Source organism: Pseudoalteromonas sp. H71 (assembly GCF_001468485.1).
Taxonomy (GTDB): Bacteria; Pseudomonadota; Gammaproteobacteria; order Enterobacterales; family Alteromonadaceae; genus Pseudoalteromonas.
This window is the reverse complement of sequence record NZ_LODI01000047.1, coordinates 10960-123582: the sequence shown is the minus strand read 5'-3', so window position 1 is coordinate 123582 and position 112623 is coordinate 10960. Positions and strand designations below refer to the sequence as shown.

The 112623-nt window shown below is 40.7% G+C and carries 107 protein-coding genes, 3 pseudogenes and 1 riboswitch; of the genes and pseudogenes, 45 read left to right on the top strand and 65 right to left on the bottom strand.

Going from position 1 to position 112623, the window contains the following annotated elements:
* The 7 genes and pseudogenes from cysG to cysQ all read left to right on the top strand — a co-directional run.
* Window positions 1-1057, top strand: a 1057-nt coding sequence (gene cysG, locus ATS71_RS17715; protein WP_235591525.1) for a siroheme synthase CysG, incomplete at its 5' end; no start/stop codon positions are given.
* Window positions 1058-1108: 51 nt separating this feature from the next.
* A complete protein-coding gene (gene cysD / locus ATS71_RS17710) occupies window positions 1109-2008 on the top strand; it encodes a sulfate adenylyltransferase subunit CysD (protein WP_006791269.1) in 900 nt (299 codons plus the stop codon).
* Window positions 2008-3432, top strand: coding sequence for a sulfate adenylyltransferase subunit CysN (gene cysN, locus ATS71_RS17705; protein WP_058405987.1), 1425 nt, complete (start codon window positions 2008-2010; stop codon window positions 3430-3432). The genes cysD and cysN overlap by 1 nt, the downstream gene beginning before the upstream one ends.
* Before the next feature lie 31 nt (window positions 3433-3463).
* A pseudogene (locus ATS71_RS19250) lies at window positions 3464-3666 on the top strand (SLC13 family permease); the annotation flags it as partial.
* A 1-nt stretch (window position 3667) separates the two neighbouring features.
* Window positions 3668-5183: pseudogene (locus ATS71_RS17700) on the top strand (SLC13 family permease); the annotation flags it as partial.
* Between the two features lie 33 nt (window positions 5184-5216).
* Entirely contained in the window at window positions 5217-5813 is a 597-nt protein-coding gene (gene cysC, locus ATS71_RS17695) for an adenylyl-sulfate kinase (RefSeq protein WP_058405986.1), read from the top strand.
* 5 nt (window positions 5814-5818) lie between these two features.
* Window positions 5819-6589: a 3'(2'),5'-bisphosphate nucleotidase CysQ gene (gene cysQ, locus ATS71_RS17690; protein WP_058405985.1), complete on the top strand. Its 771-nt coding sequence runs from the start codon at window positions 5819-5821 to the stop codon at window positions 6587-6589.
* 113 nt (window positions 6590-6702) lie between these two features.
* Here cysQ and ATS71_RS17685 read toward each other — a convergent pair whose 3' ends face one another.
* The 9 genes and pseudogenes from ATS71_RS17685 to ATS71_RS17645 form a co-directional block, all read right to left on the bottom strand.
* Window positions 6703-6999 carry a hypothetical protein gene (locus ATS71_RS17685; RefSeq protein ID WP_058405984.1) on the bottom strand — a complete coding sequence of 99 codons (297 nt, stop codon included), beginning with the start codon at window positions 6997-6999 and terminating at the stop codon, window positions 6703-6705.
* Between the two features lie 36 nt (window positions 7000-7035).
* On the bottom strand, window positions 7036-7449 hold the full coding sequence (locus ATS71_RS17680; RefSeq protein WP_058405983.1) for a hypothetical protein: 414 nt from the start codon (window positions 7447-7449) through the stop codon (window positions 7036-7038).
* A gap of 71 nt (window positions 7450-7520) precedes the next feature.
* The gene (locus tag ATS71_RS17675) at window positions 7521-7775 is read right to left on the bottom strand and encodes a hypothetical protein (protein ID WP_058405982.1); all 255 of its coding nucleotides are present in this window, start codon (window positions 7773-7775) and stop codon (window positions 7521-7523) included.
* A 47-nt stretch (window positions 7776-7822) separates the two neighbouring features.
* The gene (locus tag ATS71_RS17670; protein WP_058405981.1) at window positions 7823-8104 is read right to left on the bottom strand and encodes a hypothetical protein; all 282 of its coding nucleotides are present in this window, start codon (window positions 8102-8104) and stop codon (window positions 7823-7825) included.
* 118 nt (window positions 8105-8222) lie between these two features.
* Window positions 8223-8585, bottom strand: coding sequence for a hypothetical protein (locus ATS71_RS17665; RefSeq protein ID WP_058405980.1), 363 nt, complete (start codon window positions 8583-8585; stop codon window positions 8223-8225).
* Window positions 8586-8876: 291 nt separating this feature from the next.
* Window positions 8877-9674: an alpha/beta fold hydrolase gene (locus ATS71_RS17660; protein ID WP_058405979.1), complete on the bottom strand. Its 798-nt coding sequence runs from the start codon at window positions 9672-9674 to the stop codon at window positions 8877-8879.
* Window positions 9675-9837: 163 nt separating this feature from the next.
* Window positions 9838-10206 carry a DUF7674 family protein gene (locus ATS71_RS17655; protein ID WP_058405978.1) on the bottom strand — a complete coding sequence of 123 codons (369 nt, stop codon included), beginning with the start codon at window positions 10204-10206 and terminating at the stop codon, window positions 9838-9840.
* A 105-nt stretch (window positions 10207-10311) separates the two neighbouring features.
* Window positions 10312-10710, bottom strand: a complete 399-nt coding sequence (locus ATS71_RS17650; RefSeq protein WP_058405977.1) for a hypothetical protein — start codon at window positions 10708-10710, stop codon at window positions 10312-10314.
* A gap of 88 nt (window positions 10711-10798) precedes the next feature.
* A pseudogene (locus tag ATS71_RS17645) lies at window positions 10799-11587 on the bottom strand (trypsin-like serine protease).
* 371 nt (window positions 11588-11958) lie between these two features.
* Here ATS71_RS17645 and ATS71_RS17640 point away from each other — a divergent pair.
* Both ATS71_RS17640 and ATS71_RS17635 read left to right on the top strand, forming a co-directional pair.
* Window positions 11959-13242 carry an aromatic amino acid transport family protein gene (locus ATS71_RS17640; RefSeq protein WP_058405976.1) on the top strand — a complete coding sequence of 428 codons (1284 nt, stop codon included), beginning with the start codon at window positions 11959-11961 and terminating at the stop codon, window positions 13240-13242.
* Window positions 13243-13368: 126 nt separating this feature from the next.
* A complete protein-coding gene (locus ATS71_RS17635; RefSeq protein ID WP_058405975.1) occupies window positions 13369-14712 on the top strand; it encodes a M24 family metallopeptidase in 1344 nt (447 codons plus the stop codon).
* Window positions 14713-14807: 95 nt separating this feature from the next.
* On the opposite strand, the gene speD is transcribed toward ATS71_RS17635, so the two are convergent.
* The 8 genes from speD to ATS71_RS17595 all read right to left on the bottom strand — a co-directional run bounded on the left by speD (window position 14808) and on the right by ATS71_RS17595 (window position 22648).
* A complete protein-coding gene (gene speD / locus ATS71_RS17630; RefSeq protein WP_006791283.1) occupies window positions 14808-15620 on the bottom strand; it encodes an adenosylmethionine decarboxylase in 813 nt (270 codons plus the stop codon).
* Between the two features lie 88 nt (window positions 15621-15708).
* Window positions 15709-16122: an OsmC family protein gene (locus ATS71_RS17625; protein ID WP_058405974.1), complete on the bottom strand. Its 414-nt coding sequence runs from the start codon at window positions 16120-16122 to the stop codon at window positions 15709-15711.
* Between the two features lie 90 nt (window positions 16123-16212).
* The gene (locus tag ATS71_RS17620) at window positions 16213-16560 is read right to left on the bottom strand and encodes a DUF3802 family protein (protein WP_006791285.1); all 348 of its coding nucleotides are present in this window, start codon (window positions 16558-16560) and stop codon (window positions 16213-16215) included.
* 125 nt (window positions 16561-16685) lie between these two features.
* On the bottom strand, window positions 16686-18155 hold the full coding sequence (astD, locus tag ATS71_RS17615) for a succinylglutamate-semialdehyde dehydrogenase (protein ID WP_058405973.1): 1470 nt from the start codon (window positions 18153-18155) through the stop codon (window positions 16686-16688).
* Window positions 18156-18170: 15 nt separating this feature from the next.
* Complete coding sequence (gene astA / locus ATS71_RS17610) at window positions 18171-19187, bottom strand: arginine N-succinyltransferase (protein WP_058405972.1); 1017 nt, start codon at window positions 19185-19187, stop codon at window positions 18171-18173.
* An 85-nt stretch (window positions 19188-19272) separates the two neighbouring features.
* The gene (locus tag ATS71_RS17605; RefSeq protein ID WP_058405971.1) at window positions 19273-20478 is read right to left on the bottom strand and encodes an aspartate aminotransferase family protein; all 1206 of its coding nucleotides are present in this window, start codon (window positions 20476-20478) and stop codon (window positions 19273-19275) included.
* Window positions 20479-20856: 378 nt separating this feature from the next.
* The gene (locus ATS71_RS17600) at window positions 20857-22020 is read right to left on the bottom strand and encodes an HDOD domain-containing protein (protein ID WP_058405970.1); all 1164 of its coding nucleotides are present in this window, start codon (window positions 22018-22020) and stop codon (window positions 20857-20859) included.
* A gap of 46 nt (window positions 22021-22066) precedes the next feature.
* Window positions 22067-22648, bottom strand: a complete 582-nt coding sequence (locus ATS71_RS17595) for an anthranilate synthase component II (RefSeq protein WP_058405969.1) — start codon at window positions 22646-22648, stop codon at window positions 22067-22069.
* Window positions 22649-22896: 248 nt separating this feature from the next.
* Between ATS71_RS17595 and ATS71_RS17590 the strand changes: the two genes are divergently transcribed.
* Window positions 22897-23136 (top strand): YdcH family protein, encoded by a 240-nt coding sequence (locus ATS71_RS17590; RefSeq protein WP_058405968.1) that lies wholly within the window; start codon window positions 22897-22899, stop codon window positions 23134-23136.
* Between the two features lie 132 nt (window positions 23137-23268).
* On the opposite strand, the gene ATS71_RS17585 is transcribed toward ATS71_RS17590, so the two are convergent.
* A complete protein-coding gene (locus tag ATS71_RS17585; protein WP_058405967.1) occupies window positions 23269-24078 on the bottom strand; it encodes an SDR family NAD(P)-dependent oxidoreductase in 810 nt (269 codons plus the stop codon).
* A gap of 250 nt (window positions 24079-24328) precedes the next feature.
* Between ATS71_RS17585 and galE the strand changes: the two genes are divergently transcribed.
* The 7 genes from galE to glpD all read left to right on the top strand — a co-directional run bounded on the left by galE (window position 24329) and on the right by glpD (window position 33317).
* Window positions 24329-25342: a UDP-glucose 4-epimerase GalE gene (gene galE, locus ATS71_RS17580; protein WP_058405966.1), complete on the top strand. Its 1014-nt coding sequence runs from the start codon at window positions 24329-24331 to the stop codon at window positions 25340-25342.
* A gap of 1 nt (window position 25343) precedes the next feature.
* Entirely contained in the window at window positions 25344-26405 is a 1062-nt protein-coding gene (locus ATS71_RS17575) for a UDP-glucose--hexose-1-phosphate uridylyltransferase (RefSeq protein ID WP_058405965.1), read from the top strand.
* Window positions 26395-27543 carry a galactokinase gene (galK, locus tag ATS71_RS17570; protein WP_058405964.1) on the top strand — a complete coding sequence of 383 codons (1149 nt, stop codon included), beginning with the start codon at window positions 26395-26397 and terminating at the stop codon, window positions 27541-27543. The genes ATS71_RS17575 and galK overlap by 11 nt, the downstream gene beginning before the upstream one ends.
* A gap of 14 nt (window positions 27544-27557) precedes the next feature.
* The gene (locus ATS71_RS17565; RefSeq protein WP_058405963.1) at window positions 27558-28562 is read left to right on the top strand and encodes a Gfo/Idh/MocA family protein; all 1005 of its coding nucleotides are present in this window, start codon (window positions 27558-27560) and stop codon (window positions 28560-28562) included.
* Between the two features lie 24 nt (window positions 28563-28586).
* On the top strand, window positions 28587-29915 hold the full coding sequence (locus ATS71_RS17560) for an alpha/beta hydrolase family protein (protein ID WP_058405962.1): 1329 nt from the start codon (window positions 28587-28589) through the stop codon (window positions 29913-29915).
* Window positions 29916-30119: 204 nt separating this feature from the next.
* Complete coding sequence (gene glpK, locus ATS71_RS17555) at window positions 30120-31619, top strand: glycerol kinase GlpK (RefSeq protein ID WP_058405961.1); 1500 nt, start codon at window positions 30120-30122, stop codon at window positions 31617-31619.
* Between the two features lie 207 nt (window positions 31620-31826).
* Window positions 31827-33317, top strand: a complete 1491-nt coding sequence (glpD, locus tag ATS71_RS17550; RefSeq protein WP_058405960.1) for a glycerol-3-phosphate dehydrogenase — start codon at window positions 31827-31829, stop codon at window positions 33315-33317.
* Window positions 33318-33392: 75 nt separating this feature from the next.
* On the opposite strand, the gene ATS71_RS17545 is transcribed toward glpD, so the two are convergent.
* Together ATS71_RS17545 and ATS71_RS17540 are read right to left on the bottom strand one after the other, a co-directional pair.
* Complete coding sequence (locus ATS71_RS17545; RefSeq protein ID WP_058405959.1) at window positions 33393-34337, bottom strand: 2-dehydro-3-deoxygalactonokinase; 945 nt, start codon at window positions 34335-34337, stop codon at window positions 33393-33395.
* A 3-nt stretch (window positions 34338-34340) separates the two neighbouring features.
* Window positions 34341-35099 carry an SDR family NAD(P)-dependent oxidoreductase gene (locus tag ATS71_RS17540; RefSeq protein WP_058405958.1) on the bottom strand — a complete coding sequence of 253 codons (759 nt, stop codon included), beginning with the start codon at window positions 35097-35099 and terminating at the stop codon, window positions 34341-34343.
* A gap of 197 nt (window positions 35100-35296) precedes the next feature.
* Between ATS71_RS17540 and ATS71_RS17535 the strand changes: the two genes are divergently transcribed.
* A complete protein-coding gene (locus ATS71_RS17535) occupies window positions 35297-35998 on the top strand; it encodes a FadR/GntR family transcriptional regulator (protein ID WP_058405957.1) in 702 nt (233 codons plus the stop codon).
* 210 nt (window positions 35999-36208) lie between these two features.
* Here ATS71_RS17535 and ATS71_RS17530 read toward each other — a convergent pair whose 3' ends face one another.
* From ATS71_RS17530 to ATS71_RS17500, 7 genes are all read right to left on the bottom strand, one after another.
* Entirely contained in the window at window positions 36209-38350 is a 2142-nt protein-coding gene (locus tag ATS71_RS17530) for an alpha-galactosidase (protein WP_058405956.1), read from the bottom strand.
* Between the two features lie 353 nt (window positions 38351-38703).
* Window positions 38704-40167 (bottom strand): SLC5 family protein, encoded by a 1464-nt coding sequence (locus ATS71_RS17525; RefSeq protein ID WP_058405955.1) that lies wholly within the window; start codon window positions 40165-40167, stop codon window positions 38704-38706.
* 2 nt (window positions 40168-40169) lie between these two features.
* The gene (locus tag ATS71_RS17520; RefSeq protein ID WP_058405954.1) at window positions 40170-40919 is read right to left on the bottom strand and encodes a SapC family protein; all 750 of its coding nucleotides are present in this window, start codon (window positions 40917-40919) and stop codon (window positions 40170-40172) included.
* Window positions 40920-40941: 22 nt separating this feature from the next.
* A complete protein-coding gene (locus ATS71_RS17515; protein ID WP_058405953.1) occupies window positions 40942-42483 on the bottom strand; it encodes a tryptophan halogenase family protein in 1542 nt (513 codons plus the stop codon).
* Between the two features lie 79 nt (window positions 42484-42562).
* Window positions 42563-45343, bottom strand: coding sequence for a TonB-dependent receptor (locus ATS71_RS17510; protein WP_152995693.1), 2781 nt, complete (start codon window positions 45341-45343; stop codon window positions 42563-42565).
* 213 nt (window positions 45344-45556) lie between these two features.
* Window positions 45557-46522 carry an aldose epimerase family protein gene (locus tag ATS71_RS17505; RefSeq protein ID WP_058405952.1) on the bottom strand — a complete coding sequence of 322 codons (966 nt, stop codon included), beginning with the start codon at window positions 46520-46522 and terminating at the stop codon, window positions 45557-45559.
* Between the two features lie 245 nt (window positions 46523-46767).
* The gene (locus ATS71_RS17500; protein ID WP_058405951.1) at window positions 46768-47157 is read right to left on the bottom strand and encodes an acyl-CoA thioesterase; all 390 of its coding nucleotides are present in this window, start codon (window positions 47155-47157) and stop codon (window positions 46768-46770) included.
* Between the two features lie 33 nt (window positions 47158-47190).
* Between ATS71_RS17500 and ATS71_RS17495 the strand changes: the two genes are divergently transcribed.
* Complete coding sequence (locus ATS71_RS17495; RefSeq protein WP_058405950.1) at window positions 47191-47895, top strand: 2OG-Fe(II) oxygenase; 705 nt, start codon at window positions 47191-47193, stop codon at window positions 47893-47895.
* Between the two features lie 60 nt (window positions 47896-47955).
* On the opposite strand, the gene ATS71_RS17490 is transcribed toward ATS71_RS17495, so the two are convergent.
* The 6 genes from ATS71_RS17490 to ATS71_RS17465 all read right to left on the bottom strand — a co-directional run bounded on the left by ATS71_RS17490 (window position 47956) and on the right by ATS71_RS17465 (window position 56472).
* Entirely contained in the window at window positions 47956-49191 is a 1236-nt protein-coding gene (locus ATS71_RS17490) for a cysteine desulfurase-like protein (RefSeq protein ID WP_058405949.1), read from the bottom strand.
* A 9-nt stretch (window positions 49192-49200) separates the two neighbouring features.
* Window positions 49201-49833, bottom strand: a complete 633-nt coding sequence (locus tag ATS71_RS17485; RefSeq protein WP_058405948.1) for a 2OG-Fe dioxygenase family protein — start codon at window positions 49831-49833, stop codon at window positions 49201-49203.
* Window positions 49834-50033: 200 nt separating this feature from the next.
* On the bottom strand, window positions 50034-52631 hold the full coding sequence (acnB, locus tag ATS71_RS17480) for a bifunctional aconitate hydratase 2/2-methylisocitrate dehydratase (RefSeq protein ID WP_058405994.1): 2598 nt from the start codon (window positions 52629-52631) through the stop codon (window positions 50034-50036).
* A 277-nt stretch (window positions 52632-52908) separates the two neighbouring features.
* Window positions 52909-53964, bottom strand: coding sequence for an OmpA family protein (locus ATS71_RS17475; RefSeq protein ID WP_058405947.1), 1056 nt, complete (start codon window positions 53962-53964; stop codon window positions 52909-52911).
* Window positions 53965-54355: 391 nt separating this feature from the next.
* A complete protein-coding gene (locus ATS71_RS17470) occupies window positions 54356-55765 on the bottom strand; it encodes a protein adenylyltransferase SelO (protein WP_058405946.1) in 1410 nt (469 codons plus the stop codon).
* 2 nt (window positions 55766-55767) lie between these two features.
* On the bottom strand, window positions 55768-56472 hold the full coding sequence (locus ATS71_RS17465; protein WP_058405945.1) for a DNA-3-methyladenine glycosylase I: 705 nt from the start codon (window positions 56470-56472) through the stop codon (window positions 55768-55770).
* Window positions 56473-56663: 191 nt separating this feature from the next.
* Window positions 56664-56860: riboswitch (Lysine riboswitch) on the top strand.
* Window positions 56861-56988: 128 nt separating this feature from the next.
* Between ATS71_RS17465 and dapA the strand changes: the two genes are divergently transcribed.
* From dapA to ATS71_RS17440, 5 genes are all read left to right on the top strand, one after another.
* Window positions 56989-57873, top strand: coding sequence for a 4-hydroxy-tetrahydrodipicolinate synthase (gene dapA / locus ATS71_RS17460; protein WP_058405944.1), 885 nt, complete (start codon window positions 56989-56991; stop codon window positions 57871-57873).
* A 15-nt stretch (window positions 57874-57888) separates the two neighbouring features.
* Window positions 57889-58629, top strand: a complete 741-nt coding sequence (locus ATS71_RS17455; RefSeq protein WP_058405943.1) for a 2,3,4,5-tetrahydropyridine-2,6-dicarboxylate N-succinyltransferase — start codon at window positions 57889-57891, stop codon at window positions 58627-58629.
* Window positions 58629-59834, top strand: a complete 1206-nt coding sequence (locus ATS71_RS17450; RefSeq protein ID WP_058405942.1) for a PLP-dependent decarboxylase — start codon at window positions 58629-58631, stop codon at window positions 59832-59834. The genes ATS71_RS17455 and ATS71_RS17450 overlap by 1 nt, the downstream gene beginning before the upstream one ends.
* A gap of 5 nt (window positions 59835-59839) precedes the next feature.
* Window positions 59840-60961: a succinylglutamate desuccinylase/aspartoacylase family protein gene (locus ATS71_RS17445; protein WP_058405941.1), complete on the top strand. Its 1122-nt coding sequence runs from the start codon at window positions 59840-59842 to the stop codon at window positions 60959-60961.
* 218 nt (window positions 60962-61179) lie between these two features.
* Complete coding sequence (locus tag ATS71_RS17440; RefSeq protein ID WP_058405940.1) at window positions 61180-62214, top strand: phospholipase A; 1035 nt, start codon at window positions 61180-61182, stop codon at window positions 62212-62214.
* 67 nt (window positions 62215-62281) lie between these two features.
* Here ATS71_RS17440 and ATS71_RS17435 read toward each other — a convergent pair whose 3' ends face one another.
* Window positions 62282-63175 (bottom strand): bifunctional GNAT family N-acetyltransferase/hotdog fold thioesterase, encoded by an 894-nt coding sequence (locus ATS71_RS17435; RefSeq protein WP_058405939.1) that lies wholly within the window; start codon window positions 63173-63175, stop codon window positions 62282-62284.
* A gap of 172 nt (window positions 63176-63347) precedes the next feature.
* Between ATS71_RS17435 and ATS71_RS17430 the strand changes: the two genes are divergently transcribed.
* Window positions 63348-64061, top strand: coding sequence for a spermidine synthase (locus tag ATS71_RS17430; RefSeq protein WP_058405938.1), 714 nt, complete (start codon window positions 63348-63350; stop codon window positions 64059-64061).
* On the opposite strand, the gene dtd is transcribed toward ATS71_RS17430, so the two are convergent.
* Together dtd and ATS71_RS17420 are read right to left on the bottom strand one after the other, a co-directional pair.
* Window positions 64058-64495 (bottom strand): D-aminoacyl-tRNA deacylase, encoded by a 438-nt coding sequence (gene dtd / locus ATS71_RS17425; RefSeq protein ID WP_058405937.1) that lies wholly within the window; start codon window positions 64493-64495, stop codon window positions 64058-64060. The genes ATS71_RS17430 and dtd overlap by 4 nt on opposite strands.
* On the bottom strand, window positions 64496-65398 hold the full coding sequence (locus tag ATS71_RS17420; RefSeq protein WP_058405936.1) for a virulence factor BrkB family protein: 903 nt from the start codon (window positions 65396-65398) through the stop codon (window positions 64496-64498).
* An 85-nt stretch (window positions 65399-65483) separates the two neighbouring features.
* On the opposite strand from ATS71_RS17420, the gene ATS71_RS17415 reads away from it, so the two are divergent.
* The 4 genes from ATS71_RS17415 (at window position 65484) to ATS71_RS17400 (ending at window position 68673) form a co-directional block, all read left to right on the top strand.
* Window positions 65484-66137, top strand: coding sequence for a DUF2959 domain-containing protein (locus ATS71_RS17415; protein ID WP_006791329.1), 654 nt, complete (start codon window positions 65484-65486; stop codon window positions 66135-66137).
* Between the two features lie 142 nt (window positions 66138-66279).
* Window positions 66280-67371 (top strand): MBL fold metallo-hydrolase, encoded by a 1092-nt coding sequence (locus tag ATS71_RS17410; protein WP_058405993.1) that lies wholly within the window; start codon window positions 66280-66282, stop codon window positions 67369-67371.
* Between the two features lie 72 nt (window positions 67372-67443).
* Window positions 67444-67869 (top strand): BLUF domain-containing protein, encoded by a 426-nt coding sequence (locus ATS71_RS17405; protein ID WP_058405935.1) that lies wholly within the window; start codon window positions 67444-67446, stop codon window positions 67867-67869.
* A gap of 72 nt (window positions 67870-67941) precedes the next feature.
* Entirely contained in the window at window positions 67942-68673 is a 732-nt protein-coding gene (locus tag ATS71_RS17400) for a CBM9 family sugar-binding protein (protein WP_058405934.1), read from the top strand.
* A 159-nt stretch (window positions 68674-68832) separates the two neighbouring features.
* On the opposite strand, the gene ATS71_RS17395 is transcribed toward ATS71_RS17400, so the two are convergent.
* Both ATS71_RS17395 and typA read right to left on the bottom strand, forming a co-directional pair.
* Window positions 68833-69150 carry a hypothetical protein gene (locus ATS71_RS17395; protein ID WP_058405933.1) on the bottom strand — a complete coding sequence of 106 codons (318 nt, stop codon included), beginning with the start codon at window positions 69148-69150 and terminating at the stop codon, window positions 68833-68835.
* A 212-nt stretch (window positions 69151-69362) separates the two neighbouring features.
* Window positions 69363-71186 (bottom strand): translational GTPase TypA, encoded by a 1824-nt coding sequence (typA, locus tag ATS71_RS17390; RefSeq protein WP_058405932.1) that lies wholly within the window; start codon window positions 71184-71186, stop codon window positions 69363-69365.
* 506 nt (window positions 71187-71692) lie between these two features.
* Between typA and glnA the strand changes: the two genes are divergently transcribed.
* The 5 genes from glnA (at window position 71693) to ATS71_RS17365 (ending at window position 76774) form a co-directional block, all read left to right on the top strand.
* Window positions 71693-73099, top strand: coding sequence for a glutamate--ammonia ligase (glnA, locus tag ATS71_RS17385; RefSeq protein ID WP_058405931.1), 1407 nt, complete (start codon window positions 71693-71695; stop codon window positions 73097-73099).
* Between the two features lie 114 nt (window positions 73100-73213).
* Complete coding sequence (locus tag ATS71_RS17380; protein ID WP_283235009.1) at window positions 73214-73735, top strand: DUF4124 domain-containing protein; 522 nt, start codon at window positions 73214-73216, stop codon at window positions 73733-73735.
* Between the two features lie 83 nt (window positions 73736-73818).
* Complete coding sequence (gene glnL, locus ATS71_RS17375) at window positions 73819-74889, top strand: nitrogen regulation protein NR(II) (protein WP_058405929.1); 1071 nt, start codon at window positions 73819-73821, stop codon at window positions 74887-74889.
* 14 nt (window positions 74890-74903) lie between these two features.
* Window positions 74904-76289 (top strand): nitrogen regulation protein NR(I), encoded by a 1386-nt coding sequence (ntrC, locus tag ATS71_RS17370; RefSeq protein WP_058405928.1) that lies wholly within the window; start codon window positions 74904-74906, stop codon window positions 76287-76289.
* Window positions 76290-76315: 26 nt separating this feature from the next.
* The gene (locus tag ATS71_RS17365; RefSeq protein WP_058405927.1) at window positions 76316-76774 is read left to right on the top strand and encodes a cyclic nucleotide-binding domain-containing protein; all 459 of its coding nucleotides are present in this window, start codon (window positions 76316-76318) and stop codon (window positions 76772-76774) included.
* 1 nt (window position 76775) lies between these two features.
* Here the strand turns inward: ATS71_RS17365 and ATS71_RS17360 are convergent, their stop codons facing one another.
* Together ATS71_RS17360 and ATS71_RS17355 are read right to left on the bottom strand one after the other, a co-directional pair.
* A complete protein-coding gene (locus ATS71_RS17360; protein WP_058405926.1) occupies window positions 76776-77441 on the bottom strand; it encodes a hypothetical protein in 666 nt (221 codons plus the stop codon).
* A gap of 55 nt (window positions 77442-77496) precedes the next feature.
* Entirely contained in the window at window positions 77497-77784 is a 288-nt protein-coding gene (locus ATS71_RS17355; protein WP_058405925.1) for a hypothetical protein, read from the bottom strand.
* 227 nt (window positions 77785-78011) lie between these two features.
* On the opposite strand from ATS71_RS17355, the gene ATS71_RS17350 reads away from it, so the two are divergent.
* The 4 genes from ATS71_RS17350 (at window position 78012) to ATS71_RS17335 (ending at window position 82244) form a co-directional block, all read left to right on the top strand.
* On the top strand, window positions 78012-78395 hold the full coding sequence (locus tag ATS71_RS17350; protein WP_058405924.1) for an RNA-binding S4 domain-containing protein: 384 nt from the start codon (window positions 78012-78014) through the stop codon (window positions 78393-78395).
* 95 nt (window positions 78396-78490) lie between these two features.
* The gene (locus ATS71_RS17345; RefSeq protein ID WP_058405923.1) at window positions 78491-78919 is read left to right on the top strand and encodes a hypothetical protein; all 429 of its coding nucleotides are present in this window, start codon (window positions 78491-78493) and stop codon (window positions 78917-78919) included.
* 199 nt (window positions 78920-79118) lie between these two features.
* Window positions 79119-81863 carry an aconitate hydratase AcnA gene (gene acnA, locus ATS71_RS17340; protein ID WP_058405922.1) on the top strand — a complete coding sequence of 915 codons (2745 nt, stop codon included), beginning with the start codon at window positions 79119-79121 and terminating at the stop codon, window positions 81861-81863.
* A 135-nt stretch (window positions 81864-81998) separates the two neighbouring features.
* Window positions 81999-82244, top strand: a complete 246-nt coding sequence (locus tag ATS71_RS17335) for a hypothetical protein (protein WP_058405921.1) — start codon at window positions 81999-82001, stop codon at window positions 82242-82244.
* A 3-nt stretch (window positions 82245-82247) separates the two neighbouring features.
* On the opposite strand, the gene ATS71_RS17330 is transcribed toward ATS71_RS17335, so the two are convergent.
* The 4 genes from ATS71_RS17330 to ATS71_RS17315 all read right to left on the bottom strand — a co-directional run bounded on the left by ATS71_RS17330 (window position 82248) and on the right by ATS71_RS17315 (window position 87284).
* Window positions 82248-82790: a DUF4124 domain-containing protein gene (locus tag ATS71_RS17330; RefSeq protein ID WP_058405920.1), complete on the bottom strand. Its 543-nt coding sequence runs from the start codon at window positions 82788-82790 to the stop codon at window positions 82248-82250.
* Window positions 82791-82928: 138 nt separating this feature from the next.
* Window positions 82929-83669 carry a phosphoadenylyl-sulfate reductase gene (locus tag ATS71_RS17325; RefSeq protein ID WP_058405919.1) on the bottom strand — a complete coding sequence of 247 codons (741 nt, stop codon included), beginning with the start codon at window positions 83667-83669 and terminating at the stop codon, window positions 82929-82931.
* Between the two features lie 42 nt (window positions 83670-83711).
* Window positions 83712-85409 (bottom strand): assimilatory sulfite reductase (NADPH) hemoprotein subunit, encoded by a 1698-nt coding sequence (gene cysI, locus ATS71_RS17320; protein ID WP_058405918.1) that lies wholly within the window; start codon window positions 85407-85409, stop codon window positions 83712-83714.
* A gap of 60 nt (window positions 85410-85469) precedes the next feature.
* Window positions 85470-87284: an assimilatory sulfite reductase (NADPH) flavoprotein subunit gene (locus ATS71_RS17315; protein ID WP_058405917.1), complete on the bottom strand. Its 1815-nt coding sequence runs from the start codon at window positions 87282-87284 to the stop codon at window positions 85470-85472.
* A 304-nt stretch (window positions 87285-87588) separates the two neighbouring features.
* On the opposite strand from ATS71_RS17315, the gene ATS71_RS17310 reads away from it, so the two are divergent.
* Window positions 87589-89205 (top strand): endonuclease, encoded by a 1617-nt coding sequence (locus ATS71_RS17310; RefSeq protein ID WP_058405916.1) that lies wholly within the window; start codon window positions 87589-87591, stop codon window positions 89203-89205.
* A gap of 27 nt (window positions 89206-89232) precedes the next feature.
* Here the strand turns inward: ATS71_RS17310 and ATS71_RS17305 are convergent, their stop codons facing one another.
* Entirely contained in the window at window positions 89233-89697 is a 465-nt protein-coding gene (locus tag ATS71_RS17305; RefSeq protein WP_058405915.1) for a hypothetical protein, read from the bottom strand.
* A 183-nt stretch (window positions 89698-89880) separates the two neighbouring features.
* On the opposite strand from ATS71_RS17305, the gene ATS71_RS17300 reads away from it, so the two are divergent.
* Window positions 89881-90426, top strand: coding sequence for a helix-turn-helix domain-containing protein (locus ATS71_RS17300; RefSeq protein ID WP_058405914.1), 546 nt, complete (start codon window positions 89881-89883; stop codon window positions 90424-90426).
* A gap of 5 nt (window positions 90427-90431) precedes the next feature.
* Here ATS71_RS17300 and ATS71_RS17295 read toward each other — a convergent pair whose 3' ends face one another.
* The 12 genes from ATS71_RS17295 to rpsJ all read right to left on the bottom strand — a co-directional run bounded on the left by ATS71_RS17295 (window position 90432) and on the right by rpsJ (window position 96329).
* A complete protein-coding gene (locus ATS71_RS17295) occupies window positions 90432-91193 on the bottom strand; it encodes a hypothetical protein (RefSeq protein ID WP_235591523.1) in 762 nt (253 codons plus the stop codon).
* A gap of 172 nt (window positions 91194-91365) precedes the next feature.
* Entirely contained in the window at window positions 91366-91623 is a 258-nt protein-coding gene (rpsQ, locus tag ATS71_RS17290; RefSeq protein WP_006791355.1) for a 30S ribosomal protein S17, read from the bottom strand.
* Window positions 91623-91814 (bottom strand): 50S ribosomal protein L29, encoded by a 192-nt coding sequence (gene rpmC, locus ATS71_RS17285; protein ID WP_004588692.1) that lies wholly within the window; start codon window positions 91812-91814, stop codon window positions 91623-91625. The genes rpsQ and rpmC overlap by 1 nt, the downstream gene beginning before the upstream one ends.
* Entirely contained in the window at window positions 91814-92227 is a 414-nt protein-coding gene (rplP, locus tag ATS71_RS17280; protein WP_002957890.1) for a 50S ribosomal protein L16, read from the bottom strand. Before rplP ends, rpmC begins: the two co-directional genes overlap by 1 nt.
* A gap of 12 nt (window positions 92228-92239) precedes the next feature.
* Entirely contained in the window at window positions 92240-92941 is a 702-nt protein-coding gene (gene rpsC / locus ATS71_RS17275; RefSeq protein WP_006791356.1) for a 30S ribosomal protein S3, read from the bottom strand.
* An 11-nt stretch (window positions 92942-92952) separates the two neighbouring features.
* A complete protein-coding gene (rplV, locus tag ATS71_RS17270) occupies window positions 92953-93285 on the bottom strand; it encodes a 50S ribosomal protein L22 (RefSeq protein WP_006791357.1) in 333 nt (110 codons plus the stop codon).
* A gap of 13 nt (window positions 93286-93298) precedes the next feature.
* The gene (gene rpsS / locus ATS71_RS17265; RefSeq protein ID WP_004588689.1) at window positions 93299-93577 is read right to left on the bottom strand and encodes a 30S ribosomal protein S19; all 279 of its coding nucleotides are present in this window, start codon (window positions 93575-93577) and stop codon (window positions 93299-93301) included.
* A 15-nt stretch (window positions 93578-93592) separates the two neighbouring features.
* Window positions 93593-94417, bottom strand: a complete 825-nt coding sequence (gene rplB / locus ATS71_RS17260) for a 50S ribosomal protein L2 (protein ID WP_006791358.1) — start codon at window positions 94415-94417, stop codon at window positions 93593-93595.
* A 15-nt stretch (window positions 94418-94432) separates the two neighbouring features.
* The gene (gene rplW / locus ATS71_RS17255; protein WP_006791359.1) at window positions 94433-94735 is read right to left on the bottom strand and encodes a 50S ribosomal protein L23; all 303 of its coding nucleotides are present in this window, start codon (window positions 94733-94735) and stop codon (window positions 94433-94435) included.
* Complete coding sequence (gene rplD / locus ATS71_RS17250) at window positions 94732-95337, bottom strand: 50S ribosomal protein L4 (RefSeq protein ID WP_006791360.1); 606 nt, start codon at window positions 95335-95337, stop codon at window positions 94732-94734. The genes rplW and rplD overlap by 4 nt, the downstream gene beginning before the upstream one ends.
* Before the next feature lie 17 nt (window positions 95338-95354).
* Window positions 95355-95990, bottom strand: coding sequence for a 50S ribosomal protein L3 (rplC, locus tag ATS71_RS17245; RefSeq protein WP_006791361.1), 636 nt, complete (start codon window positions 95988-95990; stop codon window positions 95355-95357).
* Window positions 95991-96017: 27 nt separating this feature from the next.
* Window positions 96018-96329 carry a 30S ribosomal protein S10 gene (rpsJ, locus tag ATS71_RS17240; RefSeq protein WP_002957900.1) on the bottom strand — a complete coding sequence of 104 codons (312 nt, stop codon included), beginning with the start codon at window positions 96327-96329 and terminating at the stop codon, window positions 96018-96020.
* Window positions 96330-96748: 419 nt separating this feature from the next.
* Here rpsJ and plsB point away from each other — a divergent pair, with 419 nt between their 5' ends.
* Entirely contained in the window at window positions 96749-99187 is a 2439-nt protein-coding gene (gene plsB / locus ATS71_RS17235; RefSeq protein ID WP_058405913.1) for a glycerol-3-phosphate 1-O-acyltransferase PlsB, read from the top strand.
* A gap of 18 nt (window positions 99188-99205) precedes the next feature.
* On the opposite strand, the gene tesB is transcribed toward plsB, so the two are convergent.
* A complete protein-coding gene (gene tesB / locus ATS71_RS17230) occupies window positions 99206-100063 on the bottom strand; it encodes an acyl-CoA thioesterase II (protein WP_006791363.1) in 858 nt (285 codons plus the stop codon).
* Window positions 100064-100140: 77 nt separating this feature from the next.
* Between tesB and ATS71_RS17225 the strand changes: the two genes are divergently transcribed.
* Complete coding sequence (locus ATS71_RS17225) at window positions 100141-100602, top strand: EVE domain-containing protein (RefSeq protein ID WP_058405912.1); 462 nt, start codon at window positions 100141-100143, stop codon at window positions 100600-100602.
* Window positions 100603-100618: 16 nt separating this feature from the next.
* On the opposite strand, the gene ATS71_RS17220 is transcribed toward ATS71_RS17225, so the two are convergent.
* Both ATS71_RS17220 and ATS71_RS17215 read right to left on the bottom strand, forming a co-directional pair.
* A complete protein-coding gene (locus ATS71_RS17220; protein WP_006791365.1) occupies window positions 100619-100822 on the bottom strand; it encodes a PLDc N-terminal domain-containing protein in 204 nt (67 codons plus the stop codon).
* On the bottom strand, window positions 100822-101889 hold the full coding sequence (locus ATS71_RS17215; protein WP_058405911.1) for a potassium channel family protein: 1068 nt from the start codon (window positions 101887-101889) through the stop codon (window positions 100822-100824). The genes ATS71_RS17220 and ATS71_RS17215 overlap by 1 nt, the downstream gene beginning before the upstream one ends.
* A gap of 178 nt (window positions 101890-102067) precedes the next feature.
* Between ATS71_RS17215 and ATS71_RS17210 the strand changes: the two genes are divergently transcribed.
* On the top strand, window positions 102068-103381 hold the full coding sequence (locus ATS71_RS17210) for a short-chain fatty acid transporter (protein WP_058405910.1): 1314 nt from the start codon (window positions 102068-102070) through the stop codon (window positions 103379-103381).
* Window positions 103382-103475: 94 nt separating this feature from the next.
* On the opposite strand, the gene ATS71_RS17205 is transcribed toward ATS71_RS17210, so the two are convergent.
* The 3 genes from ATS71_RS17205 to ATS71_RS17195 form a co-directional block, all read right to left on the bottom strand.
* Window positions 103476-104114: a CPBP family intramembrane glutamic endopeptidase gene (locus ATS71_RS17205; RefSeq protein ID WP_235591522.1), complete on the bottom strand. Its 639-nt coding sequence runs from the start codon at window positions 104112-104114 to the stop codon at window positions 103476-103478.
* Window positions 104115-104514: 400 nt separating this feature from the next.
* Window positions 104515-105531, bottom strand: coding sequence for a metalloprotease (locus ATS71_RS17200; protein WP_058405909.1), 1017 nt, complete (start codon window positions 105529-105531; stop codon window positions 104515-104517).
* A 121-nt stretch (window positions 105532-105652) separates the two neighbouring features.
* Window positions 105653-106729: a hemolysin family protein gene (locus ATS71_RS17195; RefSeq protein ID WP_058405908.1), complete on the bottom strand. Its 1077-nt coding sequence runs from the start codon at window positions 106727-106729 to the stop codon at window positions 105653-105655.
* Between the two features lie 84 nt (window positions 106730-106813).
* Here ATS71_RS17195 and ATS71_RS17190 point away from each other — a divergent pair, with 84 nt between their 5' ends.
* Together ATS71_RS17190 and ATS71_RS17185 are read left to right on the top strand one after the other, a co-directional pair.
* Complete coding sequence (locus tag ATS71_RS17190; RefSeq protein WP_058405907.1) at window positions 106814-109309, top strand: alpha/beta hydrolase family protein; 2496 nt, start codon at window positions 106814-106816, stop codon at window positions 109307-109309.
* 183 nt (window positions 109310-109492) lie between these two features.
* Window positions 109493-110197: a response regulator transcription factor gene (locus ATS71_RS17185; protein WP_058405906.1), complete on the top strand. Its 705-nt coding sequence runs from the start codon at window positions 109493-109495 to the stop codon at window positions 110195-110197.
* Between the two features lie 40 nt (window positions 110198-110237).
* Here the strand turns inward: ATS71_RS17185 and ATS71_RS17180 are convergent, their stop codons facing one another.
* Window positions 110238-111746: a YifB family Mg chelatase-like AAA ATPase gene (locus ATS71_RS17180; protein ID WP_058405905.1), complete on the bottom strand. Its 1509-nt coding sequence runs from the start codon at window positions 111744-111746 to the stop codon at window positions 110238-110240.
* Window positions 111747-111780: 34 nt separating this feature from the next.
* Window positions 111781-112395 (bottom strand): trimeric intracellular cation channel family protein, encoded by a 615-nt coding sequence (locus ATS71_RS17175; RefSeq protein ID WP_058405904.1) that lies wholly within the window; start codon window positions 112393-112395, stop codon window positions 111781-111783.
* Window positions 112396-112623: the final 228 nt, after the last annotated feature.

Below are 112623 nucleotides of genomic sequence, written 5' to 3'. Positions count from 1 at the left end.
AATTGCGATTTCGAGTGCAGGCACAGCTCCTGTACTGGCACGCCGTTTACGCGAAAAGTTAGAAACATTAATACCACAACATATTGGCCCACTTGCCACACTGGTGGGTGGCTTTAGAGATAAAGTAAAACAGCGCTTTAAGCACTTTTCAGACCGCCGCCAATTTTGGGAAGGCGTGTTCGACTCATCGGTTGTAAGTAAAGTACAAACCGGCGACACCCAAGGCGCAGAGCAACAACTTGAACAAATGCTAGATGCAAAAGCCGAGCCCGAAGGCGAAGTTTATGTGGTAGGTGCCGGCCCTGGCGACCCAGAACTTTTAACCCTTAAAGCGCTTCAACTTATGCAACAGGCCGATGTCGTTGTATATGACTTTTTAGTGTCTGACGAAATTATGGAGCTGGTTCGCCGTGATGCCGACCTAATTTGTGTAGGTAAACGCTTAGGCGATCACAGTGTTGTTCAAGAAGATACTAACCAAATGTTGGTTGACCTCGCTAAACAAGGTAAAAAAGTGTGCCGAATTAAAGGGGGCGATCCCTTTATTTATGGCCGCGGCGGTGAAGAAGTTCAAGTATTGGCTGCCAACAACGTAAATTACCAAATAGTACCGGGAATTACAGCTGCAGCAGGGTGTAGCGCGTATGCAGGTATTCCGCTTACGCATCGCGATCATGCTCAGGCTATTCAATTTGTAACTGGGCATTGTAAAAAAGACGGCCAAGAACTTGATTGGCAATCGCTCGCTAAGCCAAATCAAACGCTTGCTATATACATGGGCGTTATTAAGTCACCGCACATTCAAGCTGAGCTATTGCAACATGGCCGTAAAGCCGACACGCCAGTTGCCGTAATCGAAAATGGTACGCGCAAAAATCAACGTGTAGTAACAGGCCAATTAGATGACCTTGCCGATTTAATTGAACGCAACAGCATTGTATCGCCAGCATTACTTATTATTGGTGAAGTAGCCGCCTTGCACTCGCAACTTGCATGGTTTGGGCAAAACAACCAAACAAGTAGCTATGCGCAACCGTTAACCGATATAGCAAATTAGTAACCAAATTTAACTTTATAACTTTTAATCATTTTAGTAGGACGACTAACAATGGCTTTAACTCATCTTCAGCAACTTGAAGCTGAAAGTATCAAAATCATGCGCGAAGTCGCCGCTGAGTTTGAGAACCCAGTAATGCTTTACTCAATTGGTAAAGACTCGTCGGTACTTTTGCATTTAGCGCGTAAAGCGTTTTACCCTGCAAAAATTCCGTTTCCGTTATTACACGTAGACACCGACTGGAAGTTTCGTGAAATGATTGAATTTCGCGACCGCATAGCAAAAGAGTACGACTTTGATCTACTGGTACACAAAAACCCAGAAGGCTTAGCAATGGGCGTTGGCCCCTTTACTCATGGCTCGGGTAAACATACCGACATAATGAAAACCCAAGGGTTAAAGCAAGCACTTAATAAATACGGTTTTGATGCCGCCTTTGGTGGCGCACGCCGTGATGAAGAAAAATCGCGTGCAAAAGAACGTGTGTACTCGTTCCGCGACAAACACCACCGTTGGGATCCAAAAAACCAGCGTCCAGAGCTTTGGAACACCTACAACAGCCAAGTAAACCCTGGCGAAAGCATTCGTGTATTCCCACTTTCTAACTGGACTGAGCTTGATATTTGGCAATACATTTATCAAGAAAACATCGAAATGGTACCACTTTACTTAGCTAAAGAGCGCCCAGTAGTTGAACGTGACGGCACACTCATTATGGTTGATGACGAACGTATGCCACTTGAAGAAGGCGAAGTACCACAAATGAAATCGGTCCGTTTTCGTACTTTAGGCTGTTACCCACTAACCGGTGCCGTTGAATCTACAGCCAGTACATTAACCGAAATTATTGAAGAAATGCTGCTATCTACGTCATCAGAACGCGAAGGCCGTGTGATTGACCATGACTCAGCAGGCTCAATGGAGAAGAAAAAACGTGAGGGGTATTTCTAATGTCTAGCCAAAATAACGATACATTTAACGAAGTAAAAGAAATAGGCATAGACGCCTACCTAGCACGCCAACAAGACAAAAGCTTATTACGTATGCTTACCTGTGGCAGCGTAGACGACGGTAAATCAACACTGATTGGCCGCCTGTTACACGACAGCCACCAAATTTATGAAGATCAGTTAGCTGCTCTTCACAAAGACAACGAAAAAGTAGGTAATGCAGGTGAAGATCTTGACCTTGCGCTACTCGTAGATGGACTTCAAGCTGAACGCGAACAAGGCATTACCATTGACGTAGCGTACCGCTATTTTTCAACGGCTAAACGTAAATTTATTATTGCCGACACCCCTGGCCATGAGCAATACACACGCAACATGGTAACGGGTGCATCAACAAGCGATGTTGCCATTATTTTGGTTGATGCGCGTTACGGCGTGCAAGTACAAACCAAGCGCCATAGCTTTATTTGTGACTCGCTAGGTATTAAACAGTTTGTTGTAGCCATTAACAAAATGGATATTGTTGATTTTGACGAAACCGTATATGAACGCATTAAAGCCGATTACCTTAAATTTGCCGAACAGCTAAACGTATCAAACATTAAGTTTGTACCTATGTCGGCGCTTAAAGGCGATAACGTAGTAACGCGTTCTGCGCATACACCTTACTACACCGACAAGCCACTGCTTGAGCTTTTAGAAGACTCACCAGCAGCCGAGACCGATACTGGTTTTGAAGCACGTTTACCTGTGCAATATGTAATACGCCCTAACCTAAACTTTCGTGGTTTTCAGGGCACATTAGCATCGGGCAAACTACAAGTAGGCGACGCTGTAAAAGTATTACCGTCAGGTAAAACTTCAAGCATTAAAGAAATTGTCACCTTTAATGGCAACCTAGACACAGCAGAAGCAGGCCAAGCAATTACTATCACGCTAAATAGCGAAATAGATATTAGCCGCGGCGACGTAATCGTACCGGCAAGCTCAACCGCCGCCGTTACTAATCAGCTTCAAGCTAAAATTGTATGGATGCATGAGTCGCCATTAGTGTTAGGTAAAAACTACAACCTAAAACTAGGCAGTAAAAACACGTCAGCGGTAGTTAAAAAGATTGATCACACCATCGATGTGAACACGCTTGAACACGGCACAGCCGATTCACTGCAGCTAAACGAAATAGCAATTGTAACACTTGAACTAACCGAAACTATTTTGGCCGACGAGTACCACAATAACCACGAAACAGGCTCATTCATTCTAATCGATCGTTTGTCTAACCTAACGGTTGCAGCAGGTATGATTGAACACGTACTGCAAAGCGAGCAAAGCAAAGGCGAGTTTAGTGACTTTGAAGTTGAGTTTAATAGCTTAGTACGCAAGCACTTCCCGCATTGGCAAGCGCTTGATATTTCAAAACTGTAAGTTTATTAATGTCTGTTAGGAATAATAAAGCATGGTAGAGCAGCTCGTTTTAACAGGCATAATGCTTACCTTAGTCGGGTGCCTTTTTGGCACCCGCATTAATCCTGCATGGTTATTTGTAAGCGCCATTGGCACCAGCTACTTAGCGGGGCTAATTGACCTAGAAAGCATGCTCGTTAATTACGCAAATCCGTCACTTATTACATTAGTACTATTGGTATTAGTGTCGATTGCNCAATCGAAAAAACCACATTAATTCAAAAGCTATCCATGTCGTTATCTAAAGGTAGCTTAGTTAAGTCGGTAACAAAGCTGGGGCTTTCCAGCGCATTTTTATCGTCGTTTACTAATAACACGGCAGTTGTTGCCTCGCTTATTAGTGCAATAAAAGATAACCCCAATCATTCACCCTCAAAGCTATTATTACCGCTGTCGTACACGGCTATTTTAGGCGGCACCATTACCCTAATTGGTACTTCAACAAACCTAATAGTTAACGGTTTTGCGGTAGATGCCGGCATGCAGCCTTTGGGCTTTTTCGACTTTACCTTAGTGGGTTTGGGGGCGCTTAGTGTTGGCCTTATTACTATTTTGGTCATGCTTAAATACTTACCCGACAACGGCAAGAGCGATCAAGAAGTCGTTCCTTTTTACCTTGAGGGTAAAATACAAACAGGCTCTAAATTAATAGGCCGCACAGTAGAAGAAAACGGCCTACGCGATTTAAAAGACTTGTTCCTCGCTGAAATAATTCGTAATAACGAACGTATATGCGCAGTAACGCCTCAGCAAATTATCCAACAAAACGACGTACTATTGTTTGTGGGGGATATAAAGTCGGTGCCGCTATTAACCCGTTTTGATGGTTTAAAAGTAGTGCACGACAATCATGAAAAAGACATCGAACATTTAGTTGAAGTGGTCGTAAGCCAGTCGTCTAAATTTATAGGCAAAACAGTAAAAGAAATCCGTTTTCGCGAGCAGTTTCACGCCGCTGTTATTGCTATTCGCCGTGGGCACGACCGCCTTCAAGGCGGCCTTGGCCAAGTGCAATTACAAGCCGGCGATTCACTCATTTTGGCACCCGGTAAAAACTTTTACAGCCTGCCTAATTTAAAGCGTGAGTTTGTGTATATTTCAGGCCTTGATTTACAAACCCACCTTGCGCCCAAACAATCTAATATTGTATTGCTCAGCTTTGCCGGTGTACTGGGTTTAAGTATTTTTGGGGTCGTGCCGTTAGTCAAAGGCTTATTGGTATTACTTATTGGCTTAATGCTCAGCGGCACCATAAAACTTAACGAAATAAAACGTCGCTTTCCGCTTGAGTTACTTGTTGTAGTAGGTAGCGCCATTGGCCTTGCAAAATTAATGATAGGCACAGGGCTTGCTGGGCAAATATCGAGTGCGCTATTTATGGTGCTTGGCGACTTTGGCCCTTACGGCGCATTTATAGCCATATTTTTAATGACCGTACTATTTACCGAACTGATTACCAATAATGCCGCCGCTGCGTTGTCGTTTCCGGTTGCGTATTCACTTGCCGTTGGCTTTAATGTAGACCCGCTCCCTATTATGGCGGTTGCTTTTGGTCGGCAAGTTTTATATCACCATTTGGGTATCAAACAAATTTAATGGTGTATAGCGCGGGTAATTATCGTTTAAAAGATTACATTGTTATGGGCTTGCCCCTTTCTATTATTTATTCAATCACGGTATTAACCCTGATCCCGCTAGTATTTCCGTTTTAATACTGGCGCAAACAGCATAAGAGACACATCACTATGGATGAAAATATAGTTTGGCATAACTACGCAACCACTAAAGCACAACGTAGCGAGCAAAAAAAACATAAGCCGGCTATTTTATGGTTTACCGGTTTTTCAGGCTCAGGTAAAAGCACCGTAGCCAACGCACTCGAAGCGGCGCTTAATCAGCAAGGTGTACACACTTACCTGCTCGATGGCGACAACGTACGCCACGGTTTATGCAAAGACCTAGGCTTTAGCGACGAAGACCGCATAGAAAACATTCGCCGCGTAGGCGAAACCGCAAAACTAATGACCGATGCAGGTTTATTAGTGCTTACTGCGTTTATATCGCCTTTTAGAGCTGAACGCGACATGGTGCGTAACTTAGTAGACGACGGTGAGTTTATTGAAGTATTTATAGATACCCCACTTGATGTATGTGAAAGCCGCGATCCAAAAGAGCTATACAAAAAAGCACGCGCAGGTGAAATAAAACACTTTACTGGGATCGACTCAAACTACGAAGTCCCCACCCAACCTGAAATAATTTTAGATACAAGTAAAAACACCCTAGACCAATCGGTTGCCCAACTGATAACGTATCTAAAACAAACGCATATAATAGGTTAACCCCAATGAACCAAACCGAACTGCTAGAAGAAACCCTCATCCTTGCCCGCACCGCAGGAAAAGCCATTATGGGGATTTACGAAAAGGACTTTAACGTTGAATACAAAGCCGATGAAAGCCCAGTAACCGACGCCGATTTAGCAGCTCATAAGATCATTGTAGCGGGGCTACTACAGCTTACGCCCGACATACCCATTCTTAGTGAAGAAAACGCCGACATAAACTGGGCTATTCGCCAAACGTGGAAAAGCTACTGGCTAGTAGACCCAATCGACGGCACTAAAGAGTTTATTAAAAAGAACGGCGAATTTACCGTAAACATAGCCCTAATCGAAAACGGAAAACCGGTACTCGCAGTTGTCGATGCCCCTGCACTTGGCGTATCGTACCTAGCTGCTGACGCCATTGGCGCTTTTAAAGACAAAGGCGATGAGCGTATAGAGCTAAAAGTAACCACTAAGCCTAATAAAGGGCTAATACGCGTTGTAGGTAGCCGCTCGCACCCATCTCCCGATTTAGCTGAATTTGTAAAACGCTTTGACGACGTTGAAATGGTATCAAAAGGCAGCTCACTAAAGTTATGCTTAGTGGCCGAAGGCAGTGCCGATATTTACCCGCGCCTAGGCCCAACGTGTGAATGGGATACAGGTGCAGGCCATGCAGTTGCTGAAATAGCCGGTGCTAAAGTGACTAAGCTTGATGGCAGCCCACTTATTTACAACACCAAAGATGAATACTTGAATCCGTATTTTGTGGTGAGTGCGATAGAAGAGTAAGCGCAGTTTTGAGTGGTTAGCTATCAGTTGTCAGCTAGGCAAGTGATAGCTTTTACTATGAAAGTTGCTCAGTGAGCATAAAGTAAAATACTTAGTAACGCTTAAGTTATTTATTATGTAAAAGTTAACTCAATAAGCGCACTAAAGCACAGCAAAGTTATAAACAAACCAAGCGATAAAATAACCTTTTCCTTTTGGGTTTGCTCAGGTTTTTGGGAAAATACAAAAACAGTTCGGTAAAGCGTACTAGGCACTATTAAAACCAAGCCAATAAACGCAGGAAACACACCTAATATAAAACCAAATGCAAAACCTGAATTTTCCATTTGGCCAAATATAGCGCTAAACCCAAACCAAATAATAGCAACTGCAAAAAACGCAACGCCCACTGAAATCGATAAAAGTGCCATTTATTAAATTCCTTTTATTTCATCTCGAAAGAAAAATTAGTTTAACGATTCTGAAACAGCTATCTCTGCATCTATAATCGCTCGATGCGCCTTTAAACCAATATTACTAGAATAAAAGTCAGCAGCAATTTTTAACTCTTGTGCAGTTAATAATGAAGTAAGTTTGCTTTTAAAAATAATTTTAGCTGCGTTGACATTAATTGGGTCAGCCATAACTTTTGAAGGCATTGACTCAATGAAGGCCCGCTTTTGGCTTTCGGGTAAATCCCTTAGTATTTCTGAAAGTATCTTTTCAGGACTAATATTCACTTCTCCCCCAAATAAACTTAAGATCTCTTCCATTTTTAGTGCTGCATAGAGTCGTTCAAATTCAACGTTTGAATCTATCTTATGAGTTGAAGTGCAAGCACAGGCTAGAAAAATAAATAATAATAACAATACGTTGTTCATAATAACCTTATAATTTATAGCTTTGAGTGGAAGTAAAACACTGATCCTAACTCTTTTTTAATAGAATACACTTAATTTATATTCAGCAATAAAAGCACTATCCCTCCAACAAACAGCACAAAATAAATCTTAACGTGCCAGTTTTTTGAATAGTTTTCTTTATACTCTCTGAGCATTTTATCAATATCGCTAGATGTGAATTCATAGCCACATCTATAACAGGTTGCCATGCCTTTTTTAATATGAGCTTTGCACTTAACACATTTATAAATATACGTAAGTCGGTCTATATTGAGATAAGGATATCCGTTATCTTTATTTTTCATCCTGCTGACACCTAATAATATAAAGAGCGACTGGGCAAATATGCTTTTTAAGGGATAAAGAAAGTAAAATAGGTGCACGCACCAATACCTATAATCAGCATAAAGAGCCGCTTTATTAAATTACCTTCAGTAGGAGGAATTTCCTCACCGGTGTATGGTGCATAAATACTTCTATTTAATATAAATGCATAGATATATCTATAACAAAAGAAAAATACAAACACACAAAACAACAACTTTTCTACTGACTCAAAACCTATGAAAAAAGCAGCTCCTAACATAAACCATACTATGCCGAGCAATATAACAATGGCTTTCTTTTTATCCATACTGACTGCCTTTATTTTTTCTTTAAGTTCTTTATTTATAAAATTTAATAGGCGTTTTAGTTAACATATTTGGACGTGTTGAAGCCTGTGAAAATCTAAGTAAGGTTTTTAACCTTTATTAAATTGCGGTTTTAACGCTGGAATTTATAGTCGGTAACCCTAATTTTTTGGCTATTGCTGCAAATTGAGCTTTTGTGTATGGCCCATAAACAAACTCCTTGTGTTCAGCAAACTTGTTATCTTTGATTTTATCAATATAGTAAAAAGCACAAGTTTTATGCGGACAAGCATAAACCGAAATATATTGCGCGTTTGACTTAATATTTATTGGTTCATCCAGTCGCCCAATATATGCGCCCTGACCAAGGCTGTAACCTAACCTTTTGGTACCGTCAATGTAATACACTTTATAAGGTTGCTCCTTCCAAATTGGAGAACACCCACTAAGAAGTAATGATATTAAAACTAAAAATGTTCTCACACACTTCCCTGCATTCTAGTAACTTGCTCAAATTACACCCTTATAGTTAACATGAGCGTGTTCTTATTTTATGTACATCTATTAGTAACAAACTGTGTAAGTGATTGCCAATTATAAAATTATATTAATCGAGGTATTTTACTATGTGTAAAAGAGTGCGGCATGAAGCAATACAGTGTTTTTAGCTAAAGGATAAAGGCAAAAGAATGACCGTTTCCAATCAACAAGTGATGGCTGTTATACGTTTTTAAGACTTGCCATTAATTGAACGCTTTTTAAGAGCTACGACCTTTATCGGTTTTGCTGGGCGATAAACGCAAGCGAGTGCTGGTTGAATAAGTCAGGGCGTTCTACATTACAAACATGGCCACATTGGTGAATAGTTTGCAGTACGCTATTTTTGTGGCGCTTTACCATTTCTTTAACCGGGCCAAGGAACATATGATCTTCTTTACCCATAATGTAAAGGATGGGGATATCAATGTCTTTTTCTTTGAAGTACTGCATTAAGGGGTTTACGTCCATGGCCAATTTAAACCATTTTATAAACTCTTTTTGGCACAAGCGCTTTGCTTCACGAACAAATAAAAGTCGAGATTCTTTATGGCGCTTTTTTGGCATCATAATAAAAGCAAATAAACGATACAGCCACATATACGGCAAGAAGTGTTTAAACGTATTACCTAAATAAACCAAAGTGTTGCTGCGGGTATTAAAGCGAGTCACCGCGCCACCTAGCACCATGCTAGAGACATATTGCGGCGCAATTTCAGCAATATTACGAATAAGAATGGTGCCCAGTGAAATACCAACAAAATGTGCGCTAGGGATATTGTTGTGATCTAACACATCGATAATGTCTTTAGAGACCTTATTAAACGAATAATTATTATCTACAAAGTTTTGCACTAAGTTGTTCGATTTACCGTGACCACGAAGATCGAGCAGCAATACATTATATTCTTTTTTATAGGCTTTAAGCTGACGGAACCAAATTGCCGAACTCCCCCCTGCTCCATGGACAAATACAACCCATGTTTTACTGGTTTCATGCGGAAAAATAGTATGAAAAAGAATATCTGTGCTCATTGCAGTTAGCGGCCTATTTACTTCATTTGGCATATTTAATTGTTAGAAGTATAACGGAGTTTAATAAAAATCGCTTATGAAGTTCAGAACAATCACTCCTACTTAACAACTTTTCGGGGCAGGTTTTGGTTTTTAAAGAAAAACAAATAATAACGCCCTACTCTTACTGACAGCGTATTTGAGGCGCTTGGCCATGAAAATTTAAGTATAGCTTTTTTAGTTTGTCGGGAACGAGTGACCAGCCCATTTCAATTCCAATAGGGGTCGCTTTCCAAAACAAGTGTTCAACATAATAGGTATCTATGTAATCAAACTCGGTAGGACTTGCAGTGTCTAGTTTTAGACTCATGTATGACAAATGCTTTAGGGCGTCGGCGTTTTTATGTTCGTTGAATGCAAACGTTGTTAAATTTGCGAACTCCTCCATACGAAAAGCGAACTCACATTCTTCGTGCTTATCCATTAGCGGTATGACGTCTGGAAACTTAGATTGTATATCCTCAATAAATTGTCTTATTTCTTGGTCTGCCATATATTCCCTATTAATACGTAGTCATTAAAATGCCGGTGTAAAATGTAAGCTAAATAAGGTTTAAGATACTTATATTAAAGCCAAAGAAAGCCTATCAATTTTAATTTACTTGCCTTTGTTCAAAGCATATATCGCCATTAATAGTGTCTTAGATTGAATAGAATTTTCTAGCTCTTCAGTTTCATCTAGACTAGAGACAGTAGAAATATAACCTTTAAAAATAACATTATCACCCACCTCAACTACCTCTTTACCTTGAGCTTTTACAAAACTCGTTACCCAAATATTGTTGATAGATGGAGTTTTTAAATCCAACAAGTACAAGTTATTGTTGTTTACTGTAATATGTTCTAATACTGTTCCCCCTAAAGCTGTTGCCTCTCCTTCATATTTTGCGTTTAACTCCCCATTATGAAATGGATTCTCATTAGCTTGATTTGCATACTTTCCAGCAAATGCTTGAATAGGCGTTAAAAACAATAAAATTAATAAATACTTTATCATCGGTTTATTCCTTAGTCGGGGTGTTTCTTGTTATGGGTTATAGATGTAAGTCATAGCGAGAGGCACAACCCTGTTATTTATTATTTTGTTAGCGACCCACAACACCTGTAATCCAATTGTAGTAACTAGATATTCTAGTTTGATAAGCAGTTGTACCATATAAACCGCCTTTAAATGCCGAAATATCTCCAGTTGCAAATTGCCAACTAGACAATCCCACTAGGGAGGGCTCACCGCTTTGATAAATGATAGAGGCGCCCCCGCTATCTCCAGAACCATACATCCCTTCTAGAGGGAGCGCGTTGCGCGGTGAGTCAAATTTGAATGTCAGCCATTTGCCATTTGCGCTTTCTACAACATTTTGAAATTTATTTGGCTGATATATATATTTAGTATCTAAATTTTCACCTGATAATCCATTTCCCATAGCACCTTTACCGAATACAGTTATGACTTTGCCTTTTTCGTCAGATTTTGAATAAATTGAAATTGGCTTAATGTCTAAAACAGGGCTGGATAGTTTTATTAAAGCAATATCACTGCTTGATTCCAAAACTTGCATAAGCGGCGCTAAGTCGCCACTAAGTATATTGTTGCTAGGTTTTACATATTCCGGATGGATATATACTTTTTCAATTTAATATTGTTTCGAACCGACGTTTAGCTTAGACCCTGCATAGTCGTGAAAGATAGTATGCGCTACTGTGACTACCCATTTTTCAGCAATAAGGACTCCATGGCCTTCCTGCGGCATATCGACAATATATTCTGGTATTTTTTCAACACGATAACTGTCTATTGGAACATCATGTCTCATGACCACTGCATAGGAACCGATGCAGTAAAAAGCTAATGCTATAAAAATGAAAAGTTTCATATCACTCCACAGCATAAATTGAGTAGATAACATTTTAACAAAAGAACACTTTCACCATTTTTGTATGAAAACATCCTTATTTTATGAACATCTATTAATAACAAAGCGTGTAAGTGTTTGCCAATTATAAATATTATATTTTAGCGAGTTATTTTACTGTGTAGAAAAAAGTAAAGGGTGTCATTAATGCGCTTTTAACACCTTGTGGTGGCTTTGTTTAATTTTACACCACTGTTTCGTATTCATGACACTTGGGGGCTATTTTAACGCAGTTAATTGCGGCTCTAGGGCGCTAAAAACATGAAAAAGTGGGCTAAAAACTATATCCTTCGGCGCGGTTATTATTATAAATAATGGACGGGCACACACACATGACAACACCTTTAGATGCAACGCATTCAAATGCATCAACACACACGTATTCAAGTGCAAATTCAAGCGCTAAATCTAAATGGAACCTGCACGATACGCAGTGGACCTTAAGCCTTTTTGGTACCGCCGTTGGTGCGGGTATTTTATTTTTACCTATTAACATTGGAATTGGCGGTTTTTGGCCGCTAATTATTATGGCGTGTTTAGCGTTTCCGATGACCTTTTTAGCCCACCGTGGTTTAGCCCGCTTTGTATTATCCTCTAAAAATAAGCATGCCGATTTTACCGATGTAGTTGAAGAACACTTTGGCGTTAATGCTGGGCGATTAATTTCGTTGTTGTACTTTTTATCTATATTCCCCATTTTGCTTATTTACGGTGTGGGCTTAACCAACACAGTAGACAGCTTTATGGTAAACCAGCTGGGTATGGAATCGCCGCCGCGCGTGGTACTTTCGGGTATTTTGGTAGCCGGTATGATAAGCCTTATGATGGGTGGCGAGCGCTTAATGCTGCGCGCGTTTTCTATTTTGGTGTACCCGCTTGTAGGTATTTTGTTTTTTCTATCGTTGTATTTAATTCCTAGCTGGCAAATGCCTGACATGAGCCTACCTGATGTGGGCAGCTTTGGTAAAACGTTGTGGTTATCTATTCCTATTATTGTGTTTTCGTTTAGCCATGCAGCGGCTATTTCAAGCTTTGTGCATGTACAACGCGAACACTATGACGACCTTGCTACACGCAAATCAGAAGCCATTTTAAAACGCACAAGCTTACTGTTAATTGTGTTTGTATTGCTGTTTGTATTTTCGTGCGTACTGTCGTTAACAGGTGAGCAAATGGCACAAGCAAAAGCTGATAATGTATCGGTTTTATCCTACCTTGCTAATATTACCCATAACTCGTTTATTGCAACGCTTGGGCCTTTAGTTGCCTTTATTGCCATTACGTCGTCGTTTTTAGGTCACTTTTTAGGGGCCCGCGAAAGCTTTACAGGCTTGGTAACTAAACAAACACAGCTTGGTGCTAAAACGGTAGATAAAATTGGCGTGGTTATTATGTTTTTTGCCATTTGGTTTTGTGCAGTTAAAAACCCAAGCATACTCGATATGATGGATCAGCTGTCGGGCCCTATTATTGCCATGATATTATTTATCATGCCTATGATTGCAGTTTATAAAGTACCGGCTCTGCATAAATATCGTAACCGTTTAAGCACATTGTTTGTATTAGCGGTGGGTGCGCTTGCGGTATTTGCACTTATTTACAGCATGATTAAATAGCACACCTATTCGAGCAAAGCCCAGCTAGTTAGCTGGGCTTTTTTGTGTGCTGTTTGTCTCAAATTGTTTTTTTATAGCTGCTATTGAGGCATGTTATAAATTAACTAGCCTAAAAATAAAACAATTATGCACCTTACAAAACAACACCTACTTTGCGTAAGCTTACTTACTACGCTTTTTTTAAGCCCCTTTGTTAAAGCCGATGGCGTGCCTGCTATTTTATCAATGAAAGAACGCGCTGCGTTTATAGATAATATAACCGAGCTTAGGGTAAACACATTAATGCCCAGCCTAATGAAGCAACACAACATCGATATGTGGCTGCTTATTAGCCGCGAATACAACGAAGATCCCATACTAAAAACAATGCTGCCAGCAACCTGGTTATCGGCAAGGCGTACCACCATTTTACTCTTTGCCTTAAATGAACAAGGCAATGTGGATGCTTACGCTATTGCGCCCTATAAAATAGGTAACGTATTTACAAAAGGGTGGGATAAAAAGACGCAGCCAAACCAGTGGCAAGCATTGAACGACATTATTGAACGCTACAAACCAAGTAATATTGCACTTAATACGTCTACCGATTGGGGGCATGCCGACGGTTTAGTACTGGGCGATTACAATACCTTAATGGCCAACTTACCCAGTACTTATAAAAATAAAATAATCTCGGCCGAGCCTTTGGCAGTTGCCTGGTTAGAGCAGCGTATTCCTCAAGAAATAGACATGTATAAACACATTGTTGCTATTGCGCACGCTATTATTGCTGAGGGTTTTTCAAGCAAAGTAATTACGGTAGGAAAAACAACCAGCGACGATTTAGTGTGGTGGTTTAGAGAGCGCGTAAAAGAGTTAAAACTACAAACATGGTTTCACCCAAGTATTGCAATACAACGCGCCGACAGCCAATCGTTCGACCACGAAGACAGCTTTACGAATGGTTACGCCGATAACGTTATTCAAGCGGGTGACTTACTGCATGTCGATTTTGGCATTACATACTTACGCTTAAACACCGACACCCAACAACATGCCTATGTTTTAAAACCTGGCGAAACAGACGCACCCGCTTACCTTGTTAATGCACTTAAAAAAGGCAATAAACTCCAAGACATTTTTACCTCTGAATTTAGCGAAGGTAAAACGGGTAATCAGGTATTAAAAGCCGCTCGCGAAAAAGCCATTGCTCAAGGTTTAAAACCCACTATTTATACGCACCCGCTTGGCTATCATGGTCATGCCGCGGGCACTACACTTGGCATGTGGGATTCACAACAAGGTGTGCCCGGCGATGGCGACTACCCATTGCATTTAAATACCGCTTATTCTATTGAGCTTAACAATGCAGTGTTTATAAAACCATGGAATAAAGAAATACGCATAATGCTAGAAGAAGACGCTATTTTTGATAAAACCGGCGTGTGGTACTTAAACGGCCGACAAACCGAGTTGTTACTTGTTAAATAACCTAAACTCTGATGTAAGTAATTTATAGGTATATTTATTAACGCATATAAAAATGGCGCTCAATGAGCGCCGTTTTTATTTAACTAACGTAACTGTTATTCAGTTTCTGGTAGGTTACGACCATAGAATATTTCTTGCATTTCACGGTTTAGCTTAGAGCGAATTTCTTCTTCTTCATCATCCGATAAATCAGTTGTAGAAAGACCAAACAAGTAAGTGTTTAGATCGGTTTCTTTTAACATCATTTTGGTGTGAAACAGATTTTCTTGATACACGTTTACGTCCATCATTTGGTACGCTTCTTTGGTATCGTCTGTCATGAAGTTTTGGATAGAGTTAATTGCGTGGTCAATGTAGTGCTTAACGCCGTTTACGTCGCGAGTAAAACCACGAACACGGTAGTCAATTGTTACCACGTCAGACTCTAAACTATGAATTAAAAAGTTTAGCGCTTTAAGCGGCGAAATAATGCCACACGTAGATACTTCAATATCAGCACGGAATGTACAAATACCATCATCAGGGTGAGCTTCTGGGTATGTGTGTACACAAATGTGGCTTTTATCTAGGTGCGCAACCACTGAATCAGGGAGTGGCCCTGGCGCTTCGTCAGCATCGTAATTTTGCTGCTCTTCTACTGGCTCTTCCGAAACCAAAATAGTCACACTGGCGCCTTGCGGTTCATAATCTTGGCGTGCAACATTTAAAATATTGGCACCAATAATATCAACAACTTCACCTAAAATGTCGGTTAGTCTATCTGCACTGTACTGCTCATCGATATATTCAATATATTCTTTACGTTGTTGCTCGGTTTTTGCGTAGCAAATATCGTAAATACTAAAGCTTAAACTTTTGGTTAAATTGTTAAAGCCATGAAGTTTAAGTTTATCGAAGGGTTTGTTCATAATAAACCAACCTATAAATTAGTGAAATCTGCACCTGCAGAATGAAAAGTTCGCGGATTTTATACGAATTTTCCTCGTGGAAAAAGCGTTATTTTACCTGTTCTTGCACAACTTCATGGCTGTGAGTAATTTCTACTGTTTTATCAAGCATTAATGCAACAGAACAATACTTTTCAGCAGACAAAGAAACAGCGCGTGCAAGGTGCTTTTCAGATACGTTTTTGCCTGTAACAACAAAATGTAAATTGATTTTAGTAAATACCCGAGGAGCCGTTTCAGCGCGTTCAGCACTCAATTGTACTTGAACGTCTGAAAAGTCTTGTTTAGCTTTTTTTAAAATACCCACAACGTCAACCGATGAACAACAGCCAACCGACATCAACACCATTTCCATTGGGCTAGGTGCCGCACTATCGCTACCGGTATCAAATACTACGTTGTGATTAGAATTAGAACGACCTACGAACGTGTCGCCTTCGACCCACTTTACATTTGCTTGCATGTTTTTATCTCAAAAATATTTTTGTTGATTGTAAGCAAGTTGGCCGCAGTTGCAAACGAAAATGCGATACGCGGCACTATAAATTGGGGCTTAATACTGCTGCGAAACAGCGCTGTCGAAGAGATTTTTAATTAAGCTGGCAAATTCGTCAATAAACTCATGTTGCTCAACCGTAACAGGCTGTGACGTAATGCTGCTAAGCACTTCTTGTAAGTCGTAAACAATGCCATCAACCTCGCGTACAATTAAGCTGCGCTGTTCTGTGTTGAGGTTTGTGTGCTGTTCACAAATTAGCATAACGTTTTCGGCAATAACATCCTCTATGAGTTCCATTACCGTTGGAGCGCCTGGTTTTATTACACCTGGCTTCTCAAACAATGCTAAATTTTGAGTTAGATACATGATTAAATCATCGTACCCTTGCCTATCTAAAACCATGATATTCACCACCTAATAATATTACTTACGCTGATTTAAGCAGAAAGCGCTGTTGATTGCTAGCTTTGTGATTTAAGCATATAAAAAAAGCAGCCGAAGCTGCTTTTATACTCATTAAGGAGTGCTTAATCTATTTTTAAGCCTGGGCTTAATGTTGCTGGCATGGCTACTTTTTCAAGCTCTACTGAAGCTACAGGGTATGCACAGTAGTCGGCTGCGTAGTACGCGCTTGCTCTGTGATTGCCTGATGCGCCAATACCACCAAATGGTGCAGCGCTAGACGCACCTGTAATTGGGCGGTTCCAGTTAACAATACCAGCACGAATACGACGTAAAAAGTGGTCGTAATCAGCTTGGCTGTCACTGAGTAAGCCTGCTGATAAACCAAAGCTTGTGTCGTTTGCTTTATCAATTGCGCTGTCAAAGTCGTCAAAGCGAAATACTTTTAAAAGTGGGCCAAAATGCTCTTCGTCTGGGAAGTCGCCAATTGCTGAACACTCAATAATACCTGGCGTTACAAAACCGGTATTTGCTGTGTGCTCAAGCCCTACAAGTACCTTACCGCCAAGTTCTACCAGCTCGCTTTGTGCTTTAACCATGCCTGCTGCTGCCGCTGATGAGATCATAGAGCCCATAAATGGCTGTTCTGCATCGTCGTAGTTACCTACTTTAATGGCTTTAGTTGCAGTAATTAGGCGCTCTAATATTGCATCGCCTTTGCTACCTTTAGGTAAAAACAATTTACGTGCACAGGTACAACGCTGGCCGCTTGAAATAAACGCTGATTGAACAATGTCGTGTACAACTGCTTTAGTGTCTTCAACGTCAGTAATAATAAGCGGGTTATTGCCACCCATTTCAAGCGCTAAAATTTTACCCGGCTGACCTGCAAACTGTTCATGTAAAATATGACCTGTGCGCGAAGAACCGGTAAAGAATAAACCATCAATACCTTTATGAGCAGCCAGTGCTTTACCTGTTTCAACTTCACCTTGTACAAGGTTAATGACACCAGCTGGTAAACCCGCTTTTTCCCATAGTTTAAGGGTAAGCTCAGCCACTTTTGGTGTTAGCTCAGACGGCTTAAATACCACGGTGTTACCCGCTAGTAACGCTGGCACAATATGGCCGTTTGGTAAGTGACCCGGAAAATTATATGGGCCAAATACCGCTACAACACCGTGCGGCTTATGACGGATCATGGCGCGCCCTAGTGGCATTGCGTTTTCGACGTCGCCTGTGCGCTCTAAAAATGCTTTCTCAGAAATGGCAATTTTACCAACCATCGCACCCGCTTCAGTGCGCGTTTCCCACAATGGCTTACCAGTTTCTTGAGCAATAGTGATTGCAAGCTCTTCGCTGTTTTCTTTTAATTGTGCTGCGAACGCTTTTACTATTTCTAGGCGCTCAGTAAAGCTTTTGTCTGCCCATGCATAAAACGCTTCACGCGCAGCGCTAACGGCGGCATCAACTTGCTCAGCAGTCGCTGACGATGCTTTCCAAATAACGTCGTTATTTGCTGGGTTTACTGAGTTAAATTCTGTGCCTTGGCCTTGTGACCATTGACCATTAATAAATTGTGCAGGATGAGTCATATACTTTCTCCTAAATTAAACTGGGGTTGCGCTAACAGTATCGCCTGTTTGTAGCTGCAGGGCGTCGGCGACTTGCTGCGATAACACAACGGTTTTAGCGCGTTCGTCGAAACTCATTGGTGTAACGGTCGCTCTAAAGTTTTCAAGCTTGTCGTTTGCTAACAACACCATGGTGTCGCCCGTTTGCTCACCAATTTCAACAATAAAATCGTGTGAGTTACGTACTGTAGCAATATTATCTACTTTTGCTTCAACTGTTGGGCCTGCGTCAAAAATATCAACGTAGCCGTTAAACGTGAAGCCTTCACTTTTTAATAATTCAATCGCTGGGCGTGTATTGTTGTGAACTTGACCGATTACCGCTTGCGCATCTTTACTGAGTAAATTGACGTAAATTGGGTATTTAGGCATAAGTTCAGCAATAAACACTTTTTGGCCTATACCGGTTAAGTAGTCAGCTGTTGGAAAGTCCATTGAGAAAAAATGTTCTTCTAACCATTTCCAAAACGGGCTATTACCGTTTTCGTCAGACACACCGCGCATTTCTGCAATAACGGTTTCTGCAAAACGCGCTTGGTGTTGTTTAATAAACATAAAGCGTGCTTTAGACAGTAGTTTGCCATTACAGTTTTTGCGATAGCCGTCTTTTAAAAATAGCGTACATAATTCTGTTGCACCGGTGTAGTCGTTACATAGCGTTAAAATATCGACTGCTTTGTAAACGTCTAGTGTACGCGAAGAATGAATCACTTTACTTAAATGGTAATGATAGAACGCATCATCTAGGCCTACAGCAGCTTCTATTGCTGAAGTACCTACTACTTCACCTGTTTCGCTATCTTCAAGAACAAACAAGTAGCCTTCGTCACCGGGTTGTGACGTTTGTTTAGCAAATGAGCTTACTGAATGGTCAATCTTCTTTTGTAATAGCTCTTCGTTTAAAGGCAAAGATGTAAAACCATGGCCCGATTCATGGGCAATTGTCAGTAATGCTGAATAATCATTTTGCTGGATTGGGCGAAGGATCATCATGAGTCCGCTTGCTCCCTTATCAATAACGGTAAATAGGATTCATAGGGCAAACATTGTTTGCCCTCGATAGATTGGCTAAAACAGCTTATGCGTTTACTACGCTTGCTACTGCTTTTTCAAAACGTGCCATACCTTCACGAATATCCGCTTCTGGGATAACAAGAGAGGGTGTAAAACGAACAACATCAGCACCTGCCACTAACGACATGAGGCCTTGTTCAGTACCGGCTACTAAAAACTCTTTAGCACGGCCTTTGTATTGCTCATTTACTACGGCGCCAATTAATAAACCTTTACCGCGAATTTCGCTAAATACGTTGTATTTTTCGTTTACCGCTGCAAGTAGCTCGTTAAATAAGGCTGCTTTTTCTTTTACACCAGCAAGTACTTCGGGTGTGTTAACAGTATCAAATGCGGCTTCTGCAACAGCACATGCAAGCGGGTTTCCGCCGTAAGTAGAACCATGAGTACCTACTTTAAGGTGCTGTGCAATATCTGTTGTCGTCAACATTGCGCCAATTGGAAAACCGCCACCTAATGCTTTAGCTGAAGTTAAAATATCAGGTACTACGTTTAAACCTTGATATGCGTATAAGTCGCCTGTACGGCCAACACCGGTTTGCACTTCATCAAAAATAAGCAGTGCGTTGTGTTTAGTACATAAATCGCGAACTTGTTGAGCAAACTCGTCAGTTGGCGAAACAATACCGCCTTCACCTTGCAGTGGTTCCATCATTACTGCACACGTTTGGTCGCTAATTAGCGCTTCAAATGCTGCTAGGTCATTGTAATCACAATGTACGATATCGCCCGGCTTAGGACCAAAACCATCTGAGTATGCTGCTTGGCCGCCAACCGTTACAGTAAAGAATGTACGGCCGTGGAAGCCTTTATTAAATGCGATAATTTGTGATTTTTCTGGGCCAAATTTATCAAGTGCAAAACGACGCGCTAATTTAAGTGCGGCTTCGTTTGCTTCTGCACCCGAGTTGGCAAAGTAAACTTTTTCACCAAAGGTTGCATCAACCATTTTTTTAGCTAGGCGAAGCGCCGGCTCATTGGTCATTACATTTGATAGGTGCCAAATTTTTTCGCCCTGTTCTTTTAATGCGCCTACTAATGCAGGGTGACAGTGGCCAAGACAGTTAACAGCAATACCACCAGCAAAGTCGATAAACTCTTTACCTTGTTGATCCCATACGCGAGAGCCTTCGCCTCGAACAGGAATTACGCTTGAAGGTGCGTAGTTAGGAACCATTACGTGATCAAATAATTCGCGATTGACTGTCATTTTATTTCCTCTTAATTGTGATCGACACAAAGCATAAAATAGGTGTTTGGCTAGTAATATTAACCAAGCTTTTTGGTACGTTCAGGTGTCTGTTTGGTACAAAAAATTGCTTTGTGGTTCAATTTTCAGGCGCCCATTATTTCAGAATTAGTGGTAGCTGTCTCGTTAAAAACTTTCATGTAACCCTTGAAAATAAAGGGCTTAAGATATTATTTCATAGATAGTGAATAACTATTTGCATACCCAATTACACAAATTTTTTCACAATTAACCGCATGAGCACTAAGACGTATAGGCTTTTAAGGCTAAATAACAAGGTGAATAAAAAAATAGAAATGAATGAATAGTCGTAAAAAAATTAACAAAAAATTTAATTTTTTAGTCAATTTGAATAGCAAGATTAGTAAAATTGCTTGTTTGGAGGGTTTTTAGTTCCGTTTTAGTGAACTGAAAATACGAAAACCACGATGCGGTTTCGTCAGGCTCGATGAGTTGGTGTTCTTTTAAAATTAAGTACTGAGAGTAACAACGCGCTTTTAACATGACCTGCGTTAACGGTAAGGCAGTATCGCCCTTATTTACGCCATTTTGCAGCTGCTCCATCACACCTTTAAATGGCAAATATTTAAAGGCCATTTTGTCGATGACTCGCGCACTGACCTGAATTGACTTATTACACAGCAACGTAGTTAAAAACAAAGGATCGGGCTTTAGCTCCAATAACGCTGTGTGTAGGTCTTTTTGGTTTTCTTGGCGCGCTATTTGTACTTTTCGTTGCCATACCTGCTCAAAGGTTTTTAAATATAAACGTACCAGCGTAATACGCCCTACATCTAATAACATACCCAGAGTAAAAGCATGAATGTCGTTGACGTCGTTTAGCTCTGCAATTTTTTGGGCTGCAATAGCGTTGGCCATAGCGCTGTCACGTAGCCTACGTTTTAGTAACGAAAAAGGCTCGGTGCTGTGTGGCATCCAGTGGCGAACTGCAAACGTGGGAATAACTAACTGTAAGTTATCAAGCCCTATGTAACGCAGAGCAAGTGATGGGCTATCTACTTTTACTGCGGTATTTTTTTTACTACGCTGGTTTCGGTAATAAGGTAAGTTAACGAGCGTAACCAGCTCTCGTCCAAGCCAACTTAAATCGTTTACTAACGGCTCCAAGCGGCCAACTGAGGCAGACTTTACCGCTAATATATCTAAAATAGTGGCGACACTGTCTTCAATCCCTATCGTGGTTTGAATTACTGCGTCTATATCTTCGAGCTGTTTAAATATGGCTGTTTCTATTACTTTATGAAGCTGTTCGCTGGCTTGTGCACGATACTTATGATGCGCGGTGCTTGTTTGCTTACGCTTTTGTTGCGCTGATACTTCAACCTGCAACAAGGTGCGCTGCTTCATAGGCTCGCCGTAATCAATATCTAATGTATGAATAAACCCAATTTGCTGGTGCGCAAAGCTATGACCCAACAGCAAATCGTGTGCTCGTTGGTCAAGTATTTTTGCTGTACGCTGTTGTAATGCAAGTTCGGTCATAGTGCTCATTAAATAGTAAGTATTGAATACGTTTAGTATTATTAGACTAGAAGCGAGTTAAAAAGTTATCAAGCAGTTCTAATCCCTGCTCTGTTAAAATAGCCTCAGGATGAAACTGCACCCCTTCAATTGCTAATTCTTTGTGTTGCATTCCCATTATTTCGTCAAACTCACCTTGCGGTGTTTGTGTCCACGCTGTTATTTCAAGCTCGTTGGGTAACGACTGCGCTTTAACCACCAGCGAGTGATAACGACAAACCGTTAACGGATTAGCTAACCCTTTAAAAACACCTTTGTTGGTATGCATTATGGCAGATGTTTTTCCGTGCATTACTTTTTTGGCGCGCACTACATCCCCCCCTAGGGCTTGCGCAATAGTTTGATGCCCCAAACAAATTCCTAAAATAGGGTATTGGCCTTTTAACTGCTCAACAACACTTAACGATATACCAGCTTCATTCGGTGAGCAAGGACCCGGCGAGATAACTATATGTTCTGGGTTAAGTTGCTTAATTTGTGCAATGCTCAGCTCGTCATTGCGCTTGACTAATACGTCTTGATCTAATCGCTGAAAGTACTGCACTAAGTTATAAGTAAACGAATCGTAGTTATCGATCATTAAAAGCATGTAATAGAGTACTCAAAAAAGGAGTTATTGGGAGTATTTAAGCCTTTGCATTCTAACCTAAGCCGCGTTAGGTGTCAGTGATTTCGGCTATATAAACCGTAATTCCCTCTTTAGGATGAAGTAACGGCTCTTTTTTTGTCCCATTAATTTTATATTTATAAGGTTGAATTACGATCGACCTAACCCAAGGTTATACTATGAAATGGCTTATTTTCTGTAAGCGTCTTTATTTTTATTAAGGAGCGACTATGTTAGGCGAAGACCATTCATTAACAAACGACTTTCCTGAGCACACAAGCACGATTAACACGTTAAATAAAAGTGATGCTGACTTTGCTGATAAAGCTAAACAGTACAATAAGCTAGATAAAGAAATAAGAGTATTAGAATTGGACGGTGCGCCTATTAGCGACGAGCAAATGCACCAGCTAAAACACGACCGCTCTGAATTAAAAGATTGGTTATATCAGCGATTAATAAGCGCATAGTAAATATAAAACTCCAAAACAAAAAAGAGTTCGCCCTTTTAAAGTGGTGAACTCTTTGTTTGTCTTCTATGAAACTTTATAGGGTGTATAGCTTAGTGATACACCCTTTAACTCACGCTCATATTGCGTTAGCTATATTGCAAGTTGCAATAACTTTAAATCGAGCGCATCAATTAATTGCTGATTTTTAGTGTCATTTAATGCATCAGCATGAGGGGCTGCAAAACACTCAGCGTCATTATCAAAATACAGCCCTGTTGAATTGCTAAATTCATCGCTTAGCGCAGCACGGCAAAATATATCGGCACCTAACTTTAAATCGCCGCCATTGAGGCCGTATGCGTCTTTAACCATTTTACTACCCAGTAATGACTTAGGATTAACCGATACCACTAATGGACCGCTACCCTTAAGCTTTAAGCCCATATGACGCGACCACATTGTAATTGCCAATTTGCTTTGTGCGTATGCTGCGTTGTCAGACAAAGCGCTTTGTCCAATCAGTGCATCTAAGTTGACCGTTGCTTGCGCCGCTGACGACACATTCACTATTCGCCCTTGGGTATTAAAAAGCGGCAATAATAAAGTTGTTAATAAATAAGGGGCAAATGTGTTTACTGCAAATCGTGCATCAAGACCGTCTGCAGTTTCTGGGTTCTCGATTTTAAACACACCGGCATTATTAATCAGTACATCTAAGCGTTTATGATCAGCTGTAATTTGTTTAGCCAAGTTTTGCACTTGCGCCATTTCGCTTAAATCAGCTACGTAAGTTTGTGTACGCGCTTGCGGGTAGTCGTTATCAAGCAAAGTTTGTACGTTTTTAAGCTTTTGCGCGTTACGCCCATGAAGAAGCACAGTATGGCCTTGCGCTAACAGTATTTTAGCTGTTTCAAACCCAATACCATCTGTTGCACCTGTTACTAAAATTGTTTTATTCATACCTGTCTCCATGTTGTGTAGAACATAGCCTACACATTCAACGCTTAATGATGGGGTTATAATAGCATTGCCACTTGTGAGTGATAATTAGGCAGTCATTAAATCTGTATATAGAAAATATTAATAAAGCGATTCAAAGCGAATGTGTGTTTTTTAGCCATTTATTTGAATTTTGAACAATTCATAACTATTGTTTTTAAACTTCCTTAATAGTAGTATTTATCATATAAATATATTTTCGAGAAAACACATGAAAGTTTTAGTGACTGGCGGCATGGGTTACATAGGTAGCCATACATGTATTGCATTACATGAAGCGGGTATTACACCTATTATTTACGATAATTTGTCTAATGCGAGCCCTCGTGTGCTTGATCAACTCGAAAAAATTACCGGTACCCGTTTTGAGTTTATTTTAGGTGACATTCAAGACGAGCAGCAGTTTAAACTTGCGCTTAAACACACCCAAGCTGAGGCTGTATTTCACTTTGCAGCACTAAAAGCGGTAGGTGAATCAACCGAGCAACCGCTGCGTTATTATCAAAATAATGTATCGGGCACGCTTAGCATGCTTGAAAATATGCAAGATGAAGGTGTTAACCATATTATATTTAGCTCATCGGCCACTGTGTATGGTGAGCCCGACTACTTACCAATAGACGAAAAACACCCAATTCGCGCGACCAACCCTTATGGTTGGACTAAAGTCATGGTTGAACAAGCCATGCAAGACGTATGTAATGCCAACAGCAACTTTATGGGCATAGCACTTCGTTACTTTAACCCTGTAGGCGCACACCCTAGTGGCTTATTAGGCGAAAGCCCAAATGGTATTCCAAATAATTTAATGCCCTTTATTGCCCAAACTGCGGTAGGTAAACGTGAGGTCGTTAATATTTTTGGTGACGACTACGACACCGAAGATGGCACAGGCGTGCGCGACTATATTCACGTTTTAGATTTAGCTAAAGGCCATGTTGCCGCATTTATGCAACACAAAACAGATACCGCCTTTCACGCATATAACTTAGGCACGGGCCAAGGTTATTCAGTGCTTGATATGATCAATGCGTTTAGCGCATCAGCGGGTAAAACAATTCCCTATAAAATTGCACCGCGTCGTGCAGGCGATATTGCGTGTAATTACGCCGATGCCACAAAAGCGCAAACCACCCTTAACTGGCACGCAGAACTAACACTTAGCGACATGAGCAACGATACATGGCGCTGGCAAACTAATTACCCAAGTGGGTTGGAGAGTTAATATGGCTTTATTAGAAAGCACTCACAGACGTAAAAACCCGCTAACGGGGCGTTGGGTATTAGTATCACCGCATCGGAATAACCGCCCATGGTTAGGCGCAACCGAAGCCGTTAACGAAACGGTTTTGCCAAAGCATGACGAAAGCTGCCCACTTTGCCCAGGTAACACCCGTGCAAATGGCGATAGCAACCCAGATTACAAATACACACATGTATTTAGAAATGATTTTGGTGCGCTGACGCCTAATGCCAGCGAGCAACCACAAAACTTAGAGTCAGACAGCGATTTATTTATTGCTGACGAAGCAAGCGGCGAATGCCGTGTCATTTGTTTTTCGCCAGAGCATAACAAAACACTGCCTGAGCTGGAGCACGATGCCCTACACGAAGTAGTAAAAACGTGGAAAGACAACTACACAGATCTTGCACAGCACTATGAGTGTGTTCAGGTATTTGAGAATAAAGGTGAGATCATGGGGTGCTCGCAGCCCCACCCGCATGGCCAAGTATGGGCGCATTCGCACCTATCTACCGAAATAGAAGCCGAAGATACACAACAACGCGCTTATTTTGATAAACACGGCACAGCCATGCTTGCCGACTATGTACAAAAAGAACAAGCCGACCAAACTCGTGTCGTATTTGAGAGTGAACACTGGCTTGTTGTGGTGCCATTTTGGGCAGCATGGCCGTTTGAAACACTGCTTGTAACTAAAGATAACATTCAAAACTTTAGTCAGTTAACTGATGCACAAACCGATTCACTCGCTCAGGCATTAAAAGTATTAACGACTAAATACGATAATGTATTTAACTGTAGCTTCCCGTACTCTATGGGTTGGCACAATGCACCCGCAAATCGTGGTTCAGAGCAACATTGGCGCTTGCATGCACACTTTTACCCGCCACTTCTTCGTTCTGCCACCGTGAAAAAACATATGGTAGGCTACGAAATGTTAGGCGAAAGTCAGCGTGACTTAAGCGCAGAAACAGCCGCTTCTATTTTAAAAGCAGCAAGCACAACACACTATAAAAACACAGCAGGACACACAGATGACGCTTAATGAATTTCAACACCACTTTTTATCACTGTACGGTGCCCCTGCTCAAGGTATTGCGGCTGCACCAGGACGTGTAAACCTAATAGGTGAGTTTACCGATTACAACGATGGTTTTGTATTTCCGTGCTCATTAGAGTTTCGTACTCAAGTGATGTTTAAAGAGCGCGACGATAGCACGATTACCGTGCAGTCATTAAATTACCCAGGCGAGCAAGACCGTTTTAACGTTGACGAACCGATTAGCGAAGGTCAATCGCAATGGGGGAATTATATTCGCGCGGTTGCATTTGTATTAAAACGCGCAGGTCACACTTTACGTGGTGCCGATTTACTTATTGATAGTAACTTACCGCAAGGCAGTGGCTTGTCATCGTCGGCTGCATTGGAAGTTGCCGTAGGGGGAATGTTTAACCATATTGCGCAACTTGGTTTAACCGAAGAAAAAATTGCACTACTGGGCCAAGAAGCTGAAAACGACTTTATGCATTGTCAATGTGGCATTATGGATCAGCTTATTTCGGCAAAAGGCGAAAACGGTCACGCTCTTTTAATTGACTGTGAAAACCTAGCAACTAAGTCAGTGAAAGTACCTGATGACTTAAATATTGTTATAGTGAACTCTAACTACCCACGTAAATTAGTAGACAGCGAATACAATCAACGCCGTATTGATTGCGAACAAGCTGCTGAAAAAATGGGAGTTAAAACACTTCGCCAAGCAACAATGGCTAAACTAGATGCTGTTAAAGCACAACTTAGCGATAACGAATACAAACGTGCGCACCATGTAATTAGCGAAAACGACCGCGTTATTGCAGCAACTAAAGCATTGCAAGCCAATGATATGCAGCAACTTCGCGAATTGATGGCTGCATCACACCAATCACTTAAACACGACTTTGAAGTAACCGTACCTGCAACAGATGGCTTAGTTGAAATTTGTAAAGAAGCCATGGGTGAGCGCGGCGCAGTGCGTATGACTGGTGGTGGTTTTGGGGGGGCAATTGTATGTTTATGTCGCGATGCAGAAGTACCGTTAATTAAAGCAGCCGTTGAAAAACATTACTTTGAACGCTTTAACTTATACGCAGATATTTATGTGTGCTCAGCGGGTTCAGGGTTACAAATAACGTCTTTTTAAAAATAGGTATCAATATGGCAAAGGTTAACTGGGGTATTATTGGGTGTGGCAATATTGCTCACACCTTTGCTAAAAGCATTGCGCATTGCGCTGATGCTCAGCTTATTGGCGCAGCATCAACTAGCAAGCAACGCGCAAGCGAGTTTGCCACACACTATTCAATTAAAGGCTATGAGAGCTACCAAGCCCTTATGCAATGCCCAAACATTGACGCCATTTATATTGCAAACACCCACGACCAACACTTTCAAAGTATAGCCCAATGCTTAATGCATAATAAGCACGTACTAAGCGAAAAACCCATTACCGTTAATGCACAGCAACTCATTACATTAAAAGAGCTAGCGCAGCAGCAAAATCGCTTTTTAATGGAAGGAGTGTGGATGCGCTTTTTACCCGCCATTGTAAAATTAGAAGAATTATTGAACGAAGCGGTTATTGGCAAAGTACACAGTGTTAATGCCAACTTTAGCTTAGCGGGTGAATTTGATTCATCACATCGCTTAATGAACCCAAATACAGCCGGTGGTGCATTACTTGATTTAGGGGTTTACCCTTTATCTATTGCTGATGTGGTTTTTAATAAAGCCCCAGAAAAAATCAGCTCATTTGTGCATAAAACAGATACAGGCGTGGATGCTCGAAATATTGCCATGCTTGATTATGGTAATGGGCAGTTTGCACAACTTAGTAGTGCACTTGAGCAAAACGGTCCAACTGAAGCCTATATTACAGGTGATCATGGCTTTATACGCATACCTTGGTTTGTAGGTGCGAAAAGTATTGAGATTCATATTAATGGGCAAGCGACCCAACATTTTGACTACTCATTTAATGATGATGAAAACTTTAAATTTGAAATTGATCACGTCACTGAGTGCATACTAAATAAACAAATACAAAGCTCTGTATTACCACTAAGCACTAGCTTACGGGTTATGACGATGATGGATAACCTGAGAGCCCAATGGCAGCTTAAATATAGCGCGACAGTCGAATCTCATAACATAAATTTATAAAAATACACGCAACAAGGATCCACAATGACAACAACACACCGATTAAAAACGCTTTCAAAAGCAATGCTGTTAGCCACGGCCAGTTTAACTACCGGTGCAGTACTTGCTGAATCGAATAAACCTGAGCAACTTTACCCGCCAATAACCAGCGAAGTGCTTCCAGAATTAGCCACTAAAGGCACCTATAAAGTAGGCGTAAAAACCCTCGATTTAGTTAATCCAGCGCAATTTGATCCTGCAACTCAAAGCCAAAAAGATCGCCCTTTAAAAGTTGAGGTTTGGTATCCGGCAGATAGCAAAGCAAACAAAGCACTAACCAGCTACACAGACATAACACGCTCGGGTAAACAGTTTACTTTACAAGCCGATGCTATGCGCGATGTAGGTGTAAGTAACGCAGAAAACTACCCTGTTATTGTACTTTCGCATGGTTATACCGGCTACCGTACAATTATGTACTACCTTGGTGAGCACTTAGCTTCGCATGGGTACATTGTTGCTGCGCTTGATCATACAGACTCAACAAACGCCCATGTAGATTTTAAAAACGCGCCATATGCGGGTTTTTTTAGCACCTTGATTAATCGCTCACGCGATCAGCAGTTTGTGATTAATTATTTTAACGAACAAAGTAACTTTGCAAGCGAGCAAGTAGATACAGCTAGCGCAGGTGTTATTGGCTACTCTATGGGCGGATTTGGCGCAGTTAATACGATTGGTGGTTGCTATGCCTTCAACGAACAAACAACCGCAATGTTTACGGGGATGACTGACCCTGCCCAAATTAAACAAGTGCAGCAATTACTTAATAGCTGTGCAGGCGGACAATATCAAAACCCACAAGTAGACCCTCGTATAAAAACAATGGTGGCTATCGCACCTTGGGGTGGGCAACATAACTTATTTGATGCCAAAGCAATGAAAAATATCAAAGTACCTTCACTTTATATTGCAGGTGACCTAGATGATATTTCTGGCTTTGAAGGTATTAAAAACCTTTACAACCAAACTGGTAGCGCCGACAAATACATGCTTACTTATAAAAACGCCCGCCACAATATTGCGCCACACCCAGCCCCTGCTATTGCCCAAAGCAGCAGTGAATTAGACTTAGGTCATTACTACGAGCCATCGTGGTCGTTGCGCACCATTAACGAAATAAATAAGCACTTTGTACTTGCGATGATGGATTGCCACGTAAAAGGCGTAAGCAGCCAATGTAAATACCTAGATTTACCTCAAAATGGCGATCAAGCCATTGTTGATGGTAAACCGTTACCGCAGTGGTACGGCTTTGATAACCGCTTTTCTTCAGGTATGGATTGGCAACAAAGTAAACCGCGCAGTAAGTAATACTTAATTTAAGCGGCTATAAAACTTGATAGCCGCCTTCACCTTAAAATAATGCCAAATAAAATACCTTTTACATAAATGAGTTAACTAAAAAATGAGAATGTTTGTTTTTTAATCGGCTATTTTAAGAAAAAAACCATTGCCATTAACCTTAGTTAAAGGCAATCTAGTCATATATAAGATAAGATAAATAACACAAATATCATGTCAAAATACATACTCTCAATTGATCAAGGGACCACAAGCTCTAGGGCCATCTTGTTTACAAAAGATGCAAACGTTTTTGGGTCAGCACAGCAAGAATTTTCACAACATTTTCCAAAAAATGGTTGGGTAGAACATGACCCTAACGATATTTGGCAAACAGTGCTCAGCACCAGCCGTGAAGTGATGGCTAAAAAAAATGTAAAGCCTGAAGAAATTATTGCTATTGGTATCACCAACCAACGTGAAACCACGCTGGTATGGAACAAGAAAACCGGTAAGCCAGTGTATAACGCCATTGTTTGGCAAGATCGCCGTACCAGTGCTTACTGCGAAAGCCTAAGTACAGAGGAGCTTTGCCAAACGATTAGCGAAAAAACAGGCTTACTACTCGACCCTTACTTTTCAGCCACTAAAGTACGCTGGATTTTAGACAACGTAGAAGGCGCCCGCGCACAAGCAGACGCTGGCGAACTAGCCTTTGGCACTGTTGATACTTACTTATTATGGCACCTAACGGGTGGCAAAGAGCACCGCACCGATGCCACTAATGCATCTCGCACTATGTTATTTAATATTCATACCCAGCAATGGGATCAAGAATTACTCGACCTATTCGACATTCCTAAATCTATGCTGCCACAAGTCATGGATTCAGCAGACGAGTTTGGCTCAACCAGCGACGATATTTTTGGTGCGCCTATTCGTGTTTGTGGGATTGCCGGAGATCAGCAAGCTGCCCTTGTTGGCCATGCGTGTTTTGAACAAGGTATGGCCAAAAGCACCTACGGTACAGGGTGTTTTTTAATGCTTAATACCGGTGAAAAAGCACTCACATCTGAAAACCGCTTACTAACTACGGTCGCTTATAGGCTAAATGGCAAACCTACTTACGCCATTGAAGGCAGCATTTTTATGGCAGGCGCCACTATGCAGTGGATTGTTGAAGGCTTAAAACTATTGAGCCATGCCGGCGAAAGTGAATCATTAGTAAAAGATGTACCGCTTGATCATGGGGTATTTTTAGTGCCCTCATTTACAGGCCTAGGCGCACCGTACTGGGACCCTAACGCACGAGGCGCCATTTTAGGTTTAACACGCGACTCTGGCATTAGCACTATTGTTGCAGCTGCTTTGCAATCGGTGGGATATCAAACCAAAGATTTACAAAAAGCAATGGAACGTGATGGTCTTCGCCCAAGTGTTTTACGTGTCGATGGCGGTATGGTTAAAAATAACTGGGTACTGACCTTTTTATCTAACATTTTAGGTGCAACCGTAGAGCGCCCAACAGTCACCGAAACCACCTCGTTAGGCGTTGCTTATTTAGCTGGCTTACAAACGGGCATTTACGAGTCAACTGAGCAACTCGCTAAAATGTGGACCTGTGACCGTCGTTTTGAGCCAACTATGAGTGCTGATGAACGAAACGATTTATACGCAAAATGGCAGCATTGTGTCGCGCAAGTTCGCCTATCTAGCGACGACTGCCAGCAATAGTAATTTTTACACGCCGCTAATGACATTTAACGGCGTATTAAGCCACTTTTATGCTCATTAAAGGGCGCGTTTTACGAAGTGTGATTTTAAAAAGATCAGGCTAAAAAATTTAAAATCAAAAAGCGCGGTTAGCTATTGTCAAACACTAACTGTCGCTTTATGATGCTTATGTCTTATTTATATTACAAATAAAAAGGTTAGCTCACAGTGGAATTAGCAGATAACGAATATGACTTACTTGTCGTCGGTGGTGGTGTAAACGGCACTGGAATAGCAGCTGATGCAGCTGGCAGGGGTTTAAAGGTATTATTGTGTGAACAATCGGACCTTGCTTGTGCAACATCGTCAAATAGTTCTAAGTTAATCCACGGTGGTTTACGTTACCTTGAGCATTACGAATTTAGATTAGTAAAAGAGGCCTTAGCTGAACGAGAAGTTCTACTTAAAAATGCTCCTCATATTATGTGGCCACTTACCTTTAGATTACCGCACCAATCGCATTTACGCCCTGCTTGGATGATCCGCATTGGCCTATTTATGTACGACAACCTAGCTAAGCGCGAAACACTGGCTGGTTCCCGTGGTATTAAGTTTGGCGAAAATAGCGTGCTAGAGCCGTCTATTGTAAAAGGTTTTGAATACTCAGATGGGTGGGTTGATGATTCTCGTTTAGTTATTTTAAATGCCCTTGCTGCACAAGAAAAAGGCGCTACCATTGCGACACAAACTAAGTGTGTAAACGCTAAGCGCGAGCAAAATAAGTGGCAAATTACGCTAGAGCAACAAAGCACAAAGAATAAATACACCGTATCAGCTAAAGGTATTGTTAATGCCGCAGGTCCCTGGGTTGCAAAGTTATTTGATGAAGCACTAATTGAAAAATCACCGCAAAATATTCGTCTTGTAAAAGGCAGCCATATTGTTGTGCCACGCATTCACAATGAAAAAGAAGCCTACATTTTACAAAATAAAGACCAACGAATTGTATTTGTTATTCCATTTGAAGATGATTATTCGTTAGTTGGAACAACTGATGTAGAGCATAACGGCGCAGCGCAAGATGTAAAAATTAGCGATGAAGAAATCGACTACTTAATTGATATCACTAACAGCTACTTTAAAAACCACATTAAACGCGAAGACATAGTCCATACTTTTTCAGGTGTGCGCCCACTGCTTGATGATGAGTCTATAAATGCACAAGCCGTAACGCGTGACTACAAGCTAGAGCTTTCAAGTGAAGGCAAACATACTCCACTGTTGAGCGTATTTGGTGGAAAAATTACCACTTATCGTAAACTGGCTGAAGCCGCTGTTGATAAGTTAGAAGACTTTTATCCGCAAATGGGTAAAGCATGGACTAAACACAGCGCATTACCTGGGGGCGACTTTAATAACGTTGAAGCGCTGACTCAAGAACTTAAATCTTTGTACCATTGGCTACCCGAAGTGACGTTAAAACGCTTTGTACGCACTTATGGCACACGCACAAAAATTATTTTAGGCAATGCGACACAACTCAGTGATTTAGGGCATGACTTTGGCCATGGCTTATTTGCTGCTGAAGTTGATTACTTATTAAAGCAAGAGTGGGCTGGTAATGCTTACAACATTTTATGGCGTCGCAGTAAACTGGGTTTACGTTTTAGCGATGAGCAGATTACAGTTTTAAATAATTATATTGAAACACTCAATTAATAAGCCGTTTCATTATCACTATTTCCCGTTTTCCCCTTTATAGTTAACAAGTTATAAAGGGGCTTTTATTCTTAACTATTCAGCCGATTGGTATAGGTAGTTAAACCCACTAAGCGTTGCCGATTTAATATCAAACTCGCTGCATTGCACGCCTATTTTTGTCAGTGCCATAGTAAAACATTTATTGAGTTGTGATGTACCAATAACGACAACCTGCGTATTACTGAGTAGCTGCCATTCACTTGCATAACGCGCTGCTCTTACATCACTGCCAATTAATACACCCGATAAGTACGCTTTTGCTTGTACTGGAGTTAGTTCTTTAGACAGTTGGCGTGTTCGCACACTAAAAATACCATGGGCTAAATTTCCGCTATCACTACCCAATGTTAAATCGCAACCTTGTTCAAACGCTTGCCAATCAAATTCACCCTCAGCGCAATCGTCAGGAATTAATACACTTTGATGGCACAGTAAGTCGTATAACTCGCCGGTCATGGCGGTTTTAAAACAGATTATTTTACCATTGTTAATTAGCACCCACTTGGTATGTGTGCCCGGCAAACACAGTAAAATTTTACCTGTTTGATACTGCTCATTTTGTTTTAAAAAACCCAGTATTTGTAGTTCTTCACCGCGCATTACGTCTATTAGCGAGTTTTGCAACGTACATTTTGTACCAGGTAGGGCGTTAATCGTGTGGCCTTCGCAATCAAAACTGACAGCAGCATCAAGCAAGCCCTCAGGGTTAATTGGGCACTCTAGATAAGGGGTTTCATACCAACCAATCGTTGATGTAATTTGGCCTGCAATATAAATAGGTAATACACCATGTTGCACTGTCCAAGGTGTAATGGCGTTAATGAGTGTTTGTTGAAAGTCTTGGTTAACTTTTACAACACCAGGGCCATCACATTGATCAATTAAAGTTAATTCATCGCCCTCACCTACTTTACATAAGTAAGCGCGTAAATGGCTTGTGCCCCAGTCAACGGCTATAAACAAAGATGAAGTAGTCAAACTTTAAAGCCTCCCACCGTCAATTTTTATGCCTTGCCCGGTGATCATACTGCTTTCATCGGCGGCTAAAAATAACGCTAAATTAGCCACGTCATCTGGCGTTACTAATTTTTTAAGCGCCATGGCTTCCATCCATTTGACTTGCTCTTCCTCGGTGAACCAGCTTGCTAATTGACGTTCAGTTGCAACCCAGCCCGGTAGTATGGCATTAACGCGAATACCAAACTCACCATAATCGCGAGCAAGTGCTTTGGTCATACCTATTAAACCCGCTTTAGCGGTTACATAGCCTGCCATTTGCGGCTGACCCATAATGGCATTAATAGAACTAAAATTAATAATACTGCCAGCACCTTCTTGTTGCATAAACGACATAGCAACTTGAGAAGCAAAAAAAGCAGGATTTAAATTAATCTGTAAGCATTGATCCCAATCTTTAACGGTCACATCTTCACTGGCTTGACGACGATCGTTTGCAACGTTATTGATAAGTACATTTACGCTACCAAGGGCGGCACATGCATCGACCAATGATCGTTGCAAAGCATTCGAATCAGTGACATCTACTTGTCTGTACCATAAATTAGCATCGGGTAAATCGCTAATAAGCGCTTGCGCGGCTTCATCATCTATATCAATGAATGCCACTTTGGCCTGCTGTTTAACAAACGACTCAACCATTGCTCTGCCAATGCCTGACGCACCCCCAGTGATAAAAATAACCTTGCCAGAAAGGCTGTGATATTGAGCTTGAGTGTTCAAATTAAATTTCCTTACAGCATGTTTTCAGTTCAACTTAAACCTTTTAAAATACGGTTACTTAGAGAGAAAGAGCCAAACCAAGGTGTTATTGCTGTGTTAAAATAATTAGCGATTTAAAAGTTTATACCATATCCTTACGTACATTAATATGATATATGATATATAATTAAGCAATAATGAACTCGGAAATTCGCACGATGAAAACTCAACCTCGCCAAAATTTAACTCACCAATTAACCCATGATTTAGGGTTTGCAATAGTGCGGGGCGTTTACCCAGTAAGCGAAGGACTGCCTTCAGAAGCCGACCTATGTATTAAATACAACGTAAGCCGCAGTGCAACGCGCGAAGCAGTTAAAATGTTGTCGGCGAAGGGGCTTATCTCATCGCGCCCTAAACAAGGTATTCGTGTTTTACCAGAAAGCAGTTGGAATATGTTTGATACCGATGTACTACGTTGGATTTTAAGCAGTAAGCCGTCACTGTCGTTATTAAAGGAATTTACCCAAGTACGTGTTGCACTGGAGCCACAAGCAGCCGCATTAGCTGCGGTAAGTGCCACACCAGAGCAGCTTGCAGAAATTGATAACGCACTTGCGCGCATGGCCGATGCCGATGAAGGATTAGACGATCCGTTAGAAGCCGACATAGCTTTCCACACCAGTATTTTAGTAGCAAGTAACAACCGCTTTTTTGTGCAGCTGACTGAATTTATTAGCACCGCTCTTAGAGTAAGTATTCGTTACACTAATCATATTAAAGGTGTACCGGGTGCAGACGTAAATAAACATGCTGATATTTTAGACACAATTAAATCGGGTAACCCCGAGCGCGCTAAAAAAGCGGTCGAAACAATTTTAGAAGAAGCGCTAGAACTCATTGAATCTAAACTCGACTGATGACCAGAAAACACCATTAAAAAAGGGAGCTAATGAGCTCCCTTTTTACTGCTTATTATATTTTTATACCAATCCGCTTAATTAAGTGATCTATTTTGGGGATAGATAAACGTGTTGATAGCTAGGCAAAAAATTCGCTGTTTAGTTGTTCTAAATGAGAATTTTTTAACGCAAATAGCAACACTTTTAGCCCCTAAAAATGATTAAGTATTATTGCAAATTGGTATTAGTTAGCTCAAAAATAAGTGATGTTTGCGGGAATGAAATTGGCATTTGTAGGCCAAATTCCATCAACGCTTCACCCGTGAAGGTTTGCCCGTTCACGGCTGCAATAGACGAAGGACGGTATTCTTCAAATTGAACAGGCCACACTAAATTAAGTGTGTACTGTGTATCTGCATCCAAACCAACAAAACGAAGCTTATTAGGCGCGGTACGTGGTGTTTCGCGAACACTGTTATACGCAAATAACGCTTTTGATTTTTGCTCGTCGATTAAACCAAAGTTAATTGATAAATCGTCGCTATCTAGGCGGTATAAATCGGCGCCATGAATAAAGTCACGGTGCTCTTTGTGCAGTGCAATAGCCGCTTTAAGTGCACAGTATTCGTGATCGGTGAGTTCACGTGGATCCATTTCGATTCCCATGTGGCCAAACATGGATACCGCAGCACGCATTTCAATACTTACATTACGACCAGTGATATGACAATCACGCGGTCCTACGTGTGCCCCCATAACCGACGATGGGAAGAAGAATGAACAACCACGTTGAATTTCAAGGCGGTCAAGCGCATCGTTAGAATCCGACGTCCATACACGGTCTGTATGTGCTAGCACACCGTAATCTACACGTGCACCACCTGATGAACAGCTTTCTATTTCAAGGCCTGGGTGCGCTGCTTTAATACGATCAATTAAACGATACAGTGCCAGTGTTTGTTGATGCACTGCTGGTTTTCCATCAAAGTTACCCGCATGGTTAATATCGCGGTTCATATCCCACTTAATGTATTTAATAGTTGGGTATTCAACCAAAATATCGTCAATAGCTTTGTATAAGTATTCAACTACCTCTTTGCGCGTTAAATCAAGCACAAGCTGGTTTCTGAAGCTTAGTTGCTCGTTATTTTCTGAGCCTAATACCCAATCAGGATGAGCACGATATAAATCACTATCTGGGTTTACCATTTCTGGTTCAAACCAAATACCAAACTCCATACCTAAGCTGTTTACATGATCGATAACTGGCGATAAGCCATCTGGATAAATTTCGTAATCTACCGTCCAATCACCTAAGCCGGCATAATCACCACGGCGGCCTTTAAACCAACCATCATCCAGTACAAAGCGTTCGATACCTAAAGGAGCTACTTTGTCGGCTAGCTGACAAAGTGTGTCTACATCGTGATCAAAGTAAATGCCTTCCCATGTGTTGTAGTGTACTGGGCGTGTTTTTTCGCGTTGTGCTTGGCTAAGTAAATTAGCTTTAACAAAGCGGTGGAAATTGCGTGAAAGCGCACTAAAGCCATCGCTTGAAAACGATCCATAAATACTCGGGCTTTGATACGTTTGACCTTTAGCAAGGGTAAGCTCGCCAGGTAATAATAACTCGCCCATTTGCACATAACGTCGCCCTTCAGGTAGGAGCTCTGCTCGTAGTTTATTGTTACCACTCCACCCTAAATGAAAACCGTAACATTCGCCATGCTGCTCACCGGCATTTTCGTTATGTACTATCAAACCTGGGAATACATCATGTGATGTTTTGCCTTTGCGGTTTTCACGAACAAAGCTGCCTAATACTAAATCAACAGATTGACGTTGAAATTCGTTTGACCAGCGCCCTTCAAAACTGACTATTTTGCTGACGCTATCTGGTAATTGAAACGTTGGCGCTGCACAAAAACTTACGCTTAGTGGTGAGTCACCTAAATTAGTTAACACGGTATGTGCACTTAAAACATTAGTGTTGTTATCAAGCGTAATACTATGAACGACTTCAATACCACGAAGCTCATCTACGCTTACAAACTCAAGCGTTGCTGATGATGGCTGACGAACCTCTTTTAGCTTTGGCCCTACAGACCAAGCAATAGAATCGTTTATAAGCTCAAGACCCGGTGCACCAGTAAAGCCCTCACCTAACAGAGGAGAAAGAGAAATAGGCGCTTCTTCAACTACGGCACATTTTACTTCTTGACGGGTAGCAAGTTGAGTAAGCATTAACTCAGTTGTTTGCGCAGATAGACGTTTACCAAAATACAGTAACGCAGGTGTTTTGCTTTGGCAGTTGAAAATAACGGTGCTGTTTACACTGTCTAATCGATAAAATGATTTAGTGTTGGCCATGATTTTCCTATCCTCTTCTTCATTGTGTGAGTTATTAATATACCGAGGTAATGTTTGTGATATGCGTAGCTAGGCCTCAGAGTTTTTAGGCATAAGCTATCAGACAGTAGTCTCATATAGTAGTATATATCATATAAATTAAGTTTTAACAGTTTTAATCTCGAAAATAAAGATGAAACCACGAGCTATAAAATTTATAACTCATACTGATTCACTTATCTGAATTTGAAATAATAAACCTTTGGACAAGAGTTTAGGTTTTCTATGCGGTAATTAAATATTTTAAAATAAAAACCGGCCAAAGCTTAACTTTGGCCGATTATGTCTACGTTAGTTACTTATTGCTGAGTTGTTTATTGTTTTACTGTGTTGTCAATTGCTGAAGATTTACCAGCCCATTGAGCGTTTAATCCAAACACAACTTTATTCACAGTTAATGCAAATGCGACACACACAAACAACGTTACCGGCATTAAGTGAATGTAGTGAATAGTAGTGTGAAGCGGTGAGCTTTCAAATGTCAGCATTCCGTACATCACAACACCTAAAATTACTGCGGCAATACCTGCTCGCGCATCCACATTTTTAAACAACAAGCCAACCACAAAAATTGAAAATATAGGCATACTTAGTAAGCCGTTTAGCTGCTGTAGTAAGTTAATAATACTGTCTGCTTGCTGGTAAATAGGCACAAGCACCAGCGTCAAACTAGTTAATAATAATGTTACATAACCACTTAGCTTTACTACACTTGGTTCTTTATTAAAATATGCTTCGTGAATATCACACACATATAATGCCGTAGATGAGTTTAGTAAACTGTTATAAGTTGAAAGCACTGCGGCGGCCATTGCTGCCGCAAACACACCCGTTAACCATGTAGGCATAACATCACCTACAATACGGCCGTATGCGGCATCACCAATGTCGCCATACAACTTGTAGGAAATAATACCAGGTAATACTACAATTGCCGGAACAATCAAAAGGCGAATGCCTGCTGCCGCAAATATCCCTTTTTGCGCTTCTTTGACATTGGGTGCTGCCATAGCGCGCTGGGTAATCGTTTGATTAGTTCCCCAGTAAAACATCTGAATGAATATCATACCAGTCAGCAGCGTTGGCCAAGGGATAGGCGAATCAGGCCCGCCAATTAAAGTTAAGCGCTCTTGTGGGATACCGCTAAAGTCATAATCGATGGCGTTAAGCGCTAAGAACACTACAAGTATTGCCATACCGAGCACCAGTAACCCGTTGTAAGTATCCGACACCGCAACAGCGCGCAGACCACCAAAAAAGGCATAAATGGCACCTACAATAGCGAATGCGGTCGCGATGTACATGAGTGGAATATCAACTTTAAACATGGTTTGCATAAATAGCGAACCCGAGTAAATAACCGCAGGCATGTAAATGAGTGCATTTCCTGTAAAAAACAAACTACCAATAACGGCACGGATATGCTTGTTATTATAGCGCTTTTCTAATAATTCAGTCGTTGTTGTACAGTTATATTTGTAATAAACAGGAATAAACACTTTAGCCAATAATATTAGACCTATAATCGCCGCAAGCTCCCACCAAACTAACAAAGCCATTTGGTTCCCATTCATGCCAACTAACTGGTCTGTACTTAAATTAGTAAGCGTGATTGAGCCTGCAACAAATATCCAAGTTAAACCGCCTCCTGCTAAAAAATATTCTTTATTTTGAGTTTGCTCACTACGCCCCTGATTGCGGCATTTTAAGTATGTAAATAAACCAATTAGGCCCGTTACAATAGCAAAAACTAACACTTGGATCATACTATCAGACATTTTTACTCTCCTGCATTAGCGCGCATTTGCACACCTAATATCGTATTTTCTGAGCAATGGTTATGGTGTTTAATTAAGCGGTTAACTTGAACTAGCGACGATAACATTGCATGGATAGGTAATAAGTAATTTTGTTTATTAAGCTCAACAATATCAGTGTCTGGCAGTTTTCTTAGGGCTTCTTCGTCGATTGTGTAGATGCCTTTTACTCGTGTTTTCTTTCCATCACTAAAATTAATAACCAATTCTATTTCTTTAAGTAAGCTCAAAGAGAGTAACTTTTGGGTAAATTCATGTGAAACCTGTTCCTGCTGATAGTACTCACTCATTTTATCTTGCACTTGATGCAAAAATTGGCTCGGTTCGCCATTTTGAAATAAAGCTTCGCCCTGTGAATTATTCACATAATCGCTTTGTTCATTTATGTAAATAGTGAGTGTTTTATCTTTTTCTGGATCTGGCCCTAACTCAAAAGGGGCTCTTAAAAACGCTGAAGGAACATGAACTGCTAGCCACTCTTGTTCTGTGAAGAACACATTATGGCCAGCGACTAAACCAAGCAATCCGACAGCGCGAAATTGCCCTTGAGTTGGCTCTTTCATATAAACAACAGGAAAGCTACTCGCAGCTGCGCCAAACTCATGAACAACTAATGATGCGTGGTGCTGATTTTTTGAAAAGCCGAAATTGCTATGTGGTTTTATTTTTATATCCTGATGTTTTACAGGATCAAGTAGTACATAGTTAGACATGTTTATCTCTCATCAAAGGGAATTACAGTTTTGCAAAACCCAATGAATTTACTTTATTAATAAGATCTCTGTGAGTGGGCAAATTATATTTCAGCTGATCTATACGTATTTTTGTCATCTGTAGCTGTTTTTTTGCTAACTCACCTTGATTATAAATATGTTCCATTTGACTAAAGTCAGACTTAAACCCGACACCATATAAGATGTACTGATAGCTAGCAGCACTAAATGCTTCTACATTATCAGTAAAGTCATACTCGCTTGGGGAGCTATAACGCCAAATAGACAATAACTCTTGCAAAGAGTTAGGAATACTCTGTGTATCGCGATGCTCAAGCCAAAACGGCTCAGTACGCTCACTCAAAGCATAATGCAACTTAAGAAAATCAATTACACCGCGCCACTTTTTCAACATGATCGCATTAAAACGTTTTGCAGTAATAGGCATTAACTCTTTATTTGCAGGCAGTTGATCCGCGATATAATTTGCAGACGCTTCAATAAGCATAAGCGCTGATGCCTCTAGTGGTTCTAAAAACCCTGAAGCTAAGCCAACAGCAACACAATTATTCTTCCAGAAAATTTTTCGGTGCCCTGGTTTGAAATTTATTTTTTTCGCTGTTTTTACCTCTTCCAAACCAACGTAATTCGCAAGTGTTTTGCGAGCTTGTTCTTCTGAACAATGTTTACTCGAATACACATAACCAACACCACGGCGTTCTTGTAAGCCAATATCCCATATCCAACCTGCCTCTTGAGCTGTTGAAATAGTATGACAAGCAATAGGATCATGTTCATTGATATAAGGAACTTGGGTGGCTATGGCCGTATCAGCTAAAAAAACATCATCGCAAGGAACAAACGGAACTTTTAGAGTTTCACCAAGCAACAAGCTTCGCATGCCTGAGCAATCTACAAATAAATCAGCTAGTTGTGCGCCATGTTCTTTGGTCTGTAAACAAGTGATATCACCACATGAAGCTTGCTCAATACGCTCAACGGTATCGCTAATGTGCTCAACACCAAGTTCACTAATACAGTGCTTTCGTAATAAAGTGATAAACTTTGCCGCATCTAAATGGTAGCCATAGTTAGCTATCACTTCGTACTCTTTGTTCGCAATAGTTTTCGGGGCTAAACCCTGTTCACATAAATATTGCTGAAAGCTGACGGCTTCAGAAAATGAACAAGTAGGTTCAACTACAGACTGCCAGTAAGGTGCTGGATCAACTTTATTAAACCCTTGTGGCTCTGTAAACGGGTGATAATAGACATCACCTTTTGCATTTACCCAGTTTACAAATTTACTAGCTTGTTTGAAAGTAGCCCCACATTCACGCATAAATTGCGTTTCTGAAACTCCCAACTGTGCTAATGTTTTACGCATTGTTGGCCATGTACCCTCGCCAACGCCAACTACTGAAATTTCAGGCGATTCAATTAGGGTAACTTTAATACCTTGGTTGGAAAGATTGCGAGCGTGTTTCTTTGCAAGAATGCCTGCAGTTATCCACCCTGCTGTACCACCACCCAAGACAATAATTCGATTAATAACACCAGACAAAACGTTTACCTTTTCATTGCATGTTAAACATCAAGAAAAAAGGGGGGTAACCCCCCTTTAAACTTTCATCATAACCTGACTAGAACGAGCCTCGAATACCTAGTGCATAGCGAGAACCTGAACGAACTTGTTCAGTAAAGTGACTTGCTAAGCTACCGTGTTTAGACGTGTACTCATCAGTAATATTAATACCCTCAAGTATAACTGTAAGATTGTCGTTTATGTCATAGCTGGCGCTGATATCCCACTGACCATAAGTATCTACATACTCAGGCTCACCAGTGTCACCGTTACGAAGAGTTTGTAAAAATGATTCACGATTATTGTAAGCAATACGGGCTTGGAAGCCGTCTTTTTCATAGAAACCAATTAAGTTTTGTGAATCACCTAATCCTTCTAACTGAAAGCCATCTTCACTGTCACTATTAACAATAGTTGCATTTGCTTGGAAACCAAAACCATTTTCAAACGTATGAGTCCAAGCCATTTCTAGACCTTCAACTTGTGCAGTAGCACCATTACGTGGACGACTTACTTCAAAATCATAGCTTCCACTTGCTAAAGAGAAAGACTCTGTAGCCGGTGTTACTGTAATAAAGCCTTCAACGTCTTTGCTGAAAATACCAAAAGATACGGCGCTTGCATCATCGTAGTACCACTCGTATGACATATCCCAGTTTGTTGATAGGAATGGAGTCAAGTTAGGGTTACCACCGCTTGCTAGTAAAATATCTGGGCGAGTTGTACCTATATTTGTCACTGGACGCATTGCTTCTAATGTTGGTCGAGTAATCGTTTCTGAGTAAGCAAAACGTAACAACATGTCATCTTCAACTTCAAACTTAGCGTTTAAGCTAGGAAGTAAATTTGTGTAAGAGTTTTTAAGCGTAATTGGAACAGAAGCTCGTTGACCGTTTGCATCTTCAATGTAAACCTGGTCAAGGATTGTACCGTCTAGTGGATTTTGAGCAATATCAACTAATGTAGCCTGATTACCCGATGCTGTAGTTGTAGTTTCACTGTAGCGAACACCAACATTTACAGTCCATGGTATATCACCTAAATCACCTTGGAATACAAAGTCAGCGTAAGCCGAAAATATTTCTTCTTCTATTTCAAAACTTGTACCTAACTCAACCGGGGTATAACCATTTAACGCTGCAAACGCTGCAATATTTGCATCTGCATCATCACCGCGGTTGGCTGACTGACCAGAAATAGCTGCATCAGATTCTAAGTACGATAAGTAATCATCTACATTGTAACCAAAGAATGAAGATGGAATACCATTAAACCAACCATTTGGTGTAACTAGATATGCTAAGTCATCTGGAACATCTAGACCATAACCACAGTAGAAACAATTTGGTAAACTTGGCGATTGAAATACTTTAGCTTCTTTTGTTCTATCTTGTGTGTATACACCGTAGCGTAACTGAGTAAACGTTTCGCTATTTGGTGTGTAAGTGAAATCTGCACGCATTTCTGTGATTTCATCAGTACGCTCATCACCTCCACGCTCTACGTAGTGCGCACGAAGTTTACTTGAGTCTGCTTGAGTGAATGGGCCGTTAATTCCATCAGAAGATAAACCCGGTAAATCACCACCACCAGTGAAGTCATATGTATAACCGTTTGCGTAACCCATTACGGTGAAAACTCGGCTTTGATCGCCACTTAAATCTTCAGCTTTAGACGTAGAAATATCGATATCTACTTTTAATTGATCTGTTAGTTTCCAATCAGCATTAAAGCCAAAAGATTGAATTTTAACGTTGCGGTCTAAACCTTGTTGAACAAAGTCAGTTGCACCTGAGCCCCCACCATTTGGATCGTCAAACGCATTGTGTGACCAATAAGTCACTGTTTCTGTTGATGGATCTACCTGAAAATCACGGAAGTTACCTGGAGTAAACCAGTTTGCATAGTTACTTACTTGAGACTCAACTTCAAATTTTGAATAAATACCGTCAAACGTTAAAGTTAGATCATCGCTAGCAGCGTATTGAAATACCAGTGTACCACTTGTGCGCGTGCGGTCTTCAACGTTTGAAGTTAAATCTAAATTACGTGGTACCCATACATTAAATGCTTCTTTACCTGTACCTGCAGCAGCATCAAAGTCATTTGTTTGGATACGATCGACACGGTAAAAGCCACGTGTATCAGCTTGGTTAATTTGTGCATCACGCTTTTGTACTGATAAAGAGGCTAGTACGCCTAATTTATCTTCCATAAAAGTGTCACTTATGAGACCTGAAAATGCAGGGGTTGTGCTTTCAGATAAGCTGTCGTAAGTTGCTTTTACATTACCCACAGCTTTGAAACCGTCCAAGTCAAAAGGTTTAGCTGTATTTAAATTAATGTATGAACCAATACCACCTTCTTGATTAGCAGCATTTGATGTTTTGTAGATATCTGCACCTGAAATTAGCTCTGAAGCAAGTGTGTCGAAGCTAAACTCACGGCCAGCTCTTTCCGACGCCATTTGACGGCCATTAACAGTAACCAAGTTAAACTGAGGGCCAAAACCACGCACTGATATAAGCTGACCTTCACCACCGCTACGGTCAATAGCAACACCCGTAATACGTTGTAGTGACTCTGCTACGTTTTGATCAGGAAATTTACCAAGATCTTCCGCCGAAATACCATCAGAAACGATGAGCGCTTCTTTCTTATCAGAAAAAGAACGCTTAAGGCTACTTATTAAGCCACGAACTTCAATGACTTCGATATCTTTTTCTGCTGTAGTCTCTTCAGGCCCTTGAGCTGCAACATGCCCGCTTGCCAGTACACCAGCGATGGCTAAACTGAGCGCGGTTTTCTTGTTGAACGATAAATTATTGTTAATTATCATTTTTTAAAAACTCCTGATTGTGTGTAGTTATTTTGTCGTTGTGTTGGTTGAATAGTTTCAAAACTATCTCAAATACTATTTATATTATAAATACTTTAAAACAAGAAAAAGTGCAACCTTTTCCTTAATATTAGGCATCATTTTGTTACTATGGATTTTCTTTCTGTTTTCTTTTTTTTAACATTAAAACCAACATTAAAGTGTTGAGTTTAATTACGAAAATGCATAAATAATAACCTGACTGTATTCTTCATCAGGAAATAAATTAGCTTTTGGATAATTTTCGCGATTTGGCGCATCAGGCCAATTTTGCGCTTCAAGACACAGTGCTTGGCGTGGCTTGAAAGGGTCACTAACAAAATTAGCTGTGTATAATTGCATACCCGGCTGAGTACTTAAGAGCGTTAAACTAATGCCGCTTTGCTGTGACATTAATGTAGCCATTATATGAAGACGGTTATCATTTTCGAATACATAGCAGTGATCTAACCCATTGGCCGCACCTAATTGTGTATCACTTTGCGACAATGCATCTTTTACTAATTTTGGCTTAATAAAATCAAAGCAGCTATTTGCAACGGGAGCAGGTTCACCTAATGGAATGCTGTGCTCGTTAATGGGTAAGTAGTGGGTTGCATTTACCTGCAGTAAATGATTGGCAATGGTGTCGCTGCCCTCAAGATTAAAATAACAATGGTTGGTAAAGTTAACGAGAGTTTCTTTGTTACAAGTTGCTTTAAACTTAAGTGAAAGTCGCCCATTTTCTGCAGTGATGGTTTGCCATACTTTTAATTGGCCCGGAAATCCCTGCTCGCCATCCTCTGAGCAATAATAAAGTTCAACTTCACTATCAGTTTGCTGAATCACTTGCCACTGCACTTTATTAAAGCCCTTCACACCACCATGCAGACTATTTGGACCATTATTTTTATCGAGTTGGTAATCTGTTCCGGCTAAAGTAAAACGCCCTTCTGCAATGCGGTTTGCATACCGGCCCACTGTTGCACCTAAATAAAACGGGTTTTGAAGATAATAGTGCGGATCGTCGACGCTGAGCGTCATTTCTTGGTTTTTAAATTTAATGCTTTTGATTATTGCGCCAAATGGCAATATTTCGGCAGTTAAATGCTTAGCGTCACTAAGCTGTATAACCTGCATTGGTTCATCAATGGTTGTCATCGTCACGCACATTCCCCAAAAGTTACCTAAATAACTATATTAGTTAGATAAGGCAGCTATATATACTATAAATAATATATAACTCAAATCGGTAACTCAATTAAAAAACGTTAAATTTTTTAATAAAATTTACAATTGCGTTATTTATTTAACGTTAATACTGACTACCTTTTAGTCATTGGCACTCAATTATTTATAATGAGCTAAGTTGAAATGTGCGTAACCCCGCAATATCGGTTTGTAAATTAAGCCATATGCTGCTCAAGTGCTGCTTTTTCTTCAGTGCTCAATGCGTGCTTAGCTTTTTTAGCAAAGTCATACCTGACCATAACGACCTTGCCAATCGCGCAACATTTATCATGCTGAAATGCCTCTTGCTTAAGTACAAAAGAGCTAGTGCCTATGTGTTCTACAGAGGTTTTAATCGTGATCTCGTGGCCATAAAATAACTCCCCTACAAACGACACCTCTATTTTGGCAATAACTAGCTTCCAATCATGTGGGTTTAAGTCTGGCGTAAAAAATTTAAAAATAGGTACGCGTGCGGCTTCAAACCACACGGGTAGTACGGTATTGTTGATGTGTCCGAGTGCATCTGTTTCGCTAAAGCGCGGTATCACTTTTTCAGTAAACATATTAATCCAAAAATAATTATACAAAGGTAAACCATGACGGACTTTATTCGCGTTTATGAAAACGCATTGAGCGATGATTTTTGTGAAAATTTTATTAATACGTTCACGCAAAGCCCGCATGTAAAACAAGGGGTTACATCAGGCGGTGTTGATTTAAAGAAAAAAGACAGCCACGACCTGCACCTAAATAGTCACCCCGAATATGCAGAGCAATTAAAACACATACAACAAACGACTGCACAGCATGTTTTTAAGTATATTGAAGAACATATTTTTATGATGATTGGCGCCTTTGGCTTAAAGGTTTATCATCCAAAAACGGGGGAGGTCATTGATTTAACTCAAGAGAACTTTGAAGAAGTAGGCAAACCACAGCTCCCTGTCCTTGTGCAGCAAATATTTAGATTAGGCAACATTCAAGCGCAGAAATACGAGGTCAATAAAGGGGGGTACCCGTATTGGCATAGTGAGGTTTACCCGCAGTTACAACACAATGAAGCACTGCATCGTGTACTTTTATTTATGTTTTACTTAAACGATGTAGAAGAAGGCGGGGAAACAGAGTTTTACTATCAAAACCGTAAAATAGCCCCTAAAAAAGGCACCATGGTGATAGCGCCTGGTTACTTTACGCATACACATAGAGGCAATAAGCCAGTATCAAACGATAAGTATATTTTAACCTCTTGGGTGCTATTTAACCGTGCAGAGCAAATATATGGTGCACCTAAAAGCTAAACCAATAAAAAAGCCATAAGTAACACTTATGGCTTTTTATATATTTAATAGACGAACTCTTTAACCAAGTAGCTCGTCAAACATATCAAACAGCTTATCAAGCTCTTCGACTGTGTTGTAATGCATACAACCAATACGTACTACGCCGCCTTTATCAAGCACGTTTAATTGCTTACACAAACCTTGCGCGTAAAAATGTCCATCCCACACACATATATGCTGTTTGCCTAAAAACTCTGAAACGGCGCGAGGCTCAAGCCCTTCAAACGTTAAAGCAAACGTAGGGGTACGTTCGTTTAAGCGATCAAAGTCATCAATACCGTACAATTTTATACGAGGGTAATTAACCAAACGCGTTAAAAAATGCTCACTAAGCGCCATCTCATGCTGTTTGGTTTTAGCAAACGCCACGCTTAGCTTTTCGCGGCGCGTATGGCCATCATCAAGCTCGCTTATTGCAGCAATGTAATCAACAGCAGCAACAAACCCTGCCATTGCTTCAAAGCTTTGGGTACCGGTTTCCCAGCGTCCCGGCGCTACATCTTTAGCGGGTTCGACTTTGTAAGGTGTAAAACCTTCTAAGTACTCAGTTTTACCAAAAACCATACCTAAGTGCGGGCCAAAAAACTTATATGCCGAGCACGCTAAAAAGTCACAATCAAGTGCCTGTACGTCAATAAGCTCATGCGGCGCATAATGCACAGCATCAACATACACAAGAGCGCCTACAGCATGAGCAAGCTCTATAATACGTTTAATATCGTTAATTGAGCCTGTGGTATTTGAGGCATAGGTAACAGCCACCAACTTAGTCTTGCTGTTTAATAAGCTTTCAAACTGCGTCATATCTAGGCTGCAATCGGCTTCATTAATCAAGGCAGTATTAACCTTAACGCCTTTATCTTCTGCGGCTTGCTGCCATGACGATACATTTGAAAAGTGATCGGCGTTAGTAACAATGATCTCATCACTTGCCTGCCAATTTCGCGAAATAGCACGGCTAAAACTAAAGGTCAGGCTGGTCATGTTAGGGCCAAACACTATATTTTGAGCACTTGGCGCATTGAGTAAATCTGCTGCAGCTTGGCGAGCATTTGCCATTAACTCAACGGTTTTATCACTTGAAAAAAACGCACCACCTAGGTTTGAGTTGTAGTACCCTAAATAAGCAGACATTGCATTTAGTACAGGCTGTGGCACTTGAGATCCACCTGGTCCGTCTAAAAATATCGGCGATTTACCATCAACGGTTTGTATTAATGCCGGAAACTGCTCACGTAATTGCGCTATGTTCATGCCCATTCCTTAAGAGGTAAGTACAAAACAATCCAGATAACCTGGCTTGCTGGCATCGACTTTATTCATTGGCGTCGCGTTGTGCCACACTTGACGATCGTTTATTAGTGCAAACATACCGTCTTTAATTTCCATTTTAAAACATGGTTCAGCTTGTTTGTTTTCATATACAAGTAACTCGCCACCTTCGAGGTTTTCGTGCGAAACACCGCATACGCAGACGTGGTCAAAGCCATCTTGGTGAACGCCTTCTGGCGCTGCTGGTGTATCGCTATCAATGGCAAGCATTCTAAATTGATGTATTTCAATATCACGCTCTTCATCAATACCTGTAATAGCGCAAAATTCGCTAACAATACTTTTCATGCCATCTGATTCAAGTAAGCTTTGCTCTAAATTTTCGTAAGTACGCTCAACGTTACCTTGAAACGTATTAATTGAATCGTCTTGAACAAATGCTTTGGCAGCTTGTAATTTTAGCTCACCATTTTGAAATTTAATTACTGAATAACGACGCTTACGAAATTCACCATCTGCATAGGGATTTGCAGGTAGGTTGTCAAAAGAAGGCTTAACCAAATCAATATTTGCTTGGTTAATAAAACGAAGTTGCAGTAAATTCTGGTTGTTTAATGCAGTCATGAAATCTCGCCTAAAATAATGAGAGTATTAGGAGGGATTTTAATGCATGTAGCGAGGAATTATTGCTTTATTATCTAACTTAAAAGCGAATAATACTTAAATTTAATTCAATATATTATTATTAAAGCATGAATAATCTAAATTACATTTAAACAATAAAAAACCCGCCGAAGCGGGTTTTTTTATTCAAACTCTATAAATTAAACAGCTTGCTGAATAATTACGTTGTCTGCTTTTTTAGTGTACTGAGGCATACGGTGGAAGTTCAAGTAACGGTAAGTATCTGCTGCCGTTGCATTGATTTTCGCTGCATATTCTTGGTACTCAGCTGGGGTAGGTAATTTACCTAAAATTGCCGCCACTGCAGCAAGCTCTGCTGATGCTAAGAATACGTTTGCGCCCGTACCTAAACGGTTAGGGAAGTTACGTGTTGAGGTAGAAACAACCGTTGCTTTATCTGCAACGCGTGCTTGGTTACCCATACATAGCGAACAACCTGGCGTTTCGATACGTGCACCAACACGACCAAAGATACCGTAGTAACCTTCGTCAGTTAGTTGGTCTTTATCCATCTTCGTTGGTGGAGCAACCCAAAGCTGTGTTGGAATACGACCAGTAAAGCCATCTAATAATTTACCTGCGGCACGGAAGTGACCAATATTAGTCATACAAGAACCGATAAATACTTCATCGATTTTCTCGCCTGTAACGTCAGATAGTAAACGCGCATCATCTGGGTCATTTGGCGCACAAAGTACTGGCTCTTTAATCTCTGCTAGGTCAATTTCAAGTACGTGCTTGTATTCAGCATCCGCATCAGCTTCCATAAGCTCTGGGTTAGCCAACCAATCTTGCATTGCAGTAATACGACGCTCGATTGTACGAACATCACCGTAACCTTCAGAAATCATCCACTTAAGCATAACAATGTTAGACTCAAGGTATTCGCTGATAGACTCTTTAGAAAGCTTAACAGTGCAACCTGCAGCTGAACGTTCTGCTGATGCATCTGATAACTCAAATGCTTGCTCAACAGTTAAGTGCTCAACACCTTCAATTTCTAGTACGCGACCAGAGAATTCGTTGATTTTACCTTTCTTCTCAACCGTTAATAGGCCTTCTTTGATACCGTAGTAAGGGATTGCATGTACAAGGTCACGTAACGTGATACCTGGCTGCATTTCACCTTTAAAACGAACCAAAATAGACTCAGGCATGTCAAGTGGCATAACACCAGTTGCTGCTGCGAATGCAACTGCACCTGAACCCGCTGGGAACGAAATACCTAGTGGGAAACGCGTATGTGAGTCACCACCAGTACCTACAGTATCTGGTAATAACATACGGTTTAACCAAGAGTGAATTACACCATCACCTGGGCGAAGTGAAACACCGCCACGGTTCATGATGAAATCAGGAAGCGTATGGTGAGTGTTTACGTCAATTGGTTTAGGGTAAGCAGAAGTATGACAGAATGACTGCATTGTTAAATCTGCAGAGAAACCTAAACATGCTAAGTCTTTAAGTTCATCACGTGTCATAGGACCTGTAGTATCTTGCGAACCTACAGTGGTCATTTTAGGCTCACAGTATTGGCCTGGGCGAATACCGGCAACGTTACATGCTTTACCAACCATTTTTTGCGCTAGTGTAAAGCCTTTGTCTGACTCTTCTGTCACTGCTGGTACTTTAAATACGTCAGTAGCACCTAAACCTAGAGATGTACGTGCTTTGTCTGTTAAACCACGACCAATGATAAGTGGAATACGACCACCAGCACGAACTTCATCAAGAATTACGTCTGATTTAAGTTCAAAAGTAGAGATAACGTCATCAGTACCGTGGCGCTTAACAACACCTTCGTATGGGTAGATGTCGATTTGGTCACCCATGTTGAACCCGTCAACATTTAATTCGATTGGTAACGCGCCAGAATCTTCCATTGTGTTAAAGAAGATAGGTGCAATTTTGTTACCTAAACATACACCACCAACACGTTTGTTTGGTACAAATGGGATATCATCACCCATAAACCAAAGCACAGAGTTAGTCGCAGACTTACGAGAAGAACCCGTACCTACAACATCACCTACGTAAGCAAGTGGTAAACCTTTAGTTTTTAATTCTTCAAGCTGAACGATCGGACCTACTTCACCCGCTTTGTCTGGGTTTATTCCATCACGCTCATTTTTTAGCATCGCCAAAGCATGAAGTGGGATATCAGGGCGTGACCATGCATCTGGCGCTGGTGATAAGTCATCGGTGTTAGTTTCACCCGTTACTTTAAATACAGTAACAGAGATTTTTTCAGCGACTGCTGGCTTATTTGTAAACCATTCAGCTGCAGCCCAAGATTCGATAATTTGCTTAGCAAACGCATTACCCGCTTTAGCTTTTTCTTCTACGTCGTAGAAAGCATCAAACATAAGTAGCGTATTTGAAAGGCCTTTTACTACGATTGGCGCTAATGACTCGTCATCAAGTAGGTCAATCATTGGCGCGATGTTGTATCCGCCTAACATTGTTCCTAATAATTCAGCTGCTTTTTCTTTAGAAATAAGAGAAGTACTCGCTTCACCTTTAGCAACAGCGGCTAAAAAGCCTGCTTTGATATATGCAGCATCATCCACACCTGGTGGTACACGATTAATTAATAAATCTAAAATGAATTCTTCTTCACCTGCCGGTGGATTTTTTATTAATTCAATAAGATCAGCAGTTTGCTGAGCATCTAATGGCGCTGGTACGATACCTAACGCGGCACGTTCTTCTACGTGTTTACGATATTCTTGTAGCACAATATTGCCCTCTTGGTGACGTGAAAGTATTCGGTAGCGCTTCATGCGCACTTGTTACCCAATACTTATAGTATTCTAACGCGTAATTATAAAGCTTTTATAGATAGATGAAAATCCATCCAGTTACACAACTGATTATACCGGCTATAAATAACATGAATAGTGGTTGCGGTAAATTCTATTTCCATGAATACTTATTAAGTAATAATCATTACGATTTAAATGGCAACCATAAAAAAACCCAGCATAAGCTGGGTTTCTATCATCAAATAATCTATTAACGTAAAACTTTTACCGTTTTGATTGTTTTGATGTGCGCTTCAACACGGCGGTTTTCTGCGTGTGCAGCTGCTGTGTTAGCCTCATTTTTAAGACGCTCTTCACCTAAACCTACCGTAGTGATACGGTCAGACGCAATACCATCGTCCATTAACTGCTTAGCTACAGCGTCAGCGCGTTTTTTTGATAACCACTTGTTGTAAGATGCTTTGCCTACTGCTGAAGTATGACCTTCTAAAAGCACTGTTGTATCTGGGTAATCTTTTAAGAAAGATGCAACTTGGTCGATGTCATCTAAGTAACGTTGTGATACAGCTGAATTGTTATTAGGGAAAGTCACTAATAAACTTACAGTTACTTCTTTATCTTCGTATAAAGTACAACCAGTACCATCAACAGCGTCTGTCATTGGTGTATTAGCACACTTATCGTCAACATCTAGAATGTTGTCGTTATCGCTATCAACAGGTGCTACTTGCACTTCAACAACTTCTGGCGCAGGCTGCACTGGCTCAGCAGGCATAGTGTTTTGACCAAAGAAATAGTTAATACCTAATTTAGCGCCAACATCTGTGTAACCTTTATCAATACCTTGGTATACAGCAGTTTCAACGTTAGCAAATAAGTTATCTGTAATGAAATGTCTGTAACCAACACCTGCGTTTAAGAACATGTTGTCTTCAACCACGTCCATTGATTTAATACCAACTAAACCGTAGAAAGGACCGCCATCTAAATGGTAAAGCGCATCAATACCAAAACGGCTTCCATCGATATTGTTACGGTTACCAGCAGCTTTGTCGAATGCATTAAAATCAAGATCTGCATACTCTAAACGAGCACTCCAAAAATCACTGAAACGGTAACCCGCTTCAAGACCAAAACCAGTCGACTCATTTACGTCAAGACCAGCCTGTGCGCTCATATTTTCCCAAGACGCATCGTAGTAGTCGCCAAATGCGCCAATATAGAAACCTTCTTGCTTGTCAGCAGCAAATGAAGATACGCTAGTTGCAGCTAACGCAATTGCAATAGTTAGTGATTTTAATTTCATTGTTTTCTTCCCATTTTAACAACTAATAAATTGTGGCTAATTAAGTACTAGCTCACTAAGTTTTATACAGACTAACTCAACTTTTGTTAATCAATACTTAACGAAAAATAAAGTTTATAATTTTTTTCAATGCGATATAACGATATCCAACAAATCAGTTTAGGTGAAATTTAAAACTTTACCTAGCTAGAAACCAACTAGTTGATTATATAAATCGATAATCTGCAGAAGACACAAAGACAACTCAATTAATTGTTCTTGCTCACAATGAAACTAACTTATCTTTATACATTTAGATAGTAACACCAGAATTTGCTTTGCTCAATCAATGAACATCTCTGTTCTAAAATATCGTTATTTATAATCATTAACTTATCTATTTTTACAACACTTAAGTACCACAAAAGGTTTTGTAGTTAGTATCATTTAAAGGCACCTTTTGAAATTCGGTCATATCATCGCTGAATAAGTACGGATTATTAGCCACTTTGATAAAACGACTCATCAGCTTACTTGAACCAAGCTCATTATATTCAGCTAATATTGTTTCAATTATATGATTTCGCGGAATGATACGTGGGTTGGCTGCTCGCATGATTTTGTAGCTATCGTTACTTATTCGGCTTTGCCACTTATTCGCCCACTCAGTTAGTTCTTCAGGAAAAGTTGCGTTGCCATTCACAAACTCCGTCAATGCATCAAAAGTATTGGTGTAATCAAGATGATGTGTTTGCAATAATGTTAGAAGCTCAGAAACAAGCTCTTTGTCGCCCTCGTTTGCATCAACCAGGCCTAATTTTTTGCTCCACATTACTGTAAATTGAGTATTAAATTGTTCTGAAAAGCGATGTATGACGGGAGTCAGTAATGACACTGCTTTTTCTTCATCATCGCTAATTAATGGGATAAGGCTTTCAGCTAAACGAGCACAATTCCAACTCGCCATATTTGGCTGGTTACCAAAAGCGTAGCGCCCTTGTTTGTCAATAGAGCTAAATACGGTGTCAAAGTCAAAATTATCCATCATCGCACACGGGCCATAATCTATGGTTTCACCGCTGACTAGCGTGTTGTCGGTGTTCATAACACCATGGATAAATCCTACGCGCATCCAATTAATTATTAAGCTTACCTGATTATTAGTCACTGATTCTAAAAAAGCTAGATACCGTTCTGGGCCTTCACTCTTTATTTCAGGGTAATGACGTCCAATAGCTAAATCCGCTAGCTTTTTTAAACCTTCAATATCACCTTGTGTTGCCAAATATTGAAACGAGCCTACCCGAATATGGCTACTTGCTAAGCGAGTAACAACAGCACCAGGCTGAGGCGGGTTGCGGTAAACGCTTTCGCCTGTGCCTACAACAGCTAAACAGCGAGTGGTTGGAATACCTAATGCGTGCATAGCTTCACTCATTACGTATTCACGAATAGCAGGGCCTAGTGCACATTTTCCATCGCCACCTCTAGAATACGGGGTAGCGCCTGAGCCTTTTAATTGAATATCCCATAGCTGGTTTTTATCGTCATTAATAGCGCCAAGCAAATGCGCACGCCCGTCACCTAAGCGAGGCGAAAAGTGTCCAAATTGATGCCCAGAATAGCCAAGCGCTACCGTCTTTATTTGCTGTGGCTCATTGCCTGCAAAGGTACTTGCACGCAGCTGCGGCTCAATTTCTATATTAAACTGCTTAGCTAACGATGCGTTCCACAGCAGCAATTGCGGTGCAGCAACGCTTGAGGGTTGATCCTCTATCGCGAAGTTATCTGCTATGTCTGTGTATCTCGGCACTAGTTTCATAATTAATCCTCAGCTTGTTGGCTTATACCTACGCGATTGTCACCCACACCGTAGGCCACAATTAAACTTAGCTCTTGCATGCTTAAACCACTTTGCTTTTGCATTTCATTAAAAAATGCCTGCGCAGCAGTGAGTGATTTTTTAGTTTGCAGCCCGCCATCAATTATTTTATGCGCTCTTAAGTAACTTTCTACATCGCGCGAAAGTAAAAATGTATCTTTACCAAGCGCTCTTAAAGCATAGGGGCCTGTATTGCCGCCCAACCGAGCACCGTGTTTTTTTAAATGCGCCCATAAACCAATAATATTATCTGTTGGCCACTGGGCAATAAACTTACTAAAGCTGCCATGCTCCTGTGCTATTTCGTGGATCATGTAAGCATTTTCAGGAATCGTTTTCACTTTTTTATAATTACGAATAATGCGTTCATCCGTTGCTTTTTGCTCTAGCATATCGGGCGGCATCATTAATAACTTATCAACGCTGAACTCCCAAAAAACCTCTCTAAAGCCCGGCCATTTACTATTTATTACCGACCAATAAAAGCCACTTTGAAAAACTTTTCGGGTAAATTCTTCAAGCCAATCGTCGTCACTTAACGTACTTAACGCTTTTTTAGATAAAGGTTTTGCGAGTAATAACTTAAGCATTTTTTCAGAGCCCTTTCGCTCCAACGCTCGCTTATAAATATCACTAAATTTTTCCATACTTATTAAATACCTCGCTGCTCATAGGGTTAGTGTACGAGAAAAGCAGCCAATACGTAACCACCGCTATTTTCGATGAGCTAATCTATATTTAGCAGCTTGACACCTAGACGGCTAAAATGTTTTAATCGCCGCAATTACCCTATTTAAATTGTATTTTGCTAACTCTTTTGCGGTTAAACAAAATACAAAGGGCTAGAAGAGGTGCGTTATTCAGGTAGCGTATGTTAGGAGCGCAAACTCCAGTGAGCATACGCCAGGGGAATACCGCCGAGAGGTAAACGCTTTTGCGAAGCAATTACTTCGGGCGACTAGGTTGAATCCTAGCGACTGTCACCAAGAGCTGTTTTTTAGCAGCTTATTAGTTTGGTGGAGAGCTTCTGGTCTTAAATAATAAGGCCGTGCGCCCTATTATTTTAAGCCCATTCGCTCTTCGAATACTGTTCGAACGACGTTAATGCGGCTCACATCATAAAGCCCCTTTAATATCTCGAACACCTTATAGGTTCGTAAGAGATGATCAACAACTTCAATTTAGACGACTACGCACTGTGGACAGCGCTTGTAACGCCGTTTGATCAACAAGGTAATGTTGACTACGACACACTCTCAACTCTCGTTAGTGAACAAGAAGCGGCACACAACGGTATTTTACTCCTTGGTAGTACAGGTGAAGGCTTAGCGCTGACACTTAAAGAGCAACAAGCCATTGTTGAGCACGTGTGCCAACTAAAGCCCAGTGTACCGCTTATGGTTGCTGTAGGCGGTAGCAATTTAGCCCAACAGAAAGAGTGGGTTAACTATTGCAATCAGTTACCTATTCACAGTTACTTACTAGGCTCGCCCCTTTATGCAAAACCAGGGGCTGTAGGTCAAACTCATTGGTACGAAAGCTTATTAAACGAAAGCGCGCACCCGTGTATGTTGTACAACGTACCAGGTAGAAGCGGTGTAAGTATTCCGGTGCAAACCATCGAAAATTTACAGGCGCATCCAAAGCTCTGGGCGTTAAAAGAAGCCAGTGGCAACATCACCCAATTTGAAGCATACCGACAAGCCGCACCTAATTTAGCGCTATACAGTGGCGACGATGCACTTATGCCCTATTTCGCGCAAGCTGGCGCAAAAGGCTTAGTATCGGTTGCAGCAAACGCGTGGCCAACACAAACGCATGAGTTTGTAAAACGCAGCCTAAGTGGCCAACACCCCAATTTATTTGCTCAGTGGACTCGCGCTATTAATAGCCTTTTTGCTGTAGCAAACCCTATTCCCGTTAAAGTGTTAATGCACCAACAAGGCCGCTTAAGTAGCTCGTTGCTACGCCCACCTTTAACGCATCTTGAGTTAACGCAAACCGATTGCATTACTACTGCAAACGACACCATTTTATCTTGGCATTAAATACAGGTTTTTATAATGAGCTGGTTAGAACTACTAAATAATTTAGAATCGGGCGCAGTACGCGCAGCATCACAAAACGAAAGCGGCCAATGGGAAGCTAACGTAGAAGTAAAACAAGGCATTTTAGAAGCCTTTAAAAATGGCACTAACACTGAGTTTGCAGGTGGTTTTGTAGATAAACACAACCTTGCACCGCAAGAGTTTAGTACTGACAACGGCGTGCGTATGGTACCTGGTGGTTCAAGCGTTCGCCGTGGTGCATACGTAGCTAAAGGCACTATTATTATGCCACCAGCGTACGTAAACATTGGCGCATACATCGACGAAGGCACTATGGTTGATAGCCACGCATTAGTAGGCTCGTGTGCACAAGTAGGTAAAAACGTACATTTGAGCGCAGCTGTGCAACTTGGCGGTGTACTTGAGCCAATTGGTGCAAGCCCTGTAGTAGTTGAAGACGATGCCTTTATTGGCGCAGGTTGTGTCATTGTTGAAGGCGTAGTTGTTAAAAAAGGGGCAGTACTAGCGCCAGGCGTACGCTTATCTGCAACCATTCCGGTATACGACTGCGTTAATGAGCGTCAGCTTGATAAAGGCGAACCAATCCCAGAATACGCAATTGTAATACCTGGCTCTCGCCCGGCGTCAAACGAATGGGCACGTGAGCAAGGCTTGAGCATGTCGTGTGCGTTAATTGTTAAATACCGTGACGAACAAAGCGATGCATCATTATTGCTAGAAGAGGTTTTACGATAATGAGCTTTTTGAGCACGCCAATCAAAACCTCTGTTAATACGCTTACACAGCAACTTGATACCCCTTTTTTTGTTTACGACTTAGATAAACTAAACGCACACCTTGCGCGTTTAGTTGCGCAAACCGATGTAAAACTTTGGTATGCAGTAAAAGCGAACCCGCTTTCTAAGATTATTCAAAGCTTAGATAGCGCAGGCTTTAACTTTGACGTTGCAAGTAAAGGTGAACTTGAACAAGTCCTTGCACAAGGTATTAGTTCGCAGCGCGTGCTCAACACAGGGCCTGCAAAGAGCCCTAAACAAATTAAACACTTTATTGATCGCGGTGTGCGCATATTTGTTGCCGAAAGCCTCAATCAAGTGCGTTGGTTAAACCAACAAGCGCAGCTGCAAAATACGCAGCTGCAAGTTTTATTACGTGTGCAACTACGCTGGCCTGAAGGTGAAAAAAATCCTCTAGGCGGCGACAGCCTAACTCCGTTTGGGCTTGGCTGCGATGAATGGCAAGCACTAAATACCGCCGATTACCCAGCCCTTAGCTTTGATGGCCTACATATATTTCAGTGGGGTAACATGCTTAGCACGCAAAAGCTAAGCGAGCTGTGGTCGCAAATGATTGCACCGCTTACCACCTTGGCTAATAACTTAAATATAAACCTTAAAGTTTTAGACTTAGGCGGCGGTTTAGGTATTCCTTACACACCAAACGATGCAACACTTGAGTGGGATGGATTAATCACCGCGCTGGCAAAAATTAAAAAAGATGCGGGTGTAGACGAGCTATGGATGGAGCTTGGCCGTTACGCTGTAGGCGAATGCGGTCATTACGCTAACCCCGTCGTTGAGTGCAAACAAAACTACGGCCAACAGCAAGTTATTTTAACCGGTGGTATTAACCACTTATTGCGCCCTGCTGTTACAAGCCAAGATTTTCCTGCGGCGTTACTGCGCGAATCAACAGCGCCAGAACAAGCAATGAGCTTATATGGGCCGTTATGTACGGCCCTTGATTGCTTAGGCGAGCATAACTTACCAAGCGATTTAAACGAGCAAGACTGGCTGGTATTTAGCCAATGTGGCGCCTATGGTTTTACCGAAAGCATGCCGTATTTTTTATGCCATGAGCTGGCAGCAGAATATGTGTTACACAATGGTGAGCTCACCTGTGTACGCCAAGCAGAAGATGCCAGCCACTATTTAAGGTAATAAACATGAGCATAACAACACCAATCAGCCAAGAAAACATTGTAGTAGGGGAAGTGGCAAACGGCTTGCCTCTCACTATTCCTGTGTATCGCTTAAAAGGCGATGGCAGCGGGCCAAGTGTTTATATTCAAGCAAATATGCACGGCGCTGAAGTACAAGGTAACGCGGTTATTTTTCAGCTGTTAGAGCAATTAAAACAGCTCAATTTAAAAGGCGACATTACCTTAGTACCTTATGCTAACCCTATTGGGTGTAACCAAAAATCAGGGGAATTTACCCTTGGCCGATTCGACCCGATTACTGGCACTAACTGGAACCGCATGTATCACTACAATAGTGATTTAGTCACCCAGTTTGCCAAAGATCATAGCCAGTACGGCGATGCAGCTTTAAAAAGTAACTTTAAAAAAGCCCTGCTTGATGAAATAGATGCCAAACTTAACGGCCCCGCTTATTTACTCAATACAGGTAAACGCATTGCGCTTAATTTGCAAAAGCTTGCGCACCAAGCCGACATAGTACTCGATTTACACACAGGGCCTATCTCAAGCAAGCACTTATATTGCCCAGCGTATGCAACCGACAGCGCTCGTTATTTTAATATTGAACATATACTGCTCATCCCAAGCGACTTTGATGGCGCCATGGACGAAGCAAGCTTTTGCCCATGGTGGCACCTAAGTGATGCACTTAGCGCGCAAGGGCGATCATTCAACGTACAGGTAGAAGCCTTTACGGTTGAGCTAGGTAGCCAAGAAAAAATAGACCTAAAAGAAGCACTCAACGATTCAAATAGCATTTTAAGTTACCTAAATCATAAAAACGTATTGGTAGACGCACCACACAAACCGAGCAATATAACCCGCTACGCATGCCATTTAGATGACTACTTTGCTTACTACGCCCCTATTGGCGGCATGGTTGAATATGTAGCCCCACTAGGTGGGCATATTAAAGCAGGCGAGCCCATTGCACATGTTTTACGCATGGAGCGCTACTTGAGTGAGCAGCCACTACAAACGCTCAGCCTCGATTTCGATGCCATCGCTATTTTGCACTTTGCCTCGGCAAGCGTAAACCAAGGCACTGAGTTGTATAAATTTTTTACCAACATATTTGAGTTATAGCGCACTGCGCTATCACTCACCCTTCTCATTGCGTGAGAGTACATTAATCTCCTAAGTTAATGTACATTAGACAAAGCGGCTTAGGCCGCTTTTCTTTTGATCTATCAGTACCGCTTTTAACGTAATGTAAACAGTTCAGTAAAAGTTCACTGTACCTAATGTAAAAAGCGTTATAATAAAATAAATCACAACCTACCCAATACTCACAAGGAATTACAATGAGCTGGCGCCACTGGATCACCCTTTCAGCTTTACTAAGTACCGCAGCATTTGCGCAAGACGAAGTACCAACAAACGAGCAAGACAGCAGCATAGAACTCGTCAAGCAATGTATTTTGAATGAAGTGATTGGGGGCGATGGCAAGCAAACACTCGATGAGCTTCGTAAAAAATGCTCTGCACTGGAAGAAAACAAACAACTGACCGCACTTGATAAACGCCAAGCACGTGAAGAGGTAGGCAAAAAAAATCGTAATGTAATCACACCCCATAAACGTAATTACATATTGCCATTATCATATGTATCGCATCCAAACGATCGCCCGTTCGATCGTTTTGACGAGCTCACAGACGAACAAGATGGTGATACACTCGATAACTTAGAAGCTAAATATCAGCTTTCAATCAAGGTCCCCTTGTTTGACGAATTCTCTGACGAAGACCAAGCATTGTATTTTGGCTTTACCCTGCAATCGTATTGGCAAATTTATAACTCGGAAATTTCATCGCCATTTCGTGAAACTAACTACGAGCCAGAAATTTTCTGGATGAATTACCTTGATCCAGAAAACGTACTCTGGGGCGATGAAATGGCTATTGTGCTCGGTATATCGCACCAGTCAAATGGCCGTAGCCAACCAAACTCGCGCTCGTGGAACCGTATTTACGCCGATTTCATTTGGGAAAACCGAGGCTTTGTTTTTAGTTTTAAACCTTGGTACCGCATAGCTGAAGACGAAAAAGAAGATCTGCTAGACGCAAAAGGTGACGATAACCCCGATATTTACAAATACATGGGGTATTTTGAATTTAGTGGTGCGTATCGTTATCACGATCATGAATTTAGCTTTATGACTCGCAACAATTTAAACTCAGACAATCGCGGTGCACTTCAGCTTGATTGGTCATTTCCTTTGTGGGGCCGCGTTCGTGGCTACGCGCAATACTTTAACGGCTACGGTGAAAGCCTAATTGATTACAACGCCGATGTTGAGCGGATTGGCGTGGGTATCTTATTAACCGATTTGTTATAAAATCAGCGCATAAAAAAGCCAAGCATTAATTATTAAGTGCTTGGCTTTTTTAATTAAAAATTACTCGTTATTTTTTTACGGCAAACACACCTTCAAACTCAGCAACTACATTGTCACCATCATAAATGGTTACCGGTACCACATAACTTGTTTTACCATCGGCTTCTAAATCGCTTAATTTACCTTTACACGCTTGTAAATCGACACAACCGCGCGGATCTGTATTGAGTGGCTTTAAGTACTTAATATTGGCATCAGCCAGTACAATATTACCTTCAAGCCCCGCTTCTTTGAGCGCCAAATACGTTGCTCCCCAGCCAGTTAATGTGGCTAAGCTATAAATAGAACCAGCAAACATGGTGTTATGTAAATTTAAATTAGCGTCTAAATCAGCGCTGGTTGTAAATTGCCAATCGGTGTAACTTTCTACTTTAATGCCCATTGCATCACTAATAGGAATTGATTCCCGCCAGATATTTTGTAGCACTTGAGTCCAATTAGGATGACGAAACCAACCTGGCTCACTCGGCTTTTGCTTAACCATTTTAAAATGCTGAACATCACCGTAAGCTAAGTGCGCTTTTTCTTTTAATTCGTAGCCGTGGCGCTTATAAAATTCAAGTGCGCGTTCGCGTGCAAATAACACCAGTTCATCGGCATTTTGTGTCCATGCTATTTTTTCTAAATCGTGTAACAGACGACTACCAATATGCTGATTTCGGTTACCTTCAGCCACCGCCATATAACGAACCTGAGCTTGCTCATGGTTATTAAAATGTAATCGAGCCACCCCTAATACTTCACCCTCTTTATTTTTTATAAACCGGTGTTCAGCGTCCTGCTCTAAATCATCTTGTTCAGAACCCCTGGGCTCGCCCCAAGGAGCACGTAATACTTCCCAACGTAATTGATAATAAGCTTGCCAATCTTCGCTACTTTGTGGGGTACTTACTTGAAACATACTTACTCCTGTTGTTGTAAAAGCCGCATGTAAAAATCTAAAAAGGCCTCAACCTGTTGATGGCAAATACCATACTCCATCTTAAAAAAACTGCAAATACGACTTTGGTGAGACTTTATAAATGCGTAAAAAATTAATGACAAATCACATTGCGCTTTAACCAAGCTGGTTTATGCTAAAGATCATGACCACATATATTGATGCCTCAACAGGCCTAATTAATAGCCATTTTATTGAAGGCAGCCAAAATGAAGGAGTCCTACTTTATTGGCACAACGTAAATGGCGAGCACATTCAAGTGCGCGAGCATGGTAATTTGCGGTGGCTGCTAATTAATAATACGTTGCAATCCATTATCGATGTCAAAAACCCTGAAGCTCTGTTGTTTCCTCACTTACAATATTTGGCTAAACAATGGCAAACACTTTCACCCCCTAATAACGTGCTTGAACTTGGGCTAGGTGGTGGGGCTATTCGCAACTATTTACTTAACCAATACCCCCAAGTAAATATAACGTCAGTTGAAAAAAACGCAGAAATATTGGCGTGTTATTCACAGTTTTTTGCAATCAAAAGTGATGAGAATTTACTTTGCGCTGACGCGCAGCTGGTATTAAATACTGCCCGAAATATTGATTGGATTATTTTAGATTTGTTTAGCCACATAGATGCACCCCGTTTTTTATTTGAACGCGCATTTTATGAAAAAATCTACTCAGCGCTGAACAACAACGGGACACTCTTTATTAATTTTTTATCGCAACACAGCTCACAGTTAAAGCAACTTCAGCAACAATTACGCCATGTATTTGGCTGTGATATTCACTCTCAAAAAATTAAGGGGTACGTTAACCATATTGTTGTGATTCACAAGCAAACACCTTAAACAGATAAGTTAAACGTAACCGGCCCATCGTTACATAAGCTCACTTGCATATCGGCACCGAACTCCCCAGTTGCTACTTTAATTCCTAACGCTTTGGCTTGGTCAACAAAATACTCATACAACTCATTAGCTTGGCTTGGGGTTGCCGCCGATGAAAAGCTCGGACGCATTCCTTTTTTGGTATCAGCCGCTAATGTAAATTGCGAAACCACTAGTAACTCTCCGCCTATATCTTTTAGGCTTAAGTTCATTTTGTTGTTTTCGTCGGTAAAAATTCGGTAATTACTGACTTTATGTAAAAGCTTATCGGCAGCGTGTTTATCGTCTGCTTTTTCAACACCTAACAAAAGTAAAATACCTTGCGCTACTTGCCCAATTACTTGGTTGTTAACTTCTACCTTTGCGTGTTTTACGCGCTGTATTAGCCCTTGCATTTAATGTATATCCTTTAATTCTGGTTCTTCTTCCAGTTCTATTTCTGGGGTATCCTCAATATCATTTGGGCTAATACATGCCGTAAATTCGGCGCCCAAAAGTACAACTACCCACGCTAAATACACCCACACAAATAAAATTGGAATTGTGGCTACTGCACCATAAATCACTTCATACGAAGGAAAGTGGCTAATATAAAGTGCAAACCCTTTTTTTGTTAGCTCAAATAAAAGCGCAGCAAATAATGCCCCTGGCACTGCGGCTTTAAACGATACGCGTGTATTAGGCACTAGGGTATAAAGCATGATGAACCCCATCATCGAAATTCCATAAGGGAGCAATTTTAATAAAAAACCACTAAACCCTGGAATACCTTGATCAGCAAACGAGACGAACGACACAATGTACGAAGTTACACCAATACTTGCCCCCAGTAACACGGGGCCTAAACTCAGTACCATCCAATACACTGCAAATGAAATCATCATCGGGCGCTTTTTCTTAATACGCCAAATACGATTAAGTGTTGCATCTACATTACGTATTAAAAGTAAGGCAACAGCGGCTAAAAAACCTATACCCACTGCAGTCATTTGATTGGCATTTCCTGCAAAGGAGCTAATATGCTCTCTGATCACATCCGTAGAAGTCGGTACAAAGTTAGTAAACAAAAAGCTTTCTATTTCCATGCGTGTCGATTCAAACCCCGGAAACGCTGAAAATATAGCAACACCCACCGCAATAAGTGGTATTAATGAAAGTAGCGTTACGTAAGCAAGGTAACCAGCATTAACTGTAATTTGATCATCTATACAACGGTTAATATATTGCATCCACCAGCCGGGTTGCTGGCGTATAAAGGACTTAACTTGCTGTTTGTAATGGGAGAGCTTATCATTCATACAATTGACTTGTGCTTATCGAGTTTTGATTATCATAACAATCAGCACCGGAATTTACAGCACTTACACGTAAATAGGGAATCAAATGAAAAAACAAACACTGTTAAGCGCATCAATACTTGCCCTAACGTTAGCATTATCTGGCTGTCAATCAGCTTACTATTCTGCAATGGAAAAAGTAGGCGTTCACAAACGTGACATTCTTATTGACCGCGTAGAAGAAACAAAAGAGTCGCAAGAAGAGTCTCAAGAAGAGTTTCAGTCAGCGCTTGAACGTTTAACTACACTTATTAATTTCGACGGCGGTGAGCTACAAGATGCTTACAACCAACTCAATGACGATTACGAATCAAGCCTTAAAGCCGCAGACGACGTTACTACCAATATTAATAAAGTAGAAGACGTTGCTGAAGCATTGTTTGATGAGTGGAGCGATGAGTTAGAACAATACAAAAGCGCTTCGTTAAAACGCGAAAGCAGTAAAAAACTTAACGCCACTAAGCGCCAGTTTGATCAGCTTCTTCGCTCTATGCGAAGTGCTGAAAGTAAAATGGAACCAGTTCTCTCATCACTAAAAGATAACGTTTTGTACTTAAAGCATAATTTAAATGCACAGGCCGTTGCTGCTATAAAAGGTGAATTTACTAACCTTAAACGCGATATTCAGATACTGATGAACGACATGAACAAGTCAATTGCCGATTCAAACAAATTTATTGAGCAAATGAACAAAGCCTAATAATACTACTTAATATAGCTCCCCTAAAAGCCTGTTACTCTAACAGGCTTTTTTATAATTATTTTTTGTTACGATTAACACATTGTTTAATAAATAGCGTTTGTTAAACTTTTACCTAATTGAAGCAATAAAAATAATAGAAATGAAATTACACACACTGTGCTTACTTATTTCCTCAAGTTTTTTAGCTGCCTGTAGCACAAACAACAATATCAATGTTATTGCAGGGCAAGACAGCGTAACGCCAATTCATGAATCAGGTGAGCGTAAAGATCGCTATCACAATCTCTATATGGGCGAAAAAACCTACCCAGTTACGTGTGAAACCGACTGCTACCCAAAGCACCCCAACGTAATATGCGAAACCACTGCTGAGAATTGCACATATAACGCTGAGCAATTAAACCCGCATCTAAGCCTTGGCTTTAATATACGTTGGTTAGGGCATGCTGGTTTTTTGATCCGAACACCTAGCGGCCAACATGTCGTATTTGACCCTGTAAAAGAGCAGTTTGATTCCCCGGTTGATTTAGCATTTAAGCTTGCCTCTGGCTTTTATCGAAAACCAGGTGACTGGCTAAGCAAAACTGAACTCGAAAACGTAGACGCCGTTATGTATTCACATATTCATTACGATCACTTTAATAAATCTGATATAGAAGAAATAGGCAGCAAACCACGTTACTTAGCACCATTAGGCATGGCAGATAACTTTCCAAATGCAGGGCTTAATATTAGCGAAATGGCGTGGTATGCAAAAACTAAAATTGATGATTTAACTATTCATGCACTACCTGCGCATCATTTCAGCAGTCGAATATTAGTGCCCTTTATTTATGAAGATAACGATAAAGACTTATGGAATGGCTGGTTACTTGAGCAAAATGGCAAAACCTTATTTTTTGCAGGCGACACAGGCTACTCAAAGCATTTTAAAGATATTCAACACAACTATGGCGGCATAGACATATGTTTAATGCCCATAGCATCGTACTACAGCGAAGATAACCCTAAATGGTATCGTTATGTTCATACTACACCAGAAGATGCTCTTACAGCCGCACAAGAGCTTAACTGCAAGGTAATGATACCTTGGGGATATGGTAACTCATCATGGAAAATGGGCGATCGGACGAGTCATTCAGCCTTACTGCGTTTATTACACATGCATAAAACAATGAAATCATCAGTGCCGCTTTATATTTTAAACGAAGGTGGGACTATTAAACTTTAATCAGTCACTAACATAATTAGTAATAAACTCCTTGCTGAACTATCTTTAATTAACTAAGCAGGAGGGAATAATATGTTTCTTGTACGACTCATTTACGCAAGCAAAATTACAGACGGCTTTGGGCCTAAAGATATAGAAAATATTTTACAAAGTGCTCGTACCTATAATGTAAAAACACATGTTACCGGCATGCTTTGCTTTAGTAACAAGTACTTTTTACAGTGCCTTGATGGCTCCAGAACTGCAGTAAATAATACCTATCAACAAATATTAAATGACAAGCGTCACCACAATGTAATTATGCTTAACTATACCCAAATTCCAGAAAGAGAATTTGAAAAATGGTCTATGGGTTATGTTCCACAATCTAGGGTAACCGAATCACTGAATCTGAAATTTTCAGGCTCTGTTGATTTTAATCCATTTAAAATGTCTGGCGAAAGTGCCCACTTATTAATGCTCGCGTTAAAAGACAGCATTACTGGTGCTATTAGTTAAAATACACATATATATTTGTTTTTAATAGTCACTTAGGCCAAGCTAAGTCATCTTCAATTAGTAAGGCTATTAATGAAAAAAATACTCTTAGCAACAAGCTTATTAATCAGCACCCAAATAATGGCGGCAGACGTAAAATACACATCAACCCCTATTAATATTGACGGCGTATCTGAAAGCGCATGGGATAAGGCTGCTTGGCACGATATGCCACATTTAATGGATGGTACACTGCCTTCAAACGATGCCGATTTTAAAGGCCGCTATCGCTTATTGTGGGATGAAAAATTCTTATACCTACAAGCCGATATTGTAGATGATGTTTTAATAGATACACACCCAGACCCAACCTATAAATATTGGGATGACGATGCCCTTGAAATATTTATAGATAGCGATGCATCGGGCGGGATTCACCAATTTAACCACACCGCTTTAGCGTACCACATTGGCCTTGATAACCAAGCTGCCGATTACGGCCCTGATAAAAAAGCGCACTTGTATACCGACCACTTAGTTAGCAACTGGAAACGCAATACCACTGCACCCTATAACATTACTTGGGAAGTTGCGATAAAACTCTACCCGAATGATTATCAACAAGACGCAAAAAATACACCACTTAAATTAACAGAAAAACAAGTTATTGGTTTTATGCTCGCCTATTGCGATAACGATGGCAGTGAAACACGCGAGCACTTTATGGGTTCACACGAAGTACAGCCTGTGAAGGGTGACAGAAACCGTGGATTTATAGACGCAGATGTATTTGGCAAAATCACTTTGCTACCGAAAAGTCAGTAATCACTAATGAAATAATTGATAACAAAGGTTGGGTTGAGCTAAGCGAAACCCAACAAAAATACCCTATTAGCAAAAACAGAGACTTTTCAATATAGATTATTTAATTCTCAAGCACGTTTTTGCTTATAAAGAGCGCTGCGCCCTAATATAAAGCTAATTTTAACCATCTTTTTGCTCGTGTTTAAAAATTTTAAGAAGCAAATCAATTCTGCGATTTGTTTTTTTGGTCTGCTCCCTAATCATTCCCTGCACCACAGCTGAAGCAAGGAAAATAAGACATATAATTTGAAATAATTCAGTTTCAATATCATAGAAGCCATTAGCAATTGATAACAAAACAAACGGTAAAAAAATTGATATGAGATCTTTCAAGCCCCAATCATTTTTTCCTAACGTTTCAAATTCATCTTTATATTTTTGCAGTTCAGCAATATGTTCTATCTCTAGTTTTGCCTTAATTTCATTTTCGGTATTCACACTAGCTCACTCGCACATAGTAAATATAGCTTTGATAATAACTTAATACCTTTTTTAGGTCCAACATAAAAAAACTGTTCAACAGTATCGAACCAACTGCGATGCTCTAACCTGAGGGCTTAAAGCTCTTCCCTGGCTAACTATTATCCACAAAAAAGCCGCTGTATTTTGCAATACAGCGGCTTTTAAAATCATTATTCTAAATTAATAGATTATGACTTAGGAGCACGACCCGCACGTTTACGCTCATTTTCAGTTAAATGACGTTTACGAATACGAATGTTCTCAGGTGTAACTTCTACTAGCTCATCATCAGCAATAAACTCAAGCGCTTGCTCAAGTGAATAGTTAAGTGCTGGTGTCAATGTTTGTGCTTCATCTGTACCAGATGCACGAACGTTAGTAAGTTGCTTACCTTTAAGTGCGTTAACAGTAAGGTCGTTATCACGGCTATGAATACCGATAACCATACCTTCATAAACTTCAACACCGTGACCGATGAATAAACGGCCGCGCTCTTGTAAGTTAAATAATGCGTTAGTAAGTGCTTTACCTGTTGCGTTAGCAATCATTACGCCGTTCTTACGAACACCTAGCTCGCCACCTTTGTGCGGACCGTAGTGATCGAACGTATGGTAAAGTAAGCCAGAACCTGACGTTAATGTCATGAACTCAGTTTGGAAACCAATTAAGCCACGGCTTGGGATCATAAAGTCCATACGCATACGACCTTTACCATCTGGTGCCATGTCAGTTAACTCACCTTTACGAAGACCAATTTGCTCCATGATAGAACCTTGGTGCTCTTCTTCACAGTCAATCGTTAGTGTTTCATACGGTTCTTCTAACACACCATCAACAGTACGTAAGATTACTTCTGGACGAGAAACAGCTAGCTCGTAACCTTCACGACGCATGTTCTCAATTAAGATACCTAGGTGTAATTCACCACGACCCGATACGCGGAAGCTATCTGGGTTATCTGTATCTGCAACACGAAGTGCTACGTTGTGTACTAATTCTTTGTCTAAACGCTCACGAATATTACGTGATGTTACAAACTTACCTTCTTTACCACAGAACGGAGAGTTATTTACAGAGAACGTCATTGTTACTGTTGGCTCATCAACACTTAGTGGTGGTAATGCTTCAACGTTGTTAGGACAACAAAGCGTATCTGAAATCTTAAGCTCGCCTAAACCTGTTACAGTAACGATGTTACCTGCATAAGCTTTATCAGTATCGATACGCTCAAGGCCTAAGTAGCTTTGTACTGAACCAATTTTACCGTTACGAGTCGTGCCGTCAGCGCTGATAACCGTCACTTGTTGGTTAGTCGCAACAGAACCGCGCTTAATACGGCCAATACCAATTACACCTTTGTACGAGTTGTAATCAAGCTGAGAGATTTGCATTTGGAAGTCACCTTCAGGATCTGCATCCGGTGGTGATACTTCATCAACGATCATCTTGAACATAGGTTCCATGTTGTCTGATGGCTCGTCTAAATCTAATGTTGCCCAACCGTTGATAGCTGATGCGTAGATTACTTTAAAGTCTAACTGTTCGTCAGTTGCGCCAAGGTTATCGAATAAATCAAAGATTTGATCCATAACCCAATCAGGGCGTGCACCTGGCTTATCAATTTTATTGATAACGACGATTGGCTTTAAGCCTTGCGCGAATGCCTTTTGCGTTACGAAACGCGTTTGTGGCATTGGACCTTCTTGAGCATCAACAAGTAATAATACTGAGTCAGCCATCGAAAGTACGCGTTCAACTTCACCACCGAAATCGGCGTGTCCCGGGGTATCTACGATATTGATGTGGTAATCATTCCAAGAGATAGCTGTGTTTTTAGCTAAAATGGTAATACCACGTTCTTTCTCAATGTCGTTTGAGTCCATCACGCGCTCTTCGTTACCGCCGCGTGTTTCTAATGTACCTGATTGCTCAAGTAGTTTGTCAACCAGAGTTGTTTTACCGTGGTCAACGTGCGCGATAATCGCTATATTTCTTAACTGTTCGATGCTCATATATTTACTCAGAGAAATTAAATTCTCAATGATCCTGCAAGATCTACGCACTCATCTGCGTTTTCACGAGATGTCCAAGCATAGGATTTAAAAGGGCGCATATTATCCCTCATTAATGACATGGATGAAAGTTTATCCAATACAATTTTCAAAACTTTCTCAATACTTTTACTAAGTATCTGTTTTATATATGACAATTATATGAAATAAATTGTCATTATTTTTTCAAAAATGCAGTTTACACTATTTATACGATATTTTTGGCACTCTTTTACATTTAGGTTATGCTGATTTCGAGCGATTAAATTAACAACAAAATAGAGCGTGCACAGCTTGCACCAAAGTGGAACTCAACCGCACCATATTGGTGCTGTTTTATGCCCCACATTGTAGCAACTAAGTTTTTTTAACCTATAAACATAGAGTTATAAAAATGGCACAAAATCAGCTTAATAAATCCCAAAGCAATTATGCAGCAATAATAAAACCCAATAGTTGGAGGACACATGTCACAATCGGTTTTAGATTTTATTAAAGAAAATGACGTTAAGTTCATTGATTTACGCTTTACTGATACAAAAGGTAAAGAGCAACATGTATCTATTCCTCATCACCAAGTTGATGAAGATTTTTTCGAAGACGGTAAAATGTTTGACGGTTCTTCAATTGCTGGCTGGAAAGGCATTAACGAATCAGACATGGTATTAATGCCTGTTGCTGAATCAGTAAAACTTGACCCATTCACTGAAGAAACGACATTAATTGTACGTTGTGACGTTGTAGAGCCTTCTACACTTCAAGGTTACGAGCGTGACCCACGCTCTGTTGCAAAACGTGCTGAAGAGTACATGAAATCTACAGGTATCGCAGATACTGTGTTATTTGGGCCAGAGCCAGAGTTTTTCCTTTTCGACGATGTTAAATACAAATCAGATATGTCTGGTTCAATGTACAAAGTTGATGCTGTTGAAGCGGCATGGAACTCAGATAAAGATTACGAAGGCGGTAACACTGGTCACCGTCCAGGTGTTAAAGGCGGTTACTTCCCTTGTTCACCTGTTGATTCTTCACAAGATTGGCGTTCAGCCACTTGTTTAGTGCTTGAAGAACTAGGTCAAGTGGTAGAGGCACATCACCACGAAGTAGCAACAGCTGGCCAAAACGAAATCGCAACGCGTTTTAACAGCATGGTTTTAAAAGCGGATGAAATCCAAGAGATGAAATATGTTATTCATAACATGGCTCATTTATACGGAAAAACAGCTACATTTATGCCTAAGCCAATTGTTGGTGATAACGGTTCTGGTATGCACTGTCACCAGTCTTTAGCTAAAGACGGTGTAAACTTGTTTGCAGGCGATAAGTACGGCGGCCTATCTGAAGAGGCGCTTTATTACATTGGCGGCATTATCAAGCATGCTAAAGCTATTAACGCATTTGCTAACGCATCAACTAACTCGTACAAACGTTTAGTACCGGGCTTTGAAGCGCCAGTAATGCTTGCATACTCTGCACGTAACCGTTCTGCTTCAATTCGTATCCCAGTGGTACCATCTGCGAAAGGTCGTCGTATTGAAGTACGTTTCCCAGATCCAACAGCTAACCCATACCTTGCTTTCTCAGCAATGCTTATGGCTGGCCTTGATGGTATCAAAAACAAGATCCACCCTGGCGATGCAATGGATAAAGATTTATATGACTTACCAGCAGAAGAAGCAGCAGAAATTCCACAAGTTGCATCTTCACTTGGTGAAGCACTCGATGCACTAAGTGCTGACCGTGAGTTTTTAACTCAAGGTGGTGTATTCACTGATGACCTAATTGATGCTTACATTGCACTTAAGGGTCAAGAAGTTGAAAAGCTTAACATGACAACTCACCCAGTTGAGTTTGAAATGTACTACAGCTGTTAATTTAACACTGTAAAAGAATGTGTGTTCTCAAGCCCGCTAAGCGGGCTTTTTTAATGGTAAATTAAATCAAACTCCACTAAAGTTAAGCAATCATAAAAATTGCAGGGTAGCAGTGTGAATAGTAAGATTTTATTGCTAATGATTACTTTAGGATTAAGTAATTATGGTTATGCGGGTGAAAAAAGAATTTACGCTTGGAAGGATCAAAATGGCGTTTTAGTGTTTTCAGATACACCGCGTAAAGGTGCTACAGAGGTCAAACTCTCTAGCCAAAGTTTAACTATACCCGCTAAAGATATAGCGACTCTCAGCAGCCAATCCCATACTAAAAAAACAGGGTTTGGTATTGCCATTACGTCACCTGAGCACAATCAAACCATTCATGAAAATACCGGAACAATATACGTCACCAGCCGGGTAATCCCGAGCTTTAAAACAGGGTATACCATTCAATTGCTTGTTAATGGAGAAGCAAACGGCCCTGCAATAAACAACTCCGTATTTGCAATTGCTGATGTTGAAGCCGGTGAACACATGCTTCAACTGAGGCTGTTTAACGAGAAAAACCAAATTATCGCTGTGAGCGAGCCTCGTATATTTAATATGCGCAGAAAAGGCAAAACCCATGGCAATTAAAGCGAAACTTAATACTTAGGCGCAGCAGCTCATTTTAGATAAAACCTGGCCTGCAAACACCTGCGCACTAAAATGGTGCAAACATGATTAATAACGAAAATTTTAGCCCTGAATTACTTGATGCCATATGGCAAAATCAAACAACGTCGGTCATGCTTCTCGATAAAAACTTTACGGTTGTTTATGCAAATACCAGTACCAGTGAGTTACTTGGGCTTGCTACTAAACGCTTATTGAAACAGCCCTTTGATACCCTTTTTAATTACCATTCAATTGACTTAAAACGAATAGCGCAGTTTTCATTAATTGATGGTGTTGATTGCCAACAACACAGAGCTGACGTGGTGTTTAGCGATTCTCGCCATGCCAAAGTAAGCGTTAATTCAAGACGAATTAACTTTAAAGGGATTGCTTATATTTTATTAGAGTGTCGCCAAACAGACGACGAAATAAAACACGATCAGGCCTCAAATCAAATGCACCAATACCAAGCTGCACGCAATTTAATAAGAGGCTTAGCCCACGAAATTAAAAATCCTTTGGGTGGAATCCGCGGAGCGGCGCAGTTATTGCAATATGAGGTTGATCAGCAAGAAAGAAATCAATGCGCTGAGCTCATTATAGAGCAAGCAGACAGATTACGTGAATTAGTAGATAGACTTTTAGGGCCTAATCAGCTTCCGCAAAAATCTTACGTTAATATACACCAAGCGTTAGAGTCGGTTGTGAAGTTAAGCACACTCGATAATTGTACAAATATCGAATTGAAAAAAGACTACGACCCTAGTATCCCTGATGTGTTTATTGATCAGAGCAAAATACAACAAGTTGTTTTGAATATTGTTCGTAATGCTCAGCAGGCGCTTATTGATGGTGGTGAGATAAAAATAAAAACACGAATAAATCATCAGCATCGCCGCCCGGGTAAGGCTCCTAAAAAAGCCTTGTTGATCCAAATATCTGATAACGGACCAGGCATTGATCACAGCATACGTGAAACATTGTTCTACCCTATGATCACCAATAAAGAAGGTGGCTCTGGACTTGGACTCTCGATTGCGCAAACGCTTATTGATCAACACGATGGCTACATTGAATGTGATAGCTGGCCTGGACATACTGAATTTAATATCTATCTGCCCTTTGCAGATTAATGTTTGGAGTTTGCATGAAAACAGTTTGGCTTGTAGATGATGACGCATCAATTCGTTTTGTACTTGAAAAAGCACTAGAACGTTCTGGTTTTAATGTGGAAAGTTTTGCTAATGCGCAAGATGTACTTAATGCATTAAAATTTAGCCAGCCAGCTGTTTTGGTGTCGGACGTAAAAATGCCCGGTATGGACGGCATGGCGCTGCTTGAACTCATCGCAGAACAAAACCCTGGCTTACCAGTGATCATAATGACTGCACACTCAGACCTAGATTCAGCAGTGAATGCCTTTCAAAAAGGGGCATTTGAGTACTTAGCTAAACCATTTGATTTAAATGAAGCCGTTGCACTTGTTGAAAGCGCATTTAGAGCAAACTCCACAAAAAAAACCAAACGCAAACAAGCGCCACCTAAAAGTGCCCACATCATTGGTGAAGCACCGGCTATGCAAGAAGTATTTAGAGCGATAGGTAAACTGTCAGCATCAAGCATGAGTGTTTTGATTAATGGTGAGTCGGGTACAGGTAAAGAGCTCGTTGCAAGTGCACTGCACAACCATAGTCCCCGTAAAGAAAACCAGTTTATTGCCCTTAATATGGCCGCTATTCCAAAAGAATTAGTTGAGTCTGAACTGTTTGGCCATGAAAAAGGAGCATTTACTGGTGCCGATAGCGTACGAAAAGGTCGCTTTGAGCAAGCCAATGGCGGCACTTTATTTTTAGATGAAATTGGTGATATGCCGCTTGATGTGCAAACCCGTCTTTTACGCGTACTTGCCGATGGTGAATTTTACCGTGTAGGTGGGCATCAAAGTATCAAAGTCGATGTACGTATCATTGCAGCGACACATCAAAACTTAGAAGATCTCGTTAAACAAGGTAAGTTTAGAGACGATTTATTTCATCGATTAAATGTAGTTCGCCTTCGTTTACCTGCTTTACGTGAACGCACCGAAGATATTGAACGCTTAGCGCAACACTTTTTACATAAAAGCGCTAAAGATCTGCAAGTAGAAAGTAAAGTGTTGAGCCCTAAAGCCACTGAGCAACTTCGTTTATTTAACTGGCCAGGCAATGTTCGCCAGCTTGAAAACACCTGTCGTTGGTTAACGGTTATGGCACCAGGCGAGCTTGTTACAGAGCAAGATTTGCCCCCTGAAATTATTGAAGTAACACCAATACAAGTAGAAGGTGATTGGCTGGATGCTTTTCAGCAATGGCTTAATAATGAACTAAAACAAGGCAAAGAAAATATTTGGCCAGACATACAAGCACAGCTAGAAACACGATTAATTAAAACAGCACTTGCTAATTGTTCTGGTCACAAACAAGATGCGGCCATAAAAATAGGCTGGGGTCGCAATACATTGACCCGTAAATTAAAAGAGCGCAATATTAGTTAACAATGTGCATTAAATTTTGATATCGAATGAAATTAATCGAACATATTCCTTTATTCAAACAAATGGAAATAATTAACAGGCTGCATTTTTTTAAAGAGTTTACGCTTAACGAGCGTCAAATTTTATTAGAATCATATGGCCTGTTATATTTAGTTGGCCAACATCAATTTTTGTTTAAGCAGTTTGATAACGATAAACGATTATATATTGTACTTAGCGGTGCACTTTTAGTATTTAAACATAACCACTTACTAGAATTAAGCACTATAGAGCCTGGTGAATTTATAGGTGAAGGCGCATTTATAAATAACCGAGAGCGCAGTACAAGTGCTCGCGCCAAAACCGACACCATTGTCCTTGCTATCACTCCCGAAGCACTCACTCAATTACCCAATGTCATTCGAGAAAAAATTAAAGACCGTATTATTGAAGGCATGAGCGAGCGAATAACCAAGCTCAGTGACTATATAGAAAACCACGGTTAGTTCAATCCATATAAACAACCTGTAATGAGCAATCAAGCCAGCTTGGGTTATTGACATGGGCTGTAAATGTGAAAGTATCGGATGGCTTGGCGCCAAAGGGCGTATTTACAAGCGGCTGTGAGTGGCTATATGTTTGCGAATAATTTTTGTAATAAATGACAACGTAACCGTATAAAAACTCCCAACCTAACCTCACAATAGCGCCACTGGGTAAGGTAAAATCAGCATGCTTTTTGGTAAAGGAAACGATTAAATCATTGTACTTATCTTCGCTGCATTGGGTTGTTCTTAGCCGAGACGGCATAGTAAAAGCGCCTTCTCCATCAGTACTTTTTAAATAAAAGCCTATATTGCCATCGCCATAAAAATGATTTGATCGTGTGGTGTAGTTAATTTCGGGTTGATAACCTAGCTCTTGCATAATAATAGCTAACTGCTCAGTCTCTTTTTGATAAATCTTATCGCTTGATAAAAGCAATGTAGCTTCACCAAAATCAGATGGGATTTCTAGTTCTACATATTCATAAGGAAGGTTCTGTGCTTTTAGCGCAGCATCGAGCTGGTTGCGCTGTTCAACTTGCAAATTTTCACTAAAAACATAAACGGTGGGTTGCTGGCATGCGGCTAACATACATGCCAGTACACAAATTAAAAGTCCTTTTTTCATAGTCACCTCAACTGATTACAAATGTAGTCTATTAGAGGTAATGACTTATAGCAACCTAATTTATTTGGTTATTCAACCAAGCATCTACACTTTTGCGCGTATATAACACCTCTTTAAATAAGCGGTGACGTTCAAATTCCAAAACGCTTTTTTTGTTAGTATTGCCACTTAGTAACTGGCTGTGTGTATCGTTAAATTTTGAAATAACCGAAAACCCTCGCTCAGGTTTTTGGTCGTGTTTTTTTATTGATTTACTAAGGTGTTCCCTAACATCATCGGCAGTTAACATGTCTGAATGATTTAAGCCCATTAGCTCTTTTCTCATTGCTAATCTTACGCCCATTTTTTACTCCATGATTCTATGTATTCTAAATTCGACACAGCTATAGCAATTAGTAAGCCACCTACAAAAGTGACTCGCCGCAGCTTAACTAATAAATACTTCAGTTTTTTTAAGGGAGTCATTTTTTTTTAAATAATTAATACGTAAATTTGAGTGATTTGGTTTGGTGCATAATTGGCTGTATGCCTTTATACTACAGCCTATGCAAGCCTCCACCGAGAGTAAAAATGAACGAAGAATACATAGAAATAGAACTAGAAGAAGAGCCTATAGAGCTCTGTAAATTATTAAAAGTACTCAATTTAGTTGAAGGTGGCGGCCAAGCTAAAAACCTAATCACCGAAGGCTATGTGGGTGTTAACCATGAAATTTGTACAATAAAACGGAAAAAATTATACAGTGGTGATGTGCTTGAATTTGATGGCGAACTTTTTCAACTCTCTCTGAGTGAAGATGCAACCCCAGTACAAAAACCGATTGAACAAGCACCTGTTGAACCCAAGCAAAATACTTCAGCTGCGGAAAACCAACCAGCAAAAAGTAAGCGTAAACGTACTAAAAAGCCAAAGGTCGATGAAAAAACAGGACGACGCCCTATTTCATTTGGGTAAGCCCATAATCTGCACTACAAAAAAGGTCAACTTGTATAGTTGGCTTTTTTACTCTTTAATAACCTTGTTAATAATAATAAAAACAAGGTCACAACATGTCATCTCACACACCTAAAAACTGGTTTAAACCTGTAGCTTGGGCTGCTCTTATATGGAATTTATTGGGCGTTATAGCATTCATTATGCACATAATGACAAGCCCAGATATGATCAGTAAACTACCATTAGATCAACAAGCTGCATATTCAAACACCCCAATATGGGCCACCATTGCCTTTGCTGTTGCCGTTTTTGGCGGTGCCTTAGGCTGCGTATTTTTACTTGCTAAAAAATCGCTTGCAACACCTACTTTTGCTTTATCGCTCGGCGCGATAGTAATTCAGCAATACTACAACTTTTTTGTAATTGATAGCATTGCTCTACTCGGAGTAAGCTCGATTATCATGCCATCATTGGTAGTTGTCATTGCCTTAGCGCTTATTTATTTAAGTATAAAAGGCAAACAACAAGGCTGGCTAAACTAGCTTGATGGGGCCAGCTGAACAACGTTTTTTAGTTGTCATAGATGGTTTATTAAAATCATAATTTAAAACCTTACTCCCGACTCTAGCTGTTCATAAATGCAGCTATTTAAGGTTCGTTTATCATGGTATGCACTTTGCAATAACCTAATTACAGAGGTTACTTTTTAAAAAATTTAATTAGTTAAGAAGGGGCAAAATAATGAAAAATAGTTTCGATACCCAACATGAGCTCACAATTAATGGTGAGCAATATAATATACATTCTCTAAAAGGACTTGGCGACAAAGCAAAACGACTCCCATTCTCCTTAAAAGTCTTACTCGAAAATTTACTGCGCAACGAAGACGGCGAAAACATTAAAGAGCAAGATATTAATGCGCTACTAAATTGGGATCCAAAGGCAAAACCATCATCTGAAGTTGCATTTACCCCTGCACGGGTAGTAATGCAAGACTTTACTGGCGTACCTGCCATTGTTGATTTAGCTGCAATGCGAGATGCAATGGAAAAATTAGGTGGGGATCCTGCAAAAATTAATCCGCTTTCGCCTGCTGAGTTAGTGATAGACCATTCAGTTCAAGTAGACGGCTATGGTAATGACGGTGCCTTCGATTTAAACGCCAAACTTGAATACGACCGCAATAAAGAACGCTACGAATTTTTACGCTGGGGCCAAACGGCATTTGATAACTTAAAAGTGGTGCCTCCCGCAACCGGAATTGTTCACCAAGTTAATTTAGAATATCTAGCCCGTGTTATTTTCAATGAAGATAACAATGGTAAAAAGTTTGCCTACCCCGACACACTGGTTGGTACTGACTCGCACACCACCATGATTAATGGCTTAGGTGTACTTGGTTGGGGTGTAGGTGGCATTGAGGCTGAAGCTGCTATGCTTGGCCAGCCTATTAGCTTGCTCATTCCACAAGTAGTTGGTATGAAGCTTAGTGGCCGATTACCTGAAGGCACAACAGCAACCGATTTAGTGCTTACAGTAACTGAAATTTTGCGTAACCACGGTGTGGTCGGCAAGTTTGTGGAATTTTATGGCGATGGCCTTGCAGATCTCCCCCTTGCTGATAGAGCAACCATTGCAAACATGGCACCCGAATATGGCGCTACATGTGGTATTTTTCCAATTGATGATGAAACCATTAATTATTTACGCCTCACCAACCGCGATGAAGACCAACTAAAACTTATTGAAGATTACGCAAAACACCAAGGCCTGTGGCGTAACGATGGCGACGAAGCTCGCTATACCGACACACTAGAACTAAAGCTCGATGATGTTGTACCAAGCCTTGCTGGCCCTAAACGCCCACAAGACAGAATAGCGCTCAACAAAGCCGGCGAGGAAATTTCTCAACATTTAAAAGGTTTCCAAGAAGAGCGTATCGCACATCGCGATAAAAGTGATGATGAGCAATCGCGTATCGAAAGCGAAGGCCCCACAACCAACCCTGATGAACCTGTAAACGAAGCACAATTTATGGGGGCGGCAAAAGTTAATTACAAAGGCCAAGAGTTTGAACTTAACGACGGTGCCTGCGTTATTGCAGCTATTACAAGCTGTACTAATACCTCTAATCCAAGTGTTATTTTAGCCGCGGGCCTTGTGGCTAAAAAAGCAAAACAACTCGGTATTAATGTTAAACCTTGGGTTAAAACCTCACTTGCACCAGGCTCTAAAGTGGTCACTGACTACTTAGACAAAGCAGGTTTGATGGACGACTTAGAAAGCTTAGGTTTTAATTTAGTGGGTTACGGTTGCACCACCTGTATTGGTAACTCTGGACCGCTAGCTGATGAAATCTCACAAGCTATTCAAAAACACAAGCTGGTAGTCAGCTCTATCTTATCAGGTAATCGTAATTTTGAAGGGCGTATACACCAAGATGTTAAAATGAACTTTTTAGCGTCACCTCCTTTAGTTGTTGCTTACGCAATTGCAGGTAGAACAGACATAGATGTTTATAACGAGCCTCTTGCACAAGATGAAAACGGTAACGATATTTACCTTAAAAACATTTGGCCAAGCGTAAAAGAGGTTAGCGATTTAGTAAAAGAGACGGTTACCAAAGAAATGTTTGCCAAAAGCTACGCCAATGTTTATGAAGGCGACAGCCGTTGGCAACAAATTCAAATACCTGATGGTAAATTATATGATTGGAACGACGCATCTACCTATATTAAAAAAGCACCATTTTTTGATGGCATGACCGTAGAGCCACCTGGCATTCCTACTATTGAAGGAGCGCGCTGCTTAGCTAAGCTAGGAGACTCGGTTACAACCGATCATATTTCGCCTGCTGGCGCAATTAAAGCCGAAGCACCTGCTGGGCTTTACCTGCAAGAACACAATGTAGAAAAAGCACAATTTAATTCTTACGGCTCTCGTCGTGGTAACCATGAAGTAATGATGCGTGGCACCTTTGCTAACGTGCGACTAAAAAACTTGTTAGCACCGGGCACAGAAGGCGGTGTAACACGCACGCAACCAGACAATAGCTTAGAAAGTATCTACGATGCAGCTATGGCATATCAAAAAAATGATACACCACTTATTATTTTGGCCGGAAAAGAATATGGAACAGGCTCGTCTCGCGATTGGGCTGCGAAAGGCTCATTACTGTTGGGTGTAAAAGCCGTTTTTGCACAAAGTTATGAACGTATTCACCGCTCTAACTTAATCGGGATGGGTGTACTGCCATTACAATTTAAAGAGGGTGAAAGTTATGAGTCACATGGTTTAACAGGACAAGAAGAGTTTGATATTCAAGGCCTGTACGATAAAACCGACGAAGTTACACTGGTGGCTACAAATGCCGAGGGCAAACAAACAAGCGTAAAAGCCGATGTACGTATTGATACACCTAAAGAGTGGGATTACTACAAGCATGGCGGTATTTTACAGTATGTACTGCGTAATATGCTTAACTAAGCTGCGTAGTGAATGATTCAAAGGCCTTATGGTTAAAAACCATGAGGCCTTTTTTATAACTGTCTTATTATTGCGCTGCATCAATATGCAAAACACATAGCTTAATACACTGGTACCATAACCAGTGGGGGCGTTATGTCGCATGTAACTATTATTAGAGTACTTAAAACATCCATCGTGCTTGGCTTATGCCTTATAATTACGGGCCATGCACTTATCATATCTAATGGGTTTAATGAGCAATTTGGTATTAACGGCATTATTGCATCCGCAGCTTGCATTGCAGTGGGCATATTATTATCACTTCCCACCAAAATATATCTAACCATATTACTAATGGAAGTTGAAAAACGTTATACCCGCTCTCGTACTCATGAATAGCGCTTAAAGCACACTTAAATTATTAATTTCTTTATTACGTTTTTCTAATTTTTTTTCGATGTTTTCTGCGTCTTCAAACAGCTTTTTAATCGATTCAGGGTTTAATATTGAAGGAGCCTGTGTATTAGCTGACATCTCATTAGTGCTAGATTCTAAATTTAAAATAGAGGTATCTTCTGCACCAATCACGGTTATGTCTTCAGGGTTAAGGGTTAATTCTATACTTTTTCCATTCGGATTAGGGCTATCTGAATAATGCCATTGGCCTGTTTCATCTTGCCACTTATAAATTGTACTTGAAGATGTCACTGTTGATGTATTGCTTGAAATGCCACTGGTAATTTTATCCCCAGCCTGCTGGATGCCTTTTACAGCTTGATCAAGCGTATTGGTTGATAGCGCCACCATTTGTTCTTTAATTTGCTGGGTTTCTTTGCTAACTGTTGAACCAGAAAGCCAAGTTTGGCCGTCGGGCTTTTTTAAATAAAACAATGATATGACAGCAATAACCATGACTGATATTGCTAAATAGGTAAAGTATTTCATAGCGTTCCTGCTTTTGTTATTCCATTAAGTTGATAGTAGTAAATAAAGTACAATCAAGCAATTTATTATCAAAATCTAAGCAATAAAAAACGCAGCTTATGCTGCGTTATAGTGTGGTTAAACAACGTCTTAATCGTGTTAAATCCCATCGCCGTCCATATGAAGACCACATTCGCGATTTAAACCAAAAAAGCGTGTTTCTTCTTCGGTCATACCCGGCTCTAATTTACGCGTAGTGTGTACATCTCCCATTGACACATACCCTTGCTCCCATAACGGGTGGTAAGGCAAATCATGCTTAGTCAGGTATTGATAGACATCACGGTTTGACCATTCAATAATGGGGTATACCTTAACCGTCCCTCTGCTAATTTCTACAAACTGCTTATCTGCTCGTGTTGATGACTGGTCGCGACGCAAACCACTAAACCAGGTGCCCGCTTCAATTTCTTTTAACGCACGGGTCATTGGCTCAACTTTATTGAGCTGGTTATATTGCTTAATACCGTCTTCACCTTGCTCCCAAAGTTTTCCAAACTTAGCTTCTTGCCATGCTGGGCTCAGCTGCGCTTTGTACACCTTTAAATTAAGTGACAAACGTTCGCTCATTTGCTCAATAAATTGATACGTTTCAGGAAACAAATAGCCAGTATCAGTCAATACCACAGGAATATCTGGGCGCTGGGTCGTCACTAAATGCAGCATTACCGCAGCTTGAATCCCAAAGCTTGAGGATAAAAACGCAGTGTCGGGTAAATTTTCAAGTGCCCACGCAACGCGTTCCTCTGCGTTCATATCTGCTAGTAAACCATTAGCATCAGCCAACATAGCCGCTTGGCTTTGTTTATCTAGCTGTAATATATTTTTAAATTCACTCATGGAAAATTCCAAGCCTCACCAGCGCCAGGCGCTGGTATCAAATTATGCGTGAAAGTCGGTTACTGATACTTTTACTTCAGCAACAATGCCTTTGCGAATTACAAAGTCACCAAAACACTCACCGTCGTTACGTTCGCTTGCCCATTGGCCTATTAACTTGTCAAACGCCTCTAGGTAAACATCTTCGCCTACGTTTTCTAGGTACAATTTAGGAATGCGTGTACCTTCAAGGTTACCGCCTAAGTAAACGTTATATTTACCAGGGCCTTTACCTACTAAACCGGCCTCTGCAAGCATTGCGCGGCCACACCCATTTGGACAACCCACAACACGCATAATAATGCTGTCGTCTGGAATGCCGTGTTTAGCGAGTAAAGCTTCAGTTTTTTCAATCAAGCTCGGTAAGTAACGCTCAGCTTCAGCCATTGCTAGCGGGCATGTGGGTAATGCCACACAGGCCATTGAATTTTTACGTTGCTCTGTATCACCGTCGTCAATCAACCCATGATTGCGAGCAATTTCTTCAATCACTGCTTTTTGATCGGCAGGTACACCAGCAATTATTAAGTTTTGGTTAGCCGTCATACGCATATCACCTTGGTGAACTTCTGCAATTTTACGACAACCTGTTTTAAGTGGCTTACCTGGGTAGTCTAAAATACGGCCGCTTTGAATAAATAGCGTTAAGTGGTGCTTACCATCAATGCCTTCTACCCAGCCAATACGATCACCTCGATGAGTAAACTCATACGGGCGGCTCGGTGCAAAGTTAACGCCTGCGCGTTTTTCTACTTCGGCTTTAAATACGTCAGACCCAACACGGTCTAGTGTGTATTTAGTTTTTGCATTTTTACGGTTTGAGCGGTTACCCCAATCGCGCTGAACAGATACAACGTGCTCTGCAATTTTTAGCGTGTCTTCTAGGCTAATAAAGCCAAAGTCGTCAGCCTTACGCGGATACGTAGCCGTATCGCCGTGGGTCATCGCAAGGCCACCACCTACAAGTACGTTAAAGCCAACAAGCTTGCCGTCTTCTGCAATAGCGACAAAGTTTAAATCGTTAGCATGAACATCAACCTCGTTATTAGGCGGAATAGTGACGGTTGTTTTAAACTTACGTGGTAAATAATTAGACCCTAAAATAGGCTCTTCTGTTGTTTCTGCTTTTTCGCCGTTTAACCAAATTTCAGCATACGCTTTTGTTTTTGGTAACAAGTGCTCTGAAATTTTAGCAGCCCACTCATACGCTTCTTGATGTAGCTCAGACTCAACCGGGTTGGTAGTACACAACACATTACGGTTTACATCGCCCGCAGTTGCAATTGAATCAATACCCACACTGTTTAACATTTGGTGCATGCCTTTAATATTTGGCTTTAATACACCATGGAACTGAAACGTTTGACGCGTAGTTAAACGAATGCTGCCGTAGCTAGTTTTCTCATCAGCAAATTTATCAATTGCTAACCATTGCTCTGGCTTAATAATACCGCCAGGCATACGCGCACGTAGCATTACGTTATGTAATGGCTCAAGCTTTTGTTTAGCGCGCTCTGGACGAATATCGCGGTCGTCTTGCTGATACATGCCATGAAAACGAATTAACTGGAAGTTATCAGCAGTGAAACCACCGGTTATCTCATCTTTTAAGTCTTGCTCTATAGTGCCTCGTAAAAAGTTACTTTCTCTTTTCAAACGCTCGTTATCAGAAAGCTTTACGTTTTTATCTTGTTCGCTCATTTTAAATCCTAAATTTGTTACAGTGACGGCTGTTAGCTGTTAATAAAATAAGAAACGTGATTAATACACGTCTTTCTGATAGCGGTTTGCGCTACGCAGGTCTTTTAAATATTGCTCTGCGTCTTCATCGTTTTTGCCGGTATTTTCTTTAATGATATCAACCAATGCTTGATGTACATCTTTTGCCATGCGGTTTGCATCACCACACACATAAAAGTGAGCGCCAGCTTCTAACCACTCAAAAACATCTTTTGAGTTTTTACGAAGCTTGTCTTGTACATAGATTTTTTCGGCTTGGTCGCGACTAAATGCCACGTCTACTTTGCTCAATAAGCCCGATTTTAAATACCCCTGAATCTCAACTTGGTATAAAAAGTCTTGTGTAAAATGAGGGTTACCAAAAAACAGCCAGTTTTTACCTTGTGCTTCACGCGAGTCACGCTCTTGTAAAAAAGCACGGAATGGCGCAATACCGGTGCCCGGACCCACCATGATGATAGGTGTTTCATCGTTAGTAGGTAAACGGAAGTTATCATTATGCTCGCTGAATACTTTGACCTTGCTGCCTTCTTCTGCACGGCGCGCTAAATAACCAGAACAACCACCTAAGTGCTCGCTATCAAAGGTGTCAAACTCAACGAGTCCTACTGTTAAATGCACTTCGTCTTCAACTTCGCTTTGGCTAGAAGCTATAGAATATAAACGAGCCTGAAGCTTACGTAAGCAATCAACTAATGTTTGTGCATCTAGTTTTGCTGGATTTTGACGAATAACATCAAATATTTGGCGTGGTTCAATGTATGCACGCATCGCCGCTTTATCTTCTACTAGCTTTAATAGTTCAGGTGTACCTGTTGCTGTTGCGTATTTTTCAACAAAGCCAGGGTATGACTGAGTTAACTCTAATTTTTCAATAAGTGCATCACGAACGCTTAGCTCTTCATTCGCTACTTTAACGCGACTAGAGCCATCAATTTGGGTAAGTGCTAGTACTTCATCAACTAACGCCTCATCATTTAAAAAGTACACACCCAGCGAGTCACCTGGTGTGTAAGTGATATCAGAGCCTTCAAGCGATATTTCTACATGGCGTACATCTTTTGTTGAATCACGCCCAGTAATTTTTTGAACTGCTAATAATTCGGCTTCAAATGGATTTTGCTTTGTGTACTGGCTAGCTACAGGCATTGGCGCGCCAAATGGCACAACGGCGGCTTGGCCCCCTGCGTTACCCTGTTGCGCTTTTAAATCTGGTTCAAATGCATCCAATGCGCCTTGAATCCATGTTGCAGCTTCTTCTTCGTAGTCAACGTCTAAATCAGCACGTTGATAAACCGACTCAGCGCCTAACTTATTTAAGCGCTCTTCAAAATCTTTTGCGGTTTGGCAGAAAAACTCATAGCTAGAATCGCCTAAGCCAATAACAGCTATTTTAACACCGTCGAGTTTAGGGGCTTTTTTGGTCGCTAAAAATGCATGCAAAGTCTCGCCATCTTCAGGCGGCTCACCTTCACCATAAGTAGATACAACAACGGTTAAAAACTTTTCTTTTTTCAGGGCCGTTGGCTTGTAATCAGACATACTTACTAACTTAGCTGATAAACCACGTGATTCAGCTTGCTCTTTCATTTGGGTTGCAACACCTTTTGCATTTCCCGTTTGTGAGCCGTATAAAATAGTTAGTACTGCTGCATCACCAGAAACTGACGCCCCAGCTGTAGGCATACCAAGCGCTGAGGCATTAGCATTAGCTGCTAAGTAACCACTTACCCATGCTTGTTGAATTGGATTAAGTTCAGCCACTAAACCTTGCAGCTTTTGAACTTGATCTTGCGATAGCGGGCTTGCCGCAGCATTTAGTTGACCTAACAACATTTATCGATTCCCCATAACCCTGAAAATTAAGCACAACACACACCGTGTATTGTTAAAAATGAGTTTTTCCTCAACCAATATAAAGTTTGCTGAGGTTTTCTTACTGTGCAGGATAACGGGCTATCCGCTTATCAAAAAAGAATAGAATCTGCTTTGATATTCCATTTAGTTATTAATTTTAAAAAACACCTAAAAAAACAGATTAAAGAGTGATTATTGCTTTTTATTAAATTTTAAATTAACAATTTTGTAACCTAAACAAAGTAATGTATATTATTCACTCATTATAAAAATAGGAACAATCATGTCACACGGGACATATAAAAATAAACTATTCGGAACAGCCTTATTACTAGGCACACTTCCGGTAATGGCAAATGTAGAAAACGGTAGTTTTGAGCAATGGTCAGGCAATACACCTGACGCATGGAGCACGATAGATAGCGGCATTAGCCTATCGCGCTCAACAAATATTGTTAAAACAGGTAATAGCGCTGCAGCAGTTAATGTAACCACAGGCTCTCAGGCTAACACCGATTTATTACAACAAATAACGGTAGAAGCAGGGAAAACCTATGTGTTTTCAACTGATGTCTACCACACAGAAGGAAAAATTAAAGCCCGTTTATTCGTAGATGGTTACCAAGGCTACTCCAATAATACGCAAACTAACCAGTGGCAAACAATTAGCCACAGCTATACAGCAAGTAGTAATAAAACCATTAATGTTGGTCTACGCTTTTATGATGTTAGTGGCTTTGATGGCAGTGAACTTGTTTATATAGATAACTTTTTACCTACAAGTAACGACAGCAGTTCAGGAAGTTGTTCGAGCAATAGTCTCTCTTTTAGTTTGACGACAGACAATTATGGTAGCGAAACAAGCTGGGCTATTAATAATAACCAAGGTAGTACGGTTGCCAGTGGTAGTGGCTATGCGTCTAATACACAATACAACGAAGCGTTGTGTTTAGCTGATGGCGCCTATACCTTTACTATTAACGACAGCTACGGTGATGGTATCTGTTGTAGTTTTGGTAGTGGTAATTATGCACTCACTAGTGGTGGTTCAACCATTGCAAGTGGAGCAAGTTTCAGCAGCACTGAAAGCACCTCATTTTCGCTTGGCGGTGGCTCTGGTGGCACCCCGACCACACCAACGGGTTATTATGTTACAGCACAAGGCCTAACCGGTTATGCACTGAAAACAGAGCTTTATAACATCATTAATAATCATAGTTCGCAGGGGTACTCTGCGATATGGGACTTTTATGATTCATCGGCTCGCGATACATATTTTGAAAACGATAATAGTATTTTAGATATGTACAGCGAAAAGCCAAATGGCAGCGATAGCTACACATACACAGCTGTTAGCGATCAATGTGGCAATTATAGTGGTGAAGGTGGTTGTTACAACCGTGAGCATTCGTTCCCTAAAAGTTGGTTTGGCGGTACCAATGAGCCTATGAACTCAGATGTTCATCATATTTATGCAACCGATGGCTATGTAAACTCTAAACGCAGCAACTTCCCGTTTGGTGAAGTAGCAAGCGCCACATTTACATCAACTAATGGCAGTAAGTTAGGCTCTGCAAGTAGTACCATTAATTACACGGGCACAGTGTTTGAACCCATTGATGAATTTAAAGGTGACTTTGCGCGCGCCTATTTTTACATGGCTACACGCTACGAAAATGTGATTGGGACGTGGCAAAATAATACCACTGCAAGTAATGCCGTTCTTAACGGCACCAGTACGCAGGTATTTGAAAGCTGGGTTGTTGCTATGTTAATCAACTGGCATAACGCAGACCCTGTTAGCCAAATGGAAATAGACCGAAACCAAGCAGCATTTGAATTCCAAGGTAACCGTAATCCGTTTATCGACTACCCTGAATTTGTAGAAATGATTTGGTAATAAATATAGCCTCAGCCAAGGCTGAGGCTATTTAAAGCTCGCCTGACCAAGTGCAATAGACTCATAGCGCTTTCCCGTTAATTTAATCACCCATACGCTGTCTGTAAATGTATGGCTAAAATACACCGTTTGCCCATTGGGAATATTAGGCATGAAAGAGGTAATAGACTGCCAATCGCTATCTACTTTTTCTTTGATCTTCATGCTCGCATTATAATAACTTCCTTGCTCGTTTGTTTTTACCTCAAGTGCTGTTAACTGTTCGCCGTCGCCTATTTCTATTAATGCACGTTTGTTTAAGTTAGCTAATAACTGAGGTTGATGGATAGGTTGTAGGGTGTTTAATGTTTCATCTATTTTGCTATCTATGGTTATTTTACTTTCTAGCTTGTAAATAGTGGCTTTAATTGCAAATACTGGTTCTGCAATACAGGCTGAAGATAAAAGCCCCAGAGTAATCCCCATTACGGCTTTATAAAAATACATTTTCATTCGTTATACTCCTTTATCATTTAGTCAGCCTAGCATAACCAATTTATCACCTATTAAAACTTAACTTATTAATATTCATAATATTCTTTTAATTCATAGTGATGAATATTGCTTATTGGGCTATTTAAACACACCATTTTTAGCGATAATAAATAGATGAGTATTAAAAGGTAAGGAAGCAACTTGTCGCTAGCAATTGAGCTAAAGCAGTTAAGAGCAAATAAAAAATGGACCCAAGCATTTGCTGCACGCGAGATTGGTATTCAACAATCTTACTTATCTAAGCTTGAAAATGGACAATTTATTCCGTCCGCTGAGGTAATTGAAAAGCTCGAACTTTGCTATGGCAAAACGTGTTTAGATAAGTATTTACCATCAAAAACATTACAAAGCACACAGATTAAGAAAAGGCTGTTTGTAAGTTTAATTATGCTCATTACTGGTCTCGTAATGTGGTTATGCGCAACCTATGAAATTTTCTACCCAGAGACTTACTTTACTTATCAGGCCAAATTAGGCGATTTTGTAGCATTCAACGTCAGTCAGCACTACCAAGGCGAGCGATTTATTGAAGGTGATGTTATTTACCAAATTTTAGGTGAGAGACAAGTTAGCCGGATTGAAAACCGCTTTTTAATTGTAGGCTCTATGCTTTGTATTTTGCTATCCGTTGTCGTTGCCGCTTTTTCTAAAAAGCATTTATTAATTAAGCTTCTTAATAAAGTTTAAACAGATTACCTAATGGGCTTTTTAGCGTTCCACTTATCCATTATTTTATTATATAAAATACGATCGTTATCTTTGCATGGCCTTGGCGATCCCGTTGGTAAGCCTACTTTACCCATAACACTCTTAAAATCAATTTTGTAGCACATACCTTTGTACATTTCCATCCGCTGACTACCATCTGCGCTTTGCCACAATACCGCGGATTTAAAATCACTAGAATGCTCAATTGGAACCGTTATTTGTTGGTGATTCTTGCTCTTTGGCAAAGTTGCTATCTGCGGGAAATCAAAGGATACAATAGCATTACTGGAAGTAGAAAGCTGAGTTATTGGTGCGTACGGATCAATTTTTTTAAATGACTGCTGCTGAGTTTTTGAATTAACCTTATTCTTTATAGGCTCAATAGTGGCTTTATTTACATTATGCTTTTTTCTATCAGTACTTATGGCAATGCTTTTACTTGTCTCAGTGGTATTCTCTGGTAAATTTAATTTTAATCGCTGAGCGTTCTCTAAGTCACGTTCTTTAAGCGGCTTAAGTGTTAACTCACTTGCATCAAACTCGGTATCATTTTCAGGGAATGAAGTATTCGGCTGTTTACTTTTTGTATGGCTAGGTAATGTTGTCATGTCCACCATTACATACGCTTTTATCACTTTGCCTGCGTATGGTTGTGCTATCTCAAGCGTTTGCCTTGAAACCAAATAAATAACAACAATATGCAAACCAATTGATATACCCCACGCTTTATAGTTACCTTTCAACACATCAACTTCCTGTAAACAGTTTACTTTATGAGTATAACTGTGCAGGTTTAGTTCATTTACAAAGATACATTGTCGGTCTAAAAATCATCAATACGTTGCTTTACTACAGTACTAAATACAAAAAGCCCCAGCTAATGCCGGGGCTTTTTTACAAAACTAACTTAATTAAAAATTAAGCTTGTTTTGGACTAGAAACAACGTCTACTAAAGTCCAAGATTTATTCTTAGAAATTGGTGCGCATTCACGGATAGTAACTACGTCACCCGCTTTTGCTGTGTTGTTTTCGTCATGTACGTGTAGCTTAGTTGTACGTTTAATGAATTTCCCATAGATTGGGTGCTTCACGTAACGTGCGATTGCGATAGTGAAAGATTTTTCCATCTTGTCGCTAACTACACGGCCTTGAAGAGTACGAATTTTATCGCTCATTATTGACCTGCCTTCTGGTTAATAATTGTTTTTACACGCGCGATATCGCGACGTACTGTTCTTAGCGTGTGTGTCTGAGCTAACTGACCAGTGCTTGCTTGCATGCGCAGGTTAAACTGCTCACGAAGAAGTCCTAGAAGTTCAGCATTAAGCTCTTCTACGCTTTTGTCTTTTAGTTCGCTTGCTTTCATCACATTACCGTCCGAGTTACGAAAGTTGTTTTGAATGGCAGTTTACGAGCTGCAAGGTCGAATGCTTCACGAGCAAGCTCTTCAGAAACACCTTCCATTTCGTAAAGTACTTTACCAGGCTGAATTTCAGCAACCCAATATTCAACAGAACCTTTACCTTTACCCATACGAACTTCAAGAGGTTTTTCTGTAATCGGTTTGTCAGGGAAGACACGGATCCAGATTTTACCTTGACGTTTCACGTGACGCGTCATAGCACGACGAGCTGCTTCGATTTGACGAGCAGTCATGCGGCCACGGCCAGTAGCTTTCAATCCGAAAGTACCGAAGCTTACTTTGTTACCGTTTTGCGCTAAACCGCGGTTGCGGCCTTTGTGCATTTTACGGAATTTTGTACGTTTTGGCTGTAACATTACTCGCTACCTCTACTTAGCACTTTTCTTGGCTTTCTTTGGCGCGCGTTTAGCTGGCTTCTCTTGCTCTTGTACTAGTGGTAAACCACCAATAACTTCGCCTTTGAAGATCCAAACTTTAACACCAATGATACCATAAGTGGTTAAGGCTTCAGAAGTTGCGTAGTCGATATCAGCACGAAGAGTATGTAGAGGTACACGACCTTCACGATACCATTCTGAACGTGCGATTTCTGCGCCGCCAAGACGACCGCTAACTTCAACTTTAATCCCTTTTGAACCGATGCGCATTGCATTTTGTACCGAACGCTTCATAGCGCGACGGAACATAACACGACGCTCTAGCTGAGAGGCAATGCCGTCTGCTACTAGTTGTGCATCAAGTTCTGGCTTACGTACTTCAGAGATATTAATCTGAGCAGGTACACCAGCGATTTTAGTTACTGCTTGACGTAATTTTTCTACGTCTTCGCCTTTTTTACCGATAACAACACCCGGACGAGCCGTGTGGATTGTTACGCGGATTGATTTTGCTGGACGCTCAATAACGATTTTAGACACAGAAGCCGTTTTTAATTCCTTTGTAAGGAATGCACGAACTTTGTGATCGCCAAAAAGCTGATCAGAGAAATCTTTAGAACTCGCGTACCAGGTAGAAACCCAAGGTTTAGATATACCTAGGCGAATACCAGTAGGATGAACTTTTTGTCCCATTACTTATACTCCTAGCTATCTGAAACCATAACAGTGATATGGCTTGTACGCTTAAGGATGCGGTCTGCGCGTCCTTTAGCACGAGGCATAATACGTTTCATTGTAGGACCATCGTCCACAAAGATCGTAGTTACACGAAGCTCATCAATGTCAGCACCTTCGTTATGCTCTGCGTTAGCAATAGCAGACTCAAGTACTTTCTTAACTAATACAGCCGCTTTTTTCGGGCTGTACGCCAGGATTTCTAGTGCGCGATCGACAGGTAACCCGCGGATCTGATCTGCAACTAGACGTGCTTTTTGCGCCGAACCAGAGGCGAATTTATGTTTAGCTAATGCTTGCATTTATCTTCCCCTCTTAACGTTTCTTCGCTTTCTTATCCGCAGCATGGCCACGGTAAGTGCGAGTTGGTGCAAATTCACCTAGTTTGTGACCGATCATTTCGTCAGAAACGAAAACTGGTACGTGCTGGCGACCATTATGGACAGCAATGGTCAATCCGATCATGTTAGGTATGATCATTGAACGACGGCTCCAAGTTTTAATTGGCTTTTTCTCACCGCTTTCCAAAGCTTTCTCTACCTTCTTCAGCAAGTGTAGGTCTATAAAAGGACCCTTCTTGAGAGAGCGTGGCATGGCTATTCCTCAATATTACTTAGTACGACGACGTACTATAAATTTATCCGTACGCTTGTTCTTACGCGTCTTCGCACCCTTAGTCGGCTTACCCCATGGAGACACAGGATGACGACCACCAGAAGTACGACCTTCACCACCACCGTGTGGGTGATCAACCGGGTTCATGGCAACACCACGAACTGTCGGACGAATACCACGCCAGCGGTTTGCACCTGCTTTACCAAGTGAACGAAGCATATGCTCAGCATTGCCAACTTCACCAAGTGTAGCACGACAATCAGCTTCAACTTTACGTACTTCGCCTGAACGAAGACGTAATGTTACATACTGACCATCACGTGCAAGAATTTGAACGTAAGCACCAGCAGAACGTGCGATTTGTGCACCTTTACCTGGTTTTAATTCTACGTTGTGAACAGTCGAACCTACAGGCATATTACGCATTGGTAGTGCATTACCAGCTTTGATTGGTGCATCAACACCAGACTGGATTGCATCACCAGCTTTTAAGCCTTTAGGTGCGATAATGTAACGACGCTCACCGTCTGCATATAATACAAGAGCGATGTTTGCGCTACGATTTGGATCGTATTCTAAACGTTCAACAGTAGCTGGAATGCCATCTTTAGTACGTTTAAAATCGATTAAACGGTAATGATGTTTATGACCACCACCGATATGACGAACCGTAATACGACCATTGTTATTACGACCACCTGATTTAGAGTTTTTCTCTAAAAGTGGTGCGTATGGCTTACCCTTATGTAAATCAGAGTTAACCACTTTAACTAGGTGACGACGACCCGCAGAAGTAGGCTTACACTTTTGAAGTGCCATAATTCTATCCCCTTATTACTCGGCGCCGCCGACAAAGTCTAGCTCGCTGCCTTCTTTAAGAGTAACGTAAGCTTTCTTCCAGTCGCTACGACGACCGAAACGCATGCCAGTACGTTTTGTTTTACCCTTAACGTTAAGTGTGCGAACACCCGTTACTTCTACTTCAAAAAGCTTCTCAACTGCTGCTTTAATTTCAGCTTTAGTTGCGTCATTTACTACTTTGAAAACAATCGTGTTGTTTTCTTCAGCAGCAATTGTGCTTTTTTCAGAGATGTGTGGAGCAAGGATCACTTTTAAAAGACGTTCTTCACGGATCATGCTAGCGCCTCCTCAAGTTGCTTAACAGCAGCGGCTGTAATAAGTACCTTGTCGAAAGCAATTAAGCTTACAGGATCGATACCAGCTACATCACGCGTGTCAACCTTATAAAGGTTACGTGCTGATAAGAAAAGATTTTCATCTACTTCTTCAGTCACGATAAGTACATCTTTAAGCTCAAGCTCTTTTAGCTTAGCTACTAGATCTTTAGTTTTTGGTGCTTCAAGACCAAAACTCTCAACAACGATTAAACGCTCTTGACGAACTAGTTCAGATAGGATGCTTTTGATCGCACCACGGTACATTTTACGGTTTACTTTTTGGCTGTGGTCTTGTGGTTTAGCTGCGAAGCTAACGCCACCTGAACGCCAAATTGGACTACGGATTGTACCAGCACGTGCACGGCCAGTACCTTTTTGAGCCCATGGTTTTTTACCACCACCGCTTACTTCAGAACGTGTCTTCTGAGCACGAGTACCTTGACGAGCACCTGCTGCGTAAGCAACAACTACTTGGTGTACTAATGCTTCGTTAAACTCACGTCCAAAAGTAGCTTCAGAAACTTCAAGAGCGCCAGAAGCGTCTTTGATTGCTAATTCCATCACTAAATCTCCAGGACTTATGCTTTAACAGCTGGTTTAACGATAACGTCACCGCCGATAGATCCAGGTACTGCACCTTTCACTAAAAGCAAGTTACGCTCAGCGTCAACGCGAACTAGTTCTAAGTTTTGAGTCGTTACACGCTCAGCACCCATATGACCGGCCATTTTCTTACCTTTAAACACCTTACCAGGTGATTGGTTTTGACCGATTGAACCAGGAGCACGGTGAGATAGAGAGTTACCATGTGTAGCGTCTTGCATGCTGAAATTCCAGCGCTTAACACCACCTTGGAAACCTTTACCTTTAGAAGTACCGGTTACGTCAACCTTGTTGATTTCGTTGAATAACTCAACAGTAAGCTCTGCGCCTACTTCAAAATCGCCTTCACCACCGTTAAGGCGGAATTCCCACAGACCGCGACCCGCTTCAACGCCAGCTTTAGCGAAGTGACCCGCTGAAGCTTTGTTTACACGACTTGCTTTTTTAGTGCCTGCGGTTACTTGAAGCGCGTTATAACCGTCTGTTGCGTCAGATTTGATCTGAGCAATGCGGTTAGGTGTCGCTTCAATAACTGTCACAGGGATAGATACACCATCTTCAGTGAAGATTCGTGTCATACCCACTTTACGACCGACTAGACCTAATGCCATTTTCCTAAAACCTCTCTAATCTTCCGATTAACCCAGGCTGATTTGAACATCAACACCAGCAGCAAGATCTAAACGCATAAGAGCGTCAACAGTCTTGTCAGTTGGTTCTACGATGTCTATCAGACGTTTATGGGTGCGGATTTCGTACTGATCACGCGCATCTTTGTTTACGTGCGGTGATGTAAGTACAGTAAAACGTTCAAAGCGTGTAGGTAGTGGGATTGGACCACGTACTTGTGCGCCAGTGCGTTTCGCAGTTTCCACGATTTCTGCCGTTGATTGGTCAATCAAACGGTGGTCAAAAGCTTTTAGGCGAATACGAATGCGTTGATTTGACATTCTTAACCTCAATATAAAGAGCATTTAAAAGAGCATAAAAAAACGACCGAAACAATCTTAATAATTAAGATGCCGGCTGTTTGATTATATCTACGTTGAGTTCCAAATCGGAACTCCTGTTTATTAGCTTGAAATCCAAGCTTAATTTATCCTTCCTAGTTCCCGGGGGAATTTTGAAAGCCTGCGTATTATAGAGGTATTGGTGATAAATGCAACAACTAATTCAAAACAATCTATGAGTGATTAATTCGTTTAAATAAGTGCCTGCTTCTATTATATGATTATACTGGAACTAAATTTTTCAATGCGGGTCAATAGCAGCATTAACTAATCTCATTTCGTAAAGAAGCGATTTTTTAGATAATATGATATCCTATCACGCTAATTTTGCTTTTTAACACCCTCAATATGGTGAGTCGATGCGTATTTTTAATTATTGTTTAAACGTTTTATCTGCTGGATTTAGTCGCTTATTTGTAAAAAGCAAAGTCCTCCCAGAAAACCCTATTAAACAGTACGATTTAAATCCTGATTACCCTACATTTTATATAGTGCGTTTAAATTCTCGTTTTGATCTTGCAGCGCTTGCTCATGCTTGTAAAAAACATGGGTTGCCCAGTCCAACTGAAGAGCAAATATTAGGTGATGAGCATTTAGATCGATTTATTGGTATTAAAAATCCACCACCTTTATTTGGTGATACAGCAAAACCGACTAACGCGCTGGCACAAGGCAAACAAATAATTGACCACCTTATAAATAGTGGCCAAAAAAATGTACAAGTGATACCGGCAACTATTTTATGGGGGCGCGACCCAGGTAAAGAAAAACCAGGATTACGTACTTTAATAACGCACTCGGTTACACCAAGCTGGTTTAGAAAATTTTTTGTGGTGTTATTTTCTGGTCGCGATAACTTTATTCGCTTTAGTCAACCTCTCGACTTATCACTTATTGTAAATGAAAAAGCCGATGTAAATGAGCTACCACAAAAATTACTACGTGTTGCCCGGGTTCACTTTAAGCGTCAAAAACTGGCAGCCACTGGCCCTAAAATGCCATCACGCGAGCAGCTCTTTAATTCACTATTGGCCTCTCCTACCATTAAAAAAGCCATTCAGGATGAAGCAAAGGCTAAAAATATTAGCCAAACCGAAGCACGTCAAAATGCGCTTAAGCTACTTGATGAAATAGCCGCAAACTATTCTGAAGCTATGATCCGCGTTGCTGATCGCTTTTTAACATGGCTTTGGAATAAGCTATACAACGGCATACACATAAAACACACAGAGCAATTGCATGAGCTAACAAATAAAGGACATGAAATTATTTACATGCCTTGTCATCGTAGCCACATGGACTACTTGCTTCTTACCTACTCTATTTACCATTTAGGTTTAGTGCCGCCACATATTGCCGCAGGCGTTAACCTTAACTTTTTCCCAGCAGGCGGTATATTCCGCCGCTCTGGTGCGTTTTTTATTCGCCGCTCATTTGCAGGTAATAAACTGTACTCTGCTATTTTTAAAGAATATTTGAGCCAGTTATTTATTAAAGGTTACTCTGTTAAGTTTTATACAGAAGGTGGACGTAGCCGAACTGGGCGTTTGTTACCTCCTAAAACAGGTATGCTTGCAATGACCTTTCAAGCAATGCTACGTGGTATTGATCGACCGGTATCGATAGTCCCTGTATATATTGGCTACGAACATGTGATGGAAATAAATACGTACCTTAAAGAGCTTGCTGGAAAAGATAAAAAAGGCGAGTCAATATTTGGTATTTTTAAAGCGATAAAAAACCTTAAAAACTATGGCCGTGGTTACCTTAATTTCGGCGATCCTATTTCGGTTAATCAATATTTAAACGATAACCAACCCGACTGGCGCGACGCGATTCACCCAACTGACGTACAAAAACCTCAGTGGTTAGGGCCGCAAGTCGCAGCTTTAGCAGACCAAGTTATGGTTAAAATTAATAATGCAGCTGCATTAAATGCTGTTAACTTATTAGCGATGGTATTGCTAGTAAACGACAAGCACGCATTAAGTAAACCAAAGCTATTAGCCCAGCTCGATTTTTACTTACGCTTGCAGCGTGATGCCAGTTATAGCGATAAAGTAACCACGCCAGACGAAACACCGGAGCAACTACTTACGCACGCTTTAAAACTTAATAAATTTGATGTGATAAGCGATGAGTTTGGCGAGATTATTGCCATTAGCGATAAAGAAAAAACACTTTTTAACTACTACCGAAATAATATTTTGCACCTATTTGCGGTACCTAGCTTACTGGCATTGCACTTATTCAAGCAGCACACAACAACGATTAAGCAATGCGAACAATTAGTACATTCGTTTTATCCGCTATTTGCCAAGGAGTGGTATTTACAGCCCCTTGATGAAAACTATATCACTCGTATTTTAGCGAACTTTGCTGACCAAAATTTAATTGAATTTGATGGTGACAATATACATATCACCAACACTAACGATTGTTTAGCAAAATTAGAAATGCTAGGGCGAGCACTCAGCTTTACCCTGCAACGTTATGCTATTGTTATTGGTTTTATACAAACGAGTGATGGAATAGAAAAAGCAGAGCTTGAACGTGAAAGCCAAGTATTAGCCCAGCGTTTAGGCACGTTACATGGCATTAAAACACCAGAGTTTTTTGATAAAAAGGTACTTGTTGGTTTTATCGATAACTTACGTGGTGAAGGGCTGGTTACAGAGGGCGATAATGGCTTGGTGGGCAGTACGCAATTATGCGAAACCTATTCACAACTTAAAACATTGCTACCTGCCCGCATATGGCAATCGATTAGCGACATTGTTCAAGACCAGTGTAACTAGTCACTATAAAAGATAGGGTTAGCGCTGACGCATAACCCCTTCTTGAATTGTTGAGGCAACCAAGTTGCCTTGGCGATCAAAAAACTGCCCTCTTACCAACCCTCTGCCTGAGCTCGCACTCGGGCTGTCTATGGTATATAAAATCCAGTCATCTAATCGAAACGAGCGATGAAACCACATTGCATGGTCAATCGTTGCAACCTGCATATTTGGCTGCATAAACGACACGCCATGGGGCTGTAATGCAGTTGGTAAAAACTCAAAATCAGATGCATAAGCCAATAGGTAATTATGAATACGCTGATCATCGGGCATATCCCCATTCGCTCTAAACCAAATATGTTTAACTGGTTCAATTGCTTCTGGTTTAAAGGGGTTATGAAATGTCACAGGGCGCATTTCAATAGGCATTTCGCGAATAAATTTATTACGGATCACCTCGGGTATATGCTCAGCATTTTCTTGATAAAACTCAAGTGACGAACGAAGCTCTTCCGGTTGCGGTACATCTGGCATCGTTGCCTGATGTGATAGTCCGTCTTCAACCGCTTGAAAAGATGCAGTCATATAAAAAATAGGCTTACCGTATTGAATAGCACTTACACGGCGGGTACTAAAGCTTTTGCCATCGCGAATAGTTTCAACATCGTACACTATAGGTTTAGCAGCATCCCCTGGGCGCAAAAAGTAAGAATGTAATGAGTGAACAATACGTCCAGCCGGTAGGGTTTCCTTTGCAGCTGAAAGCGCTTGCCCCATAACCTGACCACCAAAAACAGCTCTAAAACCCAAATCTTGGCTTTGCCCTCGGTATAACCCTTGCTCTATTTCTTCAAGTGTTAATAACGATAATAAATCATCTAAAACTTGGCTCATTATATGTTCCTCAATTCCCTAATAACTTAATGATACTATAGACTACAACTATGTAAATCTTTGTTAGGAATACAACTATGGCTTACTGGCTGTTTAAAACTGAACCCGATGCTTTTTCAATTGACGACCTAAAACACGCAACTAATCAAACAACAATGTGGGAAGGTGTAAGAAATTACCAAGCCCGAAACTTTTTGCGTGATGATGTTAAAGAAGGCGATTTAGTGATGATTTATCACTCGAGCTGTAAAAACGTAGGCGTCGCGGGTATAGCAAAGGTAACTAGTTCAGCCTATCCAGACCCTACTCAATTTGACCTAAATAGCGATTATTATGACCCTAAAGCCACTAGCGATGCCCCGCGCTGGGTAGTAGTTGACGTAACCTACCACCAACATTTAAATAAAATTGTGAGCTTAAAATCAATAAAAGCAAACAACAATATTACTGAGCTAGCACTAAAAAAAGCAGGAAGATTATCTGTTATGCCCGTAACAGAGCATGATTGGAATGAAATTATGAATATGGCTAAAGCGTAAAATTGTAACGCCGTACTTATTTTTTTACTGCTTTTTTCTTTTTGTGCCCGTGCTTGGGCACAATTGCAAAATACATAATAAGTCCTAACCACGAAAAAAAGATAATGCCAATAAGCCAACCGTTTTTTTCGTGGCCTTGAGTACGTTTACTGTTTAATACAATGACCACAGGTAAAATGTACGCACTTAAAATAACAATTAAAAATATAACTTCATTCATTATTTTTCCAAGCTTGACCAATCAACTTCGCCGCTTAATACACGCTCAACAGAAATATAGTGAAGAATATCCCCTTCATTCACTTTATAATCCAAAGGTGGATTTAAGTCCATATTTTGAGCACTCAAGTTATGTGCAACACCCAACAAAATAGCGTCGTGCTGCTTTTTAAAATGATGAAATAAAGTGCCAAACTCCATTTCCTTACAACCACTGGGGACTTTTAAGCTAAATTGTGTATCACCATGTAATGTAGAAAGCAGCTCTTCTTGTACTCGACTAGAACCGGGATCTTGCATAGAACGAACTAATATTTCAGCCGACTTTGCGCTGCTACATTCTATATTTTGACAATGTTCAAGTAACATATCGACTTTAGTTTCATCTAAAAAATGAGCACTAATATGGCACTCATCTTTTACTAAGCGGCTAATACGCAGCGCAGTAGTGAATGTTTGGTCGTCGTCTTGCCCATCAATAATTACTTTATCGGCATGCCTGATTGCTACACGCTCCAGCTCAGCTAAATCAGTAAAGCTAGAAAGACGCGCAAAATCAACCTGCTCATTTGCTAAAAACGGATGTTCCATTTGCTCTGTTACCGCGAGTAAAATACGACGTTCAGTGCGTTTTGTATCCGCCAAAATGTAATCAATCATTTTTTTAGTTCTGGTATCGTGCCAACCAAAAATAATGATGTGGTTATTACTGTGAGCAAAATCTTTATCACCAGTCATAGCGTGCCTAATTAAGTAAGTAACAGTTTGTCCTGCTTTTCCAAGCAAAACACCAAATAAAGCTAAACCAAACGGAATTTGTATTAAAGCAACCACCCACCGACCAAGCTCTGTTGTCGGGCTAAAATCACCATACCCTACTGTTGAGGTTGTCACTGTGTAATAGTAAAAAAAAGTGGTTATAGAGGTTAATGCCTGTTCATTAGCAACATACAGTAGCAACCAGGTTACGAGCATATGAGTTAAAATTGCAAAGGTCACTGCTTGCCAGCTCAATTGATCAATATGAGCGCGCACAAGTAACGCTAACCTTTTAAATATCACCGGCATAATACAAAATCTTTGTTATTAAATTATCTATAAACAGTACGTTACTGTATGCCTTAGTTTTAATCAACGTTTAAGGTATAGACAGTATAAAACTGTCCCCTGTAATACTAATTGTGATTTGCACATAACCACATTTCGTGATTAATTAATCTACAAACAAACACTAAACTGTATTTTTATGCTTAATAGAATAGCCACCCCATTTACAAAACTGGTTGAGCGTTACCTACCCGACCCATTTATATTTGTAATTTTGCTTACACTTATTACATTTTGCGCTGCCAGTATATTTACACCTTTCACCAGTATTAATGTACTGCAAGCATGGGGCAATGGATTTTGGAACCTATTAAGCTTTGCTATGCAAATGCTGCTTGTACTTATTACAGGCTACATGCTGGCAAGTACACCTCCCATTAGCAAAGTATTAGAGAAACTAGCAACCTTAGCCAATACCGCGCCTAAAGCAATTATATTGGTTACCTTGATTTCACTTTTAGCGAGCTGGCTAAACTGGGGATTTGGCCTTGTTATTGGTGCGTTGTTTGCCAAAGCTATTGCAAAACATACCCGTGTTGATTATCGATTATTAGTAGCTAGTGCCTATACTGGCTTTGTTGTATGGCATGGCGGTCTTGCAGGCTCAATCCCGCTAACCATTGCAACACCAGGACACTTTTCACAGGCAAGTATGGGTATTGTTAGTACAGATCAAACCTTATTTGCAGGCTTTAATATTGCCATTCTGATTGGTTTATTTATTATCGTCCCATTAGTAAACCGCTACATGTTACCCAGTGAAAACGACAGTATTTATATTGATCCAAACCTATTGAACACCAGTACACCTGCAGCAAGTAATGTAACGCGTCCTGCACAACATTTAGAGCAAAGCAAACTACTAGGTATGGGCATTGGCTTAATAGGGCTTGCCTACTTAGGCTATTACTTTTTTATCTCTGGTGGTGGCTTAAACCTCAATAGTGTAATTGCCCTGTTTTTATTTTTAGCTATTACGCTACATCAAACTCCTCAAAATGTGCTTAATAGCTTACAACAAGCAATTCCAAGTGGTGCGGGTATTGTTATTCAGTTTCCGTTTTATGCTGGCATTATGGCGGTCATGGTCGATACAGGGTTAGCACAACAAATATCACAAGGCTTTATTGCCATTGCAGATGCCGATAGCTTGCCATTTTACAGCTTTATAAGTGCAGGACTCGTTAATATGTTTGTGCCCTCAGGTGGCGGCCAATGGGCAGTACAAGCACCTATTGTTATACCCGCAGCGCAAGAGCTGGGCGCCGATATATCGCGCGTTGCTATGGCTGTGGCATGGGGCGATGCGTGGACCAATTTAATTCAACCTTTTTGGGCACTACCCGTATTGGCTATAGCGGGCCTAAAAGCAAAAGATATTATGGGTTTTTGTGTAGTGCAGCTATTTGTAACAGGGGTGTTTATTGCGTTGATGCTAAGTTTTTATCCGTAGTATTTTGGTAATAAATACGTGCGATTTTATATCGCGCTTGCTAGCTGCAAACCAAAAGAACTAAGCAAGAAAATAAAGTTAACTGGTAAGTCATTTAATACCACCAAATAATTTCACCTAGTGCTAATAAATTACAGATCATGTGAGCGATAATGCAATACCACAAGTTACCCGATAGATGACGAAGTAGTCCCACCAAGCAAGAAAATACAAACAGAGAAATAAAAATTTCAACTTGATCATACTGCCCATGTATCAATGTAAACACGATACTTGGGATAATAATTGCGCCACTCGCTCCCAAGGCTGTTTTTTTCAGCCTATAGAATGCCACTCCTCGAAAAACTACTTCCTCATATATAGGCCCAATAAACCCTACTGCTAAAAGCAGCATAATTTTATCTAAAAGCGAGTTTGTTTGTGCTTCAACTTCTAACATAAAGTCTGGTACGGCGATTTCCATAAAACCAAAAAGCCATTGTTCCAGTAAAACGTAAGCCGCTGTTAATAGCACTGTAATGATTAAAGGAAACAGAGCCATTTTTTTTATTGCTAAGCGCCCAATAACGTCACCTTTATTTTGCGCATCAAGAGTAGACTTTAAAAATAGCAGCGTAAGTACAGCAGTGAGGAAGGTAGATATAAAAACTAAGCCAGGATTCGAATCTAGTTGCTCTAAATGTGTAAGGTCATTTAAAAATAATGCCCCACCACCCGATAAAAAAACAATCAAGAATGAGACCATTGGGAGCGCCAGTGAAAAAAGGCCAACCAATAAAGCGTGAACAATAAATATTCCCCTGTGCTTTGATTTACTTTTTGTTTTATCGCATCATCCATAATTTTATCAGCTCACGGTTTATTGTTATTTTTTATTCCCAAGGATATTACCCTATCAATTACCCCATTAAGAAACAAACAAAAACTAATATTTTGCTATCGCCACATAAGCTAAAATAAATACAGTTAGTTTTATTTAGAGTGGTTGGGGAAGGGTTATTACCCCCTGCTAAACGCCCACTTTGCTGAGCAGCAGCTTTCTTTCTAAACAACAAATGCTCACAAATTTTAAAAAGCAACGTACAAAAAAAAGCATGGTGAGCAAGCTTTGAGCTACCATGCTTTTTTTATTGTTAGCTCGATAAAATCGTCATCGGTAAACTAAGTATTGGATTGTCAGAGTCTGCAAAATGCATCATCACTGCCACATGGCCTGCAACGACCAGTGCATACATAACCGCTGAAAAGCCTTGGCCGTATTTATCTAGTGGTATTAAATGGGAGTAATGTCGACCGCGCCATTCAAATACGATTTCCAATGCGCCCACAAACAAAAAGAACACCAGTAACATCAAGCCAAATGTATAACTAAGCCATAAGCCAAAAAACACACCCAGCAAGCATACACTTAGTCCAATCCATGAGCGCATAGAAAAGCTGATACTCTTTAATACATGCCCACCATCTAGCGGTAAAATAGGCAGTAAGTTAAATAAGTTAAGTAGTGCGCTTAATACCGCAACACCGGCAAAAATTTCCATCTCTGTGGCATAATAAAGCACCACGCCTAACACTGAGGTAAACAAACCAAATGCAGGGCCCATGAGCGAGATCACCACATCTTGCCAGCGGGTTGTTATTTTATCGTCACTGACAGCTAACCCACCTACAAATGGGATTAAGTAAATACCTTTAGTTTTTATACCAAAGTACTTCATTGCTCTTACATGCCCATACTCATGCACTACTAAACACGCTATAAGCATCAGCGCAAATTCAATGCTAAATAGCCAGGCATACCCAGCAACTGATGCACCTGCCAGCGCAGCCTTTACTACTTTTGCACTTTTAAATAATTTAAAGCCAAGCGCCGCGAGCCCTAAAACCCCTCTTTTAGGTTCGCCATTAACTGGGGCTGGTAAAGCGAGCTGAGTAGCAAATTGCTCGTCTACAAATAACGAAATACTTTGCTCAGCAGTTGTGCTGGTATCTATACCTATTAATTTATCTTGAAAGTTAAATTGATAGTAATGTTCTCGAGGAGTATCAAACGCAATAGCTTGCTGGTTATGAAATACTTGTACTATTTGCTGACCAGAAACCATTAATGAAAATGGCTGGTCAGCCAAGGTGAGATCTATTCTTATCATAATTAAAGCCATTTAAAATAATCGCGCTAGTATACCGTTTGGCTAAAAAAACACGAGGGCAGGCGTTAACTATTGTTTTAAGTTTAAGTACCTAACAATAGCTAACGCTGCAAGTAAAGGGCTATTTTTCTTCTTTAGGGTGTTCATCTTCTGCACTAACAATATGCGCACTGCTGGCTAAACGTTTACGCCAGCGCTGTTTTGCTACTGCACGCATATTGGTTGATTGGTCGCGCTCGTCGACTATTTCTAAGCCCATTAGTGCTTCAATCATATCCTCAAGCGTTACAATGCCACGCACTTCTCCGTATTCATCCACGACTAAACATATGTGCGTACGCTGCGTTAGTAATGTTTGCAATAATGACGATACGTTTTGAGATGTGGGTACTGTATAAATTGGTTTGATCAGCTTACTAATTTTATAATCGGTCCCTAACCGATGATAGGCCAACATAATATCGTTTTTATGCACAAATCCGACAATGTCGTCAGCATCTTTATCAAAGATTAATACGCGGGAAAACGATGACGAACCATGCTCATTTAAGTATTGGTTTACTGTTAAGTCTTTATGTACTTTAAATATAACCGTGCGCGGCGTCATTAAGTCAGACAATTTTGCGTGTCTAAAATGTAAAAGATTACGAATAATTTCAGACTCATCTTCGTGCAAAGCACCCGACTCAGTGCCAATATCTGCCATGGCTTCTATTTCTTGGCGAATATAATAAGCCTCGTCGTGTTTTGGCCCCATTAGGTTTGTTAACTTTTGCGCACACCATACAAAGGGCTTTAGCGAAATCACCAAAAACCGTAAAGAGTAGGTAACACTTGGCGTTAAGGCACGCCAATAATTAGCACCCAGTGTTTTTGGAATAATTTCAGAAAGAACTAATACCAGTAAAGTCATTATTGCTGAGGCAATTCCTACTGCAGCATCAGAAAAAACCATAGCAGCTTGCGCCCCCACACCCGCCGCACCTGCGGTATGTGCAATGGTATTTAAGGTTAAAATAGCTGCTAATGGCTGATCTATATTATTTTTTAGTTTTTCAAGTTGCTTAGCAAGCTCAGGTTGCTCTTTTCTGAGTGATGCAACATAGCTTGGCGAAATACTTAATAGCACCGCCTCCATCACAGAGCACAAAAACGAAATAACAATGGCCACAACCATATAAACAATCAGTAAAGTCACTTTCTCTCCTTTATATTGGATGGATGAGCATGTTAACAATACATGCTATATTTGACCAAACATCCAATAATAACAGGCACAATAATGAAATTTAATGCACCTTGGTGTTATCGCAACAAGCGACTTAAACGAGCCTTAGGCTTATTAGCGTTTAGCAGTTTAAGCTTTGCAACAATTGCTGAACCATTGGACAAATCAAAGATTCAATTTATCGGCCCTATTGCCGAAGATATGCAATTAAAACCTTTTCAAACGCCTCATGGCTCAGCCATTATCAACAACCTTTTGCCACAATTACAAGCAAACTCAGATAGTTTTTCTATTTTCGGTAAAAAACAAAGCTGGCAACCATTCAATAAAGTAAGCGCACTCACCCTTGGCGGACTTCAAGCACTGAAGTTTAATATAGAAACAACGCGTTTTACACAAGGCACTCTGACTTTAAAGGGGATTGAAGAGGGGCAATTATTTATTAATAGTGAGCCTCAAAAAGGTGATAAAAACAGTTATAAGCTTGCCTTAACTAACTCCACTCACAGCGTTATTATTTTGGCGCAACAAGTCGCAAACTGGAATGATGTGGTTATCGATTTCATCCCTAAAAGTGACACTGATACAATTTCGCTAAATACATCAAACATAAAGCGCTTATCGGCAAAGCAATTATTTGATGCACCGACCCTAAGTAATATATCTCTAGCGCCCAACGCTGAGCAATACATAACCACTAAACGCACTTACGACGATAAGAATCAAAATAAAGCCAACTTGGTTACCGAGTTAAAAAATACAGACAACTTGACTGTATATCGATTTGAAGATGGACAACCAAGTAACATTATTTGGAGCCCAGATAATCAGTACTTAGTGTATTTGTTAAATGGTGAGCTAAAACAGCTTAATCGTAAAAACTTAGCCATTAAAACACTGGCAAGCGACTTAGCCGGCGCGAGTGGCTTCACCTTTTTTAACGACACTAGCATCGTATTTAGCTGGTCTAAATCACCAGAAAACAGTCACAACTTAACTAAGCATTACAAAGGCCTTCAAGATCGTTGGTCGTATGCGCGCACCACCAGCCAACTTTATATGCTTGATACTAAAAGTGGCTTAACAAAAACGCTTAGCCAAGGCCCGCTTTCTCATAGCTTTGAAGATTTAAATAGTACGCGTGGAAAAGTATTAATGAGCCGTTCGGTTATGGCTATGCAAGCGTCTACACACCCTGAGACAGAGCTCGTTGAGCTGGATATAAAATCAAACAAACTTTTATCACTTGGTAAATTTAAAACATTTAACCAAGCAAAATACGCAAACAAAGACGTGTATGTAGTTGCAGGTCCCGACTTTAAAAATGGCGCTGGCAGAGCGCTGCCAAAGTCAATGCTTGCCAATAACTACGACGGACAGCTTTACTTGTTAACTAATAATGGTAAAAACGTCACTGCGCTTAGTAAACAATTCGACCCATCGATTGGTCAGTTAAGCGTATTAGAAAACGGCGATGCGGTACTTAAAGTGACCGAAAAAGACACCCAACCACTGTATTTATTTGACCTAAGTAAGCAGCGCTTCAAAAAGTTAAATACCAGTGTAGATATTGTAGAAAAATTTAGCGTTTCATACGGGCGTAATTCACAAGTATTAATCACTGGAACAAGTGCTTTAGCGCCACAACAACTAAAACGCCTTAATATTAGTAAAAACAAAACCGATCTTATTTGGGATTCAAAACTAATTGCTTATGCCAATACAACAATCCCCACCCTTGAAGAATTTAACTTTACTAATAAAAGTGGTGTTGAAATAACCGGGCGTGTTTATGTGCCAAGTAACCTAGATAAAACTAAAAAGTACCCTGCTCTTGTTTATTATTACGGTGGCACATCACCTGTTACTCGTGGCTTTACCGGCCGTTACCCATTTAATTTATGGGCTGAAAACGGCTATGTGGTTTATGTAGTACAACCTACCGGCGCAACGGGCTTTGGACAAAAATTCTCAGCGCAACATGTAAATGCGTGGGGTGATTACACCGCCGACGATATTATTGAAGGGACACAGGCATTTTTAAGAAAATACGACTATGTAGATAATACCAAAGTTGGTAATTTAGGGGCCTCTTATGGTGGCTTTATGACTATGTTATTGGCTACAAAAACCGATTTATTTAGCGCTTCTATTTCCCATGCTGGTATTTCAAACTTAACCTCTTATTGGGGCGAAGGATGGTGGGGCTACTTATATTCTGGTGAGGCATCTAAAAACAGCTTCCCATGGAATAACGCTGAGCTTTATAGCCAGCATAGTCCGGTATTTCATGCTGATAAAGTAACCTCTCCACTGTTACTTATTCATGGTGATAGCGATACTAACGTACCGGTAGGCGAGAGTTTAACAATGTACACTGCACTTAAACTACTAAATAAAGACGTAGAGCTTATTGAGTATAAAGGCGCAGACCATCAAATTTTTGCTCGCGATAAACGCTTTAACTGGTGGAATACTATGCTGGCTTATTTTGATAAAAAACTAAAAGATGAGCCACAGTGGTGGGATTCAATGTACGAAGGTAAATAATTTAATCCGGTATTTTATAACGCTATGAAAAGCGCCCTCAAATATAAGGGCGCTTTTTAATTTTTTATAATTATTTTAATATTTTTGAAATATTAAGTTACTTAAAACTAGCATGTAACCCCTTCTCAGCATTTACCTAATGGTGCTACCATACAGAGCTACAAACATTTAAAATAAAGTACTATGGCTATTAATGTTTTATTGGTTGAAGACGACGAAATACTCGTTAAACGCATTCAAAATCACTTTGCAGAAACCGAATTTACAATAGAAGTAGACTCAACTGGCGCTGATGCACTAAGCATCGTAAAGCAGCGGTCAAACCTGCGCGATGCTTTTACACTTGCCATTATAGATATTGTTTTGCCTAAAATTGATGGGCTACAGCTTGCCAAAGAGCTCAATACCCTAACAGACATTGGTGTTATTGTGCTATCTAGCCGTGATTCCCAAGCAGATCGCATAGCAGGCCTTGCCCAAGGTGCAGACGATTATATTTGTAAACCTGTCGATTTACTTGAGCTTGAACTACGCATGCGTGCTTTATATAAACGCGTTGCCGTTAATATAGATAGCGACGAAAGTGAAGAGTTTATTGAATACGCCGACTTTAAATTACACCCCGATAATCGCACCCTAATTACCTCATCTGGTGTTGAATCACGTTTAACTGAAGCTGAGCACAAAGTACTTATTTGTTTAATAAGTAATGCAGGTAAAGCCACTTCACGTGAAAAAATATCTGAAGAAATAGGACAGCCCGATTGGAGCCCTAACGATCGTACAGTCGATGTTCTTATTGGTCGACTGCGTAAAAAGCTAAACGATGAAAAAGATCAAAAGCGTATTGTCACAGTGCGTGGCAAAGGCTACATGCTCTCTATATAGTTGTTAAAAAGCGGTTTAAGCTATTTATACTCAACTTTGGTTACTTGGTGAGTTGAGCAATTAAGCGTTCAAAGGCTCTGTAATTTAATGCCTCTTTTAAGTCGTCTAAGCTAATTTTTTCATTCCCTTTTAAATCACTAATCGTACGCGCTACTTTAATGACCCTATGGTAAGAGCGCGGCGATAAAGACAGCTTTTCACTGGCCTTCGCCAAAAACTGCAGCTCTGCTGAAGCAAGCTCACAGTGAATACTCATTTCTTTATTATTAAGCCGCGCATTTACTTTGCCTTGGCGTTTTAACTGTATGTAATAAGCTGCTTCTACCCGCGCACGCACCTGTGCACTGGTTTCTTCTCGTTTAGTGCTTTGCAGTTCTACGCTTGTTAACCGTGGTAGTTCTATTTGCAAATCAATACGGTCAACAAATGGGCCTGATACACGAGATAAATAACGTATAACTTGATCGGGTGTTGCTCGTTTATCGGTGTGGCTTCCCGTAGGACTTGGGTTTAACGCTGTAATGAGCTGAAACTGCGCAGGGAACTCCATTTGCCGCGCCGCACGCGAAATAGTTACCGTACCGGTTTCCATTGGCTCACGCAGGGAGTCGAGCACTTTGCGCTCAAACTCTGGAAGTTCATCTAAAAATAATACCCCATTATGCGCTAGCGAAATTTCACCCGGCTTAGGATTTGATGAGCCTCCCACTAATGCAACCGCCGAGCAGGTATGATGAGGATTACGAAAAGGGCGTTGCCGCCAGTTTGTTAAATCGATTGAATGACCAATAATTGAATAAAGTGCGGCAGTTGAAAGCGCTTCATCATCAGACATAGCCGGCATTATTGTGGCCATTCGTTGAGCAAGCATTGATTTACCGGTTCCCGGTGGACCTAAAAATAGCAGGTTGTGCCCACCTGCAGCGGCTATTTCTAATACACGTTTAGCGCCAGGCTGGCCTTTTACATCGCTCAAATCAAGTAAAAAGTCAGGTGCCTGCGTGCAATCTGGGTATTCTATATTTAACGGCAACGGCTGCTGGTTTAGTAAATCCCCCCATACCTCTTGGATTGAGCTTACCGCTTTACGTTTTACACCATTTACAAGACTTGCCAAGCTATCATTAGCTATGGGTAAAAAGCAGCAGCGGTTTTGTTCCTTAGCAGCAAGCACAGAAGGTAAAATAGCATTTACTCCACGTACCTCACCGTTGAGTGCAAGTTCACCGTAAAACTCATATTTATGAATATCAGGGCACACTATTTGCCCTGATGCCACTAAAATACCTACGGCAATAGCAAGGTCAAACCGACCACCATCTTTGGGTAAGTCGGCGGGCGCTAAATTAACAGTAATGCGTTGATCAGGGAAACCAAATTGAGAGTTTTCAAGTGCACTGCGCACCCTGTCTTTTGACTCTTTTACTGAGGCCTCAGGAAGGCCCACAATATGAAATGCAGGTAGACCCGTTCCTAAATGAACCTCAACAATAACCTCAGGGGCATTAATACCCACCTGTGCACGAGAATATATACGAGCTAATGACATTCCTTATCCTAATCAGTCCTATGATTAGATAAGTTTAGTCAGGATATTTAAAAACGTGTAATGTGATTTTCCACTTTATTGCTGAAAAACGCAGGAGTAATGTCATCAACATCGCCAATACCATCGCCAGCTCGGTCACAAATGAAAAATACACACTGAGCGTATATACAATACCACCCGCAATACAGGTAATAGCATATAGCTCGCCTTTTAATAACATAGGAATTTCTCGGGCAAGAACATCGCGTATTAAGCCTCCAAAGCAGGCGGTTATTACCCCCATAATAATTGCTGTCATTTCTGGCATACCTGCAAGCAATGCTTTTTGCGTGCCCATTACAGCAAAAAACGCCAAACCGAATGCATCTGCTATTTGCAATGTGTAGTACGGAATTGATTTTTGCTTATTAATAAGCCGAGACGTAATAAGCACTGCGGCTAAAATAGCGAAAAAATAACTCTGGTCATGCAACCAAAATACCGGCACATCTAAAATAACATCACGCACCGTTCCCCCACCAATAGCGGTCACTGTTGCTAATACTACAACCCCAAAGCCATCCATTTTTTTCTCGTAGGCCACTAATGTGCCTGAAATAGCAAACACGGCGATACCGATTAAATCAAACCAGTGGTAAAGTTCTGTCATGTAAAAGTGCGCTTAAAAATATTTCAGCCGTTTTAACATACCCAGCACGGGGTGTTAAGTAATAAAAAACTTAAAATGATTAGTATAAGTAAATGGGGTAAATGTAATCACAGCTTTGTTATTAGGAATCACTGAATTTCTGGCATAAAAAATACGCTTTAGGCGTGTTGCTTTACTATAACTTTTTATTTCAGTGGTTGCGGGAGCCGGATTTGAACCGACGACCTT

Bases quoted from the DNA above. Each gene is read 5' to 3' on its own strand.
- astD (WP_058405973.1), bottom strand. From the start codon at position 18,155: ATGACTCATCCTGCACAATTTATTAATGGTCAATGGTCACAAGGCCAA.
- glnL (WP_058405929.1), top strand. From the start codon at position 73,819: ATGATTAATAACGAAAATTTTAGCCCTGAATTACTTGATGCCATATGG.
- ATS71_RS17600 (WP_058405970.1), bottom strand. From the start codon at position 22,020: ATGACCGAACTTGCATTACAACAGCGTACAGCAAAAATACTTGACCAA.
- astA (WP_058405972.1), bottom strand. From the start codon at position 19,187: ATGATGATCCTTCGCCCAATCCAGCAAAATGATTATTCAGCATTACTG.
- rpsC (WP_006791356.1), bottom strand. From the start codon at position 92,941: ATGGGACAAAAAGTTCATCCTACTGGTATTCGCCTAGGTATATCTAAA.
- ATS71_RS17405 (WP_058405935.1), top strand. From the start codon at position 67,444: ATGTTTCTTGTACGACTCATTTACGCAAGCAAAATTACAGACGGCTTT.
- ATS71_RS17680 (WP_058405983.1), bottom strand. From the start codon at position 7,449: ATGAACAACGTATTGTTATTATTATTTATTTTTCTAGCCTGTGCTTGC.
- ATS71_RS17635 (WP_058405975.1), top strand. From the start codon at position 13,369: ATGCACCTTACAAAACAACACCTACTTTGCGTAAGCTTACTTACTACG.
- ATS71_RS17315 (WP_058405917.1), bottom strand. From the start codon at position 87,284: ATGTTGTTAGGTCAACTAAATGCTGCGGCAAGCCCGCTATCGCAAGAT.
- ATS71_RS17655 (WP_058405978.1), bottom strand. From the start codon at position 10,206: ATGGCAGACCAAGAAATAAGACAATTTATTGAGGATATACAATCTAAG.
- ATS71_RS17440 (WP_058405940.1), top strand. From the start codon at position 61,180: ATGAGCTGGCGCCACTGGATCACCCTTTCAGCTTTACTAAGTACCGCA.
- cysD (WP_006791269.1), top strand. From the start codon at position 1,109: ATGGCTTTAACTCATCTTCAGCAACTTGAAGCTGAAAGTATCAAAATC.
- tesB (WP_006791363.1), bottom strand. From the start codon at position 100,063: ATGAGCCAAGTTTTAGATGATTTATTATCGTTATTAACACTTGAAGAA.
- ATS71_RS17490 (WP_058405949.1), bottom strand. From the start codon at position 49,191: ATGAACATAGCGCAATTACGTGAGCAGTTTCCGGCATTAATACAAACC.
- ATS71_RS17175 (WP_058405904.1), bottom strand. From the start codon at position 112,395: ATGACAGAACTTTACCACTGGTTTGATTTAATCGGTATCGCCGTGTTT.
- ATS71_RS17200 (WP_058405909.1), bottom strand. From the start codon at position 105,531: ATGATAAGAATAGATCTCACCTTGGCTGACCAGCCATTTTCATTAATG.
- ATS71_RS17310 (WP_058405916.1), top strand. From the start codon at position 87,589: ATGTCACACGGGACATATAAAAATAAACTATTCGGAACAGCCTTATTA.
- ATS71_RS17575 (WP_058405965.1), top strand. From the start codon at position 25,344: ATGGCTTTATTAGAAAGCACTCACAGACGTAAAAACCCGCTAACGGGG.
- ATS71_RS17455 (WP_058405943.1), top strand. From the start codon at position 57,889: ATGAGCTGGTTAGAACTACTAAATAATTTAGAATCGGGCGCAGTACGC.
- ATS71_RS17535 (WP_058405957.1), top strand. From the start codon at position 35,297: ATGAAAACTCAACCTCGCCAAAATTTAACTCACCAATTAACCCATGAT.
- ATS71_RS17415 (WP_006791329.1), top strand. From the start codon at position 65,484: ATGAAAAAACAAACACTGTTAAGCGCATCAATACTTGCCCTAACGTTA.
- galE (WP_058405966.1), top strand. From the start codon at position 24,329: ATGAAAGTTTTAGTGACTGGCGGCATGGGTTACATAGGTAGCCATACA.
- ntrC (WP_058405928.1), top strand. From the start codon at position 74,904: ATGAAAACAGTTTGGCTTGTAGATGATGACGCATCAATTCGTTTTGTA.
- ATS71_RS17225 (WP_058405912.1), top strand. From the start codon at position 100,141: ATGGCTTACTGGCTGTTTAAAACTGAACCCGATGCTTTTTCAATTGAC.
- ATS71_RS17215 (WP_058405911.1), bottom strand. From the start codon at position 101,889: ATGCCGGTGATATTTAAAAGGTTAGCGTTACTTGTGCGCGCTCATATT.
- ATS71_RS17505 (WP_058405952.1), bottom strand. From the start codon at position 46,522: ATGACAACCATTGATGAACCAATGCAGGTTATACAGCTTAGTGACGCT.
- ATS71_RS17470 (WP_058405946.1), bottom strand. From the start codon at position 55,765: ATGAAACTAGTGCCGAGATACACAGACATAGCAGATAACTTCGCGATA.
- ATS71_RS17325 (WP_058405919.1), bottom strand. From the start codon at position 83,669: ATGAGTGAATTTAAAAATATATTACAGCTAGATAAACAAAGCCAAGCG.
- ATS71_RS17190 (WP_058405907.1), top strand. From the start codon at position 106,814: ATGAAATTTAATGCACCTTGGTGTTATCGCAACAAGCGACTTAAACGA.
- ATS71_RS17435 (WP_058405939.1), bottom strand. From the start codon at position 63,175: ATGTTTCAAGTAAGTACCCCACAAAGTAGCGAAGATTGGCAAGCTTAT.
- ATS71_RS17185 (WP_058405906.1), top strand. From the start codon at position 109,493: ATGGCTATTAATGTTTTATTGGTTGAAGACGACGAAATACTCGTTAAA.
- ATS71_RS17180 (WP_058405905.1), bottom strand. From the start codon at position 111,746: ATGTCATTAGCTCGTATATATTCTCGTGCACAGGTGGGTATTAATGCC.
- rplW (WP_006791359.1), bottom strand. From the start codon at position 94,735: ATGATCCGTGAAGAACGTCTTTTAAAAGTGATCCTTGCTCCACACATC.
- ATS71_RS17500 (WP_058405951.1), bottom strand. From the start codon at position 47,157: ATGTTTACTGAAAAAGTGATACCGCGCTTTAGCGAAACAGATGCACTC.
- rplV (WP_006791357.1), bottom strand. From the start codon at position 93,285: ATGCAAGCATTAGCTAAACATAAATTCGCCTCTGGTTCGGCGCAAAAA.
- ATS71_RS17525 (WP_058405955.1), bottom strand. From the start codon at position 40,167: ATGTCTGATAGTATGATCCAAGTGTTAGTTTTTGCTATTGTAACGGGC.
- ATS71_RS17365 (WP_058405927.1), top strand. From the start codon at position 76,316: ATGAAATTAATCGAACATATTCCTTTATTCAAACAAATGGAAATAATT.
- ATS71_RS17210 (WP_058405910.1), top strand. From the start codon at position 102,068: ATGCTTAATAGAATAGCCACCCCATTTACAAAACTGGTTGAGCGTTAC.
- ATS71_RS17335 (WP_058405921.1), top strand. From the start codon at position 81,999: ATGTCGCATGTAACTATTATTAGAGTACTTAAAACATCCATCGTGCTT.
- rpmC (WP_004588692.1), bottom strand. From the start codon at position 91,814: ATGAAAGCAAGCGAACTAAAAGACAAAAGCGTAGAAGAGCTTAATGCT.
- glpK (WP_058405961.1), top strand. From the start codon at position 30,120: ATGTCAAAATACATACTCTCAATTGATCAAGGGACCACAAGCTCTAGG.
- ATS71_RS17305 (WP_058405915.1), bottom strand. From the start codon at position 89,697: ATGAAAATGTATTTTTATAAAGCCGTAATGGGGATTACTCTGGGGCTT.
- cysQ (WP_058405985.1), top strand. From the start codon at position 5,819: ATGAACCAAACCGAACTGCTAGAAGAAACCCTCATCCTTGCCCGCACC.
- rplP (WP_002957890.1), bottom strand. From the start codon at position 92,227: ATGTTACAGCCAAAACGTACAAAATTCCGTAAAATGCACAAAGGCCGC.
- ATS71_RS17585 (WP_058405967.1), bottom strand. From the start codon at position 24,078: ATGAATAAAACAATTTTAGTAACAGGTGCAACAGATGGTATTGGGTTT.
- galK (WP_058405964.1), top strand. From the start codon at position 26,395: ATGACGCTTAATGAATTTCAACACCACTTTTTATCACTGTACGGTGCC.
- ATS71_RS17520 (WP_058405954.1), bottom strand. From the start codon at position 40,919: ATGTCTAACTATGTACTACTTGATCCTGTAAAACATCAGGATATAAAA.
- ATS71_RS17485 (WP_058405948.1), bottom strand. From the start codon at position 49,833: ATGACTGCATTAAACAACCAGAATTTACTGCAACTTCGTTTTATTAAC.
- acnA (WP_058405922.1), top strand. From the start codon at position 79,119: ATGAAAAATAGTTTCGATACCCAACATGAGCTCACAATTAATGGTGAG.
- glnA (WP_058405931.1), top strand. From the start codon at position 71,693: ATGTCACAATCGGTTTTAGATTTTATTAAAGAAAATGACGTTAAGTTC.
- ATS71_RS17530 (WP_058405956.1), bottom strand. From the start codon at position 38,350: ATGGCCAACACTAAATCATTTTATCGATTAGACAGTGTAAACAGCACC.
- ATS71_RS17430 (WP_058405938.1), top strand. From the start codon at position 63,348: ATGCTAAAGATCATGACCACATATATTGATGCCTCAACAGGCCTAATT.
- ATS71_RS17345 (WP_058405923.1), top strand. From the start codon at position 78,491: ATGTCATCTCACACACCTAAAAACTGGTTTAAACCTGTAGCTTGGGCT.
- ATS71_RS17400 (WP_058405934.1), top strand. From the start codon at position 67,942: ATGAAAAAAATACTCTTAGCAACAAGCTTATTAATCAGCACCCAAATA.
- ATS71_RS17330 (WP_058405920.1), bottom strand. From the start codon at position 82,790: ATGAAATACTTTACCTATTTAGCAATATCAGTCATGGTTATTGCTGTC.
- ATS71_RS17685 (WP_058405984.1), bottom strand. From the start codon at position 6,999: ATGGCACTTTTATCGATTTCAGTGGGCGTTGCGTTTTTTGCAGTTGCT.
- cysN (WP_058405987.1), top strand. From the start codon at position 2,008: ATGTCTAGCCAAAATAACGATACATTTAACGAAGTAAAAGAAATAGGC.
- ATS71_RS17495 (WP_058405950.1), top strand. From the start codon at position 47,191: ATGACGGACTTTATTCGCGTTTATGAAAACGCATTGAGCGATGATTTT.
- ATS71_RS17360 (WP_058405926.1), bottom strand. From the start codon at position 77,441: ATGAAAAAAGGACTTTTAATTTGTGTACTGGCATGTATGTTAGCCGCA.
- dtd (WP_058405937.1), bottom strand. From the start codon at position 64,495: ATGCAAGGGCTAATACAGCGCGTAAAACACGCAAAGGTAGAAGTTAAC.
- ATS71_RS17350 (WP_058405924.1), top strand. From the start codon at position 78,012: ATGAACGAAGAATACATAGAAATAGAACTAGAAGAAGAGCCTATAGAG.
- ATS71_RS17465 (WP_058405945.1), bottom strand. From the start codon at position 56,472: ATGGAAAAATTTAGTGATATTTATAAGCGAGCGTTGGAGCGAAAGGGC.
- rplD (WP_006791360.1), bottom strand. From the start codon at position 95,337: ATGGAATTAGCAATCAAAGACGCTTCTGGCGCTCTTGAAGTTTCTGAA.
- dapA (WP_058405944.1), top strand. From the start codon at position 56,989: ATGATCAACAACTTCAATTTAGACGACTACGCACTGTGGACAGCGCTT.
- ATS71_RS17220 (WP_006791365.1), bottom strand. From the start codon at position 100,822: ATGAATGAAGTTATATTTTTAATTGTTATTTTAAGTGCGTACATTTTA.
- ATS71_RS17560 (WP_058405962.1), top strand. From the start codon at position 28,587: ATGACAACAACACACCGATTAAAAACGCTTTCAAAAGCAATGCTGTTA.
- rplB (WP_006791358.1), bottom strand. From the start codon at position 94,417: ATGGCACTTCAAAAGTGTAAGCCTACTTCTGCGGGTCGTCGTCACCTA.
- ATS71_RS17510 (WP_152995693.1), bottom strand. From the start codon at position 45,343: ATGATAATTAACAATAATTTATCGTTCAACAAGAAAACCGCGCTCAGT.
- ATS71_RS17410 (WP_058405993.1), top strand. From the start codon at position 66,280: ATGAAATTACACACACTGTGCTTACTTATTTCCTCAAGTTTTTTAGCT.
- ATS71_RS17595 (WP_058405969.1), bottom strand. From the start codon at position 22,648: ATGCTTTTAATGATCGATAACTACGATTCGTTTACTTATAACTTAGTG.
- ATS71_RS17660 (WP_058405979.1), bottom strand. From the start codon at position 9,674: ATGAGCACAGATATTCTTTTTCATACTATTTTTCCGCATGAAACCAGT.
- cysC (WP_058405986.1), top strand. From the start codon at position 5,217: ATGGATGAAAATATAGTTTGGCATAACTACGCAACCACTAAAGCACAA.
- rpsS (WP_004588689.1), bottom strand. From the start codon at position 93,577: ATGCCACGCTCTCTCAAGAAGGGTCCTTTTATAGACCTACACTTGCTG.
- ATS71_RS17590 (WP_058405968.1), top strand. From the start codon at position 22,897: ATGTTAGGCGAAGACCATTCATTAACAAACGACTTTCCTGAGCACACA.
- ATS71_RS17445 (WP_058405941.1), top strand. From the start codon at position 59,840: ATGAGCATAACAACACCAATCAGCCAAGAAAACATTGTAGTAGGGGAA.
- rpsQ (WP_006791355.1), bottom strand. From the start codon at position 91,623: ATGAGCGATAAAATTCGTACTCTTCAAGGCCGTGTAGTTAGCGACAAG.
- ATS71_RS17605 (WP_058405971.1), bottom strand. From the start codon at position 20,478: ATGACAGTCAATCGCGAATTATTTGATCACGTAATGGTTCCTAACTAC.
- ATS71_RS17620 (WP_006791285.1), bottom strand. From the start codon at position 16,560: ATGGTTTTAGATAGGCAAGGGTACGATGATTTAATCATGTATCTAACT.
- ATS71_RS17640 (WP_058405976.1), top strand. From the start codon at position 11,959: ATGACAACACCTTTAGATGCAACGCATTCAAATGCATCAACACACACG.
- ATS71_RS17355 (WP_058405925.1), bottom strand. From the start codon at position 77,784: ATGGGCGTAAGATTAGCAATGAGAAAAGAGCTAATGGGCTTAAATCAT.
- ATS71_RS17420 (WP_058405936.1), bottom strand. From the start codon at position 65,398: ATGAATGATAAGCTCTCCCATTACAAACAGCAAGTTAAGTCCTTTATA.
- ATS71_RS17675 (WP_058405982.1), bottom strand. From the start codon at position 7,775: ATGAAAAATAAAGATAACGGATATCCTTATCTCAATATAGACCGACTT.
- ATS71_RS17450 (WP_058405942.1), top strand. From the start codon at position 58,629: ATGAGCTTTTTGAGCACGCCAATCAAAACCTCTGTTAATACGCTTACA.
- typA (WP_058405932.1), bottom strand. From the start codon at position 71,186: ATGAGCATCGAACAGTTAAGAAATATAGCGATTATCGCGCACGTTGAC.
- ATS71_RS17565 (WP_058405963.1), top strand. From the start codon at position 27,558: ATGGCAAAGGTTAACTGGGGTATTATTGGGTGTGGCAATATTGCTCAC.
- cysI (WP_058405918.1), bottom strand. From the start codon at position 85,409: ATGAGCGAACAAGATAAAAACGTAAAGCTTTCTGATAACGAGCGTTTG.
- rplC (WP_006791361.1), bottom strand. From the start codon at position 95,990: ATGGCATTAGGTCTAGTCGGTCGTAAAGTGGGTATGACACGAATCTTC.
- ATS71_RS17650 (WP_058405977.1), bottom strand. From the start codon at position 10,710: ATGATAAAGTATTTATTAATTTTATTGTTTTTAACGCCTATTCAAGCA.
- speD (WP_006791283.1), bottom strand. From the start codon at position 15,620: ATGAACAAACCCTTCGATAAACTTAAACTTCATGGCTTTAACAATTTA.
- rpsJ (WP_002957900.1), bottom strand. From the start codon at position 96,329: ATGTCAAATCAACGCATTCGTATTCGCCTAAAAGCTTTTGACCACCGT.
- ATS71_RS17475 (WP_058405947.1), bottom strand. From the start codon at position 53,964: ATGAAATTAAAATCACTAACTATTGCAATTGCGTTAGCTGCAACTAGC.
- ATS71_RS17625 (WP_058405974.1), bottom strand. From the start codon at position 16,122: ATGCAAGCAAATGTAAAGTGGGTCGAAGGCGACACGTTCGTAGGTCGT.
- ATS71_RS17670 (WP_058405981.1), bottom strand. From the start codon at position 8,104: ATGGATAAAAAGAAAGCCATTGTTATATTGCTCGGCATAGTATGGTTT.
- plsB (WP_058405913.1), top strand. From the start codon at position 96,749: ATGCGTATTTTTAATTATTGTTTAAACGTTTTATCTGCTGGATTTAGT.